Origin of the sequence: Aureimonas altamirensis (assembly GCF_001463885.1) — a bacterium.
GTDB classification, from domain to species: Bacteria; Pseudomonadota; Alphaproteobacteria; order Rhizobiales; family Rhizobiaceae; genus Aureimonas; species Aureimonas altamirensis.
In genome coordinates this window covers 111,601-222,269 of record NZ_BBWQ01000010.1, presented here as the reverse complement: position 1 = coordinate 222,269, position 110,669 = coordinate 111,601, and the positions used below count along the sequence as shown (strand labels likewise).

Below are 110,669 nucleotides of genomic sequence, written 5' to 3'. Positions count from 1 at the left end.
CGGCGGCGGCACGTCGGCAAAGGCCAGGGCGTTTGTGCTGGTGAAGAACAGCGAGCGGAAGAAGCCGCCGACGAGCAACAGCACCAGCAACAGGATCAACGGCATATCCGGCCGATAGAAGCCGATGACGGCCACCGATGCCCCACCCAGCACGGCGGTCGACATCAGCGCCGTGCGGAAGCCGAAGCGCCGCAACAGCGGGCGCGCCATAAGCTTCATCGCCATCGCACCGCCCACCGTGGCCGCGCTGACGAGGCCGGATTCGAAGGGCGTGTAGCCGAAGCCGAGTTGCAGCATCAGCGGCAGCAGGAACGGCAGGGCGCCCGTGCCGATGCGGAACAGCCCGCCCCCGGTGATGGACGCGCGCAGCGTATCGACCTTCAGGAGAGACAGATGCAGGAGCGGGTCGGGGCTGCGCCGCGCGTGGCGGATGTAGAGCAGCGCGAATAACACGCCGACGGCGGCCAGCGTGAAGCCGATGATGGGGGGCAGGGCCGGCAGCGAGATGACCGACAAGCCGAAGACGAGGCCCGAGCAGGCAAGGCCCGAGATGACGAAGCCCGGCCAGTCGAAGCGGATGGTGGCGATCGGCTCCACATAGGGCAGCACCTTCTGCGACATCACGATGCCGATCAGGCCGATGGGCAGGTTGATCAGGAAGATCCAGCGCCAGTCGGCGTAGGTGGAGATGGCGCCGCCGATCGGTGGGCCGATCAGCGGCCCCACCATCGCCGGAATGGAAAACCATGCCATGGCAGTGACGAGATCGGACTTGTTGGCGGCCCGCACCAGCAGCAGGCGGCCGACCGGCGTCATCATCGCGCCGCCCATCCCTTGCAGAAAACGCGCCGCCACGAAGGCCTCGATGGAACTGGACAGGGCGCAGGCCAGAGAGCCCAGCATGAAGACGACGATGGCGCACTGGAATATGAAACGCGCGCCGAACCGGTCGGCCACACGGCCTGAAATCGGAATGAACGTGGCCAGCGACACGTAGTAGCTCGTCAGCGCAAGCTTCAGTGCGATGGGGTTGGTGCCGATATCCTCGGCGATGGTTGCCAGCGATGTCGCGATGACGGTCGAGTCCATGTTTTCCATGAACAGAGCGACGGCGAGGACGACGGGAACGATGCGCTTCACGGCGGGATTGCTTTCCGGAAAAAACGGTAAGGTTCTCTTATCTCCGCCCGACCGTTCGCACAAATTTGTCGTGAAGGCTCACGACCTGCCCAAACTTGCCCATATTGCAGCCTATCGAGGTTGGGCAAGACAACATGCGTGAAACTGCTAGGAGCAGGCTTATGAATCGTCAGAAGATGGGTCTCGATCGTCGCGGGGCGTTGAAGCTTGCTCTCGGCACCGCCGCGGCCAGCGCGATGGTAACGGCCGCGCGGGCCCAGCAGCCTGCCGCCGAGCCGGCTGCACCTGCCGCCGCACCCGCACCGCAGGCGGGCGGCGAGGGCGCGATGGCGCCGGGCTGGCAGCGCTTCAAGCTTGGCGATGCCCGCATCACGGTTATCCTGGATGGCGTCCGCCCTGGCGACGGGCCGCACCCCACCTTCGGCGAAGACCAGACCGCCGAGGCGGTCGCCGAGCTGATGGAGGCGAACCTTTTGCCGGCCGGCCGCTTCGTCACCTTCTTCAACCCCGTGGTCATCGAGACGGGCGGGGAAACGGTCCTCATCGATACCGGGTTCGGCTCCGGCGGGCGCGACGGCGGCCTTGGACAGCTACGCCAGCGCATGGAAGCCGCCGGCATTCCGGCCGACAGGGTGACCATGGTGGTGATGACGCATCTGCATGGCGATCACATCGGCGGCCTGATGGAGGGAGATGCACCGGCCTTCCCGAGGGCGCACCTGATCGTCGGCCGGCAGGAATACGAGTTCTGGACATCCGATGCGGCCAAGAGCGGCGGCACCGCCGGCAATGCGGAAGCGGTGGCCGCGAAGGTTGCGCCGCTGGAAAGCACCATGACCCTTGCCGAGGATGGTGACGAAGTTGCCCCCGGCCTGTTCGCGCGGGCCGCCTATGGCCACACGCCCGGCCATTTCGTCTTTGAGCTCACCTCCGGCGGCAAGCGGCTGTTTCTGATGGGCGATACGTTCAGCCAGTCTGTCGTGTCGCTGCAGAAGCCGGAATGGCATGTCCGCTTCGACATGGACAAGGCGGCGGCCGCGGCCACGCGCCAGCGCTTTGCCGCCATGCTGGCCGACGAGAAGCTGCCCTTCACCGGCTATCACCTGCCGTTCCCGGCCGTCGGCTATGTGCAGCGCGATGGCGAAGCCTTCCGCTATGTGCCCGAGACCTACGCGCTGATGATCGAGGACGCGGCCCCGGCAAGCAACGGCTGAGGGGCCGGCCATCGACGGCGATTTCGCAATCGCGAAGACATGGGGCAGAACGGGGCTTCCCTAAAGCCTCGCCCCATGCTAGCAGCCCTTGCCATCCCTCATTCGGGCGCGGCCCTTGTCTGGCCCCCGATCCGCTACCGGAAGGACTGGCATGGCCCAGATTATCGAGACATCAACCGGCGCCCTCGCGCTGACGTTCGACGACGTCCTGTTGCAGCCGGCGCACTCTCAGGTCATGCCCGGGCAGGTGGATGTGCGCACGCGCATCACGCGCACCCTGCGCCTCAACCTGCCCATCCTGTCGGCCGCCATGGACACGGTGACGGAAGCCCGGCTGGCCATCGCCATGGCCCAGGCAGGCGGCATCGGCGTCATCCACCGCAACCTGACCCCGGCCGAGCAGGCCGAGGAGGTGCGGCAGGTCAAGAAATTCGAGAGCGGCATGGTGGTCAACCCGGTCATCATCGGGCCCGACGCCACGCTGGGCGATGCCCGCGCGCTGATGGCTGCCCATCGCATCTCCGGCATTCCGGTTGTCGAGAACGGCGGGCGCGGCGGCCAGACGCGCGGCAAGCTGGTGGGCATCCTCACCAACCGCGACGTGCGCTTTGCCTCCGACGACCGCCAGAAGATCCACGAGCTCATGACGAAGGACAACCTCGTCACCGTCCGCGATACCGTCGACCAGCAGGAGGCCAAGCGTCTTCTGCACGCACACCGGATCGAGAAGCTGCTCGTGGTGGACGGCGAGGGCCACTGCGTCGGCCTGATCACCGTCAAGGATATCGAGAAATCTCAGCTCAACCCCAACGCAGCCAAGGACGGGCAGGGCCGTCTTCTGGCGGCGGCAGCGACCAGCGTTGGCGACGACGGTTTCGAGCGTGCCGAGCGCCTGATCGACGCGGGCATCGACCTGATCGTCGTGGATACGGCCCATGGCCATTCCCAGCGGGTGCTGGATGCCGTGGCGCGGGTGAAGCGCATGTCGAACGAGGTGCAGGTGATCGCCGGCAATGTCGCGACGCCGAGCGGCACGCAGGCGCTGATCGACGCGGGCGCCGACGGCATCAAGGTGGGCATCGGCCCGGGCTCGATCTGCACCACGCGCATCGTGGCGGGTGTCGGCGTACCGCAGCTTTCCGCCATCATGGATGCCGTCGCCGTGGCCGACAAGGCCGGCGTGCCGGTGATCGCCGATGGCGGTATCAAGTTTTCGGGCGATCTTGCCAAGGCGCTTGCCGCAGGTGCCTCGGCGGCCATGGTGGGCTCGCTTCTGGCGGGCACCGACGAAAGCCCGGGCGAGATCTACCTGCACCAGGGCCGCTCCTTCAAGGCCTATCGCGGCATGGGCTCGGTCGGCGCGATGGCCAGGGGCTCGGCAGACCGCTACTTCCAGGCCGAGGTGCGCGACACGCTGAAGCTGGTGCCGGAAGGCATCGAGGGCCAGGTGGCCTACAAGGGGCCGGTCAGCGCCGTGCTGCACCAGCTTGCCGGCGGCCTGCGCGCGGCGATGGGCTACACCGGTGCCGCGACGCTGGACGATTTCCGCACCAACGCGACCTTCGTGCGGATTTCCCCCGCCGGCCTGCGCGAGAGCCACGCGCATGACGTGACCATCACGCGTGAAAGCCCGAACTACCCCGGCGGTCTCTGACCGCGCGGGGTCAGGCGACCTCGCCCGGCAACACCGTCTTGATGATGGACCGGTCGAGCGCCTCGTACTCGGCAAGGCCGATCGTGTCGTAAAGCTCGGCCCGCGTCTGCATGGCGCTCAACACCGCCGCGGGGGTGCCGTCGCGGCGGATCGTTTCGTACAGCGCAGCCTGCGCCTTGGCGGCGACGCGCAAAGATGAAACGGGCCAGATCACCATGGCGTAGCCGAGCGCCTGGAACTCGTCGGCGGTCAGCGCCGGCGTGCGCCCGAACTCGGTCATGTTGGCCAGAAGGGGCACGCCGGGCAGCGCCTCGGCAACGGCACGGAACATCTCCACCGATGTCAGCGCCTCGGGGAAGATGGCGTCGGCCCCGGCCTCCAGATACAGCTTTGCACGTGATACCGCCCCCTCGATGCCTTCGCTGGCGGCGGCATCGGTGCGGGCAATGATGACGAGATCGCGCCGCGCGCGCCGCGCCGCCGAAACCTTGGCCGCCATGTCGTGCGCGCCGGCAAGGCGCTTGTCGTTGAGGTGGCCGCACTTCTTGGGCAGGAGCTGGTCTTCTATCTGCACCGCGCCGGCCCCGGCATCCTCGAAGGTGCGGACCATGTTCATCACGTTCAGCGCCTCGCCGAAGCCGGTATCGCCGTCGACCAGGACGGGAAGCGCCGACGCGCGCGACAATTGCCGCAGATGAAAGGTGACGTCCTCCAGCGTCAGGATGCCGAGATCCGGCAGGCCCATGGAGGCGCTGACCGCGCCGCCCGAAAGATAGAGGGCCTCGAAGCCGGCATCGCGGGCCTGTATGGCCGACAGGCCGTTATGGGCGCCGGGGATGCGCATGATGGCCGGCGCGTCCATCAATGCCCGGAAACGCTGGCCGGCCGGAACGCGCGGGCGGTCTTCATCGACGAGATAGGTCACTTCGATTTTCCTTTGACGTATGGCGAGGGCGGCGGGTTCAGCCGCCTTCGCTTTCGGAGGCTTCCCGCACGCGGGAGCGCAGCCGTGGAGCCAGCAGCGGCACAAGGACGATCAGCGCCGTGACAGCCCAGAACAGGATGGCGGTGACCGAGTTGAACAGGATCGTCGGATCGCCGTCCGACAAGGACAAAGCACGGCGGAGATTGTCTTCGAACAGACGTGCCAGGACGAAGGCGATCAGCAGCGGAATCAGCGGAATGCCGACCTTGCGCATGACATAGGCGACGATGCCGATCAGCGTGGTCAGCACCAGCTCGAACGCCGAGTTGGTGGCCGCGTAGACGCCGGCAAAGGACAACCCGAGAACCCCCGGAAACAGAATCCAGTACGGCACCATCAACAGGCGGGCGAACAGGCCGACGAGTGGCAGGTTCAACGCCAGAAGCATCAGGTTGCCGACATACATCGAGGCGATGAGCCCCCAGGCGATCTCCGGGCGCTGCGTGAACAGGAGCGGGCCGGGCGTCACCGAATACATCAGCAATGCTCCCAGCAGCACGGCCGTCGTGCCCGAGCCGGGTATGCCGAGAACCAGCATCGGCACCATCGAGGCGGTCTGCGCGGCGTTGTCGGCGGTTTCGGGCGCGGCAAGGCCGCGCATGTCGCCCTTGCCGAAGGTGCCCTTGTCGGAGACCTTCTTTTCGGCCGTGTAGGCAAGAACCGAGGAGACTGCGGCTCCGGTACCCGGCAGGATGCCGAGGAAGAAGCCGATGCCGGTAGAGCGCAGCATGGCGGGCAGGCAGCTGAGCGTCTCGCGGACCGTCAGCCGCTTGCCCCCGCCGAGTTCGGTGATGACGCCGGAGCGCAGCCCTTCGGCCACCACAAGGATTTCGCTGACGGCGAAAAGGCCGATCGTCAGCACGGTGAAGTCGATGCCGCCGAGGAACTCAAGCGAACCGAAGGTGAAACGCTCCACCCCGGAGCCCCCGTCGATGCCGACGCAGGCAAGCAGGAAGCCGAGCGCGATGGCTGCCCATGTCTTGGCTGTGCGGGCCATGCCCATGGCCGTCAGAAGCGCGAAGGCCAGCGCCATCAGGGCTACGTAATCCGCCGGACCGAAGGACACGGCAAGCCGTGCCAGCGGCACCGCAAGGAAGGTCAAAAGGACAACCGTGACCGTTCCGCCGACGAAGCTGGCGATACCGCTGAGCGCCAGCGCCGCCGCGCCGCGTCCCTGCTGCGCCAACGGATAGCCGTCCAGCGTGGTCATCACCAGCCCAGGGTCGCCGGGGATGTTGAGGAGGATGGACGATATGCGGCCGCCGTAGCCGCTGCCATAGTAGATGCCGGCAAGCAGGATGAGCGCGCTTTCCGGCGGCAGTTGCAGCGAGAAGCACAGCGGCAGCAGCAGGACGATTGCGTTGATGGGCCCGATGCCCGGCAATGCCCCGATGGCCGTGCCGAGGGCGGCGCCGATGAAGGCCAGCGACAGGTTGAACGGGGTCAGCGCGACACTGAACCCATAGGCAAGCGATGAGAGCGCTTCCATGTCAGATCCCCAGCGGGCCGCGCGGCATCGGCAGTCCGAGTCCGGTATCGATGATCAGCAGGAAGGCGGCCGCCAACAGGATCGATGCGATGATGGAGCCCACCCATTTCCCGCCAAAAGCGCGCGCGGTGACGAGGCCGAGCAAGGCGGTCGCCGGAACGAAGCCCAGCGGCAACAGCAGGAACGGGTAGACGAGCGAGGCGATTGCGACGCTGGCCACCCGCATCCTGTGCCCGGCCTCCACTTCGATCGCCTCTGGGCGAAGCATGATGCTGGCGCCCGCCACGGCCAGTACGGCCCCGGCGATGGTTGGAAAGGCCTTCGGCCCGACGGGGTCGGCGGCGAAGGGCACGGAAAGCGACTGGGCATGCCAGATCGCCCCGATGCCGAGCAGGAGCAGCAATGCGCCGCTGGCCCGGTCCACTGTCTTGGCGGCAAGCGGCGTCATCGCCTCTGCCTCAGTTGCCGGATGTCGGCAGGCCGACTTCGGAAGCGAGGGTACGGAAAGCGGCCGTGCGCTCCTTGGCGAAGGCGTCGAAATCTGCGCCCACGAGATCGTATTCGAACAGACCCTGCTCGCCCCGCACCTTCTGCCATTCCGGGTTTGCGTTGAGTTTCGTCAGCGCGTCCACCCAATAGGCATACTCCTCGTCGGAGATGCGGGGCGGTGCATAGAAGCCGCGCACGATCGGCCACTCGACATCGTAGCCCGTTTCCTTGGCGGTCGGCACGTCGGCGAAGGCGCCGGGAAGCCGCTCTGCCGAAAACGTTGCCAGCACCCGCACTTCGCCGGCCTCGAGCTGGCCCATGATCTCGGATGCGTCGCCGGGCAGAACCTCGATCGTTCCGCCCAGAAGGGCTGCCAGCGCCTCACCGCCGCCTTCATAGGACAGATAGCGCATCTTGCGCGGGTCCACCCCGGCTGCCCGCGCGACGAGGGCCGGCTTCATCCAGTCCTGGCTGCCGACCGTTCCGCCCGCGCCGATGGGCACCGAGCCTGCGTCTTCCTTCAGCGCCGCGACGAAATCCTCCAGCGTCTGGAAGCGGCTGTCCTTGCGGACGGCCAGCACGCCGTAGTCGGCGCCGACGGCGCCAAGCCAGCGGACGTCGTTTTCGGAAAAGCGGCCGAACTTGCCCTGCGCGAGGTTGACCCAGGACCCCGTGGAAACGGCGATGATCACGTTCGGGTCCTGCGCGCGATTCGCCTGGATGGTGTTGTAGGCCACGGCGCCGATACCGCCGGGCATGTTGGTCGTGCGGATGCTGGGCTTGACGATGCCGAGCTGGTTCAACTGCTGGCTGGTGATGCGGCAGGTTAGGTCGAAGCCGCCGCCCGGCGCCGCCGGCGCGATGCATTCGGGGTTGCGCGGCTCGAAGGCCGATGCGGGGATGGCGGGGGCAAGGGCCAGCAGGGTTGCAGCCAGAAGCGTGCTTCGGATCATCGTCGGTTTCCTCCCAGAACCATAAAGTGTCGACAGTCTATGCAATAAACTCCCTGTGACAAGGCCATATCTTGGAATTGCGTGATCCGATGATATTATGTGTCGACATTTTCTGGAGTTTCCGATGAGCCGACCTGTGTCCTCGCGAACGGTCTACGACACCTTGAACGCCGCGATCCTGAAGGGGGAGTTGAAGGCCGGCGACAAGCTCAGCGAGCCGGCCATCGCCGCCGAACTCGGCGTCAGCCGCGCCCCCGTGCGCGAGGCCATCCGCCGCCTTCAGGAGCGCGGGCTGGTGACCCATGTTGCAAACCAGGGCGTGCGGGTGATCGCGCCGACGCTGCCGCAGTTTTTGCATCTTCTGGACGTGCGCGAGGCGCTCGAGGGCATGGCCGCGCGGTTGGCGGCAAGCGAGATGACCGAGCGCGAACTGGCCGAGTTGACCGACCTCGTCGACGAGCATGGGGTGGCGCTGCGCGCCGAGCCGCAGGGGCCGTACAATCAGCACGACCGGGACGACGACTTTCATGTCCGTATTGCGCGGGCCAGCCGCAACCCGGTGCTTGCCGACCTGTTGTGCGACCAGTTCTACCCGCGCCTTTTCCTATGCCGCCAGAAACACGGGGCAGTCAAAGGGCGCGGGCTGGAAGCCTGGAAGGAGCATCTGCGCATTCTCAACGCGCTGCAGGAGCGCGACGGTGAGGTGGCCGAGCTGCAGATGCGGCGTCATGTGCGGTCGGCACGGGCGGCGCTGATTGCCGCCAATGCCGGCTAGCCGCCTATGCGGCCCGGCGCTCCGCGCCAAGGCGCCGGCCCGTGCCCCGGATGACACCGTCCGCACCCGCCAAGGCGCCGGGTGCCAGTTCCAGCGCCAGCAGGCGATGCCGCTCATACGGGCCGGGCATCGACAGCGCGCCCGTTGCCCGCGCGCTGAAGCCGAAACGTTCGTAATAGGGGGCGTCGCCCACGAGCAGGATGGCCGCGTGGCCGCGAAAGCTTGCCTCGGCGATCGCCCGCCGCATCAGCATGGAGCCGATTCCCATGCCGTCCAGCCCCGGCAGGACAGCCAGCGGGCCAAGCAGCAGGGCGCGGCGGCCACCGGCGTCGACATGCCAAAGCCGGACCGTGCCGACGACGCGGCCAGCCTCGTCTTCCGCGATCAGCGAAAGCCCATCCGCCGGCAACCGGCCACGGCGGATCGCTTCCGAAGCCTTGCGCTTGCGCGCCTTGCCCATCGCGGCGTCCAGAAGCGCTTCACGTGCGGGCACGTCCGCGCCGTGCTCGGTGCGCAAGCGGATGTCGGGCCGGATTTCCGGCATCAGGAAAGAAGGCGCTGGCAGCATGGCGCGGCACTCCCTCGATAAGGGCGGATGAGTTCTGGCGGCGATGACGGGCGGCACTGGCCGCCCGGCGGATTGTCGCGTCAGATGACGTAGGCGCGCAGCGGCTCGAAACCGTTGAAGGCCACCGAGGCATAGGTGGTGGTGTAGGCGCCCGTGCCCTCGATCAGCACCTCATCGCCCACCGTCAGCGTGATCGGCAGCGGATAGGGTACCTTTTCGTACATGACGTCGGCGCTGTCGCAGGTCGGCCCGGCCAGAACGCAAGGCTCCTTGCGGTCCGCGTCACGCGCGGTGACGATGGGGTAGCGGATCGCCTCGTCCATCGTTTCGGCGAGCCCGCCGAACTTGCCGATGTCCAGATAGACCCAGCGGTTCTCGTCGGTCGCGGACTTGCGCGACACCAGAACCACTTCCGCCTTGATGACGCCGGCGTCGCCCACCATGCCGCGGCCCGGCTCGATGATCGTCTCGGGCAGGCGGTTGCCGAAATGCCGGCTCAGCGCGGCAAAGATCGACTGGCCATAGGCCTCGGCGGTCGGCACGTCCTTCAGATACCGGGTCGGGAAGCCGCCGCCCATGTTGACCAGCGTCAGCACGATGCCGCGCTCGGCCAGCGTGTTGAAGACGTTGGCGGCATCGGCAAGAGCGCTGTCCCAGGCCTCGGTGTCGGTCTGCTGCGAGCCGACGTGGAACGAGACGCCGGTCGCCTGAAGGCCCAGGCGATGCGCGGTTTCCAGAACGTCGATGGCCATGGCCGGAACGCAGCCGAACTTGCGCGACAGCGGCCATTCGGCCCCGGCGCCGTCCGTCAGGACACGGCAGAAGACGCGTGCCGCAGGTGCCGCGCGGGCCACCTTCTCGACCTCTTCGACGCAATCGACCGCGAACAGCGAAACGCCGAGCGCATGGGCGCTTGCGATATCGCGCTCTTTCTTGATCGTGTTGCCGTAGGAGATACGGTCCGGGGTTGCGCCGGCATTCATTGCCATCTCGATTTCGGCCACGGAGGCGCAATCGAAGCTGGAGCCGAGAGACGCCAGCAGACGCAGGATCTCCGGCGCCGGATTGGCCTTGACGGCATAATAGATAGCGGAGCCGGGCAAAGCGCGGCGGAAGCCGATGAAGTTTTCGCGCACGACCTCTAGGTCGACGACGAGGCAAGGACCGCTCGGACGTCGGGTGGCCAGGAAATCGGTGATACGTTGCGTTGCCATGGTTGAGCTCTCCCACGAACCGGAAGGTTGAATAGGAGCGCACGCACGACGGCGAAGAACAGCCTGTGGAGACCCTGTTCTACCGCTGTCCGCGCGAGACGCGACATGCGCCGACGCGATTTCGCCCGCCATGAAAACATGGTTGAGGACGATCTACGCCGAATTGTCTGCCATGGCTTGGAGGGGAAGAACCCGCCGCACTTCAGGCAATGATGGTGTGCCTCTTCAGTAATCCCGGTGGTGGAGACCGGGAGAGACCAGAAAGGCCCGGACCGTCGTTGCTTCAAGGCGTCCATGATTTCGCGAGCAGCAAAACCAACTGGAGGATCACTCCAGGTACCGTCCCGGCAACCCTCGCATATGAGGACCGGGGGACGCCCACAGGCACGTGCGACATGGGGCAAGGCGGATATATGAAAGGGGTGCGTCATACACAACAGGAAATTTACGCTGGACGCGGTTTTTTCTTGCGCCAAGCTTGCGGGTACGATTCTTGAGTGCCGACTATGCGCGGGACGGCGGGCGAAGAGGGGAGATGGCATTGGACACACTCACGCGCATGCGCGCCTTCATCGCCGTGGTCGAGAATGGCGGATTCTCCGCCGCGGCCCGCAAGACGGGGCGCTCCAAGGCGCTGCTGTCGAAATATGTCCGCGAGCTGGAAGACGAGCTCGGCGTATTGCTGATCAACCGGACGACCCGGCAGGTGGCGCTGACGGCGGCCGGCGAAGTGTATCTGGCCCGGGCAAGCGGGCTTCTGGCCGACCTCGATTCCCTCAACGAGGAAGCACGCGCCGCCACCGGCGAGGCACGGGGCACATTGCGCATCAGTGCGGCCCGCACCTTCGGCGATGCCGAGTTCGGCCTTTCGCTGATCGAGTTCGCCAAGGCGCATCCGGAAATCCGCCTGGATGTCCATCTTGACGACAATTTCATCAACCTCGTCGAGGAAGGATTCGACGTGGCGATCCGCATGACGCGGCTGGATGATTCGTCGTTGATCGCCCGTCGGCTGACCTCCCTCGACTTCGTGATCTGCGCGACGCCGGAACTGGTGCGCCGCCACGGCCTTCCGGCCCATCCGCAGGATCTGGCCGACTGGCCCGTCGTGATCGATTCCAACGCGCGCACGCTCTACAACTGGACCTTCCGCGATCCGGACAGCGGCGCGGCCATTCCGGTCAATATATCCGGGCAGTTCACCGCCAATTCGCCCGTCACGGTGCGCGCCGCCGTCCTTGCCGGGCTTGGTGCGGCGCTGGAGCCGGAGTTCATCGTGCGGGAGGATATCGCGGCAGGGCGGCTGGTGCGCCTGCTCGACGCCTACATGCCAAGCGAGGCCGGGATCTACGCCGTCTTTCCGCACCGACGGCATCTTCCGGCGCGGACACGCCTTTTCGTTGACTTTCTGGCAACCTGGTTCCGTCAGAATTGCGCCGAAAAGCTGGGAGCGGCCGCCTGACATCGGCCGCGCCCGCTGAACTCGTCACGGGCTGCCTTCAATGAAACGCCTTGCCTTATCCCTTACCCTCTACGCCTGCCTTCTGGCCGCACCGGCCACGGCCACGGCCGCGACAGAGCCGGCGCCGCGCCATCCGGTGGTGTTCGACTCGGCCGGATACGAAGCCGGAACGATCGTCGTGCTGACGGCCCAGCGCAAGCTGTACCTGGTGACCGGGCCGACGGAGGCTCTCGTCTACGACATCGCCGTCGGCAAGCCGAGCGAGCAGTGGTTCGGCAAGAGCTGGGTTTCGCGCAAACGCCTCAACCCGACCTGGATTCCGACGCCGGACATGCGCTCCAAGAATCCCGCGCTGCCGCAATCTGTCGGCCCGGGGCCCAAAAATCCGCTGGGCGTGCGCGCCATCAATCTCGGATGGGGCTACTACCGCATCCACGGCACGAATGCGCCGAACTCCATCGGCGGCGCGGCCTCGGCCGGATGCTTCCGCATGCGCAACGCCGATGTGGCCGATCTGTTCGAGCGGGTGCATGTCGGGGCCGAGGTCGTGGTGCTGAAATAGCCGCATGAGCGGGCATGCCACCGCAAAATCGCCATGCTATGCAGCGATGAGCGACAGGCTACCGGCATGGGGAACGACATGGCCATCCGAAGATCCGCAAGGTTTGCGGCTGCCCTTCTGGCTTGCGGCGCGGCAACGCCGGCGCTGGCCCACCCCCATGTCTTCGTCGACGGCCGCATGGAAATCGTCGGCGGCACCGGCACGAACCTCAAGGCGATCCGCAACATATGGCGGATGGACGAATTGTTTTCCTCAAGCGTCCTGTTCGATTTCGACAAGAACGCCAACGGGACGCTCGACCCGGACGAGTTGACGGCCATCGGCGAGACGGTGCGCCAATCCATTGCCGAATGGGATTTCTACACGCTCATTACCATCGCCGGACGGCCGGTGCGCATGACGCCGCCGGAGCGGATCCGGGCGCTGTACGAACACGACCAGCTTCTTCTTTTCTTCGAGATGACTCCGGCGGAGCCCATCGACCTCGCCACGCAGGCGGTGACGTTTTCCAACTTCGACGACAGCTTCTTCGTGGCTTTCGATTTTGCCGGCACGGAGGCGTTCCAGCTTCTCGACCTGCCGTCCACCTGCACCAAGGCGTTCACCGTGCCCGATCCGGACGAGGCGGCGGCAAGCTGGATGGCGCAGATATCGATGCTGCGGCCGGACCAGAAAGTGCCGGACGACGGCATCGACTATTCCAAGGCGCTCGCAACCCATGTGGACGTCACATGCCCCGGATAAGCGTTTTCCTTGCCGGGGTGGCGGCGATTTTCTGTCTGATGATGGCGCCGGCGCTGGCCCAATCGTCGCTCGGCATCGGCAATGCCGAAGTGGCCATGCAGCCGGGCACCGGCCCGCTTGCAGGGCTCTTCCTGTGGATCGGCAGCATCCAGCGCGAGTTCTTCACCGGCCTGCGGCAGGGGCTGGTGGCGCTGCGCGCGGGCGATGGCGGCATCGTGCCCCTGGTGGGGCTGTCGTTCGTCTACGGCATCTTCCATGCCGCCGGGCCGGGCCACGGCAAGGCCGTCATCTCGTCCTACATGCTGGCCAACGAAGTGCAGTTGCGCCGGGGTATCGCGCTGTCGTTCCTGTCGGCGGGGTTTCAGGCGCTGTCCGCGCTGATCCTGGTGTGGGTCGGATGGTATGTGCTGCGCGGAACCGGCCTTTCCATGACGTCGGTCGGCTGGGGCATGGAAGTCGCCTCCTATGCGATGATCGCGGTCTTCGGTGTCTGGCTGCTGGCGCGCAAGCTGAGCCGCATGTGGGCAAGCCGTAGGGTGGCGTCCACAGCATCCGGCGGACTGGCCTTCGCCGACGCCGGAAGCCATTCGTCCGGCAAGAGCGCATCAGGGTTCGCGGCAACCGGATACGATGCGGATGTCTGCCAGGCGCAGGCGGCCGATTGCGATTGCGGCCGCGCCCATATGCTGGACCCGACACGCCTGGCAACCGGCCGCTTCACCATCGGGTCGGGCGTCTCTGCTGCGTTCGCCGTCGGCCTTCGGCCTTGCGCCGGGGCTATCGTCGTTCTCACCTTCGCACTGGTCAACGGCCTGTGGGTCGGCGGCGTCCTGTCCGTGCTGGCCATGGCCATCGGAACGGCGATCACCGTTTCCGCGCTGGCGGCGCTGGCCGTCTATGCCAAGGGCGCGGCGCTGCGCTTCGGCAGCCGGTCGACGGCCTGGCGCGATGGTCTGGAGATCGCCGGTGCGCTGCTTCTGGTGTTGTTCGGTGTTCTGCTACTCGGCGGCGCTCTGCAAATGTGACGCGCGCCGCGCGGAAAAGCGCCGGCAGGCCGCCCCGAAACCTTCGAGGATGCTGCGCGAGGGCGCATCCGTCTCGGCCCAGTATTCCGGGTGCCACTGGAAACCGAAGGCATAGTCCGGCGCGGACGCCACCGACACGGCCTCCACCGTTCCGTCCGGGGCTGTCGCCTCCACTACGAGGCCGTCGGCCAGCCGGTCCACGGCCTGCCGGTGCAGCGAGTTCACCTCGATCGTGTCCGCGCCGATCAGCGCGCGCAGGCGTCCGGCCGGTTCGAGGGTCACCGGGTGGCGCGGGGCAAAGCGCACGGCCTGCTCGGGGTCGGTCGGTGCGCGATGATCCATTCGGCCCGGCAAATCCTGGATTTCCGTTGCCAGGCTGCCGCCAAGAGCGACGTTAAGCTCCTGGTGGCCGCGGCAGATGGCAAGAAGCGGCATGGCGCGGGCCAGCGCGCCCTGGATCATGGCACAGGACAGGGTATCGCGGCTGGTATCGAAGGGCTCGTAAGAGGCCGTGGCCCCAACGCCGTATCGCCCGGGATGAACGTTGGTGGCCGAGCCCGTGGTCATCACGCCGTCGACACGGTCGAGGATGTCGGCAACGTCGAAACCGTCGGAAAGCGCCGGCACGATCAGCGGTACGACACCGGCGACATGCAGCGCCGCCTTGAGATACGTATCGGGGGTCGCGTGCCAGGTATAATTCTCGAAGCTGCGTATATCGGCCGGCACGGCGATTATCGGGCGGGGCATCGTCATCGCTTTCCTGGTCCGCGTATCTCGTGGATAGAAGGGGTACTGCATCCGCCTATGGGCATGAAGCACCCTCAGGTATTATATCGCGGCATGAATGGCGACACTCAACCTCCGGCGGACGCGGCGTCCGATATCGAGCGCTGGCTGATGCGCGCGGCGCTTTCCTACATCAACCGCTACCCGACCTCGCAGGCCAATCTTTCGCGCGTGCTTGCGCGCAAGCTGCAGCGCCGGCTGGACGATCCGGACGAGGCCGCTGCCCTGGTGGCGCGTGTCGTGGACCGGCTCGTCGAGGCGCGCCTTGTCGACGATGCCCTGTTTGCCGGGGCGCGCGTGGCGGCGCTGAAACGGCGGGGCATTTCTGCCGCGGCGACGCGGGCGAAGCTGCGGCAAAAGGGCGTGGACGAGGCAACGACATCGACCGCCCTTCTGGAAGAGGGGCATGACGAGCGCGAAGCGGCCCGCGCCTATGCGCGCCGCCGGGGGCTGGGGCCCTTTCGCATCCGGGACCGGGCAGAGCGCCGCGACCGGGATGTCGCGGCCATGGCGCGGGCCGGATTTCCCGTCGATATCGCGATCGAAATCGTCGACGGCGACGGCAGCAACGACGCTCTGGAGTTATAGCGGCTGCGTCAACCTGTCCGGAACGCGGGCGGCGGAACGCGCATTGTCCATGCATATCCGAACAACAGGAGCATGACAGATGCCCAACATCAGGCAGGCCCGTATCGCGATTCTGGCGACCGATGGTTTCGAACAGTCCGAGCTCGTACAGCCGCTGACCAAGCTGCGCGAAGCCGGCGCGACGGTGGACGTCGTGTCGCTGGAGCCGGGCGAGATCAAGGGATGGGACGAGACCGACTGGGGCGACAGCGTACCCGTCGACAAGACGCTGTCGCAGGTGTCCGTGGATGATTACGACGCGCTGGTGCTACCCGGTGGCCAGATCAACCCGGATGTCCTGCGCACCAAGCCCGAAGCGGTGAAGTTCGTGCACGATTTCTACAACACCAAGAAGACGTTGGCAGCCATCTGCCATGCGCCATGGCTGCTTGTGGAGGCCGGCGTCATCCGCGATCGCGACGTCACCTCGTATCAGTCCATCAAGACCGACATCGTCAACGCCGGCGGGCGCTGGCACGACGAGGCGGTCGTAACGGATCAGGCGCTGATCACCTCGCGCAACCCCGGCGATCTGCCGGCTTTCATCGCCAAGATCGTCGAAGAGGTCGAGGAAGGCCGGCACGAGAAGCGCGAAGCCGCCTGACAAGGGCGCGTCGCATCGGAAAGGGCCGCCCGCCGGGTGGCCCTTTTTTCGTGTCCGCCGGCTGCCCCGAAAAAGCCGCGTTCGCGATTGCCCCGCGCGCCGGCATGCGTATAAGTGAGCCACTGAATGATTGCCGAACGAGGACTTGCCGATGGCGGACCATGATCACACCGGGCCTATCACATCCGCACCGATGGACTATCCGGAGCATGAGCGCACCTACGAGGGCTTCCTGTGGCTGGTGAAGTACGGCAGCATCGCGGTCGTCGCCATCCTGCTCGGCATGATGGTCAGCCTGGTCGGTAGCTGGGGCGTCATCGGCGGCCTCTTCATGTTCGTCCTTTCGGGCGCCGTCCTGACCTACATCCTGCGCTGACCGCTCGGGGTCGGTTCCAGCGCCCGCCTTTCCCGCACAGTTGCATGGCGCGCCGGCAGATGGCCCGCGCGATGGAGGAGCATCCATGAAACTCTTCGTTCCCAAAGAGCGGGAAGCGGGAGAGCCGCGCGTAGCGGCCTCGCCCGACAGCATCAAGAAACTGAAGGCGCTGGGCTTCGACGTGGTCGTCGAAAGCGGCGCCGGTAACCTGTCGCGCATTCCGGACGACGCGTTCACCGCTGCGGGCGCGTCCATCGGCAGCGCGTCCGATGCCGCTGACGCGGACCTGATCCTCAAGGTGCGCAGGCCCGGCGCAGACGAGCTTGCCGGTTATCGCAAAGGCGCGGTCGTCGTGGCGGTGATGGACCCCTATGGCAACGAAGGCGCGCTGTCGGCCATGGCCGATGCGGGCGTGACGGCCTTCGCCATGGAGCTGATGCCGCGCATCACCCGGGCGCAGGTGATGGATGTCCTGTCCAGCCAGGCCAACCTTGCCGGCTACCAGGCCGTCATCGACGCCGCCGCCGTCTACGACCGGGCTTTCCCCATGATGATGACGGCGGCCGGCACGGTGCCGGCAGCGCGCGTGTTCGTGATGGGGGCCGGTGTCGCCGGCCTGCAGGCCATCGCCACGGCGCGCCGCCTTGGAGCCGTCGTCACCGCGACGGACGTGCGCCCGGCCGCCAAGGAACAGGTCGAATCGCTCGGCGCCAAGTTCATCGCCGTCGAGGACGACGAGTTCAAGGCAGCGGAGACGGCGGGCGGCTATGCCAAGCAGATGTCGGCCGATTATCAAAAGAAGCAGGCCGAGCTGACGGCAAGCCATATTGCCAAGCAGGACATCGTCATCACCACCGCGCTGATACCGGGCCGGCCCGCGCCGCGCCTTGTCAGCCGGGCCATGATCGACACGATGAAGCCCGGCTCCGTGCTGGTGGACCTTGCGGTGGAGCGTGGCGGCAACGTGGAGGGCGCGGTTGCCGACACGGTGGCCGATATCGGACCGGCCAGGGTGATCGGCTACCTCAACGTGCCCGGCCGCATCGCGGCTACGGCGTCGCTGCTGTACGCGCGCAATCTTTCGGCCTTCGTGGAGACGATGGTCGACAAGGAAACCAAGGCGCTGCGCATCGACCTCGGCGACGAGTTGCAGAAGGCGACGGCACTGACGCACGCGGGGGCCGTGGTGCACCCGCAGTTCAAACCGGCGGAAGCCGCAGTTTCGGGGGAGGTTGCCTGAGATGGCAAGCGAAACGCTGAACACCACCCATCAGGCGCTCGATGCCGCGCAGGGCGCCATCGAAGCGGCCCGTGCGGGCGTCGACAGGCTTGCGAGCGAGCCGGGCATCGCCGGCGCGGTGCAGGCCGCGACCGGAGTGGACCCGTTCCTGTTCCATCTGGCGATCTTCGTTCTGGCGATCTTCGTCGGCTACTACGTGGTCTGGTCGGTGACGCCGGCGCTCCACACGCCGCTGATGAGCGTCACCAACGCGATCTCGTCCGTCATCATCGTCGGTGCGCTTCTGGCGGTCGGCATTTCGGCCTCGGGCCTTGCGACGACGTTCGGGTTCATTGCCCTCGTCCTCGCCTCGGTCAACATCTTCGGTGGCTTTCTCGTCACCCAGAGGATGCTGGCGATGTACAAGAAGAAGGACAAGTAAGCCGCCATGTCCGAAAATTTCGCGGCCTTCCTGTACCTGGTCTCCGGGGTTCTCTTCATCCTGGCTCTACGCGGCCTGTCGCATCCGACGACCTCGCGCCAGGGCAACATGTTCGGCATGGTGGGCATGGGCCTTGCCATCGTCACCACGCTGCTTCTGGCGCGGCCCAGCTTCGGCGGCCTGCTGATCATCGTGATCGGCATGGCCATCGGCGGCGGGGCGGGCGCCTACATCGCGCGCAAGATCGCCATGACGGCCATGCCGCAGCTCGTCGCGGCCTTCCATAGCCTTGTCGGCCTGGCGGCGGTGGCCGTTGCGGCTGCCGCGCTCTATGCGCCCGAATCCATCGGCATCGGCACGGTAGGACATATCCACGCGCAGGCACTGGTGGAAATGTCCATCGGTGTCGCCATCGGCGCCATCACCTTCACCGGTTCGATCATCGCCTTCCTCAAGCTCGATGGGCGCATGAGCGGCAAGCCGATCCTGCTTCCCTCGCGGCATATCATCAACATAGCACTGGGCGTGGCGCTGCTGCTGCTGGTCATCGGCTTCGCCACGACGCAGAGCCATTTGATGTTCTGGCTTATCGTGGTCGTTGCGCTGGCGCTGGGCGTGCTCCTGATCGTCCCGATCGGCGGTGCGGACATGCCCGTCGTCGTTTCGATGCTAAACTCCTATTCGGGCTGGGCGGCCGCGGGCATCGGCTTCACGCTGCAGAACCTTGCGCTCATCATCACCGGCGCGCTTGTCGGATCGTCGGGCGCGATCCTGTCCTACATCATGTGCAAGGGCATGAACCGCTCGTTCATATCGGTCATCCTTGGCGGCTTCGGCGGCGATGCCGGGCCGGCCGGTGGGGCCGACCTTGGAGAGCGCACGGTCAAGCAGGGCTCGGCGGATGACGCCGCCTATCTGATGAAGAACGCGGCTCGCGTCATCATCGTGCCGGGCTATGGCATGGCCGTTGCGCAGGCGCAGCATGCCCTGCGCGAGATGGCAGACGTGCTCAAGAAGGAGGGCGTCGAGGTCAAATACGCGATCCATCCTGTGGCCGGGCGCATGCCGGGCCACATGAATGTGCTGCTGGCCGAGGCGAACGTGCCGTATGACGAGGTGTTCGAGCTCGAGGACATCAACTCCGAGTTCGCGCAGACGGACGTTGCCTTCGTGATCGGCGCCAACGACGTGACCAATCCGGCCGCGCGCGACGATCCGTCCTCGCCCATCTTCGGCATGCCCATCCTGAACGTGGATCAGGCACGCACCTGCCTGTTCATCAAACGCTCGCTTGGCTCCGGCTATGCCGGCATCGACAACACCTTGTTCTACAAGGATAACACGATGATGCTGTTCGGTGACGCCAAGAAGATGGTGGACGACATCGTCAAGGCGATGGCCCACTAGAGGCCCTTGCCGGGCGGAGGCGCCAGCCTCCGCCTTGTATCGAATATCAGGCTAAACGGCGAGCCGAAGCAGCCCTTGCCGCTGGCGCGATATCCCGTCGACCAGCGGGTACAGCGTCGCCTGCAGCGAGTGATACAGATCCGGCTTCCCCTTGAAGGTGCCATCGGTCGGCTTGCCTTCATCGTCCAGTTCCGGATACCAGCCGCCATAGGCATGGTCGATCAGCGTCTCCTCCGAAAAGGACCAGAGGCGGCGATACCACATCTCGTCCGACTCGGTTGGCGTCAGCTTGATCAGGCTGGCCAGGGCGCCGATACCCTCCGTCACCGGCCACCAGAGGCGTTTGCCGATGGCCACCTGGCCTTGCGCGTCCATCGTATAGGCAAGGCCGCCCAGCTTTTCGTTCCAGCCATCCGACAGCGCGCGGTCGACGAGGCTGCGCGCGGCGGCCGGCAGGCGCTCGTCTTCGCGTCCCGACAGGTCCCAGTACTGCAGGAGCAGCCGCGCGAATTCCAGCGAATGGCCGGGCGTGGTGCCGGGTGGCCGGAACATCGGATCGCCGGAATAGTCGGGGTCGGGCGTCCAGTCCGCGTGATAGTGCTCGGGGATACGCCAGTTGTTGGCAGGCGCCATGCTGAGGGTGAAGAAGCCGAGGATGCTGCCGGCCATGTGCAGGAAGCGCCGATCCTCGGTGGCTTCGAAGGCCGCCATCAGCGCTTCCGAAAGATGCATGTTGGCGTTCATGCCGCGATAGGTGGAAAAGGGTGAGAAGTCCCGGTTCAACTCGTCGCGCGCGCGCTCCAGCCCCGGCTCCCAGAAGTGCTTTTCGATGATCGACAGAACGTCGGCCATCAGCCCGGCGGCATCCGGATGCCCGGCTTGCATGGCACTGGCCGAGGCGAGCAGAACGAAGGCATGGCCATAGGCCAGCTTCTCGGACCGCACGGGACCATCGTCGTCGACGCTCCAAAAATAGCCGCCATCGACAGAGTCGCGGTGCGCCGTCAGGATGAAGTCCATCCCGTGGTCCACCATCTCTTCGGCACCCTTGAAGCCGATGGCCATGCCGAGGCTGTAGGCATGCACAAGGCGCGTCGCCGTATGCAGTTCCTGTTCGGTGTCGGGCAGGGGGGCGCCATCGCGGCCGAGGGCGAAGAAGCCGCCCTGCGGCCTCAGGCTGCCGGCGAAGAAGCGAAGCTGCCTGTCCGCATCGCGCAGCAGCGCCTCTCGATGCGCTGTCGAAAAGAGCAAGGGTTGTCCAAGGGGCGCGGCGTCATCCGTGCCGATGATGGAAAGCGTCATGAAATCCTCCCGGCCGCGGAAGGATCGCGGCGCACCAAGCGGTTGTGTCCCGGTTGGCGCGCCGAAGCAAGGTGATAGAGGCGTGTCAGGCCTGCGTGTTGCCTGCGGCACCGCTTTGCGTGCGCGACATGCCGTCGCGCGCGGGCTGGTACTTCGGGTCCAACTGCGCCCCGCGCGAGAAGGCGCGATAGGCTTTGCCGGACTCGCCGGCCGCTTCCAGAACCAGGCCCTGCGTTACCCAGAACTCTGCACGGTTGCCGTCCAGTTGCAGGGCGCGGTTGATGTCGTCGCGCGCGTCGTCGACATTCTGCAGGGCAAGATAGGAGATGGCGCGCGCCGAATAGGGCTCCGGCGAGTTCGCCTCCATCGAGATGGCGGTGGAGAAGTCCTCGATGGCCAAACGGTGCTGCCCGTCGATCTGATAGAGCAGGCCGCGATTGTGGTAGGCGCGGGGGTCCGTCGTGCTGAGGTCGATGGCGCGCTGGAAATCGGCCAGCGCCTCGCGGTTGCGGCCGGCCACCCGGTAGATATTGCCACGCCCGATATAGGCGCTGTCATAGCTGGGGTTGATCTGCACGGCGCGGCCGTAATCCTGCACCGCCTCCGTCAGCTTGCCCTGCTGGCGATAGACGAGCGCGCGGTTGGCGTAGGCCTGATAGTAGTTCGGGTCGATCTGGATGGCCTGGGTGAAATCGCCGATCGCGCGGCCATACTCGCCCGCCTGCCCATAGGCCGTACCCCGGACATTGTAGGTTTCCGGGTTCTGCGGGTTGGAGTTGATCGCCGCCGTCAGCGAAGAGATGTTCTCCGACGAGCCCTGCGCCTGGTTAAGGTTGATCGCCTGGATCGGATTGGCGCTCTGGCAGGCCGACAGGAGCAGGGCTGCGGTGATGGCCGCGAGTATGCGATAGGACTGGCGCGTCGTAAGGACCATGAATCTTCCCCCGGTCGTGATGGCCGTAATTCGTTGCATCGACGCCCGGAGCCTCCAGGCTGCCGCCTCCACGGCCCGCCCACTCAATTTACGCGAGGGGATTGCACTGGAAAGGATGTGACGAGGCGAAAATACGGCGAAGCCATACAAAAAGGGCGGCAAGGTCAAAAACCTCGCCGCCCGTTGCAAACATGTACTGGCCAGTCGACAGCCGGATCAGCGAGCCGCCGTCGTGCGGCCGCCGGCAACCAGGCCCTCGCGCTGTGCGCGCTTGCGCGCCAGCTTGCGGGCGCGACGGACGGCCTCGGCCTTTTCACGCGCACGCTTTTCCGACGGCTTCTCGTAGAAGTTGCGCATCTTCATTTCACGGAAGATGCCTTCACGCTGCATCTTCTTCTTGAGAGCGCGGAGAGCCTGATCGACATTGTTATCGCGAACGAGTACCTGCACGAGTGTTCCGTTTCATTGTTCGTTGAGCGGAGAGGGCCTCATGCAAACGCAGAAACCCTCGCGGAAGAGAACCTCTTCCACAGAATTGCGCTTCAGATATCAGATGGGCCCCGCCTTGTCGAGATGGGCGAGCCCGCTTTATTTGGCCTCTCCGGAGGCCGCGACGGCCGGAAGGTTGCGCACGATGTCGTCGGCTGCAAAGCCCGCAGCACGCCGGAAAGCCTCGTCATTATCGCCCCGGAACGACAGTTTGCGCGCCAGCGCAAGTTGCCCGCTGCTGACATCGATCACGTTGACCCAGCCTGTGGAAATCAGCGTGCTCATCTTCTGGACGGCGCCGAGCACGATGAAATCCGCCGATACGCTGCGTGCCGAGTCGAGCAGGTCGAGCGGGCGTGAGTTCGCCGGCGTGCAGCCGCTTTGGGTGCACGGCAGTTCCACCGCATCGACCTTGCCTTCGGCGCCGAGCGCGCCCTGCAGCGTTTCGCGGAACAGGCCCATGCGCCTTTCATGGTCGGCGCTCTGGTCGGTGGGCTCGCCGGACGTATCGACATAATCGAACGGCATCACGGCCAGACGCGGTTCGGCGGTTGCCTCGGTGGCGCCGAGGGCAACCAGCAGAAGGGGGAGGGCGACAGAGCGGAGTGACATGGGCGCACCTTCGACGGCGTCCGATTACGGACGGTGGAGACGGCGCCCTTGCCGCAGCATTAGCCACCAGGACGCCGACGGACGTCAAGTGCGGGCGCGCGCCTGCCTTTCCGGGTCGGCCTGCGCCAGGACATGGGCGATCGACCGCAGGGCCATCTCCACGCTTTCGCTGGAGCCGCCTGCATCTGCGTCTTGCGCATCCGGCATCTCGGCCACTTCGCTGCGCCCGAAGAAGTTGCGACCATGCTGCGCCAGGGCCGCGATCTGGGTGCGCATGGCCAAAAGGCGCTCTCGTTCACCCTCTGTCGGAGGCGTCGCGGCAAAACGGCGCACCAGCACGTGGGCGGCGTGCACGATGGCGTTCAGCCGCATCAGGGCGCGCCGCAGGCCGACCTGCCCGGCGCCGAACGTCCACGCGCTCTGCAGCGGTCCGACGGCGTTGCGGATATCGGCATGGGCCCTGTCCAACTGGCGGGCACGCACCAGCAACCGTGCATCGTTGTCGCCCGGCTCCAGGGCGGCGGCCGTCTCCAGCAGTTGGTCCAGCGCCTGCATGAACCGGTCTACCGCCTGTCGCGTCTGGCTGGAGGTGCTGCGCGGCAGCACGAAGAAAGACACGAAGATGCCGGCCGTGGCGCCGATGACCGTCTCTTCCAGCCGCAGGACCAGAAGCTCGGGCGTGAAGGTGCCGATCAGCCCGTAGACGAGCGAGATGGCCACGGTCATGAAGAACGTCATCGCGCTGTAGGACAGCGTCAGCAGGTAGAACGCCAGGAAGACGCTGATCGCCACGACGAGGATGGTGGGCCACAGCGCGCCGGATACCAGCACCGCCATCCCCATTCCCACCACGATGCCAAGGGCCGTGCCGGCGGCGCGCTCCAACCCGCGGATCGCGGTTTCGCCCCGGGACTGGGTATTGGTGAAGACCAGAAACGCCGTCAGCACCGCCCAGAACCAGCGATCCGGAGACAGGAAGATGCCGCCGGTCATGGCGATGGCCGATGCAAGCGTGACCTGCAGTGCCTGCCGGAAGAACGGGTCCTCAAGAAGCCGTTTCCGGCCCGGGCCGCTCTTGGCCACGCGGTTCGGGGCCGCCGTGCCGCCGCCGCCGGAGACGAAGGCCGTCGCCGGAGTTGCCGCGGCGCTGCGGCGTACCTCGCGCCGGGCCTTGGCCAGGACATCGAGCCGCCCGGCGACCCCCTCGGGCAGCTTGCCGGAACCCTGTGCGGGCATGGCGAGGGCGCTTCCGAGGGCGCTTTCCAGTGCGAGGTGAAGATCGAACAGATCGTTGGCAAGGGCGGCCGCCCGCCCGCCCGACAGGTCGCCGGCCTCGGCCTCTATCGGCAGGTAGCCCTCGCAGATCAGGATGGCGTCCTTGGCGCGGCGCTCCATCTCCAGCGCCTCCTGCCGGCTCGCCGGCGACCACCCGTTGCGGGCAGCCCGCCGTATGCGCCCGGCCAGCCGCCCGACGATCTCGTCCACCGCCTCCAGCCCCCGCTGGAAATCTTCCGCCGGCCGGTCGGGCAGCAGGAAGTTGCGGGTCAGATGCGCGACGACCGACGACAACACCAGCGACACCGCGATTCCCGGGAGGTCGTCCGGTTGCGGATGCAGATAGGCGGCGATGACGAAGCACATGAAGGTGAACATGCCGACGGCCTGCCAGCGCAGGCCGAAGCGCCGTGCGTAGACCGAGACGAAGATGACGACGAGAAACAGCGTGCTGACGGCGACGGTCTGGCCGTTCAACAGTACGATGGCCAGAACGGTCGCATAGGCCGCCGCCACCGCATAGGCCCGCGTGACGGCCCTGGCCAGCGGCGTCGTATCCTTGATGGCAACGGCGCCCTGTATGGCGGTCACCATCGCCATGCCGTAGGCCGACGGCGGAAAGGCGATCCACGGATGGGCAAGGGCAAGGATGCCGGCCACCAGAGCGACGGTCAGAAGCACACGGCTGCCCAGCCGCAGCCGGACGAGGCCCGGATCGGATGCCAGGAACCGCTGCCGCAGGCCGGCCGTGTCGCGTTCTTTCGAAAAGGTGCTCTTTATGCTCATGGGCCGTGTGTGTAGACCGGTCGGGTCATTATGTGTGAGCGGCAGTGCGGGCGGCAACCGGGATGAACGAACTCGACAGAACGGACAGGCGCATCCTGCGTGCCCTGCAGGCCGATGGCCGCATCACCAATGCAGAGCTTGCCAGCCGTATCGGCCTTGCGCCGTCATCCCTGGGAGAAAGGCTCAAGCGGCTTCAGAAGGAAGGTTACATCACGGGGTTCTCGGCCCGGCTCGACCCGCAGAAGCTGGGCTTCGGCCTGCTGGTCTTCGTGGAGGTCATCCTGGATACGACGACGCCGGACGTCTTCGACCGCTTCGCCAAGGCGGCGCGGCGCACGCCGGAAATCCTCGAATGCTACATGGTGGCCGGCGGCTTCGACTATCTCATCAAGACGCGCCTGTCGGACATGGCGGCATACAGACGGTTCCTTGGAGAAATCGTCCTGGCGCTTCCCGGTGTCCGGGAAACACGCACCTATGCGGTCATGGAAGAAGTCAAGAATGACGGCCCACTCCCACTTTGAGAGGGCAAGACGATTTTCAAACGATTTTAATTTGGATTGGCCTCACGGGCGTCTTTACGCCGGCTATTTTGCGCCGCAGAAGATCATCCCGAATGTAAGCAGCAACCATACAGTCGGGTTGCGCAGATCCCGGAGGCACCATGCTGAGAACCGACACCGTTCGCAAGATCCTGTCCTGGTATGAAGGAGAGACACCCGGTCTCAAGAGCAATCTGTCGCGTCTTCTGATGCATGGCCGGCTGGCCGGCACCGGACGCGTCGTCATCCTTCCGGTGGACCAGGGGTTCGAGCACGGTCCGGCCCGCAGCTTCGCGCCCAATCCGGCCGCCTACGACCCGCATTATCTGTATGAACTGGCGATCGAGTCCGGGGTTTCGGGCTATGCCGCGCCGCTCGGCCTTCTCGAGCAGGGCGCCGATACCTTCGCCGGCGAAGTGCCGTTGATCCTGAAGCTCAACAGCGGCAACTCGCTCGTCAACGCGCAGGACCAGGCCCTGACCGGTACCGTCGAAGACGCGCTGCGCCTCGGTTGCGTGGGCGTCGGCTTCACCATCTATCCGGGTGCGGACGCATCCTACGACATGATGGAAGAGCTGCGCGAGATCACCTTGAAGGCCAAGTCGCGCGGCCTCATGACGGTCGTCTGGTCCTATCCGCGCGGCGGCAAGGTATCCAAGGAAGGCGAGACAGCCCTCGATATCATCGCCTATGCCGCCCACATGGCGGCGTTGATGGGGGCCACCATCATCAAGGTCAAGCTGCCGACCGATTTCGTCGACCTCAAGGATGCGAAGCCGACCTACGAGAAGAACGAGATTCCGCGCGCAACGGGCGCCGACCGCGTCCGCCATATCATGCAGTCTTCCTTCGCGGGCAAGCGCATCGTCGTCTTCTCCGGTGGCGCGGCCAAGAACGAAGACGAGCTTCTGGGCGAGGTGCAGTCCATTCGCGACGGCGGCGGCAATGGCTCCATCATCGGGCGCAATTCCTTCCAGCGCCCGAAGGCAGAAGCCCTGGCGCTGCTGAACAAGGTCATGGACCTTTACGCCTGACATTGCGCTGTGGCGCAGGGGTGACTAGGTATTGGGGGCCGGCCGAAAGGCCGGCCTTTCGTCTTCCCTCCTTCATGAAGCAGATCGACAGGGCATGTCCAAAGCCGCAAAGTTGACCCGCAACGAAAAGCTGGTGCTCGATGCACTGCGGGGCGACCACGCGCCGATGACCGCCTATCAGCTTCTCGACAGGCTGCGTCCGGAAGGGCTGAAGGCGCCGCTGCAGATCTATCGCGCCCTGCGGGCGCTGGGCGACCGGCATCTCGTGCACAAGCTGGACAGCCAGAATGCCTTTATGGCCTGTACCCATCATGGCCACGGAAGCCACGATCATGCGGTCGTTTTCCTTGTCTGCACCGAGTGCCAGAAGGTGATCGAGGCGGCGGACGAGGCGATCGACACGGCGGCCTCGCGCATCGCCCGGACCCACGCCTTCGTTGCTGAGGGTGTATCGGTGGAAATTCGGGGCCGATGCGCGGACTGCGCCGCGAAGGCGTCCTGACCCTTGCCAAAGGCGCGGCGCGCCCTACTTAAATTGTTGAAATCTCGCAGCTTGTCGCCATCGGGCGGCGGGCGCCTCCAAAGGCCGGGCTTTGCCCGGCCTTTTTGTTTTTCGATTGGAAGGATACGGACGATGGCCGATGTGATCACAGAACAGGATGCCTTCAAGCCGAAGCTTTCCAAATCGGAATCCAAGCACGACCTGACCACCAGTGCAGCGCGCGCGATCATCGACTCCGAATCCAAGCGCAGGCTTGAGAAGACCGCTCGCCTTCGTGCAGCGCGCATGGCGGTCGAAGCCAAGACGGTCGCCGTCGCGCCGGTAAAGAAGCGCCGGGCCCCCGCGAAGACCGCGAAGTCTGCCTGAACGGCAAGCCGGCCTTGCGGCCTTCCGCCCCGCGCAAGGGGCGGGATAAGCCTATGCGGTCAGGCGGCCATCCGGTGCATGACCTCGACCACCTTTTCCGCGACATAGGGCTTGGGGAAAAACACGCTGCGCGCCGGCAGGCTGTCGGCGTCGGGCGTGGCGTAGCCTGACGTCAGGATGATTTCGATCGGCGGCCAGCGATCCCTGATGGCGGCTGCCAGCCGCATGCCGTCCATTCCCTGCGGCATGTCGATATCGGTGAACACGATACGGATGTCGAGCCGACTTTGCAGGATATCGATCGCCTGGTTGGCGTCCGCGGCCTCCAGTGCTTCGAAACCCGCATCCTCGACCATATCCACCGCCATCATGCGCAGGACCGGCTCGTCTTCGACGACGAGAACGACCGGTCGTCTCTCCATGTCGGTGCGGGTCACGGGTTCGGTCCTTATGCTTCCACGACTTGGGAAACCGGTGCGCGAAACGTCGCCGAGAATCCTTCGGCGGGGTAACGAAGTTCACTTCCACCCGTTCCAGCTAGGCCCATGGCAATAAGTCGCGACCCGAAACCCCTTGCCTGCGGCGCGCGGGGGGCAGGACCGCCGCTTTCGCGCCATTCCAGAACAAGGTCGCTTCCGCCGTCGACCGGCTCCATACGCCATTCGATCGCAGTGCGGCCCAATGGCGACGACAGCGATCCGTATTTCAGGGCGTTGGTTGCAAGTTCATGCAGAAGCAGCGACAGCGACAACGTCGCCCGTGCGCCAAGGTCGACCGGCGGGCCCGATACGTCGAACCGATCCTCCATGTCGAAGGTGCCGATCATCGCCTCGACCACTGACTGCAAGGATGCGCCGGACCAGCTCCGCTGCAACAGGACCTGATGGGCGGAAGCGATGGCGTGGAGCCGCTTGTGGAACGCCTCGACGGCCGCCCTTTCGGTAACGCCGCGCAATGTCTGGCTGGCGATGGCCTGCACCGTCGCCATCGTGTTCTTCATACGGTGCGCCAGCTCTTCGTTCAGGAAGCGCCGGCGCTCTTCGGCGGCGTCGCGCTCCTGGATCGCCCTGCGCAACGCGAACTGCGTCATCACCTGCCGCGCCAACCGCTCAAGGCCGGCCGCCTGGCGCTCGGTCAGGCCACCGGGGCGGGGCTTGTCGTCCAGGACGCAGAGCGTGCCTATGCCGATCCCCTCCGGCGTTTCCAGCCGCGCGCCTGCATAGAACCGCACATGCGGCGCGCCGGTGACGAGCGTGTTGTCCTTCGTCCTCGGATCGACCGTCAGGTCGGGGATGACGAGCAGGCCCGGCGACTGCAGCGCATGAACGCAGATCGATTGGCCAATGGGGGTCTGGCAGGCATCGAAGCCGACGCGCGCCTTGAACCATTGCCGTTGCTCGACGACCAGGCTCACAAGCGCCGTGGCCGATTCGCAGATATCGGCGGCCAGAAAGGCGATGTCGTCGAACTCGACTTCGGCCGGAGTATCCAGGATCGCGTAAAGATCGAGGGCATCCAGCCGAGCCTGCGTATCGCTTTCCGCCGTCGGCGCAGAATCGGAAACTGAGCGGGAAGCCATGGGTGTCGCGGGTGGCCTGACTGATGACGAAGACGATTCGATACCGCGGGAACGGCGCAAGCTTCAACCTTAAGATGAAGGCTTTTCCAAGTCTCCTCTCATGTCGCCCGATACGACCCGTGCTGAGCGGCGAGGCGGCGAAGATTCGTGCTGCAAAATTAAATCAGTGATTGTGGGCGATGCACTTGTCGTGGTCGGCAAGCACCTCGATGACGCGGCATTCGCCGATGCTTCCGTGATCGCAGGCCACCATGCGGGCGATCTCGGACCGGAGCGCAGTCAGCCTGGCGATCTTGCTGTCGATTTCGGACAGATGCGACAGCGCGATCCTGTCGGCACTCTCGCAGGGGCGGTCGGGCTCCTGCGCCAGGTTCAGCAATTCGCGGATCGGCTCGATCTCGAATCCCAGTTCCCGGGCGTGCCTGATGAATCGCAGCCGGCGCAGATCGGCCCCGTCATAGAGGCGGCGGTTGCCTTCGGTGCGCGGCGGGGAGGGCAGGAGCCCGATGGACTCGTAGTAGCGGATCGTCGGCACCTTGATGCCGCTGTCCCGCGATGCCTGCCCGATGCTCACTCCACCGATATGCATGATGCCCAACCTCCAGTGACTGAAGATTTGAATTTGACCCTCGGCAGCGATGCAATCAAGGGCCACGGCCGGAATGAACCGGCCGTTGCCGAACACGGGTCAGTTGGCCTCTGCCGCCTTCAGCGCCTCCGCCGGATCGCGAGGCGCGCCGCTTTCGTCGAAGCCGGCCAGATAGGCCGTGATGTCCTTCAACTCCTGCTCCTTCTTGATGCCGGGGAAGATCATCTTCGTCTTCGGTACGACGGCCTTGGGGTTTTGCAGCCACTGAGCCATCAGCTCGGCGTTCCAGACCTTGCCCTCGCCCCAGGTGACGAGGTCGGGCGAAAACCGGAAACCCTCCACGTCGCCGGGCTTCTCGCCGATGATGCCGTTGAGCTCGGGTCCTACCTTGTTGGCGGCGCCTGCCCCGACGGCATGACAGGCCATGCAACGCTTGAAGACCTTCTCGCCGGCGACGGGATCGCCGATCTCCTGTGCCGCCAGGGGCGCAGAGAGCGCAAGAACAAGCCAGGCCCCCGCGACGAATGTCGCTTTCCGCATGCTTCCTCCCAAAGAACTGCGGCGCCCACCTGCGTTTAGAATAAGGACAAGGATCGCGGCTTGGCAATCGCAGAGTGACGACAATGCGGTTAACCATGCTTCTTAGCGGGCGGTTAGGGTTTATTCCTATAAAGGAACGATGTCGCGCCACGTAAGCCTTTCGGTGGTGCGCGACGGGTTTCTGGAGCATCCACACACATGAAGCGCATCGCCCTTCTTCTCGCCGTTTCGGCGCTTGCCACCCCGGCTCTTGCCGCGGACATCATCTACAACGATCCGATCGCTGCGCCGATGGCCTACGATACCGGCTACACCTGGACCGGCTTCTATGTCGGCGGCCAGGCCGGCGTGGCGCTCAGCCGCGATTCGGGCCTGTTCTCGTCCGCCGGCTCGTCCTTCGCGGGCGGCAGCAAGGACGGCGAAGCAGGCGTGGTGCTGGGCCTGCATGCCGGCTACGACCACCAGATCGACAATTTCATCGTCGGCGCCATTGCCGACATCAATTATGTCGACGCCAATTCCTACGCCAACTTCACCCAGTTCGGGCAGGAGTTCGGCTCCAAGCAGGACATCGACTTCCTGGGTACGCTGCGCGCCAAGGCGGGCCTGACGTCGGATCGCTTCGCCGTCTTCGCCACGGGCGGTCTGGCCTTCGCCAAGGTGTCCAACGACCTGATCGGCAACAGCAGCGTCACGTCCGGCGGCACGACCTACAATGTCTCGCTGGAAGAGGACACCAAGGATTTCGGCTACGCGCTGGGCGCCGGCCTCGATTACCTGGTCGCGCAGAACGTGTCCGTCGGCGTCGAATATCTCTACACCGACCTCGGCAAGTCCGACACCAAGGTGAAGTACACGCCGGCCGGGTCGAGCATCGCGACAGAGTCGCTGACGGCGACGTCCGGCAACAGCCTGGACTTCCACACCGTATGGGCCAAGGCTTCCTACCGCTTCAACTGAGCGGACAGGCTATCCTTGAATGCGCCGCCGGCCCTTTTCGGGCCGGCGGCGTTTTCGTTGTCAGGCCAGAGGCTGAAGCCCCAGGTCGGCCCGGCGCGGAAGATCGGCTCCGCGCCGCCCGCAGGTGATCGCGGCGGCACGGATGGCAAAGCCGACGAGCTCTTCCAGCTCTGCCGGCGACATGGCCGTCACGCCTTCGCGGCTGAGGCGCCCGCGCTCGCTCAAAAAGGCCAGCGCCGCCGCCTGGAACGTATCGCCCGCACCCACCGTATCCACCACCGTCACGGCGACCCCCGGTAGCTGCACTTCGTGTCCGCCGGCCGTGGCCGCGATGGCGCCGTTTTCACCGCGCGTCACCAGCGCAATGGCCGGTCCGGCCGACATCCAGTCCGACAGGACGGAATCCAGCGAGCGCCCGGGATGGATCTGCTGCAGATCCTCTTCGCTGGCCTTCACCAGCGTGGCCTTGGGCAGGATGCGCGCCATGCGCTCGCGCCACAGGTCGAGATCCGGCTCGATCGTGGCGCGGATGTTGGGATCGTAGGAAATGAAGCGCCGGCCCGATTCCTGCCCGATCAGATGCAGAAGCGCCGAGGCCGTCGGCTCCGTCACCGTCGAGTAGGAGGCGATGTGGATGGCCGAAAGATCGTCCGGGAAATGCTCCGGCACGTCGGCCACCTCGATCGAGCGGTCGGCGGTGCCCTCGATGTGGAAATCGTAATGCGGGGTGCCTTCCGGCGTCAGCGATACGACGGCCAGCGTGGTGCCGCGCGTGGTGGGCACCAGGAACCGCTGGTCGATGCCTTCATCCTGCATGAAGGCCCGGATACGGCGACCGAAGAGGTCGCCCGATACTTTCGTGAAGAAGGCGCTGGGATGGCCGAGCCGGGCAAGACCGAGGGCGACATTGAGCGGCGATCCGCCGACGCGGCCTTCCAGCGCCACCGATGCCGGCCCACGGCCATCCTGTACCTCGAACAGGTCGAACAGTGCGTCGCCGCAACTCAGGAACATGCAACCCCTCCCATCTGATCGTCGCTTGCGATAGCAAAAAACAATGCGGTCGAATACCGCCCGTTACTGGCGCGGGCTCGGCGTGGCTGTTACAGCGACCGCACATCCGGCAGGCGGGGTAAGGTGAGATGGCCGATCCGATGATCATCGAGGTCACGCGTGGAGCGCTGGTGGAAAGCCGCCACCGCGTGCATGTCAGCGTCGTGGACGGGGCAGGGCGCACGGTGTCGGCGCTGGGCGACGTGGACCGGGCCGTCTTTCCGCGCTCGGCGGTGAAGGTGCTGCAGGCGCTTCCGCTGATCGAGACCGGGGCCGCCGATGCCTCCGGCTTTTCCGACCAGGATCTGGCGATGGCCTGCGCCTCCCATTCGGGCGAAGACGCCCATGTGATGGCGGCGCGCGAGATGCTGGCCAAGGGCGGCGTGGACCCGGCGCAACTCGAATGCGGCTGCCACTGGCCTTTCGATCTGCCGGTCGCGCTGGAGCTTGCCCGCAGCGGCGGCACCCCGACCGCCCTGCATAACAACTGTTCCGGAAAGCATGCCGGTTTCCTGTGTACCGCCGTCCACATGGGCGAGGAGACGGCAGGCTATGTCATGGCCTCCCATCCGGTGCAGCGCCGTGCGCGCGCGGCCATCGCCGAGACGACCGGCGCGCCGCTCAGCGACGACGCCTGCGGCACCGACGGCTGTTCCATCCCCACCTATGCCGCGCCGCTGTCCGGGTTTGCCTTGGCCTTCGCGCGGATCGTGGCCGGGCAGGGCATCGATGCGGGCAGGGCAAAGGCCGGACAAAGGCTGATCCGGGCCTGCATCGCCCATCCCTTCGAAATGTCGGGCACGGGCCGCAAGTGCAAGGCGCTGATCGAGGCGGGGCAGGGTCGCGTCTTCGTGAAGACGGGGGCGGAGGGCGTTTTCTGCGGCGCCGTGCCCGAGCTGGGTCTCGGTATCGCAATCAAGGCCGAAGATGGCACGACCCGCGCCGCCGAAAGCGCCGTTGCCGCCGTCCTGGCCGGCCTTTTGCGTAAAGTGGACCGCGATCTTGCCGAAACCTTCGACGGGCAGGCACGCACGACCCTGCGTAACTGGGAAAAGCAGAGCGTCGGCGAGGTCCGGCCGGACCGGCCCTGGAACTTTTGACCGCGTCAGGGAAGATTTCTCGCCTTTACGTGATCGCACAGGTCTTTAATATTGCCATTCAGTGGGCACCTATTACGAGACGTAACGCGGGCATTCTGCGCGCGTCCGAGAATGGGAGAACTATGATGGCCTGGAACAAACCCGCTATCGTGGAAGTATGTGTGGCTATGGAAATCAACGGCTACATGCCGATTGAATTCTAATTGCCTAGGCAAACAGTCGATCGCGGGCGGTCGGAAGGCCGCCTGCGATTGACCGTGCTGGGTTCCGCTGCCGGGGGCGGCTACCCGCAGTGGAACTGCAATTGCGACGTCTGCGCCCTTGCCTGGCGCGGCGACCCGAGAGTGCAGGCGCGGACCCAATCATCCATAGCTGCGACAGCCGATGGCAAGCGATGGCTTCTCGTCAACGCGTCTCCGGATTTGCGGCAGCAGATCCTGTCCACGCCGTCGATGGCTGCCAGTGCGGCCGCTGACCACGGCCAGCGACGCGCCTCGGCCATTGCGGCGGCATTGGTGACGAATGGCGATGTCGACCACGTGGCAGGGCTTCTGACCCTGCGCGAACGCCAGCCATTGTCGCTTTACGGAACCGCCGGAGTGATGGACGTGATCGCCGCCAACCCGATCTTCGAAGTCTTGTCCGCCGAGTGCGTCGAGCGCATCCGCGTGCCGCTGGACGCGCCCTTCGAGCCGGTACCCGGTTTGAGCGTCGAGATGTTCGCCGTGCCGGGCAAGGTGCCGCTTTACCTGGAAAAAGGCGACGTATCCGTCGGCGAAGTCGGTGAGATGACGGTGGGCCTTCGCCTTTCGGCGGGCGGCCAGTCGATTTTCTACATACCGGGATGCGCCGAGGTGACGGATGATGTGCGCCAGCGCGTATCCGGTGCGCATGCGGTCCTGTTCGACGGCACCGTCTTTACCGACGGCGAGATGGAGGCGGCCGGTGTCGGCGCCAAGACGGGCCGGCGCATGGGCCATGTCCCCATTTCCGGGCCGGGCGGAAGCCTTGAGGCCTTCGACGGGCTCGGCATCGGCGAGAAGATCTATATCCACATCAACAATACGAACCCGATCCTCGTCGAGGGATCGGAAGAACGCGACCGGGTAGAGGCGTGCGGCTGGCGCGTCGCCTATGACGGGATGGAGCTTGTTGCATGAAGCCGCTTCTGAACGCGCATGAATTCGAGGCGGCGCTGCGGCAGATCGGCGCCGAGCGGTATCATAACCTGCATCCGTTCCATCGCCTGTTGCACACCGGCAAGCTGTCGAAAAGCCAGGTGCAGGCCTGGGCGCTCAACCGCTATTACTACCAGTCGATGATCCCGGTGAAGGACTCCATCATCCTCAGCCGCCTGACGACGCCCGAGCTGCGCCGCGAATGGCGCCGCCGCATCATCGACCATGACGGCGACGGCAGCGAGCCCGGCGGTATCGAGAAGTGGATCGCACTCGGGCGCGGCGTCGGGCTGGACGAAGCCTATGTCGTGGCCGGCAAGGGTATCCTGCCGGCAACCCGGTTTGCCGTGGACGCCTATGTGCACTTCGTGCGGGACAGGACGCTGCTGGAGGCGGTGGCCTCGTCGCTGACGGAGCTTTTCTCGCCGACGGTCATCAGCGAGCGCGTGCGCGGCATGCTGGAGCATTATCCGTTCATCACGCGGGACACCCTTGCCTATTTCGACAAGCGGCCCGTGCAGGCGAAACAGGATTCCGACTTCGCCCTGCATTACTGCATCGACAACGCCCGCCGGCCGGAAGAGCAGGAAGCCGTGCTGAACGCCCTTCGCTTCAAATGCGACGTGCTGTGGGCGCAGCTCGACGCGCTTTATTTTTCCTATGTCGAACCCGGCATGGTCCCGCCCGGGGCATGGCAGCCCGGCAGCGGCCTTGCCTCCGGGGAGGCCGGGCGATGAGCGGCCTTGCCGACGATCTCGTGCCGCGCTTTCCGCACGGCGTGCGGTTTCGCGAGGACAAGACGCGCGGGCGGTACATACTGGTGGGCCCCGAGCGCATCTTCGAGGCGGACGGCGTGGCCACGGAAATTTTGAAACGCGTGGACGGCAGGCGTACACTGGACGACATCGTCGCCGATCTTGCCGCCAACTTCGCCGCCGAAATCTCCGTGATCCGGCCGGATGTGGAAGGGTTTCTGTCCGACCTGGAAGAAAAGCAACTGGTGGTCCTATGAACGAGATGCCGAATCCACGGGCCATGCCCGAGCCGCACCCGGCACCGCCCGCGCCGATCGGCGTTCTGGCGGAGTTGACGCATCGCTGCCCCCTGCGCTGCACCTATTGCTCCAACCCGCTGGAGCTGGAAACGCGCTCGGCGGAGCTGTCGACCGACGACTGGAAACGCGTCTTCGACCAGGCGGCCGAGATGGGCGTGATCCACGTTCATCTGTCCGGGGGTGAGCCGACCGCCCGCAAGGACATCGTCGAGCTGACCGCCCATGCGGCGGCTGCCGGCCTGTATACCAACCTCATCACGTCCGGCATCGCGGTGGGCGATGACATGCTGGACAGGCTCCTGGAAGCCGGGCTCGACCATATCCAGCTATCGATGCAGGGCGCCGATCCGGAGATCACCGAACGCGTCGGCGGCATGAAAGGGGCATTCGAGCGCAAGGAAGCCTTTGCCCATGCCGTCGTTCAGCGCGGGTTTCCGCTGACGTTGAACGCCGTCATCCACCGCCAGAACATTCATCAGGTGCCCTTGATGATCGACAAGGCGCTGGCGCTGGGCGCCAAGCGGCTGGAGGTGGCGCATACGCAGTATTATGGCTGGGCGCTGAAGAACCGGGCGCAGCTCATGCCGAGCCGCGAGGATGTGGACAGGACCATCGAGGAGATAACCGCCGCACGCGAGGCGTTGAAGGGCCGGTTGGCCATCGATGCCGTCTTCCCCGATTACTACGCGCGCTATCCGAAGCTGTGCAACGGCGGCTGGGGCCTGCGAACCTTTAGCGTCACCCCGTCCGGCATGGTGCTGCCGTGCCATGCGGCGCAGACGATCAAGCATCTGGAGTTCTGGTCGGTGCGCGACCATTCGCTGCAGGATATATGGGCGGCGTCCCCGGCCTTCGACGCCTATCGCGGCACGAGCTGGATGAAGGAGCCCTGCGCCAGTTGCGAACGCAAGATGATCGATCTGGGCGGATGCCGCTGCCAGGCTCTCGCACTGACGGGCGATGCCGCCAATGCCGACCCGGCCTGCATCAAATCGACATTCCATGAGCGGGTGAAGGACATGGCCGTGACCGAGGCCGCATCCCGCGACCCGGGCCCCGCCTCTTACCGCCAGTTCGGGCGGGCTTTATAGCCAGCGCTTGTAGCGGAAATAGGCGAGCGGCAGGATCGCCGAGACGAACATGCCGGCGATGGCCAGGGGATAGCCGAAATGCCACGACAGCTCCGGCATGTCCTGGAAGTTCATTCCGTAGATCGAAGCGATCAGCGTCGGCGGCATGAAGCCGACGGCCGCCACCGAGAAGATCTTGATGATCGCGTTCTGCTCGATCGAGATCATGCCGACGGCCGTATCCAGCAGGAAATTGGTCTTGTTGTTGATGAAGGCCGCGAAATCGTTGAGCGACTGGATATCGCGCGACATCGCCTTGATGCGTGACTTGAGCTCCTTCGGCGCCTTGCGCCGGTCGAAGGCGAGCTGTGCGAAAGGCAGCATCCTGTCGAAGGTGACAAGCGCCTCGCGCGTGCGGGAGGCAAGGTCGGCGCAGCGGCCGATCTGCCGTAGCATCTCCTTGTAGCGGGCATTGGCGATCGGCGCGCGCTGCTCCGACGACTGGAAGATGTCCTTGGCCGTGTGGTCGAGGTCGATTGCGGTGCCTTCCAGAAGGTCGGCGACCCGATCCACCACCGCTTCCAGAAGCCCCAGCAGGATGACCTCCGGGCGCGGGGGGCGTGCCGGCTTTCGCGCGGGCTTTGCGGCTGCCGGCTGCGGCGCCGCGCCGTCTTCGTCGGGGCCGGCGGCCTCGACGTCTTCGGGCGTGGGCGGCAATGTCAGGTCGAACGATACGGGCTCGCGGCACAGCTTGGCCGCATACAACTCGAAGCTGCGCGGTTCGCTGTAGCGCAGCGTGACGAGCGAGGAACCCACAAGGATGAAGGTGACGGGCGCGAATTGCGCCACGCCGGTTGCCTGGCGGCCATGCGGCAGCACCAGCGTCATGAAGTCGGCGTTGTCCTCGGTGTAGAGGCGGCTCGACACTTCGATCTCGCGCATCTCCTCGGGCGTCGGAACGTCGATGGCAAGATGCTTTTCGATTGCGGCGACTTCTTCCGGCGTTGGATCGAAGAGATCGAGCCAGATGGCGTCGGAGGCAAAGTCCGCGCCCGCCGAAGCGACGGGGCGCATGCGCCCATCGGAGAATACGTAGGCGAGGATCATCGCAGAATTCGCTTAGATGAACTGGGCGAGCGCGGGCACCGAGGCGATGGCCTTGTCCACCGTTTCGTCGCCGGCATGCTTGCGCGCGGCGGCGACGAAGCTTTCCGCCACATCGCGGATCTGCTCCATGTCGAGGCCCATCCCCATCAGGCGGGCGCCGAGACCCATGATGCCGCCGCTGCCGTCGTAACCATTGGCGGTTGCCAGTGCCTCCGCCGCCCCGGGGGTGGCCGAAACCATGCCGGGCAGCGAATCGTCTTCGCTTTCAGCGTGCATGTAGGCGAGGATGTATCCAACCGCCTGACGTGCGTCGCTTTCCGAAATCTCGGCCGCAGCAGATATACGGGAGAAGAGATCGTCCATTTCTGGTAGTCCTGACTTTGGCGATCGTCCGGCTACCGGCCGGGCACGGCGGGACCATGGCAAAGGCTGGCGCGAACGGCAAGCGGAGGGTGAACATGCAGGAAGACGGTAAGCTGTTTCTTGGGGCGAGTGTGTCCGAAGGCAACCCGGTGCCCGAAGAACTGTTACTGAAATACGCAAACCGCCACGGCCTTGTCACGGGCGCCACCGGCACCGGCAAGACGGTGACGCTGCAGGTGCTGGCAGAAGGGTTTTCCGCTGCGGGCGTGCCCGTCTTCTGTGCCGACGTGAAGGGCGACCTGTCGGGCCTTGCGGTGCGCGGCGAGCCGAAGGACTTCCTCGTCAAGCGGGCCGGCGAGGTGGGCCTCAACCCCTATGTCAACGACTATTCTCCGGCGATCTTCTGGGATCTCTTCGGCGAGAAGGGGCATCCGGTCCGCACGACCGTATCGGAAATGGGCCCGCTTCTGTTGTCGCGGCTGATGGATTTGACCGACGCGCAGGAGGGTGTGCTCAACATCGCCTTCCGCATCGCCGACGAGCAGGGCTTGCTGCTGCTGGACCTGAAGGACCTTCAGGCGATGCTGACCCATGTCGCCGAGCAGGCGGACGAAATCTCGCGGCGGTACGGCAACGTAGCCAAGGCCAGCGTCGGCGCGATCCAGCGTCAGTTGCTGGTTCTCGAAAACCAGGGGGCCCGCAACTTCTTCGGCGAGCCGGCCATGGCGATCGACGATCTCATGCGCGTCGACCGTGACGGGCGTGGCTATGTGAGCGTGCTGGCGGCCGACAAGCTGATGTCGAGCCCGCGCCTCTATGCGACGTTCCTTCTGTGGCTCCTGTCGGAACTGTTCGAGGAGATGCCCGAAGTGGGCGACCCCGACAAACCCAAACTCGTCTTCTTTTTCGACGAGGCGCATTTGCTGTTCGACGATGCCCCGAAGGCGCTGGTGGACCGCATCGAGCAGGTGGTGAAGCTGATCCGCTCCAAGGGCGTCGGCGTGTATTTCGTAACGCAGAACCCGATGGACGTTCCGGAAAGCGTGCTGGCCCAGCTTGGCAACCGTGTGCAGCATGCGCTGCGCGCCTATACCCCGCGTGAAGAGAAAGCCGTGCGTACGGCAGCGTCCACCTTTCGCCCCAATCCGGATTTCGACACGTTCAAGGCCATCACCGAGCTGGGCGTCGGCGAGGCGCTGGTGTCGACGCTCGGCAAGGGCGGGGTGCCGAGCATCGTGCAGCGCTGCCTGATCCGCCCGCCGGTGGGGCGCTTGGGGCCTCTGGACGATGCCGAGCGCCGCGCCGTGATGAGCGACAGCCCGGTGCGTGGCCGGTACGATACGGCGGTGGACAGGGAGTCCGCCTACGAAATCCTCAACCAGCGGGCCGATGACAAGCTGGCCGAGGAAACGGCGGTTGAGGCGCAGCAGCGCCGCCTGCCGATACCGGATTTCAACGACGGGCCGCAGACATCCAAGCCGGCGCCGCGTCGGCGCGCCTCCGGCTATCAGCGGCAGACTGTAACGGAAGCGATCATGAAATCGGTTGGCCGCACAGTGGCAACCCAGGTCACCAATGCCGTACTGCGCGGTATCCTCGGGGGCTTCCGGCGCGGGCGATGAACCCGCGCCGATCGCCTAGACGGTGATCGCACCGCTCTGCTGGTTGACGATCACCGTGGCGCCGTCGGCGGCGCGATCGTAGAGATCGATGATGTCGTGGTTCATGAAGCGCACGCAGCCGGACGACACCGCCTTGCCGATGGTCCACCACTCGGGCGTTCCGTGCAGGCGGTACAGCGTGTCCTTGCCGTTCTGGAACAGGTACAGGGCCCGCGCACCCAGCGGGTTCATGAGGCCCGGTTCCATGCCCTGGCGGTACTGTTCCAGCTCAGGCTGACGCGCGATCATTTCCGATGGCGGCGTCCAGCGCGGCCAGCGCCGCTTGAACTGGACACGGGCGCGGCCGTCCCAGGCAAAGCCGTCACGGCCGATGCCGACGCCGTAGCGCATGGCCGTCCCACCCGGCTGGATCAGATAGGCGAAGCGCGTCGGCGTATCGATGATGATCGTTCCCGGCGCCTCGGGGCCGTTATAGGCTACCTCGCGGCGCAGGAATTGCGGGTCCATGCGCTTGAGGTCGATGGCGGGAATGGTGAAACCGCCGTCCTCGATCGGGCCATAGGCCGCCAGATACTCCGGCGGCAGGTTGCCCCGGCTGGGCGTATCGGCAATGGATGCCCGGTTTGCGGTTGTGCAACCCGCAAGCGCGAGCGCAGCGGTTGCCCCCAGCCCGGCCAGCAGATGACGCCGGGTAAGGCCGTTGAAATCGATGATGTCCGTCATGTCCCGCCTTGATCGTCGAACGCTAAAGAACTCAAATTCCCCTGAAGATAACCGCTAAAGGTTGCAAATGTTCCACCACCGCCTGCCGTGGCGTTGGCAGGCCGGCGCAAAGAGCCTATCACTCGCCGCGAAAGACACTACAAGGAGACCGCAATGGCGATCGAATTTTCGCGGACCGTCACCTTCTACGAGGGCGAATGGCTGGATGGAAATCCGGCCCTGGTGGGGCCGCGCAGCCATGTCTTCTGGCTGGGCTCTTCGGTTTTCGATGGGGCGCGCTGGTTCGACGGCCTTGCGCCGGACCTCGATCTGCATGCCGCCCGCGTCAACCGCTCGGCGCTGGCGCTGGGCCTTCAGCCCACGGTCGAGGCGGCGGAGATCGTGCGTCTTGCGCATGAGGGCCTGGCCAGGTTCGACGGCAGGACCGCCGTCTACATCCGCCCGATGTACTGGGCAGAGGATGGCGGTTACATGGGCGTTCCGGCCGATCCCGCGACGACGCGCTTCTGCCTTTGCCTCTATGAATCGCCGATGATCGCTTCGACCGGGTTTACCCTCGGCGTATCCAGCTTCCGCCGCCCGACGCCCGAGACGATGCCGACGGCCGCCAAGGCCGGCTGCCTCTATCCCAACAACGCACGCGCCATCATGGAAGCGAAGGGCAGGGGATACGACAATGCGCTGGTGCGCGATGTCGTGGGCAACGTCGCCGAAACGGGGACATCCAACATCTTCATGGCAAAGGACGGTGTCGTCTATACGCCGGTGCCAAACGGCTGCTTCCTCAACGGGATCACCCGCCAGCGCGTCATGGGCCTTTTGCGCAAGGACGGCGTCGAGGTGATCGAAAAGAGCCTTTCCGTCGAAGATTTCATGCAGGCAGACGAGATTTTCTCCACGGGCAACCACTCCAAGGTCGTCCCCGTGACCGGCATCGAAGGGCGCGCGCTGAAGGTCGGAGCCTTTGCCGAGCAGGCGCGCGAGCTCTACTTCGCCTTCGCCCGCCAGGGGAAAAATTCCACTGCGGAGCTGCAATTGGAAAAGGCAGGCGGCTGACAAACCGGGCTTCCGCCCCTAATTAGGACACTCATCGGACTTTTGTCCGGTTGAAAGATCACGATCTGAAGGGAACTGACGAAATGGCTTTCACCCTGCCTGAACTGCCCTACGCCTACGACGCGCTGGGGCCGTACATGTCCAAGGAAACGCTCGAATTCCACCACGACAAGCATCACAATGCCTATGTGGAAATGGGCAATAAGCTGGCGGCGGAAGCGGGCCTCGGCGACGCCTCCGTGGAAGAGGTGGTCAAGCAGTCTTTCGGCAAGAACCAGCCGCTCTTCAACAATGCCGCACAGCATTACAACCACATCCATTTCTGGAAGTGGATGAAGCCGAACGGTGGCGGAAAATCGCTGCCCGGCGCACTGCAGACGGCCTTCGATTCCGACCTCGGCGGCTACGACAAGTTCCGCACCGACTTCATCGAGGCGGGCAAGGGCCAGTTCGGTTCGGGCTGGGCCTGGGTGTCCGTCAAGGACGGCAAGCTCGAGATCTCCAAGACGCCGAACGGCGAGAACCCGCTGGTTCATGGCGGCACGCCCATCCTTGGCGTCGACGTCTGGGAGCACTCCTACTACATCGACTACCGCAACCTGCGGCCGAAGTATCTGGAGGCTTTCGTCGATAATCTCATCAACTGGGACTACGTGCTGGAGCGCTACGAGGCCGCTGCGCGCTAAGCGCTGCGCGGATACTTCCGTCGATTTCAAAGGGCCCTCCCGGCAGCATCGCCGGGAGGGCCCTTTGCGTTTGCGTCAGCTATCCCGGCCGGTAACGGCCAGCGCAAAGGCGTAGACGAGCGCCGTCTCCTCCAGCCGGGCGAACCGGCCCGAGGCGCCGGCGTGGCCGGCATCCATGTTGGTCTTCAGCAGCACGGGCCGCTCGCCCGTCTTGAGCTTGCGCAGCCGGGCAACCCACTTTGCGGGCTCCCAGTAGGTCACGCGCGGGTCCGTCAGGCCGGCCAGCGCAAGGATGGGTGGATAATCCCGGGCGCCGACATTGTCATAGGGGCTGTAGGCCGCGATGCGCGCGTAATCGGCCTGCGATGCGATCGGGTTGCCCCATTCCGGCCATTCCGGCGGGGTGAGGGGCAGCGTGTCGTCGAGCATCGTATTCAGCACGTCGACGAAGGGAACGGCGGCGACGATGCCGCCGAAGGCATCGGGGGCGATATTGGCGATGGCCCCCATCAGCATGCCGCCCGCCGAGCCGCCATGCGCCACGATGCGGTCATGCGCGGTATAGCCCTCGGCAACCAGATGGCGCGCTGCCGCGATGAAGTCGGTGAAGGTGTTTTCCTTGAATTCGCGCCGGCCCTGTTCGTACCAGGCGAAGCCCTTGTCCTTGCCGCCCCGGATATGCGCGATGGCCCATACGAAACCGCGATCGACGAGCGACAGTGCATTGGAGTTGAAGCTGGCCGGGATCGTGATGCCATAGGCGCCATAGCCGTACAGAAGGCACGGCGCGCTGCCGTCCAGCGGCGTATCGCGGCGATACAGCAGGGAAACGGGCACGAGTTCGCCATCCGCCGCCGGCGCCATGACGCGCCGCGTCACGTAATCGGCGGGGTTGTGGCCGGACGGAACTTCCTGCGTCTTGAGCAGCCGCCTCTGGCGGCTTTCCACATCGTATTCGAAGGTCTGTGCCGGCGTCGTCAGCGAGGAATAGCTGAAGCGAATGGTGGTCGTATCGAACTCGTAGGTGCCCGACAGGCCGAGGGCGTATGCTTCCTCGTCGAAGGCAACCGAGTGCTGCACGCCATCCGCCAGGCGGTGGACAACGATGCGGGGCAGGCCATCGCGCCGCTCCAGCCAGACAAGGTGACGCTTGAGCACGAAATGCGACAGGATCAGCCGTCCCGGCTCGTGCGGGACGAGATCAGTCCAGCCATCGCGCCCCGGCGCATCGGCGGGCGCGGTGACGATCTTGAAATCCTTGGCCCCGCCCGCATTGGTGAGGATGTAGAGAATGCCGCCGGCCTCGTCGACGCTGTACTCCACCCCCGTTTCGCGCGGGGCAACCAGGCGTGGCGCGGCTTGCGGATCGCCGGCCGGGATCAGCCACACCTCCGACGTCTCGTGATCGTGCAGGTCGATCGTCACGAAGGCGCGTGACTGGGTTTCCCCCGCATTCATGAAAAAGCCTGCATCCGTCTCCTCGAAGACGAGCCGGTCGGCTTCGGCGGGAGAGCCGAGCTGGTGATAGAACAGCTTGTCCGGTCGGTGGCTGGCATTCATCCGCGTATAGAAGAACCCGTCCGAACCGGCGCTCCACGTGGCGTCGCCGCCCGTTTCGCCGATGCGCACGACATCGTCCGAGCCGGTGGCAAGGTCGCGCACTGCAATTGTGTAGAACTCCGAGCCCTTGTCGTCGTAGCTCCAGGCCAGCCGCGCATGGTCGGGAGCGTGCGTGGCGGTGCCGAGCGAAAAGTAGCTGCGTGCACCGGCCTCATGCTGCACGTCCAGCAGGATTTCCTCCGTGCCGCCGTCGCGCGGAGTGCGGATGAAGCGCGGATATTCGGCGCCGGTCTGATAGGAAATCCCGTAGGCGAAGGGCCCGTCGGCGGCTGGCACCGAAGAATCGTCCTCCTTGATGCGTCCACGCATTTCGGCGATCAGGCGTTCGCGCAGGGCGGCGGTGGGCTGGAGCACCTGCTCCTGGTAAGCGTTCTCCGCCTCCAGATAATCGCGGATCGCCGGATCCAGCAGGGTCGTGTCGTGGAACATCTCCTGCCAGTTCCCGGCCCGCAACCAGGCGTATGGGTCGATCCGTTCGATGCCGTGGATCGTATGGCTTTCCGGGCGCTCGGGCGCCACGGGCGCGACGGCGCCGGCGGGAATTTTCAGCATGGGACTCTCGTGTGGGGGCAGGGGAAAGGGAAATCGGGCCGGACGATCCGGCCCGATGATCAGGGTTCATTCGCCTTCCGGCGTGAACTCCATGGCATAGCCGTTCATGCAATAGCGCAGGCCGGTCGGCCGGGGGCCGTCCTCGAAGACATGGCCAAGATGCGCATCGCAATCGGTACAGCGCACTTCCGTGCGCACCATCCCATGGGTGCGGTCGACCACTTCCACGACGGCCCCATCCTCGACGGGCTCGTAGAAGCTGGGCCAGCCGGTGCCGGACTCGAACTTCGTCTCGGCATCGAACAGGGGCCGGTGGCAGCAGACGCAAGCGTAGATGCCATCTGCCTTCTGGTCCCAGTTGGGGCCGGTGAAGGGCCGTTCGGTGCCGTGCCCGCGCGCGACAGCATACTGTTCGGGTGTCAGGATCGCGCGCCATTCCGCATCCGTCTTGTCGACTTTCAGCTGGCGATGCGTTGCGTTTTCCATCATCTTTCTCCGTGAAAGGCGTCGTCACCGGTCAAGTAGTCCCGCAAGGGCATCCTCACAAGCATGACGCCGTGCGACCCGGCGGCAATTGCCGCCGGAGGCGCTTGTGCGGCAGCATGAAGCCTTCGTGAAAATGACCTGAACGGGTTGAAGAATCACCGCCGAAATCTAACATGGTGCAAGAACTCGGTGGTCGAGTGGGCGCCTCGATCGGGCAGGTTCGCCGCCAAGAAATCCAGACAGGGGAATGGGTGCATGGAAGGACAGACGGGGCAGCTTTTTTACTTGGCTGTCGCTCTCCCTTTTGTTGCTGCCATCCTTGCACCGTCAGTTCATAAGCTCCTTGGGCGCTTTTCTGCTTACGCCCTGGCGCTTTTCCCTGCTGTTGCATTTGCGCTGATATTTGCCGTCTCGGAGCAGATCCAGGGACGGGAGATTTTCCTGTTTGGTTTCGATTGGGTACCGACTTTCGACGTACGCTTTTCGTTCAGGCTGGATGGCTTATCCTATGCCTTCGCGCTGTTGATCCTGGGTATCGGCGCGCTTGTCGTGCTGTATTCAGGCGGCTATCTTTCGAAAAGCGACAAGCTCGGTAGATTTTACTCCTACATATTTCTATTCATGGGCGCGATGCTGGGCCTCGTGCTTGCCGACGACCTGATGACGCTGTTCATCTTCTGGGAGTTGACGTCGATCACGTCCTTCCTGCTGATCGGCTTCCAGCACGAGCGCGAGGCGGCGCGACGCGGCGCGATCCAGGCGCTGGTGATTACCGGGGCCGGCGCGCTTGCGCTTCTGGCCGGGTTTGTCCTGATCCGCGCCACCACCGGTCTGACTTCGGTCAGCGAGTTGATCGACCAGCCACGGGCCATCTACGACAGCGGCGCCTATGGGCCGATCCTGGTTCTGTTGCTGGCCGGCGCATTCACCAAATCCGCGCAGATGCCTTTCCATGTCTGGCTGCCCAACGCGATGGAAGCGCCGACGCCGGTTTCGGCCTACCTGCATTCGGCCACCATGGTTAAGGCGGGCATCTACCTCCTGATGCGCTTCTTCCCCGTGATGGGCGAGACGGTGATGTGGGAAGTGGCGCTGGTGACGGCCGGCAGCATCACCATGGTCATCGGGGCGATCCTGGCGCTGCGGCAGGCCGACGTGAAGCTGATGCTGGCCTATACCACCGTGGCGTCGCTGGGCCTTCTGGTGCTTCTGATCGGCATCGGCTCGGAACTGGCTCTCGAGGCCGCTGTCCTCTACGTGGTTGCGCATTCGCTGGCCAAAGCCTGCCTGTTCATGGTGGCCGGCTCGGTCGACCATGGCGCCGGAACGCGCGATATCCGCGCCCTCGGCGGCCTTGCGCGCACCATGCCCTATACATTCGCCGCCGCCCTTCTGGGCGCCGCGGCCATGGGCGGCCTGCCGCCGCTGTTCGGCTTCCTGGCCAAGGAAGAGGTCTATGCCGCCGCCTTCCAGGCCGGGCCGCTGCCCTATGCCGGGGCAATGACCCTCGTCACGCTCGTCGGCAACTGCTTCATGTTCGCGACGGTTCTGGTGGTGGCGTGGAAGCCGTTCGTCGGCACGCTGCCAAGCGGCCTGCGCCGCGCCCACGAGACGTCCTTCCTGGTCTGGGCGCCGCCCCTTCTGCTCGGCGTCGTCGGCCTGCTGGCCGGCCTGTTCTCGCAGGTGACGCACCAGTTCATCTCCAACCCGATGGTCCCACCCTCGCTGGACGAGGCGGTGGCGATAACCATCGCGGTCGGCTTCCATTTCGGCGCGCCGCTGGTCCTGTCGGTGGTGACCATCGTCGTCGGCATCCTGCTCTACATGCGGTCCAAGGATGCGCGCGCGCGCATCGCCTCGGTGCTGACCACCATCGGCTGGGGGCCGGACCGCGGCTTCGACCAGTTCATCCGTGGCCTCATAGTGGCGTCTGCCGCCATCACCAACTTCCTGCAACCGGGCCGGCTCGACTACTACATGCGCATGACGTTCATCGTCATCATCGGCCTGCTCTGGGTCACCATGATCTCCACCGGCGGCCTGCCCAGCATGCCCGAATGGCCGATGCTGTATTTCTACGAGTGGATGCTGCTTGGCATCCTCGTTCTCGGCGTGGTCGTGGTGGCCGTCGCGCCCAACCGCCTGGCGGCCATGCTGTCGCTCGGCATCCAGGGCTTGGCCGTCGCACTGCTGTTCCTGCTGCTGGGCGCGCCCGACCTGTCGTTCACGCAGTTCATGGTCGAGATCCTGTCGGTTGCCATCCTCGCCCTCGTCATGACGCGGCTGCGCCTGCAGCCGGCCGACCGGCGGCCCTGGCGGGAAGTCGCGCCCGAATTGCTGCTGGCGGCGCTCGGCGGGGCAGGGCTTGCGCTGTTCCTGATCTCGGTCACCCAGACGACCATGGATACGACGCTGTCGGACTTCTACACCCGCTACTCCTATGTCATCGCGCATGGCCGCAACATCGTGAACGTCATCCTGGTGGATTTCCGCGCCGTGGATACGTTCGGCGAGATCGCCGTGGTGCTGACGACGGGCGCCGCCATCCTGGCGCTGGTGCGCATCCGCGTATCGAAGAAGGACAGGCACGGCGTCAAGAAGAAGAAGCGTCCGGCAGTGGAGGCACAGCCATGAGAACCGTCATCTTCCGGGTCATGGCGCCCTACCTCACCAGTCTCATGTTCCTGTTCTCGCTGTTCGTGCTGCTGCGCGGCCACAACGAGCCGGGCGGCGGCTTCATCGGTGGCCTCATCTCGGCCTCCGCCATCGCCGTCTACGGTATGGCGGTGGGGGTGGAGTCGGTGCGCCGCGCCCTGCATTTCCACCCCATCGCCTATGCCGGCTTCGGGCTGATCATGGCGACGCTGGCGGGCTTTGCCTCGATCTTCCTCGGCTATCCGTTCATGACCGGGCTGTGGTGGTTTCCGCAGTTCCTCGGAGAGCCGCCCATCTCGACCGCGCTGTTCTTCGATATTGGGGTCTATCTCGTCATCGTCGGATCGATCTCGTCGATCGCCCTCTCGCTCGAAGAGAGGTATGTCGACTGATGGAAACCGCGCTGGCCGTGGTGATCGGCATCATGTTCACCTTCACCATCTACCTGCTCCTGTCGCGCTACATCATCCGGATGCTGCTGGGCGTCGTGCTTCTGGGCAACAGCGTGAACCTGTCCATCTTCGTGTCGGGCCGCATCGGCCCGATCGCGCCGCCGCTGATACCGGGCGGGCTGGACATGCCGCCGATGGCCATCGCCAACGCCGTGCCGCAGGCGCTGGTGCTGACCGCCATCGTCATTTCCTTTTCATTCTTCGTCTTCCTGCTGGTGCTGACCTACCGTGCCTACCAGGACCTGGAAACCGACGACACGCAGGACATGCGCGTTGCGGAGCCTGAGGACGAGGGGCTGCCTCCGCTTGGATACTGACTGAGATGACCGCAACGCAGAGCATGGAAGAGATGATCCGCCAGGCCATGGTGCTGGACCAGTCCAGCCTGGCCGGCTGGTTGCTCATTATGCCGATCCTGATCTGCTTCCTGTTCGGGGCGGGCCTCCTGATGCTGCGCCGGCAGATGCACTGGCACCCGCCGGTTGCCGTAACCGGGCTCGTCCTGCTGCTGGTCGCCGACGTCGCGCTGTTCGTCGAGGTCTACCGCGAGGGAACCCTCGCCATGGCCATGGGCGGTTGGCGGCCGCCTTACGGCATCTCCTTCGTTGCCGACATGACCAGTGTCCTGTTCCTGACGGTTGCCGGTTTCGTTGGGCTTGCCTGCGGTATCTACGCCATCGCCTCCATCGACGAGGAAGAGCGCCGATACGGTTTCTACCCGTTCCTGTTCATGGTGATGGCGGGCGTCTCGGGCGCGTTCCTGACCGGCGACATCTTCAACCTCTATGTCTGGTTCGAGGTGATGCTGATCGGGTCCTTTGGCCTGCTTATCCTCGGCTCGGAGCGCGAGCAGCTCGACGGCGCCACCAAATACTGCTTTCTCAACCTCATCGGGGCCACCGTCTTCCTTCTGACGACCGGCTATCTCTACGGGGTGTTCGGCACGCTCAACATGGCCGAGATCGCCGTGAAGGCCGCTGCCTTCGAAGGCAACGGCACGCTGCTTACCATCGGCGCGCTCTACCTCGTCGCCTTTTCCATGAAGGCCGCTGCCTTCCCGCTCAATTTCTGGCTGCCGGCCTCCTACCATACGCCCCGCTTCGTCGTTTCGGCGCTGTTTGCCGGCCTTCTGACCAAGGTCGGCATCTATGCGCTGATGCGTGTGCAGCTTATGCTGTTTCCGCCGGAACGCGTCGGCCTCGGCATCCTGATCGCCTGGGTGGCGGGACTGACGATGATGGCCGGCGCCCTCGGCGCACTGGCGCAAAGCGATCTGCGGCGCATGCTGAACTACGTGGTGATTGCCGGCATCGGCACCATCATGGCCGGCATGGCGATCCCGCCCTTTCTGGAAAGCACGACGACGACGGTCACCACCGGCGCGGCCAGCGTGCTGCGCGACGGCAGCCTGAACGATAGCGGCGAGGTTCTGTCGACGCTCGTGACGGGCGTTTCGGGCGCGATCTACTATGCCATCCACTCGATCGTGGTGATGACGGCTCTGTATCTTGCCGCCGGCGTCGCGGCCTTCCGCAACGGCTCGTCCTCGCTGCACGAGATGGGCGGGCTATGGCGCCGCAACCCGATCTTCTCGGTCATGTTCCTCGTTCTTTTCCTGGCCGTCGCCGGGCTTCCGCCCTTTTCCGGCTTCTGGCCGAAGATGCTGCTGGTCCGTGCCACCATCGCCGCCGACATGCCATGGCTGACCGCCGCCATCCTTGTGTCGGGGCTTCTGATCACTATTGCCTGCATGCGTGCCTTCGCGCTGGCCTTCTGGCGTCCGCTTCCGGCCATGGCCGCCGCCCAGGATGTGGGCGAGGCGAAGCAGATCGCCGAAGAAACCTTCCGCGCCCCGCCGCCGGGCACTCCGCTGGCGCTGGTGCCGCTGGTGGCGCTGTGCATCTTCGTGATCGTCGCCGGTGTCTGGCCCGAATGGCTGGCGGAATTCAGCTTCCAGGCGGCTGCCGATCTTCTGGAGCCGCAGGGCTACCTGTCGTCCGTGCTGGGTGAGGTGACGCCATGACGCTTTTCGTCGTCAACATCGTTCTTGCCCTCGTCTGGGTTATCGTCACCGCCACGTTCAGCCTGGCCAACCTTTTGTTCGGCTTCTTCCTGTCGGCCTTCACGCTTGGCCTCATCCGCGAGCAGATCGGCACGGGCGGCTATCTGCGCCGTGGGCAGCGGGTGGCTTCGCTGTTCCTGTATCTCGTGTCCGAGATATTCCTGTCGGCGTGGCGGGTTGCCGTATCGGCGCTGAAGCCCAAGCTCGATCTGAAGCCCGGCGTGTTCGTCTACCGCATGATGGTGGACCGCGATTACGAGATCGCCATGCTGGCCGGCCTGGTTGGGCTGACGCCGGGATCGCTGGTGCTCGACGTCTCGGAAGATCATTCGACGCTTTACGTCCACGCGCTCGACTGCACCGATCCGGATGCCGAGCGGCGCAAGATCGCGCGCGGCTTCGAACGCAAGCTTCTGGAGGCGCTGCGATGACCTTTCTCGAGTTCTCGGAAATCGTCCTCGACTGGGCCTTGTCCATGGCCCTCCTGTTCATCGGCGTGGCCTTTGCACTGACCATCTTCCGCATTTTCAAGGGCCCGACCCTTCCGGATCGCGTGCTGGGCCTGGATGTGCTGACGGCAGGCTCCATCGGCTTCATCGCCATCATCGGCATCGATACGGGCTTTACCCTGTATGTGGACGTGGCCATCGCGCTCGGCCTCGTCGGCTTCCTGGCGACCATCTCGTTCGCCCGCTTCATCATGGTGCGCGGCGACACGGAGCGCTCGCCGGTGCAGCAGGAAAAGGTGGAAGAGGAAGAAGACCCCGACCACAAGCATGTCCGGCAGCCCATCGGGCGGACGGAGGTTCTGCGATGAGCGGGCTCGGCAATATCATCGCGGCCCTGTTCGTGGTCGCGGGCGCCGGCTTCACCATGGTTGCAGCCATCGGGATCGTCCGGTTTCCGGATTTCTATACGCGCATCCATGCGGCGGCGAAGGCCGGCACCGTCGGTTCCGTGCTGATGCTGGTGGCGCTGGCCATCGTATCCAACGAAACGGCAGAAGTGCTGCGGGCCATCGCGGCCATCATCTTCTTCCTGATGACGGCACCGATCTCGGCCCACCTTCTGGGCAAGGCGGCGCAATCGGCAGGCTATCGCATGGGGCCGGAATCGATCCGCGACGAGCGGACCCAGATGCAGCCGCGCGAGCTGGACGAGACCGACACCCTGTCAGGCTGAGCGGTCACCGCCATAGGCGATGAAGGGTGGGTTGGCAAAGCCGCCGCGCCCCTTTTCCGCGTGCTTGCCATAGCGCAGCGGCGTGCCCTCCAGCGTCTCGACGCGCCCCCCTGCGCCGGTCAGCACCGCTTCTCCTGCGGCCGTATCCCATTCCATGGTCGTGCCGAGGCAGGGGTAGAGGTCTGCCGCGCCTTCCGCGATCCGGCAGAATTTCAGCGACGACCCCATGGGGACGATCTCGTCCGGCTTGCACCCGGCAAGATAGGCATCCGTCTGCGGCGTGCGATGCGAACGGCTGACAAGCGCCGTCATACCGCCCACGGGCGGCTGGCGCGTGGCTATCGCCTCGGGCGAGGGGGCGCCGGGGCCCCATTTGAGGGCTGTGCCGGGCAGGCCGCCGAAGCTTTCGCCCGTGGCGGGCACGTGGACCATGCCCACGACAGGCCGCCCATCGACGACGAAGGCGATGTTGACGGTGAACTCGTCGCGCCCGGCAACGAATTCGCGTGTGCCGTCGAGCGGGTCGATCAGAAAGAAGCCGTGATGCGTGGCGCAGCCGGAAAGGCCTTCGCTACAGGCCTCCTCTGCAATGTAGGGAATGGCGGGAAAGGAAGCCGCCAGGCTTTCGAGGATAAGGCGCTCGGCCTCGCGGTCGGCGGCGGTGACGGGCGAGGCGTCCGGCTTGGTCTCGGCGATGCAACCCCCCGCGCGGATATGCAGTATGGCCCGCCCGGCCGTTTCGGCCGCCGTCCTGAAGATCTCCATCATGTGGAGAGCGTCTGCCTGCCCGCTCATGCTGTACACCCGCGCTGTCCTTGGATACCACCTGCGGGAGTTGGTAGGACGAAGTCAATGAAACACTCTCACTCCGATGCCGCAAGCGTGACACTGCTGGTCTTTGCCGGCCTGTTCGGGGCGGCCGGCACTGCGGGCGCCGCCTATGCCGCCCATGCGACGGCATCGCCGCTTGCGGCGGTGGCAGCGGCAATCGCCTTCGTTCATGCACCGGCCTTGCTGGCGCTCGCTTTGGCGCCGCCATCCATGATCGCGGCGCGCGCCATACCCGGCGCCATGCTGATCGCCGGCGTGCTGTTGTTTTCCGGCGACCTTGCGACACGCATCGCCACGGGTGGCCGGCTGTTTGCCAATGCCGCGCCGAGCGGCGGGATGATGCTGATGGCCGGCTGGCTGGCCATCGCCGCCTGCGCCGTCATCGCATTCCTGCGTCGGCCTCGGTGAAGCGCCGGTCCGACAGCAGCGAAGCACGGCAAAGTTCGTTGCAGGGCCGGTTCGGATCGAAGCTCATGTCGAAAGAACCCCGATTTTTCGACATATCCGCCGAATATGTCGATGGCATCGACATATCGCAAAAACGTGGCGATGAAATCGCATTTTATCGACATGAGGATGCCTAGTCCTGCCCCTCATCGGGAATTTTCAGGAGATGGCCGCAGGCCTTGCAGTGGACGGCATCGGGATCGTGTCGCGACAGGCCGCATTGCGGGCAGGGAAACGTCACCTTGTGCGGCCGGAACAATGCCTGCGCCAGGCGTACGAACAGCGAAATGCCGATCAGCATCGTCACGATGGATGTCAGCTTGCCGGCGGGGCCGGGCAGGATGATGTCTCCGTATCCGGTGGTCGTGACACTGGTGACCGTGAAGTACAGCGCATCGATGTAACCCGTCAGGCCGGATCCATCGCGGAAGAAGAAGGTGTAGATGAAGCTGGTCGCGACGAAGAGAAAGGTGATCAGGTTCACCACCGCGCGCCCGGCATCCTCCCAGTCTTCCAGCCCGTGCCGATGCAGGGGGCGCCACAGGGCGCCGCTGCGCGACACCGTCCACAGCCGAAGGATGCGCAGGAAGCCGAGATTGACGAAGATATAGGGGAAGAGCAGCGTCACGAGGATGAATATGTCGACGATCACCGTCGGCTGACGCAGCCACCGGAAAACATCGGTCGAGGCCAGGGCGCGCGCCGTCAGATCGGCCAGAAGGATTGCGGCCACCGCATAGTCGAGCCACAGAAAGGCCTCCTGATCCCGCAGGACAGGTGTGGCAATAAAGAAGGCGATGATCACGAAATCGACGATGATCATCGTCGTCTGGAAGCGCTGCGCGCCGCGCGACCGCCCGTGATACAGGCGCCTCAGCCAGTCTCGAAGATTCTCAAAACCGCTTCTCCGCTCGCTGACCGACTGATTACCCACGGTCTCGCCTCCATGCCTATTCCGGCGGCACCATAGAATGGCGGATGCCTGCCGTCGAAACATTCGCATAATGCTCATAAATAGTGCAATTATTGTTGCAGTGCGATATTTTGTCATTTTTTGATCGGATGGTCAAAATCGGTGTTGACGCCATCCCGAATCTGGACCCATTCTAGGTTGGAACGGTTCAAGGGAGATCCACCCGCATGAACGAGCTTCCCCCCTATCGCCCCGATATCGCGGCCGGCCGCCTTGCGCCCGACGCGCTGGCGTCGAACTTCTCGGACATCCATCCGCCGCTGGAGCGTCATGAGGCTGCCGTCGAGTCCGACCGCTGCTATTTCTGCTACGATGCGCCCTGCATGCAGGCATGCCCCACCGGCATCGATATCCCGCTGTTCATCCGGCAGATCCAGTCCGGCAACCCGCTGGGCGCGGCCCGCACGATCCTGTCCGAGAATATTCTGGGCGGCATGTGCGCGCGTGTCTGCCCCACCGAAACCCTCTGCGAGGAGGCCTGCGTGCGCGAGGCCGCCGAGGGCAAGCCGGTGAAGATCGGTCTGCTGCAGCGCTACGCCACCGATGCGATGATGGATACCGGCCGGCAGCCCTTTCAGCGGGCAGAGCCGACCGGCCGGCGCGTGGCCGTGGTGGGAGCGGGCCCGGCCGGCCTGTCCTGTGCGCACCGCCTGGCCATGCTTGGTCATGAGGTGACCATCTACGATGCGCGGCCAAAGCCCGGAGGGCTCAACGAATACGGCATCGCCGCCTACAAGGCGACAGAGGATTTCGCCGCCATCGAGGCCGATTTCGTCCTGTCGATCGGCGGCGTCACTTTGAAAAACAACATGGCGCTGGGGCGCGACATCCACCTGGACGAGTTGCGGCGCAGCCATGATGCGGTGTTCCTGGGGCTCGGTCTTTCGGGCGTGCGCGCGCTCGAGGCCGAGGGAGCCGGCACCAGTGGCGACGCCGATGCCGTGTCCTGGATCGCAGAGCTGCGCCAGACGGCGAACCTTGGCGATATCCCGGTCGGGCGACGCGTTGTGGTTATCGGCGGCGGCATGACCGCCATCGACGTCGCCGTACAGGCGAAGGCGCTGGGTGCGGACGAGGTGACCCTGGCCTATCGCCGGGGCCGCGATGCGATGAATGCCAGCCGTTACGAGCAGGAGATCGCGGCCAATCGCGGCGTACGCATCCTGTGCGACGTGATGCCGAAGCGCCTGCTGGTGCAGGGCGAGGCGGTGTGCGGCATCGAACTGGAGCGCACCCATACCGTGGATGGCGTCTTCGGGGGCACCGGCGAAACGCTCGTCTTGCAGGCGGACCAGGTTTTCAAGGCCATCGGCCAGACCTTCGTGCTGGAAGGCGTTGCGGCGGAAACGCTGCCGCCGATGCGCGGCGGGCGCATCGCCGTGGACGAGGAAAGACGCACGGGCCTCGACGGCGTCTGGGCCGGCGGCGACTGCATCTTCGGAGGGCAGGACCTTACCGTGGCCGCCGTCGAAGACGGCAAGCTGGCCGCCATGTCCATTCATCGCGCCCTTGTCGCGCAGGCTTGAGGGGAAACCGGACCATGGCCGATCTGTCTACGGAATTTCTGGGCATCCGCTCTCCCAACCCGTTCTGGCTGGCATCCGCACCGCCCACCGACAAGGAATACAACGTCCAGCGCGCCTTCGAGGCCGGATGGGGCGGCGTCGTGTGGAAGACGCTGGGGGAGGGGCGACCCGTCGTCAATGTGAACGGGCCCCGCTACGGCGCCATCCACGGACCCGACCGCCGGTTGCTCGGCCTCAACAATATCGAACTGATCACCGATCGCGAAATCGATCTCAATCTGGAGGAGATCGCCCGGGTCAAGCGCAACTGGCCGGACCGCGCCTTGATCGTGTCGCTGATGGTGCCGTGCGAGGAAGAAAGCTGGAAGACCATCCTGGCGCGCGTTGCCGATACGGGGTGCGACGGGGTGGAGCTGAATTTCGGCTGTCCGCATGGCATGAGCGAGCGCGGCATGGGCTCGGCCGTGGGGCAGGTGCCCGAATATATCGAAATGGTCGCGCGCTGGTGCAAGCAGCACTCGAAGCTGCCCGTCATCGTGAAGCTGACCCCCAATATCACCGACATCCGCTACCCGGCGCGCGCTGCGCGGCGCGGAGGCGCCGATGCCGTCTCCCTGATCAACACCATCTCGTCCATCGTCAGCGTCGATCTGGACAATTTCGCACCGACGCCCACCATCGACGGCAAGGGCAGCCATGGCGGCTATTGCGGCCCGGCGGTAAAGCCCATCGCCCTCAACATGGTGGCCGAGATCGCCCGCGACCGCGAAACGTGGGGCATGCCGATCTCGGGTATCGGCGGCGTCACGACCTGGCGGGACGCAGCGGAGTTCATCGCGCTCGGCTGCGGTACGGTCCAGGTCTGCACGGCTGCGATGACCTACGGCTTCAAGGTCGTCCAGGAAATGGCGAGTGGCCTTTCAGAGTGGATGGACGAGAAAGGCTATCGCGGTATCGAGGATTTCCGCGGGCGCGCCGTCGGCAACGTCGTCGACTGGCAGTATCTCAACCTCAACTACGTGACGAAGGCGCATATCGACCAGGAGCTCTGCATCAAATGCGGGCGCTGCCACATCGCCTGCGAGGATACGTCCCACCAGGCCATCACATCGGTGGTGGACGGTGCACGCCATTTCGAGGTGATCGATGCGGAATGCGTCGGCTGCAATCTCTGCGTCAATGTCTGTCCGGTCGAGAATTGCATCACCATGGAGCGCGCCCACGGGGTCGACCCGCGAACGGGCAAACCTATTCCAGATGCCTATTCCAACTGGACGGTGCATCCGAACAATCCGATGGCGCGGGAGGCGATGCAGTTCGCGCCTGAGCCCGTCGTTCTGCCGGATGCCGCCGAGTGACCGGTGGTTCAGACGGCGCGGGGCCGCAGCCCGTTCATGACGAGGGCCAGCACGTTGCGCGCCGTGGCTTCGCGGAAGGCGGGGTCCTCAGTGCCTGCGCCGACGATGGCCCTCACCTGGACTGCGAAGTCGGCATAATGCTGCGTGATCGCCCAGATCATGAACACCAGATGCACCGGGTCCATCCGGGCCAGTCGCCCTTCCTCCATCCATTTCTCGATGATGGCGGCCTTCTCGCCAACCAGCCGGCGCAGCCGCCCGGAAAGGAAGTCGCCGATGACGGGCGCACCATGCAGGATTTCGTTGGCGAACAGGCGGGAAGCTTCCGGCGCATCGGCCGACATCTGCAGCTTGACGGTAATGTAGCGCGACAGCTCGGCCTCCGGATCGCCGGCGGCGTCGAGCTGCTCAAGCGGATCGAGCCAGATTTCCAGAGTGCGCTCCAGCACGGCCGAGTAGATGTCCTCCTTGCGCCGGAAATAATACAGAAGGTTGGGCTTCGACATGCCGGCCGCCGTGGCAATGGCGTCCACGGTCGCCGCCTTAAAGCCATGCGCCGAAAACACCGGCAGGGCCGCGGCCACGATCATCTCGCGGTTCGCCTGCTGGATGCGCGTTCGTTGCTGCTGTCGCACGCTTTCCATTCCCGTGGCCTTGCCTCCCAGTGCCTTAAGAATTTGCATCGCAATTTGCTGCCGCATAAGTCGGCAGTCACGCTTGACCGGCCATAGGCGACCTTTTAGCCTCGCTTTTGACCGGGCAGTCAAGAAACGCCGTCCCGTTCGGGCCGGACACGACAATGCAAGGAATTGATCCGCATGAGCCACGCATCCAACCTGCAGGTTGATGGAGATCGCCTGTGGAACGCCCTGATGGACATGGCCGAGATCGGGCCGGGCGTCGCGGGCGGCAATAACCGCCAGACCCTGACGGACGAGGATGCCAGCGGCCGCCGCCTGTTCCAGCGCTGGTGCGAAGAGGCCGGCATGCGCGTCGGGGTGGACTCGATGGGCAACATGTTCGCCGAGCGGCCGGGAGAGGATGCCGATGCGGCGCCAGTCTATCTTGGCAGCCATCTCGATACGCAACCGACGGGCGGGCGCTATGACGGGGTGCTCGGCGTCCTCGGCGCGCTGGAAGTGGTCCGCAGCCTGAACGACATGAATATCCGCACACGCCGCCCGATCGTCGTGACGAACTGGACCAACGAGGAGGGCGCGCGCTTTGCGCCGGCCATGCTGGCGTCCGGCGTGTTTGCCGGCATCCATGAGGAGGAATGGGCCAAGGACAGGGTGGACGCCAACGGAAAGCGCTTCGGCGACGAACTGCGGCGCATCGGCTTCGAGGGCGAGGAAAAGGTCGGCGCGCGTAAGATCGGCGCCTTCTTCGAACTGCATATCGAGCAGGGCCCGATCCTGGAGGACGAGGGGGTCGACATCGGCGTCGTAACGCACGGGCAGGGCCTGTACTGGCTGCAGGTCACGTTGACCGGCCGTCAGGCGCATACCGGCTCCACACCCATGGCCAAGCGGCGCAACGCAGGGCTGGGCATGGCCCGCGTAACCGAGCTGGTGCACGAGGTGGCGATGGACCACCAGCCGAATGCCGTGGGCGCGATCGGCCATGTGGAGATCTACCCAAACTCGCGCAACATCATCGTGGGCCGCGCTGTCTTCACCGTCGACATCCGCTCTCCCGACCGCGACACGCTGGAGGCGATGCGCGCCCGCATCGAGCATGGCATCCACCAGATCGCCGAGGCGATGGATATCGGCGCCGAAACCGAGATCGTCGGACATTTCGATCCCGTGACCTTCGATGCGAGCTGCGTCGCGGCGATCCGCAACGCAGCCGACAAGCTCGGCCTCAGCCATCGCGATATCGTATCGGGTGCCGGGCACGACGCCTGCTGGATCAACCGCGTGGCGCCGACCGCCATGGTCATGTGTCCTTGCGTGGATGGCCTGTCGCACAACGAGGCCGAGGAGATCACGAAGGATTGGGCGCGCAACGGCGCGAACGTACTGTTGAACGCCGTCGTCGATACGGCCGGCATCGCCGAGGCGGCGGAGGGGGAGGGCCGATGACCATCGCGATCAAGGGCGGCACCGTGGTGACCGCCGACCGCACATTCCGGGCCGATGTCCTGATCGACGGCGAGCGGATCGCCGCCGTCGGCGAAGGGCTGGAGGGCGACGAGGTGGTGGACGCCTCCGGCGCCTATGTGATGCCCGGCGGCATCGACCCGCACACGCACATGGAGATGCCCTTCATGGGCACCCATTCGAGCGATGATTTCGATACGGGCACGGCGGCGGGCCTTGCCGGCGGCACCACGATGACGGTGGATTTCTGCCTGCCCGCGCCCGGCCAGAGCCTTATCGACGCGCTGCAGCAATGGCGCCAGAAGGCGGGCAAGGCGCGTGCCGACTATTCCTTCCACATGGCCATCACATGGTGGGACCGGCAGGTTTTCGAGGAGATGCCGCGTATCGTGGAAGAGGGCATCAACTCGTTCAAGCATTTCATGGCGTACAAGGGCGCCCTGATGGTGAACGACGATGAGATGTTCGCCTCGTTCCAGCGCTGCGCGGAGCTGGGCGCGCTGCCGCTCGTCCATGCCGAGAACGGCGACGTCGTGGCCTCGCTGCAGCAGAAGCTTCTGGCCGCCGGCAACAACGGACCGGAAGCGCATGCCTATTCGCGGCCTCCGGAAGTGGAAGGCGAGGCAACCAACCGCGCCATCATGATTGCCGATCAGGCGGGCGTGCCGCTGTATGTGGTGCACGTCTCCTGCGAGGAGAGCCACGAGGCGATCCGCCGGGCCCGGCAGAAGGGCATGCGCGTCTTTGGCGAGCCGCTGATCCAGCACCTCGTGCTGGACGAGAGCGAGTACCAGAACCCCGACTGGGATTACGCGGCACGGCGTGTGATGTCGCCGCCCTTCCGCGACCGGCGCAACCAGGATTCCCTGTGGGCGGGTCTTGCCAGCGGCTCGCTGCAGGTGGTGGCGACCGACCATTGCGCCTTCACCACCGAGCAGAAGCGGTTCGGTGTGGGTGACTTCACCCGCATTCCCAATGGTACGGGCGGACTGGAAGACCGGCTGCCCGTGCTTTGGACGCGCGGCGTCAACACCGGGCGGCTGACGATGAACGAGTTCGTCGCCGCAACCTCCACCAACATAGCCAAGATCCTGAACATCTATCCCCGCAAGGGCGCGATCCTGCCCGGCGCCGATGCGGATCTGATCGTCTGGGACCCGGAGGCGACGAAGACCATCTCCGCGGACACGCAGAAATCCGCCATCGACTACAATGTCTTCGAGGGCATTGCGGTGAAGGGCCTGCCGGTGATGACATTCTCGCGCGGGGCGCTTGCCTACCGGCAGGGCGACGTTCTGGCCGGCACCGGCGACGGACGCTTCGTCAAGCGGCCCGCCAATGCGCCGGTCAACCGGGCGCTGTCCGCATGGAAAGAGCTGGTGGCGCCTCGCAAGGTCGAGCGTACCGGCATTCCGGCCGGGGTCTGATCGCCAATGGATGGGGGCTCGGGGCGTGACATGATGGACAGCGTCGTCGGGGCCCGGGGCCTCTCCCTGACATTTCAGACGAATGACGGGCCCGTCCGCGCGCTGTCCGACATAGACCTCACCATCGGCAAGGGGGAGTTCGTCTCGCTGATCGGTCCGTCGGGCTGCGGCAAGACGACCCTGCTGCGCGTCATCGCCGATCTGGAACAGCCGACGGCCGGCTCCATCACCGTCAACGGCATGTCGCCGGGCGAGGCGCGGCTGGCGCGCGCCTATGGCTACGTGTTCCAGGCCGCCGCGCTGTACCCGTGGCGCACCATCGAGCGCAATGTCGCTTTGCCGCTGGAGGTGATGGGCGTGCCGAAGGCCGAGCGCGCCGAGCGCATCCGCCACAATCTGTCGCTTGTGGGGCTGGATGGGTTTGCCCGCAAGTTCCCCTGGCAATTGTCGGGCGGCATGCAGCAGCGCGCCTCCATCGCGCGTGCGCTCTCCTTCGATCCGGCGCTTCTACTGATGGACGAGCCCTTCGGCGCGCTCGACGAGATCGTCCGCGACCGCCTGAACGAGGAGTTGCTGCGCCTGTGGGCCAAGACGCGCAAGACGGTCGTCTTCGTCACCCACTCCATTCCGGAAGCGGTGTTCCTGTCTACGCGCATCGTGGTGATGAGCCCGCGCCCGGGCCGCATACAGGATATCGTGAACTGTGATCTGGGGCCCGACAGGCCGTTGGATATCCGCGAGACGCCGCAATTCCTGGCTATTGCCCATCGCGTCCGCGAGGGCCTGCGCGCCGGCCACTCCTATGACTAGCGGCGCTTCCGCCTATCGTACCGGCGTGGCGCCGATCCTGAGCGTGCTGATCGTCTTCCTGGCGATCTGGACGCTGGCCGCCATCGCGTTGAACTGGCAGACGACCTCGGATCGGCTTGCGCGCGAAGACCCCGCCTATGGCACGGCGGCGCTGGTGGCCGCCACTTTGTCGTCCGACAGGCCCATCCTGCCGGCGCCGCACCAGATCGTGGCCGAGATGGCCAATACGATCTTCGGCGTCCGCCCGTCCTCGCCGCGCTCGCTGCTGTTTCATGCCGGTGTGACGCTATCCTCGACATTGCTGGGCTTCGCCATGGGGACGCTGCTGGGCATCGCGCTGGCCCTCGGCATCATCAACTCGCGGACGCTCGACAAGAGCCTGATGCCCTGGATCATCGCCAGCCAGACCATACCGATCCTCGCCATCGCCCCGATGATGATCGTGGTGCTGAATTCCGTGGGAGTCACCGGGCTGGTGCCGAAGGCCCTCATTTCCACCTATCTGTCCTTCTTTCCCGTCACCGTCGGCATGGTGAAGGGGCTGCGCTCGCCGGACCGCATGCATCTGGACCTCATGCGCACCTATGCGGCCAGCACGGCGCAGCTTCTGTACAAGCTGCGGCTGCCTGCCTCGCTTCCCTTTCTCTTTGCGTCGATGAAGGTGGCCGTCGCGGCCGCGCTGGTCGGCGCCATCGTCGGCGAACTGCCCACAGGGGCACGCGCAGGGCTCGGCGCGCGCCTGCTTGCCGGCTCCTATTACGGGCAGACCATCCAGATATGGTCCGCGCTGGTCATGGCGGCGTTGATGGCGGGCTGCCTGGTGGCGGCGATCTCCCTTGCAGAGCGGGCCGTGCTGGCGCGCACGGGGCAGGCGCGATGAGCGGCGTTCTGGCGCTTGCCGGCGTCATCGCCGTCGGCGCGGTCTTCCTGTTGCGCTGGCTGTCAGCCATCGCGGCCGGCGCCGGGAGCCGGTGGCTCAACCTCGCTATCCCGCTGATCTTCGGTGCGACGCTGCTGCTGCTGTGGGAGCTTCTGACGCGTGGGCTCGGCGTTCCGGCCGTGTTGCTGCCGCCGCCCAGCCAGATCGGCGCCCGCATCGTCGCTTCCTCCGGCCTGCTCTGGGCCGACTTCGTGCAGACCTTCATGAAAGCGGTGCTGATCGGCTACGCCCTAGGCTGCGGGCTGGGCTTCATGACGGCGCTGGCGGTCGATCGCTATCCCTTCCTGAAGCGCGGCCTGCTGCCGCTCGGCAATTTCGCCTCGGCCCTGCCCATCATCGGCGTCGCGCCCATCATGGTGATGTGGTTCGGTTTCGACTGGCCCTCCAAGGCCGCGGTCGTTGTCCTGATGACGTTCTTTCCCATGCTGGTGAATACGGTGGCCGGCCTTGCGGCGGCCGGCCCGATGGAGCGCGACCTGATGCGCACCTATGCCGGCGGCTACTGGCAGACGCTGTGGCGGCTGCGGCTGCCGGCGGCCATGCCGTTCATCTTCAATGCCCTGAAGATCAACTCGACGCTCGCGCTGATCGGAGCCATCGTAGCCGAGTTCTTCGGCACGCCCATCGTCGGCATGGGGTTTCGCATCTCGGCCGAGATCGGCCGGCTCAACACCGACATGGTGTGGGCAGAAATCGCCGTGGCGGCCGTGGCCGGCTCGGCATCCTATGCACTTCTGGCCCTGGCCGAACGCAGGGTCACCTTCTGGCATCCCTCGCAACGCATCTGACCTCGGTGTCGCCGGCAGGCGGCGGCCCATCCGAAAAGGAGACATGGCATGAAGGCAATAGTGTCGGGCGGTATCGCCCTTGCGGCTCTCTTCTCCGCTACGGCTGGGGCACAGGCCGCGGACTCGCTGACGCTGCAGCTCAAATGGGTGACGCAAGGCCAGTTCGCCGGCTACTACGTCGCGCACGACAAGGGCTTCTATGACGAGGCCGGCCTCGACGTCGATATCCTGCCGGGCGGACCGGATGTCGCGCCGACGCAGGTGATCGCCGGCGGCGGCGCCGATGTGATCGTGGAATGGATGCCCGCCGCGCTTGCCGCGCGCGAACGCGGGGTTCCGCTGGTCAACATCGCCCAGCCCTTCAAGGCATCGGGCATGGAACTGACCTGCCGCAAGGATACCGATATCGCGTCGCCTGCCGACTTCAAGGGCAAGACGCTGGGGGTCTGGTTCTCGGGCAACGAGTATCCGTTCCTGTCGTGGATGTCGAAGCTCGGCCTGTCCACCGAAGGCGGGGCGGAGGGCGTCACGGTGCTCCGGCAGGGCTTCAACGTCGATCCGCTGATCCAGAAGCAGGCGGACTGCATTTCCACGATGAGCTACAATGAATACTGGCAGGTTCTGGATGCCGGCATCCCGGCCGACGAGCTGACGGTCTTCAAGTATCAGGATCAGGGCGTCGCCACGCTGGAGGACGGCCTCTACGCGACCGAGGAAACGCTGGCCGATCCGGAGATGGTCGATGCGCTGGCGCGCTTCGTGAAGGCGACGATGCGCGGCTGGGCCTATGCCGCCGAAAACCCCGACGAAGCCGCGCAGATCGTGCTCGACAACGATATGACGGGCGCGCAGACCGAAGCGCACCAGAAGCGCATGGTGGGCGAGGTCATCAAGCTGGTCGGCGACAGCGATGGAACGCTGGACGTGGCCGCCGCGGACAATACGGTGGCGGTGCTGCTGGGCGGTGGCTCGGACCCGGTCATCACCAAGGCGCCCGAAGGGGCCTGGACCTCGGCCGTGACCGACAAGATGAAGACCATGCCCTGACCAGGGGGGTAGCCTCCGGCAATTCCAGCGTAGCGCAAGGCTCGCATGGGTGGCAGGAGGCCGCTCAAGCCCGTGGCAAGGTAGATGCCGCATCCTGATCGGCGATTGGTAGAGGGCGGGGTGCCTGTCACCTCGCTCTTTTCATATCTGCGGCCGTCACCGGATGGCCGCAAGACAGGGGATGCAGCCTTCGATGGGTTATCACGCCATGCCGGACCTGAGCGAGAGCAACCCGAACCATGATCGGGAACGCCTGCTGGCCGTGGCGCTTCGCCCGGTCGTCGCCGAACTGCGCCTTGTCGAGCCGGCCGATTACATCGCCTTCCTGCGCATGGACGTGCCGGGAAACATCCAGGATATCGTCGAATCCTCAAGCCAGTTGCACATGAAGGCGGGCGCCTTGAGCTTTTCCTCCTCTGGCGAGGCACGCCTGACATGGTCGACGCCGCCGGCCATCGATCTCGACCTTCTGTTCCGCGAGGCCGAGACATCGGTGCATTTCAGGCTGACGCTGAAAAGCGGTGGCTCTGTCATCCAGATCGACCATTTCCCCCTGTTGTCGGAAGACGAGACGCAGAGCGCGCAAACCGGACGGCTCAAGCGTGCGCTGGATGCGGCGCGCCTGTAGGCCTGTTGCGAAAAAGACTCAATTCCCCCGTTTGGGCCGGAAAAGTGAAGATCGAGCGAAAATTTTCGGAACCGCATTAACCGGCCGCTAACCCTTTTGCAGCAATGGTTTGGCTCACAGTATGGAATCGATGTCTGAGTCGCCTAGTGAAATTTAGGGATAGGCGAGATTCCACCTCACCGCGTATCAATAGATCAGGTTCAAGCAAGCTGATTCGGTGAGGTCACATGATCGTTGTCGTAGACAATCGTGAGTTAGTCACGAGCGGTTACAAGTCTCTCCTGAATGGAGAGGGCGTATCATCTGCCGGTTTCCATGTATCCGAATTCCAGGATTGGGTCCAAAGCGCATCGGATACTGATGTATCCGCTGTAGAAGCTTTCCTTCTGGGAGACTTTCCGGATCGCGGCGCCGTTACGCGTCTGGTCCGCGCACGGACCAACGCCCCGCTGATCGCACTGGCGGAGACGAAGGCGCTCAGCTCGACTCTGGATCTGTTCGCGGCCGGCATCGACGACGTCGTCGCCAAGCCCGTTCATATCAAGGAGATCCTTGCGCGTGTCGGAGCCATCCGCCGCCGCGACGTGATCGACCGCAACCGCCTGGAAGCGGAAGAAATCTGCGTCTTCAACGATGGCCGCGACGCCGAAGTGGCCGGCGAGCCGCTGGTGCTGCCCCGCCGCGAGCGCCGCATTCTGGAATATCTGGTCGCCAACAAGGGCCGCCGCGTTTCCAAGCAGCAGCTCTTTTCGGCGATCTACGGCATCTTCGACGAAAACGTCGAGGAGAACGTCATCGAAAGCCACATCTCGAAGCTGCGCAAGAAGCTGAAGATGCGTCTTGGCTACGACCCGGTGTCGTCCAAGCGGTACCTTGGATACGGCATCGGCGTGTAAGCCGGTGCCCCAGGCCCTCAGGGCTTGTGTTCCAGAAGGATTGTTCCTTCCTTCCTGATCTTTCCGGTAAGCTTTTCGGCAAGCGCCGCCAGAAACCCCGGAAGATCGATCTCGATATGGACGTGATCGTCCATCACGTCGAGCCGCCCGACGACGGACTGGCCCATGGCCCGGGCCCTGAAGTCCAGGCGATCTTCGGTCCAGACATCCTCGAACTTCACCATGCCGCCCGTCGCGTCGGAGCGGATGCGGTCGAAGCCGCTGGCGATCCGCTGGCGTGCCTGTTCCCGCGTCAGCTTGTGCGGGATATCCACCCGGACAGTCTCAGCCATGGTTCGGTCTCCGATCGGGTCACTCAAAGTCTACTATGGTCTATCGGTCGCGCGGTGCATTCAGGCCCGGCAAAGCCATCAAACGAAAAAGGCCGGGGCATTGCCCCGGCCGGTCGGATGGTGATCAGGCCGTGGCTGCCTGAGGGCGTCCGCGCTGGCCATTGCCGCGCCGCCGCTTGGCTCTGTTGGCGCCGTCGCGCTTGGCTTCGCCGGCCGAATTGGCCGAGCGCCGATCGCCGCCCTGCTTATGCTGGCCGCCTGCGTTGTGACGCTCGCCCGGCTGGCCGGAGCGGGCCGGACGGCCCTGCCGGTTGCCGTTGCTCTTGCCACGGCGGGGCGCTTCCTCGCTGGCCGAGGCGGCAAGCGCCTCGTCGGTGGCGAAGTCGCTTTTCTGGACGTCGAAGCGAAGGCCGGTCAGCTTCTCGACGCCGCGCAGCTTGGCGCGCTCGGACGGGTCGCACAGCGTGATCGCGATGCCGGACTTGCCGGCACGCGCCGTGCGGCCGATGCGGTGCACGTAGCTTTCCGCCTCTTCGGGCAGGTCGAAATTCACCACATGGCTGACATCGTCGACATGGATGCCGCGCGCCACGATATCGGTGGCGATCAGAACCTTGAGACGGCCGGCATGGAACTCGCCGAGCGCGCGCTGGCGTGCCGCCTGGCTTTTGTTGCCGTGGATGGCCAGCGCCTCGATACCGGCCTTCTCAAGGTCGGTCGTCAGGCGGTTGGCGCCGTGCTTGGTGCGGGTGAAGACGACCGTCTTGTCGAACTTTTCCAGGTTCTGGATCAGCCAGTTCTTCTTGGCCTTCTGCGGCACAAGGAAGACGCTCTGGTCGATCTTCTCGACGGTCACGACCTCGGGCGTCACCTCGACCCGGATGGGGTCGGACAGGATGCGTCCGGAGAGCTGTTCGACGGAGGCCGGCATGGTTGCCGAGAACAGCAGCGACTGGCGCTCCGTCGGCAGCATCTTCACGATGCGCATGACATCGCGCACGAAGCCCATGTCCAGCATGCGGTCGGCCTCGTCCAGCACGACGTGGCGTACGTCGGACAGGGTCAGCGCCTTCTGGTCGATCATGTCCAGCAGGCGACCGGGCGTCGCGATGACGATGTCGACGCCGCGGGCGGCGGTTTCGATCTGCGGGCGTATGGAGACGCCGCCGAAAATGGTCATGTGGCGGATCGGCGTGCCGGCGGAGTAAGCCTTCACGTTCTCGGCGATCTGCACCGCAAGTTCGCGCGTGGGCGCAAGAAACAGCGCCTTGCAGCTACGCGGCTGCGCGCGGCCGCCCTTGCGCAGGATGGCATCGATGACGGGAAGGGCGAATGCGGCGGTCTTGCCGGTGCCGGTCTGGGCGATGCCGAGGACATCGCGGCCCTTGAGCACGGCGGGCATGGCCTTTGCCTGAATCGGGGTAGGGGTAACAAGGCCCATCTTGGTGATGGCACTAAGCAACGCTTCGGACAAGCCGAGCGTGTCGAACTGGGATTGGGTCAAGGAGTACCTGTGACTGGTGCAGGCATACCGCCTGCGAGATGGCCGAACGTCTTCGCGCGGAAGCGACAGAACGGCACGGAACCGTGGCCAACCCCTTTTTGGTAAGCGGCTGGCGGGCGCACGATCGCCAAAGATTGGGGCGTGCGCAGCGCGATCACGGCGTGACAAGCGGCATATCGCCTTTTTTGACCCGAACGTCAAGACGCCGCGGACAGGTTCACCCTTCCAGCTCTGCCTTCAGCATCTCCAGCTCCAGCCACTGGTCTTCGGCAGAAGCAAGGGCAGCGCGCTTTTCGTCGATGATCGCGGCAAGCTTGTTGAAGCGATTGGGTGCGCGGTTGAAGAGGTTCGGATCGGCCATCTCGGCCTCCGCCGCGGCGATGGCCGCTTCCAGCGCAGCCATTTCCTTGGGCAGGCTTTCGAGAGCGTATTTCTGCTTGAACGACAGTTTGGCCGAACCGGAGCTGGCCTTTGCCTCCGGCTTGGCGTCCCGCTGCTCGCGCGCCTTGCCGGGCTTCGCAGCTTCCTTCGCTGCGCCGCGTTTCTGCGCCAGCATGTCGGTGTAGCCGCCCGCATACTCCAGCCAGCGTCCGTCCGCCTCGGGCGAGATCACGCTGGTCACTGTCCGGTCTAGGAAGTCACGGTCGTGGCTGACCAGAAGCACGGTGCCCGGATAGTTGGCGATCAGCTCCTGCAGGAGATCCAGCGTTTCCATGTCGAGATCGTTGGTCGGCTCGTCCAGCACCAGGAAATTGGCGGGCGTGGCCAGCACCTTGGCCAGGAGAAGTCTGGCCCGTTCGCCGCCGGACAGATTGCCGACGGGGGTTCGGATCTGCTCGGGCTGGAAGAGGAAGTCCTTGAGATAGCCGGCAACGTGCCGCGCCTCTCCGTTGACGACGACCTGATCGCCGCGCCCGTCTGTGAGGGCGTCCACGACGGCCACATCGTCACGCAGGCGCGTGCGCTTCTGGTCGAGAAAGGCGATGTCGAGGCGCGTACCCTGGCGCACATCGCCTGAATCGGGCTGCGTCTCGCCGATGAGCATCTTGAGAAGGGTGGTTTTTCCCGCGCCGTTCGGCCCGACGAGACCCAGCCGGTCGCCGCGCTGGATGCGGGCCGAAAAGTCTCGCACGAGAACCCGGTCGCCATAGGCCTTGCTGATGTTGCGTGCCTCGATGACCAGCTTGCCGCTTTCCCGCGTTTCGCCGGCACTCATTTCCACGGTGCCGACGGCACGCCGCGCATCGCGCCGGTCGGCGCGCATCTGGTGCAGGGCCGCAAGCCGGCGCTCGTTGCGGGTGCGGCGCGCGGTGACGCCGTAGCGCAGCCAATGCTCTTCCCGCTCGATCTTGCGATCCATCTTCTGCAGCTGGATCTCTTCCTCTTCCAGCGCCTTGTCGCGCCAGGCCTCGAAAGAGGCGAAGCCTTCGTTCAGGCGACGCGCCGTACCGCGATCGATCCAGACGGTGGCGTTGGTGGTGCGCTCCAGGAAACGCCGGTCGTGGCTGATGATGACGACGGCGCTGCGCAGGCCGCGCACCTCCTCTTCCAGCCATTCGATGGTGGGCAGGTCAAGATGGTTCGTCGGCTCGTCCAGCAGGATGATATCGGGTTCGGGCGCCAGCACGCGGGCTAGCGCGGCGCGGCGCGCCTCGCCCCCCGACAGGTCCTGGGGGCGGGCATCGGCCTTCAGCCCAAGGCCGTCCATCAGCCGCGTCACGCGCCACCGGTCGTCGGCAGGCCCCAGGCCGGCGGCAATGTAGGATTCGACGCTCTCGGCATCGCCGAAGTCGGGCTCCTGCGCCAGATAGCGCACCGTCGCGCCCGGCTGGCGGAAGACCTCGCCCTTGTCCGCCTCGACCAGCCCGGCAGCGATCTTCAAGAGCGTGGACTTGCCGGACCCGTTGCGCCCGACAAGGGCGATGCGGTCCTGCGGCAGAACGTTCAGCTCTACGCCGGCAAGAAGCGGCGTGCCGCCGAAAGTGAGTCGGATGCCGTCGAGGCGGAGGAGCGGAGGAGGGGCCATGGCGGCGTCATATCGCAAGGGCAGGCGGCTGTGAAGCTTGGCCGCGGCTCAGGCGATCCCCTTTGCCTCCCCCTCGTCGAGGTCGCGCTCCAGCGCTGCTTCCGTTTCCCCGGTGGGCCGCGAGAAGCGCGCCAGTGCAAGATAGGCGATGGGCGTCAGGAACAGCGTCGCCAGCGTCGACAGGCCCAGCCCGCCGACGATGACGTAGCCGAGCGACATTCTGGCTTCGGCGCCCGCGCCCGATGAGATGATCAGCGGCACGCCGCCGACGATGGTTGCGATCATCGTCATCATAACGGGCCGCAGCCGGATCAGGGCGGCCTCCTCGACGGCCTCGCGCACGCTGCGCCCCTGCTCGCGGAGCTGGTTGGCGAACTCGACGACCAGAATGCCGTTCTTGGCCATGATGCCGACCAGCAGGACAAGCCCGATCTGGCTGTAGAGGTTCAGGCTCTCGCCGAAGAGAAGCAGCGCATAGACCGCACAGGCAAGCCCGAAGGGCACGGTAACGAGGATGATGAGCGCCGAGACGAAGCTTTCGAACTGCGCGGCCAGGACCAGGAAGACGATGATGATGGCAAAGGCGAAGACGAGCGCAAGGCCGCTGGATGTCTGTTGCAGCGTCGCCGCTTCTGCCAGCGGTACGATCTGTACCCCGGCCGGCAGCAGGGGCCGGGCAAACTCGACGACATCCTGCCAGCCGTCGCCGATGGCATAGCCCGGCGTCAGGTCGGCCGACAGGCCGACGGCGCGGCTCTGGCTTTCCCGCGACAGGGTGGGCGCGATGGCTTCCTCCGTGACGGTTGCGATGGTCGACAGCGGCACGAAACGGCCATCGCCGGTACGAAGATGGACATTGCCGAGGTCGGCGGGGTCGTTCACCGGCACGGCGGACGAGATCAGGCGGATGGGAACGGAACGGTCTTCCACGAAGGTCGTGCCGATCTCCCGCCCGTCCAGCAGCGCCTGTACCGCCGTCGCCAGCCCGTCGATGTCGATGCCGAGATCCGAGGCACGCTCGCGGTCGATGGACACCGAGAGCTGCGGTTGCGTCGTATCGTAGGCAAGCTGCACGCGGCCCCAGCGCCCATCGTCGGCCATGGCGTCGCGCAGGCGCTCGGCCGTATCGGACAGGACGTCGTAGCTGATGCCGGTCAGCGCAAATTGCAGGCCGCGTCCACCGCCGCGGATGCCGAGGGAGTTGGGCTGGATCACCCGCGCCTGGACGCCCGGAATTTCGGCGAAGGCCGCGTTCAGCTCGTCGGCGATATCCTGCTGGCTGCGCTCGCGCTGGTTCCAGCCCGTCAGCGGCATCACCATGAAGGCCGAGTTGCCGGTGAAGACGCCGATCCGCGCGTAGACGCTGGTTGCCTCGCCATGCTCCACATAGGGCATCACGACGGCTTCCACCCGCCGCATCTGCGCGTCGAGATAATCGAGGCTGGCGCTTTGCGGGGCCGAGATCATCATCAGGACCGTTCCGCGATCTTCGGCCGGTGTCAGCTGCTGGGGGATGTCGCGATAGGCGATGGCGGCGATCCCCGCGAAGACGACCGAGCCGGCAACGACCACCAGCGGAAAGCGCAGCGACAGGCGAAGCAGCCGCGCGTAAAGGCCTGCAAGGCGGTTGCCGAGCGCCATCGTGCCGCGCTTGAAGCGGCCGGGGGCAACTTCCTGTTTGCGCGTCCCGATGATGCGGGATGCCAGCATCGGGCACAGGGTCAGGGCAATGAAGCTGGACAGGGTGACCGCCAGGGCCAGCACGAAGCCGAACTCCCGGAACAGTCCGCCCGCAACGCCGGGCAGGAAGGAGATGGGAACGAAGACCGCAGCCAGCGTGGCCGTCGTGGAGATGACGGCGAAGAAGACTTCGCGTGTGCCGACGACGGCCGCCGCCTGGGGTGTCAGCCCCATGTCGCGGCGACGCACGATGTTTTCCAGGACGATGATCGCGTCGTCCACCACAAGGCCGGTGGCCAGCACCAACGCCAGAAGGGTGATGATGTTGATGGAGAAGCCGGCAAGATAGATGCACGCGACGACGCCGATCAGGGCGATCGGGATCGTCACGGTGGGGATCAGGGTCGCGCGCATCGACAGGAGGAAGAGGTAGATGACGGCGACGACGATCAGCACCGCCAGCGCCAGCGTCAGCTCCACCTCGTGGATCGAGCCGTTGATGAAGACGGCCTCGTCGCTGATGACGACGACGCGGGTGCCGTCGCTGAAGCCGGCGTTCAACTCTTCGGCGGCGGCGCGGACGCCTTCGGAAATCGCGATCGTGGATGCACCGGCCTGCCGTACGATATCGAGGCCGATGCCGGTCTGGCCGTTGACCCGCAGCTTCGAGGATGCCTCGTCCGGACCGAAGCGGATGTTGGCGACATCGGACAGGCGCGTTGTCCTGTCCAGCATGACGTTGGCGAAGGATGCCGGATCGGCAAGGCTGGCGTCGGCCCGCACGACCAGCTTCTGCGTTGCCGATTCCAGCGCACCCGCCGGAACGTCCAACGACGCGTTGGCCAGCGCGTTCGACAGATCGCCGAGCGTCAGGCCGCGCGTTGCCAGCTCGTCGGGCCGTATGTCGATATAGACCTGCCGCTCGCGCTCGCCCGTCAACGTCACTTCCGCAACGCCCTCGACAGCCGCGATGCGGTTGGCGATCTGGTCGTCGACGAGGTCTGTCATGTCCTCGATGCGCATGTCGGGGGAAAGAACGGCAAGACGCATCATGGCGTCGGCATCGGCATCCGCCTTGACGATGCGCGGCTCGTCGGCATCGTCGGGCAGGCGATTGGCGATGGCGGCGACGGCGTTGGTGACGTCGCTGGCAGCGACATTCAGGTCGGTCGCGCTGGAAAACTCGATCACCACACGGCTGTTGCCGAGCCGCGAGGTGGACGAAATGGATACGATGCCGGGAACACGCGCGACGGCGCTTTCCACCTCGCTCGTCACCTGCCTGTCGACCGCCTCGGGGGAGGCGCTTTCGAACGTGGTGGACACGGTGATGACCGGCCGGTCGACATTCGGCAGTTCGCGGATTTCCACAGACTGCAGGGCTGCCAGTCCGGCAACGATGATGAGAAGGTTGAGAACCAGCGTCAGGACAGGGCGACGGATGAACAGCGAGGTGAACTTGGTGACCCCGTCGCGGACGCGGCCGCCGCTCATCGTGCTGCAGCCCGGCTGTCGGCAAGGCGGCCGGCCGGGGCAAGTCCGGCGCGGTTTCGCTCGACGCTGCCATCGCGGTCCACGGTGGGCGTCGCTTCCGGCGCATGGGGCACATCCGGGAGCGCCTCCGGATCTTCCACGCGCACGGGGGCGCCCTCGCGAAGCTGCTGCACGCCTTCGGTCACCACGGGCTGGCCCGCCCGAAGGCTTTGCGAGGCAACAAGGACGCGGTCAACGTTGCGCTCGATAATCTCGATCCGCGCCTTGCGCGCCTCTCCGCCCGCGACGGCCCAGACGAAGGGCCCGGCGCGCTCCCACTGGATCGCAAGCGCATCGACGGACAGGTAATCCTGGCCATTGAAGGCGATATCGACCGTAAAGGACATTCCCGGACGCAGGATATCGGAGCTGTTGTCGACCGTCGCTTCGGCGCGCAAGGTGCGGCTGGTCTCGTCGATACGATTATCCAGCGCGGTGACCTCGCCATCGTAGCTGCGGCCGGTCCGCGTCGTCGGCGTTGCGGTGACCGCGTGGCCGATGGCGATTTCCGGAACGAACGCTTCCGGCACCGAGATCACGACCTTCAGTTTCGAGCGGTCGTCCACTGTAGCCACAAGCGTGTCGCTGGACACGTAGCTGCCGGGCTCGATAGTGACGAGGCCGACGATCCCGCCGATCGGCGCCACGATGCGCCGGTCGTCCAGGCTGATCTCGGCGGCACGCAGGTCCAACGCGGCGGCTTCCGCGGCACGACGCACCTCGTCGAACTGCACCGATGTGATGGAGTTGGAATTGAGCAGCGCCCGATAACGCCGGACCTGATCCTGCGCGGCTTCCAGCGCGATCTTCGCCCGCTCGACGGCCACCGTCTCGGCGTCGCTTTGCAAAACGGCCAGGACCTGGCCCTGCTGGACGCGGTCTCCGGAGCGGAAGCGGATTTCGGTGATCAGGCCCGACGCATCGGGATGGATCGCAACGGTGGACAGGGCCTGGCCGGTTCCAATGACGCGCAGCCTGTCGCGTGTGCGGTCCGGCGTCGCGGCGTCGGTGACGACCAGCGTGCGCGACAGGGCATCGCCGGCGGCCACAGAGGTTGGACCGACCTTGTCTCCAGCCCGCGAAACGCTTTCCACCACATGGACGAGCGGGCCGGGCAGGGCCTCGCGATGCGACAGCAGGAAGCGACCGGGGGCCTCGAACGCCCAGAGGGCGACAAGTGCGAATACGGCCAGAACGGCGATGCTAGCCAAGGCTTGACGAAGAAGTGCCATCGGCGCCTTTCGTGCTGGAGTGTCGGGCGTCGCCGACGTTCTGGACTTACAATACCGCTGAATCTGGGTGCAAACGTTACGAATTGTTGCCGCAATGCGAAAAAGCCCGGCACTGGGCCGGGCTCTCTCGTGTTTGTGACCGTCGTTACTGCGCTGTCGCGCCGCTTTCGATCCGCATCGTATCGCGGCTGTCGGCATAGGTATCGCGGTTGTATTCCGGCGCCGCTTCCAGCTCGTCCTGCGTGAAGTCGGTCGTCAGGTACATGGAACCGCCGGAGTCCCGCATGAACTGGAGGTTGTCCATGGCAACGGCGACCGGCTTGGCGCCAATGCCGAGGAACCCGCCGACATCGACGATCACGGCATCGACCTGGCCTTCGGCCGTCAGGGCGATATCGCCGATGCTGCCGATGGAGCTGTCATCCGGACCGTAGACCGTCGTGCCGATCAAATTGTCGGCCGTCAGTTCGGCTCCGGCAACCGGCGTCAGGTCTGCCGGACGGCTGGTGCCGCCGGTCGAGGCCGTGGTGGTGGCGTCGGTCTCGGCCGGGGCGGCTGCCATGCCGGTGCCCGCCGCAGTGCCGGCGGCCATGCCGGTGCCAGCGGCCATCGTGCCACCGGTGGTTCCGGCCGGGCTCGTTTCGGTGGCGGCCGGCGCGGCTGCCATGTCCTCGGAAGCGTCGTTGTCGAAGGCCGGAGCCGCGTCGAGATCCTCACGGGTCACGACCAGGCTTGCATGCTGCTCGCCTTCTTCGTTGTTGGTCAGGGCGACGGCATCGAACGGGACGCCGACATTCTTTTCGCCGATGCCCAGGAAGCCACCGACGCCGACGATCAGGCCGGCGATGGTGCCGTCTTCGTTGATGACGAGGTTGTTGATGTTGCCGATATTGTCGGAATCGTTGGTCGGGCCGGTGTAGACGCTGTCGCCGACAAGGTCGTCAGCCAGATACTGGTCCGCTGCAAGCGTTGCCAGATACTCTCCGCCCATGCCGGTGTCGGCCGTCGTGGTGGCCGGCGTTCCCATGGTGCTATCCGGGGCCGGCGTCGCAGCCATCTCACCTGCCGGAGCCGGTGTCGCGGCCATCTCACCTGCCGGAGCCGGTGTCGCGGCCATCTCACCTGCCGGGGCCGGTGTCGTCGCCGTGCCACCGGCCGGGGCCATCGTGCCCGTCGTGGCGGCTGCCGTGTCTTCGTTGCTGGTAAAGGTCGGCGCGGCCGAGATCTCGTCGACGGTGGCGGTCAGCGTGGCCGTCGGCTCGTTGTTCTCGTTCATCGACCATGCGAACTTGTCGAACGGTACGGCAACATCGCGGGACTCGTCGCCCAGCGCATCGCCGGTGCGCAGCACGGCCGCCAGAACGGTGCCGTCGGCGCTGACCACGAGGTTCTGGATCTCACCGGCCTGCTGGTCCGTTGCGCCTTCCATCATGACATCGGCGCCAACCATGTCGTCGGACAGGTGCTGACCGGCGGACAATGCGGTGATGTAGTCGAAGGACGCTGCAGAGTGCCCGGCCGGTGCCGTTGCCGGCTCAGCGGCCATGGAGCCGGTTTCGGTAGCAGCGGGCGCAGCCTCGGTTGCTGCCGGCGTGTTGGCTTCCTGCGCGATGGCGCCGGTCGCGAGAAGCGTTGCCATGGCGGAAGTTGCAAGAAGTTTGCGTAGCATAGGTAGTCTCCCGTATCCGGTGATGCGGATGTGCGCATCCTGCGGTTTCGAGAGCAAAACCACGCTCGCGGCGGATCGGTTCCGCCATCACGGCGATGTCAGGCGAAGACGATGACGCCGAAAAGAAGCAGCAGCAGAATGCCGGCCAGAACGATGAAAATAAGGATCCTGGCCAGGCCGGCCGACGCACCCGCAACGCCGCGAAATCCTAGAAGGCTTGCGATGGCGGCGACGATGAGAAGTATGACGATCCACTCAAGCATGGCATCTCTCTTTCCTGCGGGGCCGTTCCCGTCCATGAAACGAAAGGGCTTTGCGCGCGTTCCGCCGCAGGCCGAGGGCCTGCGACTGAAAAGGGGTGCCTGACGCATGGACGTACATGTGATTCTGAACCGCACGGGCGGAACGCTGAGAACGACCAATCTGGATCTTCTTACCGCGCTCATCCGCGACGAATTCACCCTGCATGGTCACCGGGTCGAAATCGAAGTCGTGGACGGTCATGATATCGCCCACGCGATCGGCCAGGTGGCGGCCCGCACCGACATCGATGTCCTGATGGTGGGGGGCGGCGACGGCACGGTCAGCTGTGCCGCAGGCGCGGTTGCGGGCACCGACATCGCGCTCGCCATCCTGCCGGCCGGCACGATGAACCTGTATGCCCGGACGCTGCAGATCCCGCTGGAACTGGCGGCCGCCGTCAACGCATTGGCGTCGGGCATCGTCGTCGATGTCGATATCGCCATGGTGAACGACAAGCCATTCGTGCACCAGTTCGCCGTCGGCGTTCATGCGCGGATGGTGCGAATGCGGGAAAAGTTCGACTATGCCTCGCGCGTCGGCAAGATGTGGGCGTCGACCAAGGCCGTCATGATGACGCTGCAGAGCCTGCCGCTCGTGCGCCTCGACGTCGAGATCGACGGGAAACTCGAGAAGATCGAGACGCCCGCCGTCGCCGTATCGAACAACATGTACGGGGACGGCCATCTGCCCTTTGCCGACAACCCGAAGGGGGGCGCGCTCGGCGTCTATATCTGCCGCACCAAGGACAGGGCGGAAGTTGCCCGGCTGGCGTTCGATGTCTGGCGCGGACGCTGGAAGGAAAACCCGTCGCTGACGGTGCTGAAGGCACAGCAGGTAGAGTTGTATTATCCGGGCATCGCACGCGACAGGCGCGCCGTGCGTGACGGCGAGCTGGAATCGCTCGAGCCGAAGTCGGTTGTCAGCATCCGGCATGGTGGCTTGAAAGTACTGGTGCCCGACGAGGCTTCTTACCTCTGATGCCCTGAACGACAACGGGCGCCCAGGGCGCCCGTTGAATATTCCGATCAAGTCCGCCGGTCAGAGCGGCCTGTCGTCCGTATCGTCCGGCGCGCGTGCGTCCGACCTGTATTCCGGGTCGAGGCCGACGGATTCCGGGGTTCCATAGGTGTGGCCCCCGTCTGCCAGGAGGCCCAGCGCTTCGTTGATCTGTTCGATCAGCGGGTCGAACTCGCCGCCGCGATCCATTTCTTCCCTTGTGCCCAAGGTTTCGGCCATGCCGTGCAGGCGCTCTACGCGTTCCTCGATCGGCATCGTCGTATCGTTGACCAGATCCTCGATCTCCGCCTGGGTGAATGGCTGGCTGATGCCCGGCGTGTCCGCATCGTCACCAACAGCCGTGTCGACCGGCAGAATGGGGCTATCGTCGCTCGTGGTTATTCTGGACATGATGTCTGACCCTTCCTTTTACTGCGCCGGAGAGGTCGTCGTCTGGTTCGGGCTGACGACACCGCCACTGGACCCGCCGGCTGCCGGAGGCGGCGCCGAGGTTTCGACACCGCTGGATTGCGGGCCATCGATGTTCTGGTCCGGCAGGACCTTGCCGTAGATGCCGAGTCCCGCGAAGACGACAAGGCACAGGGCGAGGGCGACCAGAAGTATCGTGAGAGTGCGGTTACCCTTCACTCCCTGCTTGGCTTCGGTCGAGCGGATTTCTTCGGCCATGATTGTTTTCCTCTTCTCCGGTCGGTAAGCGACCGAACATTCCTTCGGAAACGAATTTCCCGGCTTTTCGATCCGTCACGAAACCTTCAGCAGGCAAAAAGAAAGCCGGCAGCGTTGGGCTGCCGGCTTTGAAAAGGTCGAGGATGGACCTCGCCAGTTGCTAACGCACGTTGCGTCTGGACGAGAATGCCCGAAGGCCGGCCCAGAGAGCGGCCCCGACGATCGGTATGACCAAGAGGCCTTTGCGACGCTTCACGGAATGCAGGATCAGCGGGAGGTTGCTGACGGCCGCGACGCTGGCAAAGGAGGCCACATCGCGCTGCAGACGGTCGCTGGCGCGTTCCTTGGGCGTGCGACCGATAACCAGAAGCACGACGTACAGAACGACCAGCAACATCGCCAGCCCGCCGGAGAAGTAAAGCGCTGCCGGCAGAGCGCCGACGCCCTGCGCCAACCACAGGAAGGCCGCGATCAGCAGGAAGAGCAAAAGGAAAAGCGCCACGATGGCCATCAGCACATAGATGACGGCCATCTGCTTGAGGCGGGCAAAGAAGATGCCGGCCTCACCAGTGACGACTTTGGCCAGGAACTGCCCGATCATCGATCAGTTTTTGAAGATGCGAGCGTAGAAGTAACCGATCGCGGCAGCGATCAGAACGGCCTTCAGCGGCTCGGAGCGAACGCGCTCGCTGAGCTGCTCTTCCAGCTCGCCGACCGTCTCCTGAGCCTGACGGAAATACTGCTCTCCGGTTTCCTTGATGTCGTCCTTCAGGGCGAATGCCTGTTCGCGCGCGTTGCTGGCACGGCTGCCCGCAAGGCCCTTCAGCGTTTCGGTGACATCGGCGAGATCCTCGCGCAACCGCTTCACCTGCGCTTCCAGATCGCCCTCGGTCGGGTCAGTGTTCGTGGATTCGCTGGGGTTGATGCTCGACATGAAATAAATTCCCTTCCGAATGAGCGGTCGTTATGCAGTTTGCACTTCCCCCGGATAATGCGGAGTGCCCGGTTCCGTTCCGGGGATCAGGCAGCCGGGGCGACGCCGATGATCTGCGAGGAGATCGAGTCGGGACCGTATTCTCCGTCGCCCTCGATGCCAAGCGTCTCGGCAAGGCGGGTACGGGCACGCGAAACGCGGCTCTTGATCGTGCCGACGGCGCATTTGCAGATTTCCGCCGCTTCCTCGTAGGAAAAGCCGGAGGCGCCGATCAACACGAGGGCTTCGCGCTGGTCGTCGGGCAAAAGGTCCAGTGCCTTGCGGAAATCCTGCAGGTCCAGATGACCCTGCTGCTCCGGGTGGCCGGCAAGCTGCATCGCGTGGATGCCGTCGACATCCTGCACTTCGCGGCCCTTCTTGCGCATCTGCGTATAGAATTCGTTGCGCAGGATGGTGAACAGCCACGCCTTGAGATTGGTGCCCGGCTGAAAGGTATGCTGCTTGTCCCAGGCCTTCACCAGCGTTTCCTGAACCAGGTCGTCGGCCCTGTCGAAATTTCCCGCCAGCGATGCCGCGAATGCGCGCAGGCTGGGGATTATGGAAATGAGTTCTTTTCTGAAGTCCGGGTTTTCGCTCATGGGCAATCAGTCTCCCATACCGGATTTCGGGCCGCCCTTTTCCGCGGCATCCAAGGCGTCGAGAAGCGACAGGAACCGATCCGGCACCGGCTCGCTTGCGACGTCTTCGTAATAGGCTTTGAGCCGCCGTCCGATGGCATTGCTTGCGCCTTGGGCGGTATCGTCCTTGCGCTCGCTGCCTTTGGGCGATTCCGCCGGCTTTCTCTGGTCGTCCATCAAACCTCGCATAGGCTGCTTCCTTCTCCGCTGGCCGCAGGGTTGCGTCGCGGTGCGAAGCCAAGCTGCCGATAAGATGTGCCCTTGGCCCCGATCAGCAAGACCGTCCGGGCCAGATTTGTTTCGTCATCCGCGACCGCGCGCGGGCGCCCGTTCACGATTTGAAAAAACTACTCTGGAAATCATGTAGGAACCGTTGGCATTTTTTTCGACAGCCCCATATCCGCGGCTGCAATCATGTCCTATTCCGGTCTGGTTGATCGGCACGAGGGGAGTTTCCATGTCGATGTCGTCGCGCATTGCGCCGCACATTCCTTATCTGCGCAGGTACGCCCGCGCGCTTACCGGTTCGCAGGCCAGCGGCGACGCTTATGTAGCGGCCGTGCTGGAAGCCCTGATCGCCGAGCCGAGCCTGTTCGACACGCAGGAAAGCCCGCGTATTTCGCTGTATCGCCTGTTCTCGTCACTGTGGCAGTCGCTGGAGGTGAACATCCGCGAGGACGCGCCCGTGTCCGCCTGGGAAGAGAAAGCCTCGCGCAACCTGCGTGCCATCTCGCCCCTGCCGCGCCAGGCTTTCCTTCTTGTCGCCGTGGAAGGGTTCACCACCGGCGAGGCCGCGCTGATTCTCAATACGTCCGAAACCGAGTTCTCCCGCCTGATCGACCAGGCGAGTGCGGATATCGGCCGTCAGGTGTCCACCAACATCATGATCATCGAGGACGAGCCTCTGATCGCGATGGATATCGAGCAGATGGTCGAAAGCCTGGGCCACGGCGTGACGGGCATCGCCCGCACGCACCAGGAGGCGATCAAGCTGTTCGAAGAGCAGAAGCCCGGCATGGTGCTGGCCGATATCCAGCTGGCCGATGGCAGCTCCGGCATCGACGCGGTCAACGATATCCTGTCGCGGGTGTCCGTCCCGGTGATCTTCATCACCGCCTTCCCGGAACGGCTGCTGACGGGCGAGCGCCCGGAACCGACCTTCCTTGTCACCAAGCCGTTCAACCCGGACATGGTGAAGGCGCTTATCAGCCAGGCGCTGTTTTTCGAGACCGACAAGAAGGCGGCTGCCTGACGTGGGACACTCCCGAAACTGTGCCGGCGTCGCTGTACGTTGGGCGGCCCGTCGCAGTTTCGAACGGGGCTAGGATGGTCGCTTACAAAGCCCTTCGCGCGTTGAAGAACACCGAGATGGCGCTTTTCGCGCAGGATCTCGACATGCGCTATCTGTGGCTTTTCAATGCCGACAATTCCTGGCTGGCTTCCGCCGCCAACGGGCTGCGCGATTCCGATTTCCTGCAGGAAGCCGCCGCCGAGCGCTGCGATGTCATCAAGCGCACGGTCCTGGAGAGCGGCAAGCCGGCACGGTTCGAGCTGCAGATCGCAGATGCGGAACAGCCGCGCTGGTTCGATGTACGGGTGGATGTCGACCGGGACGATACGGGGGCGGTGATCGGCCTTGTCGGAACATCGCTCGAAATCACCGAGCAGAAGCGGCGTGAAGATACGCTGAAATCCCTGCTCCGCGAGCTTTCGCACCGGTCCAAGAACCTTCTGGCGATTATCCAGAGCCTGGCCAGCCAGACGGCGCGCCACTCGATCACCGTGCCGGAATTCCTGGTGCGTTTTCGCGGGCGCATCCAGTCTCTCTCGGCCTCGCAGGATATCGTGACCGATGCCGACTGGCGCGGCGCCGGCCTGTCCATGCTGGTCGCCAGCCAGGTCGAGCGGTATGCACCGGAAGGCATGCGGCAGGTTCACCTGGCCGGCCCGGAAATCTACCTTTCCCCCACCGCCGCGCTGCATGTCGGGCTTGCCCTGCATGAGCTTGCGGTGAACGCGGCCTCCTACGGCTCCCTGTCCGTGCATGGCGGGATCGTGGACATCACCGTGGATGTCGCACAGGATCAGGATGCGCGATATCTGATCCTGCACTGGCAGGAAATGAACGGACCGCATGTGGGCGAGCGGAGCGATACGCGGTTCGGCACGTCGACGCTGGAGCGGATCGTCCCCAATTCCGTCGGCGGCGAAGCCGAATTGAGCTACCAGCCCGAGGGGCTTCGCTACAATCTGCGCATCCCCGACACGCATTTCGAAGTGGTCGAGCAGCGCAAAGCTGTGTGAACCCGCCAGAGCGCACTTTAATCCTGCCACGTATTCGTGACAGAAGTCCCCGAGGGACGAAGCTCAAGAGGCAATTCACCATGAAGACATTCGTTGTACTCGGCGTTTCCGCCGCAATGCTGGCATTGGCCGGCTGCCAGACGCCGAACCAGGATATCGTTGCTCCTGCGGCAGTGGGCGGCCTTGGCGGAGCTGCAATCGGCGCCGCCGTCGGCGGCGACGTGCAGGGCGCGCTGATCGGCGGCGCACTCGGCGCGGCGGGCGGCGCCCTTGTCGGCGCGGCCACCAGCCGCCCTGGCGAGTGCGTCTATCGCGATGGCCGTGGCCAGCGCTATGTGGCTAGCTGCCCGGCCGGCTACCGCTGATCCGCCTGCGGATTTTCCGACATCGTCATGCGGCGCCTTCGGGCGCCGCATTGCTTTTGGCCTGGCGTGCCAACTCCACGAAGGCCATGTGGTAGTCCTTGCCCGTATCGATCATCCGGTCGAATTCGATGCGGCAGACATCGTCCGCGCGGACGCAATCGAAGCCATGGCGGTCGATGGTGCCGATGAGCCAGCCCGTGCCAGCGCCGCCGGCCTGATGCACCATGCGCTCCGTCGCATCGGAATGATCCTCGTTCATGTGCGTGGAGACACGCAGTTCCGCGTCGACGATCCCGGCTTCGACTTCCTCCGTCAGGTCGCCGCGTGACATTTCGTGCGCACGGCCGAAGCCGCCATTGAGGGAGGCGCTCGTCAGAGCGATCCGCCAGAAGGAAAAATCCGGAAAATCCACATAAAGCTTCGCCTTCGGCTGCCGCGCCAGAAAGCGGCGCCGGACACGCTCGTAGTCGGCATGGTGCGCATCGATCTTCTCGGCGCGGCCGCGTGCCGACAGCCGCGCATGTGCCAGGGGATCGCCTTTCCCGGGGGTGCCGAACAGCAGGCAGGCGCGCGGGTCGGCAGCAAGCGCCGCCGCATGTGAAGCCAGCGTCGAGACCAGGATGACCGGATCGCCGGTGATGTCGGGCGCAACCAGAACCCGGCTTGCCAGTGGCCAGCCGTCGCTGGCGTCCAGGCTGGCCATCGTGGCATGACGCGCCGTCCGGACGAGGTTGCGCGCCTGCCGGCGCGTTTCGTCGGTTACCGGTTGAAGCACGCTTTGTGTCTCGGCCATCGCCATCTCCATAACTTGATCGCCACGCTCATATATCATTTTTTGGAGAAATCCCCCTGAACTTCGCACGGGCCGATCATAAGTTGGAAAACGCGCGCCAAAGTCTCTAAAGCCTTGGGTCCGCGTTTCGAGCCATAGGGGAGAGCCGCCTCGTGAATGCCGCCTTGAAAGACATGATCCTGAATACGCTCCGCCGGCTGCCGGCACCGGACGGTGGCGCCGACATCGTTTCGCGCGGGATGGTGTCCGATATCTTCGTGGCGGACGGCAAGGCGTTCTTTTCGCTGACCGTGCCGGCCAGCGAGGCCGAGCGATTCGAACCGATGCGCCAGGAGATCGAGCGCCGGGTCTCCGCGCTCGAGGGGGTTTCTTCAGCCATGGTGGCCTTGACGGCAGAGCGCAGCGCCGGCGGCGCCCAGCCCGCACCGGCGCGCCCTTCGGCGCAACCGCCAGCCCATGGCCATAGCCATAACCACGGGCAAGGCAACGCGCCCCGTGGCGGCGGTAAGCCGGGGGTTCCGGGCATCGGGCAGATCATCGCCGTCGCGTCGGGCAAGGGCGGCGTCGGCAAATCCACCACCGCGGTCAATCTGGCCCTCGGGCTGGCCGCCGCCGGCAAGCGCGTCGGCCTTCTGGACGCCGACATCTACGGCCCATCGGTGCCGCGGCTGATGGGGCTGAAGGGCAAGCCGCAGACCGTCGGTGGCCGGACGCTGGTTCCGATGGAGGCCTATGGGCTGAAGACCATGTCCATGGGCTATCTTGTGGAAGAGGACACCCCCATGATCTGGCGCGGGCCGATGGTCATGTCGGCCCTGACCCAGTTGCTGCGGGAAGTGGAGTGGGCCCCGCTGGACATCCTCGTCGTCGACATGCCGCCCGGCACTGGCGATGCGCAGTTGACGATGGCGCAGCAGGTTCCGCTGGCCGGAGCGGTGATCGTCTCGACGCCGCAGGACCTTGCCCTGATCGATGCGCGCAAGGGCCTTGCGATGTTCCGCAAGGTGGAGGTTCCGCTGCTCGGCATCGTGGAAAACATGAGCTACTTCATCGCCCCCGATACAGGCCGCCGCTACGACATCTTCGGCCATGGCGGGGCAAAGGCGGAGGCCGCAAGGCTTGGCGTGCCTTTCCTGGGCGAGGTGCCGCTGGAGATGGGCATTCGGGAAAGCTCCGACACAGGCCGTCCTGTCGTGGCGACGGAGCCGGACAGCGTGTCCGCCGCCACCTACCGCGACATCGCGGCCAAGGTGCTTGCCCAGTTGGAAGGGCATGCGGCGCCCGCCGCCCCGACCATCCTGTTCGAGTAGCCGCCGCGCTTAGAAGCGGTAGGTTACGCCAAGGGCCGGGCCTTGCAGCGTCGTATCGAAGACGTGGCCATCCGCCGCGTAGTCGACGTCCAGCACCTTGTACCCTGCCGATACGGACACATGCTCCGTGAGCTCGTAATTGAGCGTGCCGAGCGCCTGCCACGTCTTTTCGGCGCCAGCGCCGAAGCCCCCGACATCGGCCTGGATCTGCAAGGACAGCCGATCCGCCAACTGCACGAAGGCGCGGGCGCCGACGATCGGGTCTACCCAGGAAAAGCTTTCCTCATAGGAGGCTGCGCCGATGGGCGTGACAACGCGCACGGCGTTGGAGATGTCCCAGGCCCGAATGCCCGCCAGCAGCGCAAAGTTGATGTCCGGCGTGGCGTAGAGCTGATAGCCGCCCATCAATGTGCCGGAGAACTGGCGCGAGTCGACGGAGACGTCGAATGTCGGAACCTGCCCGATCACCGGCAGGCTGCCGACCTGCCGCGCGTCGGTGGTGTCGACATAGAGCAGGTCGCCGACGGCAACGAAGCGGTCGTAGCGCCCGTAGACATTCAGGAAGGCAGCGACGTTCAAATCTTCCAGCACGTCGGAAAAGGATTTTTCGATGCCGATGGTCGGTGCCCGGCGAAAGGGCGAGATATCGCCCTTCAGGCCAGCCGCCCAGACATAGGGGGTCACCTGCAGCGCCCAGTCGGTCTGCGAATCTTCGGCGTGGGCAGCGCCCGTGCCGCCGGCAGGCAGAGCCAACGCCAGCATGGGCACGATCCATCTTATCTGCCGCATTGCTTGTCTACCCCCATCGCTTGCCCCGCCGCCGGCAACCCTAGCCGAAAACCGTGCCGACGGTCAGTAGCCGGCCGAGCGGTCGACGACGCCGACGAGAGATTCACCGGCTTTGTGGCGCACAATCTGCCGGGCGATCAGCGCCGACAGCGCAACCGGGTCGGATGATGCGGCGACGTGCGGTGTCACGAACACGCGGGGGTGCGCCCACAGGGCGCTGCTGGCGGGCAGGGGCTCTTGCTCGAAGACGTCGAGCGAGGCTTCCATCAGCCGCCCGTCATTCAAGGCGCTGAGGATCGCATCGTCGCTTTGCAGGCCGCCACGCCCGGCATTGATCAACACCGGGCCGCCCAGGGGCGTGCGCTGCTTCAGCGCCGACAGGAAGCTGTCGTCGATCAGCCCGCGTGTCTCGTCGGTCAGCGGCAGCAGCACGACGACGATGTCGGACGCGGCAAGGCATGCCGTAAGGCCGTCGCGCCCGCTATAGGTTTCGATACCGTCGATGGCGCGCTGCGTACGGCTCCAGCCCAGTACCTTGAAGCCCAGCGCCTGCAGCTTGCGGGCGGCGTCGCGCCCGAGTTCGCCCAACCCAAGGATGCCCACCGATACGGCAGCGGCGGCGGGCTGCGACCGGTCGCGCCACAGCGCGGCCGTCTGCTGCTCGCGATAGAGCCGGCCCTGCCGCATATGATCGAGCACGCGCCAGACGACATACTCGCTCATGCGGTTGGTAAGATCCTCGGCCACGATCCGAACCACCGGCACATCCGGCAAAGTCGGGTCGGACAGAACGTGATCCACGCCCGCGCCCAGCGAGAAGATCGCCTTCAACCCCGGCAGGCGCGCCAGTATGCCCCGCGGCTGTTGCCAGACGACGGCGTAATCGATGCGCGACGCTTCATCCTCGTCCGGCGACAGGACGATGGTTTCGTCCGGCAGGTTCGCGGCAAGGGCGTCGCGCCACAGCTCCGGCGATTCTCCGGCGGATGAGATCAGGATGGTCATGGCATGTCCCCTCGAACTGTCGTGTCAGGCCGGTGTTTCGATGCTGTCGGACAGCATGCGAGCAACGGGCCGGCCCTTCCGGTCGAACCAGTTGAGGGCGGTGACCATGAGATTGTTGGCGATGAAGCCTTCGTCCATGGCAGCGATCAGCGCCTGCGCCGGCGCGGCGATGGGGATGATGTCCTCATGCTCGTCGGCCAGGCCGGCCACCAGCGGTAGCCCGCGCGTGTCGACGATGCACATGAAGTAGTGGGCAACCTCGTCGCACAGGCCGGGAGATGTCAGCACCGAGAAGATCGGAGCCGTCGCCAGGGCCTCGAGCCCGGTTTCCTCGCGCAGTTCCCGCACCGCCGCGACGGCGGGCTTTTCGTCACCGTCCAGAAGTCCGGCGGGCAGCTCGAGCGCGGCGGCGTTGGGCGTCTTCAGAGCCGCGCCGATGCGGAACTGACGGATGATGACGATTTCGTCGGTGTTGGGATCGTAGGGCAGAATAATCGCCGCTTCACGCGCGCGCAGCACTTCGCGGCGCACGCCCTCGAAGCGCCGCGTCCCGTCCAGGCTGGCATGCGACACGAAAAGCCGGTCCAGCGGACGGAACCCGTCCGCCAGCCTTTCCTCGGCCGTGACGGTAAAATCCAGAGGCTGGTCTGCCAGACGCCGACGGTCGGATGCACTCATTGCGATACTCCACCGGCCGATACGGCCCTGACATCGAAGGCGGCCGCCATCAGGGCCTTGGTGTAATCCGTGCGGGGCCGTTCGAACACGTCCTCGGCAGGGCCGGATTCCACCACCTTGCCGTTGCGCATGACGATGATGTGGTTGGCCAGCGCGCGCACGACCTTCAGGTCGTGGCTGATGAACAGATAGGCGAGATCGTGCTTCTTTTGCAGGTCGCGCAGAAGGTCCACCACCTGGGCCTGCACGCTCATGTCGAGCGCGGATGTCGGCTCGTCGAGCATGACGAATCGGGGGTTGAGCACCATGGCGCGCGCGATGGCGACACGCTGGCGTTGCCCGCCCGAAAATTCGTGCGGGTAGCGAAAGCGCGTTTCCGGGTCCAGCCCCACCTCGCGCAAGGCCGAGACCACACGCGCCTCCCGCGCCTCGATCGAAAGCTCCGAGGCGTGGATGGACAGGCCTTCCGCAACGATATCGGCCACCGGCATGCGTGGAGAGAGCGATCCATAGGGATCCTGGAAGACGATCTGGATGCGCTTGCGCAGGGGCCGCATTTCGGCAAAGGAGCGCTCGTCGATGCGCTCGCCCTCGAACAGGATTTCGCCTCTGGATGCGATCATCCGCGTCAAGGCAAGGCCGAGCGTCGTCTTGCCGGAGCCGGACTCGCCGACAATCCCGACCGTCTGCCCGGCGCGCACCGCCACATCGACACCGTCGACCGCCTTCACATGGTCGCTGACGCGGCGCATCAGGCCGGTGCGGACGGGAAACCACACCTTGACGTCGCGCCCCTCCATGACCAGCGAGGCGTTTTCGTTCGCGGCAGGCGGGCGGCCCTTCGGCTCTGCGGCCAGAAGATGCTTGGTGTAGGAATGACGCGGATGGGCGAAGATTTCTTCCGTCCGGCCTTCCTCGACCAGCTTGCCCTTGAACATAACGCACACCCGGTCGGCAATGCGGCGCACGATGCCGAGATCATGGGTGATGAACAGCATGGCCATGCCGCGTTCGGCCTGCAGCTTTTTCAGAAGCTCCAGAATCTGGGCCTGCACCGTCACGTCGAGCGCGGTGGTCGGCTCGTCCGCGATGAGCAGGTCCGGCTCGTTGGCAAGCGCCATCGCGATCATGACGCGCTGGCGCTGCCCGCCCGACAATTGGTGCGGATAGGCGTTCAGCCGCTTCTCCGGGTCGCGGATGTTAACCTGGTGCAGAAGCTCGAGCGTGCGTTCGCGCGCCTGACGGTCGGTCAGTCCGCGATGCACCTTCATGATCTCGCCAACCTGCTTCTCGATCGTATGCAGCGGGTTGAGCGAGCTCATCGGCTCCTGGAAGATCATCGAGATGCGGTTGCCGCGAATGCCGCGCAATTCCTTCTCGTCGGCCCGCAGCAGATCGTGCCCGCCATACAGGACGACACCGCCGGGATGGCTGGCCGATGGATAGGGCAGCAGCTTCAGCACCGACAGCGCCGAAACCGATTTGCCGGAGCCGGATTCGCCCACCAGCGCCAAGGTCTCGCCCGGCGCGATGGAAAAGGACACGTCGTCGACGGCAAGCGTGCGGCCGAAGGCCACCGAAAGGTTGCGCACGTCCAGCAGCGGCCGGTCTGCGGTCTCTGTCATGGGCTCGGCGCCTTTCATTGGAAGCTCTTTCGCGGGTCGAAGGCGTCGCGCACGGCCTCGCCCACGAAGACCAGCAGCGACAGCATCAGCGACAGGACGACGAAGCCGGAAATGCCGAGCCACGGTGCCTGCAGATTGTTGCGTCCCTGTGCCAGCAGCTCGCCCAGCGAGGGCGAGCCGGGCGGCAGGCCGAAGCCGAGGAAGTCCAGCGAAGTCAGCGTGGTGATGGAGCCGTTGAGGATGAAGGGCAGGAAGGTCAGCGTCGCCACCATGGCGTTGGGCAGAAGGTGGCGCATGATGATCGTGCCGTCCTTGACGCCCAGCGCCCGCGCCGCATTCACATACTCGAAGTTGCGGGCGCGCAGGAATTCGGCGCGCACCACGCCCACGAAGGCCACCCACGAAAACAACAGCATGATGCCGAGCAATATCCAGAAGCCCGGCGGCAGGATCGCGGCCACGATAAGCAGGAGATACAGGACAGGGATGGAGGACCAGATCTCGATGAAGCGCTGGAAGATCAGGTCAACCCAGCCGCCGAAATAGCCCTGCACGGCGCCGGCCGAAACGCCGATCACCGCAGAGGCGATCGTCAGCACCAGGCCGAACAGCACCGAGATACGGAAACCGTATATCAGCCGCGCCAGCACGTCGCGCGCCTGGTCGTCGGTGCCGAGCCAGTTCATGTTGCCGAAATTGCAGTTGATGTCGGCGACGCCCCCCGGATAGCGCTGGCAGCGCTCCTCTGCGGACAAGGTCCAGGATGGCGGGGAGGGCGCCGGTGTCGGCACCTCGTTGTTGACGGTGCGGTAGGAATAGCGGATCGGCGGCCAGACAGCCCACCCGTTCTGGGTGATCTCGTCCTGGATGAAAGGGTCGCGGTAATTGGTGACCGGCAGGAAGCCGCCGAAGACCTCCTCCGGATAGTCCACGAAGATCGGCGCGTAATATTCGCCGCGATACTGGATCAGGATCGGCTTGTCGTTGGCCACGAACTCGGCGAACAGCGTGACCACGAACAGGACGAGGAAAATCCAGAGAGACCAGGTGCCGCGCCGGTTCGCCTTGAAGTTCTGCCAGCGCCGGCGGTTGAGCGGCGACAGGCGTGGACGCCGCGCGGCGGCCGAGGGGGCAACCTGCGCGATCCCGGCCGCGTCGGCGCTGGCGCGGCTGGCCGCGGGTTCCATGGAATCCACGCTCATACGTCGCGCCTTTCGAAGTCGATCCTCGGGTCGATCCATGTGTAGCAAAGGTCGGACACCAGGGTCGCGACCAGGCCGATCAGCGAGAAGATGTAGAGCGTCGCGAAGACCACCGGATAATCGCGCCGGTAGATGCTTTCGAAGCCGAGCAGACCCAGCCCGTCCAGCGAGAAGATCGTCTCGATCAGCAGCGAGCCGGTGAAGAAGGCCGAGATGAAGGCGCCGGGAAATCCGGCGACGATGATCAGCATCGCGTTCCGGAAGACGTGGCCATACAGCACTTTGCGGTCGGTAAGCCCCTTGGCCCGCGCCGTCGTCACATATTGCTTGCGGATTTCATCCAGGAAGGAATTCTTGGTCAGCAGCGTCGTGGTGGCGAAGGCCGACAGGGACAGGGCGATCAAAGGCAGGGTCAGGTGCCAGAAATAGTCGACGATCCGCTCCGGCCAGGACAGTTGATGCCAGTTGTCGGAGACGAGGCCGCGCAGCGGGAACCAGTCCAGGAACGATCCGCCGGCAAACAGCACGATCAGAAGCACCGCGAACAGGAACCCCGGTATGGCATAGGCGACGATGACGATGGCCGATGTCCAGACGTCGAAGCTCGTTCCATCCTTCAGGGCCTTGCGGATGCCCAGCGGAATGGAAATTCCGTAGGAGATGAGGGTAATCCACAGCCCGAGCGAAATGGAAACCGGCATCTTTTCCTTGATGAGGTCGATGACGCTGACCGACCGGAAATAGCTTTCACCGAAATCGAAGCGGACAAAATTCCAGATCATCAGGCCGAAGCGTTCCAGCGGCGGCTTGTCGAAGCCGAATTGCTGCTCGAGCTTGGCGATGAAGGCAGGGTCCAGCCCCTGGGCGCCCCGATAGCCGGAACTATCCGTGCTGGGCTGGTACTGCGTTTCGCCCGCGCCGCCACCCGACAGGCGGTCGCCCGCCTGGCCTTGCAGGGTCGCGATCACCTGCTCGACCGGCCCGCCGGGCGCGAACTGGATGACGATGAAGGAAATGGCCATGATGCCGAACAGCGTCGGGATCATCAGCAACAAGCGGCGTAGGATATAGGCGCCCATATCGGCTGCTTTTCAACTCCGGTTCGGGCGGGCGGCGACGACGGCCGGGCCGGTCATGGCAGGTCAGGCCCGGCCGATGGCGCGGGCTTTGTCTTCTTCGTACCACCAGAGGGATTCCACCGGGAAGCCGTAATCGGGCTTTTCGTCCTTCATCCCGAACATATCCCAATAGGCCATGTGGTTGACGTCGGACGTGATGTTGGGAACCCAATCCAGCCGCGCCCGCAGCACGCGGTCGATGCAGCGCATGATGGTGACGAGCTCGTCCCGGCTTCTGGCCGTGCCGGTGCGCTCGATCAGCGCGTCCACCGCCGGGCTGGCCATGCCGGGGAAGTTGTAGCCGCCCTGCGCATCCTTCATGCCGCTGCCGAAGAAGATTCGCAGGCTTTCCGGCGTCGGCGTCGCGCTCAGCGAGAAAGCCGAAAGCATCATATCGAACTCGAAGCGGTTCTGCCGTGCCTGATACTGGGCGGCGTCCACCAGCCGGAAATCGGCGCGGATGCCGACGCGGCGCATGTTCTCGATCATCTTGCCGTAGACGCGGGTCTGCTCCGGATCGTTGATCATGTATTCGACCGCCAGCACGACGCCATCCGCGTTGACGAGCCTGTCGCCATCGCGCCGGAAGCCGGCATCGGCGATCAGCTTGCTGGCTTCGCGCAGCATGGTGCGGTCGAAGCCGCTGCCATCCGAGACGGGCTGCACCCAGACTTCGCCGAACACCTCCGGCGGCAGGTCGGCGCGCAGCGGCTCCAGGAACGCCAGCTCCTCGGGGCCGGGCACGCCGGTTGCCACGAATTCCGACCCCTGGAAACAGGAATTAGAGTGGGTGCGCAGCCCGAACATCAGATTGGCGTTCGTCCATTCGAAGTCGAAGCACAGATTGATGGCCCGGCGCACGCGCGGATCGGCAAACTGGGCGCGGCGCTGGTTGAAGGCCCAGCACTGGAACTTCGGTCGCTTGTCGGTGGGAAACTCGCGCTTGACGATCCGCCCGTCGGCCACGGCGGGAATGTCGTATTCCGTCGCCCAGGCCTTGGTGGTGAACTCCTGTCGGCAGGTGATATCGCCCTTCTTGAAGGCCTGCAGCGCCGCCTGCCTGTCGCGGAAGAACTCGATCCGCAGTGTCTGGAAGTTGTCCAGCCCCCTGGCGAAGGGCTGCTCCCAGCCCCAGTAATCGTCGCGCCGCTCATATTCGATGAAGCGCCCGGGCTCGAACCGGCCGACGCGGTAATTGCCGCTGCCGGGAATCTCCTGCATCCCCGTTCGGGTGAAGTCCTTGCCGTCCAGGAAGGCAGCGCTGAGAACCGGAATACCCGACATGGCGCCCAGTGCCGCCGGCACGGTCTGCCGCCCGGAAAAGCGTATCGTGACGGTTTGCGCGTCGACCGTCTCCACGCTGTCGACCTCGGACAGAAGGATCATCAGGCTGGGGTGACCCTCCCGCTTCATCAGGTCGTAGGTAAAGGCGACATCCCGGGCGGTGACCGGCTCTCCCGTCGAAAAGCGAGCTTCGGGCCGAAGCTGGAAGGTGAAGCTGTTGCTGTCGGCGGACATGGTGACCGATTGCGCCAGGGCGCAATAGATCGAGTCCGGCTCGTCCAGCGCGGAGACCATCAGCGTGTCGTACAGCTTTTCCATGCGCGGCGGCGCATTGCCCTGCAGCACGAAGGTATTGAGCGTATCGAACGTATCGGGCGCCTGGTTGAACAGCCAGGACGGCACGCTGAGCACCATGCGCCCGCCCACCGGCGCATCCGCATTGGCATAATCGAAGCTTGCGAAGCCTTCGGCATATTTCAGGTCGCCGAAGGCGGAGAGGCCGTGCAGCGGCGTGTCCACGGGGTTGTCCGCAAGCGACAGGCGCGGGAAGGCGGCGGCGCCCGCGGCACCGGCCAGGATCTGGCCGAAGCGGCGGCGACTGAGCCAGACGCCCGTCATTGCGGCTGCCCCTCGGATGCGGCCGGCTGGGGCGTGGCGGCGCCGGCGCGCACCCACCAGGAGAACGGATCCAGGCCGATATAGGCGGGCTGCTTCTCCGGCATCTGGAGCTTGTCCCAATAGGCCAGCCAGATATCGGGATTATGCCATTGCGGGACCATGTAGTAGTTCCACAGCAGCACGCGGTCGAGCGCCCGGCTGGCGGCTACCAGGCTTTCACGATCCGGCGCGAAGACGATCTTGTCGATGATCGCGTCCACCGCCTCGTTGCGGATGCCGGCCAGGTTGCGGCTGCCGCGCTGCGACGCGGCGGCGCTGCTCCAGAAGTCGCGCTGCTCGTTGCCGGGCGACAGCGATTGCTGGAACTGCCCGGTCACGACATCGAAATTGAACTCGTCGACAAGTGCCTGATATTGCGAGGCATCGACGATCCGCACCGTAGCGCGGATGCCCAGCCGGCGAAGCTGGTTGGCATACGGCTCCAGAATGCGGCTGTCATTGGGGTCGTCGCCGAGAAACTCGATGCTCAGCACGTCGCCCGTCGCGGCATTGACGAGGTCGCTTCCACGCCGCTCGTACCCCGCGTCGCGCAGAAGGTCGAAGGCTTGGCGCAGATAGGCGCGCTCCGCGTTGGGAGCGGAATAATCGGGCAGGGCGTATTCTTCGGTGAAGACTTCCGGCGGCAGCTTGTCGCGCAGGGGCTCCAGCACGGCCAGCTCGTCTTCGCCGGGCAGCCCGGTGGCGGCCAGCTCCGTATTCTGGAAGAAGCTGCCCGTCCGCTTGTACTGACCGTGGAAGAGCGTGCGGTTCATCTCCTCGAAATTGAAAGCCAGCAGAAGGGCGTGACGCACGCGCGGATCGGAAAATTTTTCGCGACGCGTGTTCAGCACATAAGCCTGCATCGGCTGCGCACCCTCTGTCGGGAGCGCGGTCTTCTTGACCTGACCGGAGTTGAAGGCCGGGAAATCATAGCCGGTTGCCCACCGCCCCGCGCTGTTCTCGGCGCGGTAATCGGCAAACCCGCCGCGCTTGAACGCCTCCCATGCCGCGTTGAGATCGCGGAAATAGGTGTAGTGGATGCGATCGTAATTGTAGCGGCCAAGGCGCGTCGGATGGTCCTTCGCCCAATAGTCCGGCACCCTTTCCCAGGTGATTGTGTTGCCGGTATCGAAGCTGCCGACGCGGTATGGGCCCGAGCCGAGCGGCGGCTCCAGCGTCGGCTCTTCGATGTTGCGCTTGTTGCCCCGGCTATCCGTGCCTTCCCAGTAGTGCTGGGGCAGGACGACGAGGTCGCCCATGATGTTGGGCAATTCGCGGTTGCCGGTCTGGTCGAAGCGGAATGTGACTTCCCGCTCGCCCGTTTCCTCGACCGACGTGACGTTGTGATAGTAGTTCGCATAAAGCGGGTACAGGCGGGTAACGGTCTGAAAACTCCAGATCACGTCGTCGACCGTGATCGGCTCGCCATCGTGCCAGCGGGCATCCGGGTCCAGCCGGAAACTGACGGATGAATAGTCGGCCGGATAGCGCATCGCCTCGGCGATCAGCCCGTGGCTGACGCCCGGCTCGTCCAGCGCCTGGTCCATCAGCGTATCGTAGGCAAGCCCACCGCCGAACGCCGCGAAGCCGGCCGCTGCAGTGCCACGCAGCACGAACGGGTTGAAGCTGTCGAAGCTGCCCGAACCGGCAAGGTTCAGCGTGCCGCCCTTGGGCGCGTCCGGGTTGACGTAATCGTAGCGGGTGAAGTCGTAGCCGTATTTGGACGGCTCGATGATGCTGGACCATTCGCGCCACTCGCCGGCGGCGGGCTCCTGCGCCTGGACAGGCGCGGCGAGGGAGAAGGCGGCGACCACCAAGGCGAGGGTCGGGGCAACGGCGCGTCCGGTCAAATCTGTCTCCGCATCTCGTTTACAGGGTCGCACCCAAGCTGCGGCCAGCTTTGTGGCGCGGTTTGGACAAACCCTCATCATGACGAAAGTTTAATCGCCGAGGCCGGACGCGCAAGAATACGCCCAATAAAAAAGGCCGGCGGTGGGCCGGCCTTTTCCGAATCATGTTCTTGCGCGCGCTTACTGCGAGCCGGTGCCGGCAGGGGCGCCCTCGGTCGGCGCGGGAGAGGCATCCTGCTCGCCCGTGGAGGGGTCGGTCGTCGCCGGGGCCTGCGGGGCGCCATCCGGTGTGGTGGTGGTGCGGGGGTCCGTCACGGCCGGCGCTGCTTCGCCTTCTGCCGGCGCGGCGGCATCGCCGCCTTCGGCCGGTGCGGCAGCGTCGCCACCCTCTGCCGGTGCGGCAGCATCGCCACCTTCAGCCGGTGCGGCAGCGTCGCCGCCTTCGGCCGGTGCGGCAGCGTCGCCACCCTCTGCCGGTGCGGCAGCGTCGCCGCCTTCTGCCGGTGCGGCTTCCACTTCAGGCAACGGGGCGGGGCTGTCCGACAGGGTGCGCAGATAGGCGATCAGGTCGGCGCGGTCTCCATCGTTGTTGATGCCCGCGAAGCTCATCGCCGTACCGCTGACATACTGGCGCGGATTGTGCAGGAAGCCGTTCAGGTGCTCGTAGTCCCAATGGACTGCATGATCCTCGCTGAAGGCGTTCATGGCTGCCGAGTAGGAGAAGCCCTCATGCACCGCGATCGGGCGGTTGACGATGTCCCACAGGTCGGGGCCGACAAGGTTCGGGCCACCCTTTTCGCCGCTATGGCAGGCTTGGCACCGCTTGAAGACGGCGGCGCCGGCCTCGGCATCGGCATCCTGCATCAGGACGGCGATGGGCACCGCGGCGGGCGCCTCGGCGGCGGCACCGGTATCCTCCGGCACCTCGATCGCGAAGCCCGGACGCTCGGGCGCCTCGGAGTGGAAGATGACTTCGGCAAGAAGGCTGCCGCCAAACAGAACGAACACAGTACCGAGCACGGCACCGAAGATCTTGTTGGCCTCAAAAGAATTCATGGACAGGGCGGCTCCCTCATCAGCCGGCGGCGGCACCGACGAACGGTTCTAAAATTCGCGCGGAAGCTATGTCTTTTGCCCTTTCAAGGCAACACCTGTAGACCGCTCCCTGGGCTTGCGAATCGCCGGTCTCAGCGCGTTTGCGCGAAACCGCCGGGCCGCAAGCTTGGAAGTCTTCTTACATTGCCCGTCGCGCCGATCAAGCAATTGCTGCGGCGATGCGGATGCAAAAACAATCGGATTGTCGTCGTCCACAGGGTCTTGAAGCGATGCGCCCAGTCATTCTGATACCCGCCCGTCTTGCCTCGACGCGCCTGCCGGGCAAACCGCTGGCCGATATCGCCGGCAAGCCGATGATCGTCCGGGTGGCCGAGCGTGCCGCCGCCGCCAATGTCGGCCCCGTCGTGATCGCGACCGATTCCGACGACATCGCGCTTGCCGTGCAGGCGGCGGGCTTCCAGGCCGTAATGACGGGGGGCGCTCATCAATCGGGCTCGGATCGCATCTTCGAGGCGCTGACCCTGCTCGACCCGAATGGCGATTTCGACACGATCGTGAACCTGCAGGGCGACCTGCCCACGATCGAGCCGGAAACGATTCGCGCCGTCCTGTCGCCGTTGCTGGAGCCGGCCTGCGACATCGCCACGGTGGCGGTGCCTTTCGAGGGCGGCGCCGATGCGCAGGATCCGAGCGTCGTCAAGCTTGTCGGCAGCGCGGTCGCGCAGGACAGGTTGCGCGCCTTGTACTTCACCCGGGCAACCGCGCCCACGGGGCAGGGGCCGTTGTTCCATCATGTCGGCATCTATGCCTATCGCCGCGCCGCGCTTGAGCGTTTCGTGGCCCTGGGGCCGTCGGCCCTGGAGCGACGCGAGAGCCTGGAGCAGCTTCGCGCGCTGGAGGCGGGGCTGAGAATCGACGCCGCCATCGTCGACGCCGTGCCCCTGGGGGTGGATACGGCGGCGCAGCTTGAGGATGCACGCGCCTTTTATCTGCCCGACGCACGCACCAACCGGATCTCTTTCCAGGGAGAGCCCGGAGCCAATTCCGACACGGCCTGCCGCAACATGTATCCCGGCATGGAGCCCTTGCCCTGCGATACGTTCGAGGAAGCCTTCGCCGCGGTAACGCGCGGCGAGGCCGACCTTGCGATGATCCCCATCGAGAACACCATCGCCGGACGCGTCGCCGACATCCATCATCTGCTTCCGGTCTCGGGCCTGAGGATCGTGGGCGAATACTTCCTGCCCATCCGCTTCCAGCTCATGGCCAAGCCGGGGACACGGGCAGAGGATATCCGCGAAGTCTACAGCCATATCCACGCCCTTGGGCAATGTCGCGGCATCCTGCGGCGCAACGGCTGGCGCGGCATCGTCGCCGCCGATACCGCCGGTGCGGCCCGCATGGTGTCGCAGATGCCGGAAACGCATGTCGCGGCGCTGGCTCCCAAGCTCGCGGCCGAACTCTACGGCCTGGAGATCCTGGCGCAGAACGTCGAGGACGCCGAGCACAACACGACGCGATTCGTGGTCCTGTCGCGCAAGGGCGACAGCGAACGCGCGTTGTGGGCGCCACGGCGCGAGCGGATCGTGACGACCTTCCTGTTCGAGGTGCGCAACCTGCCCGCCGCCCTTTACAAGGCGCTCGGCGGCTTCGCGACCAATGGCGTCAACATGACCAAGCTGGAAAGCTACCAGATCGGCGGCGCCTTCACGGCCACGCAATTTTATGCCGACATCGAAGGACACCCGGACGAGCGGGGCGTCGCCCATGCGCTCGAGGAACTCGCCTTCTTCACCAAACGGCTGACGATCCTGGGCGTCTATCCCGCTTCGGACGACCGGCCGGCCACCCTGCCGACCGTGCCGGGAGAGTGATCAGCCGGGCACGCTGCCCTCGGCGAAGGCCCGGATGAGAATGCTGGCGATGGCGAATGGCTTCGGCGCGCCGATGCCCCCTTGGTGCGTGCCGGCCAGCATGGCGCGAACCTCTGCCCGGTCGAACCAGCGGCAATCTTCCAGTTCGTCGGCGTCGTAGCGGACCTCGTCCCCAAGGGCGCGGCCGAAGCAGCCGATCATCAGCGAGCCGGGAAACGGCCATGGCTGCGAGGCATGATAGGTCACCGCGCCCACCGTCAGCCCCGATTCTTCCAGCACTTCGCGCCGGACGGCGTCTTCCAGCGTTTCACCCGGTTCCACGAAGCCGGCGAGGGCGGAGTACATGCCCGGCGCAAACTGCTTCTGGCGGCCCAGCAGGCAGCGGTCCGCGCCATCGTGCACCAGCATGATGACGACGGGGTCGGTGCGCGGAAAGAACATTTCGCCGCACGCCGTGCATCGGCGGCGCAGGCCCCCGGCTTCCGCCTCGGTCTTGCCGCCGCAGACGCCGCAATGCCGCGTCCGCCTGTTCCAGTACAGAAGATGCTGCGCCTGCCCGAGCGTGCCTTCGTCATCGCTTTTGAGGACGCCGGACATGGCAAGCCCGCGAAGGTCCATGGCGCGGACGCCGGACGTGCCTTCGGGCGGCACCGGGGCGGTGGCCACCACCACCGGAGCACCATCACCCGGGCGGTGGCCCAAAAGCACCGCCTCGGCCATGTCGGCACCCAGCGCCTGCGCACCGGCACGGTCGAAGAAGGCATCCGGCGCGTCGTCAGGGCCGGTGGTCAAAAAGGATCGCTCCGCCAGAAGGCAGACGCGCAGGCGCGGGTCGGCAAGAGCGTCGGGAAGGCTGTCCGGCCCACGCTTCTCGCTGTCGCGGAACAAAAGGTTGCCGGTAAATCCAAGCGGACGCGTCACGAGGCGAGCTCCGCCGCAGCCAGCCTTGCAATCATGGCATCGGCCTCTTCCGGCTCATAGGGCTCGCGCCCGGGATGGCCGAAGGGCGCGCCCGGCCAGGCCGGATCGCGTCCGGTGCGGGCAATGACGTGCATGTGGAACTGCTCGACGATGTTGCCGAGGCTGCCGAAATTGATCTTCTGCGGGGCGAACTCCCGCGCCAGCATCTGGGCCGTAGCGTTGGTTTCGGCCATCAGCGTTGCGCGGTCTTCGTCGGAAAGATCGAAGATCTCGACGATCCCCGGCCGTTCCGGAACCAGGAGCAGCCAAGGCCAGCGCCGGTCGTTGAGCAGCAGCATCCGGCACAGGGCAAGGCGGCGCACGAAGAAGGCATCGGCATCGAGCCGGCGGTCGAGAAGGAAGGTCGGATGGGTCAAACGTGATCCTCGGAATTCTGTCCAACGCTGTCTTTGCGGTTGCATTTACACCAATAGCGGACGATATACACGGCGGGAGGTTGGTGGTGGACGAGCCACTCGCCAACCGGGTCAGGTCCGGAAGGAAGCAGCCCCAACGAGTTCCGGCACGGGTCACCGTGCCAGCCTCCCACCTTCGGCATTGCATCCGCGTACTGGCGCGGTATCACTGCACATGAACGGACCGGTTTTCGTTCCGGCAGGAATCGCCACCCGGAGAATCGCTCTTTTGGCCAGTGCTGAAGACATGGCGGATCGTGGCGGCCAGCGGGCCTACCGCGTTCTGGCACGCAAATACCGCCCCCAGAGTTTCGACGACCTCATCGGCCAGGAGCCGATGGTGCGGACGCTGACCAACGCTTTCGAGGCGGGGCGGATCGCACAGGCCTGGATGCTGACGGGCGTGCGCGGCGTCGGCAAGACGACGACGGCGCGCATCCTGGCGCGGGCACTGAACTACGAAACGGAAACGGTGCACCGCCCATCCATCCGCATGGACCAGCCCGGCGTGCACGACCAGGCCATCATGGAAGGCCGGCATGTCGATGTGGTGGAGATGGACGCCGCCTCCCACACCGGCATCGACGATATCCGCGAGATCATCGAGCAGGTGCGATACCGCCCGGTTTCGGCCCGCTACAAGGTGTACATCATCGACGAGGTCCACATGCTGTCCACGCAGGCCTTCAACGGCCTGCTGAAGACGCTTGAGGAGCCGCCGGAACATGTGAAGTTCGTCTTCGCCACCACCGAAATCCGCAAGGTTCCGATCACCGTCCTGTCGCGGTGCCAGCGCTTCGACCTGCGGCGCGTCGATGCCGCCCGCATGATGGAGCATCTGGGCAAGGTGCTCGGCGCCGAAGGTGTCGCCGTCGACGACGAGGCGCTGCGATTGATAGCCCGGGCTTCCGAGGGCTCGGTGCGCGATGCGCTGTCCCTTGCCGACCAGGCCATAGCGCATGGGGCCGGGCATGTCGGCGCCGATGCCGTGCGCGACATGCTGGGCCTTGCCGACCGCGCACGTGTGATCGACCTGTTCGAGATGCTGATGGCGGGCGATGCCAGCGCCGCCATAACGGAGCTGCGGGCGCAATATGCGGCCGGGGCGGACCCGCTGGTCGTGCTTGGCGATCTGGCCGATTTCACCCATCTCGTCACATCGCTGCGCTTCGTCCCGGAATCCGCGGCGGACGCCTCGCTGGCGCCGGCGGAAGCCGAGCGCGGAGCCGCCCTGGCGCAAAGCCTGTCGGTGCGCACTCTGTCGCAGGTCTGGCAGATGCTGCTGAAGGCCATGGAGGAAGCGCGGCTGGCGGCCTCGCCCCGGCAGGCGGCGGAAATGGCGCTGATCCGGATTGCCTATGCGTCGACCCTACCAGGGCCGGAGGAGCTGTTGCGGCTGGTGGAATCCGGGAGCTCGGTGCCTGCTTCTGCCGCCACCCCGGCGCCGTCCGCGCCGTCGTCCCCGCATTCGCCGGGGTCGGGCGGCCCGACAGGCAGCCAGGCTGGCGGCCCCACGGGTGGCTCCACTGGCAGCTCCACGGGCAGTCAGGGCATGGCCGTCGGCACTCGTATCGCGGCGCCGATGGCCGAGCGTGGCGGCGTCAAGGCCCTGGCCGGACGCGGGGCACTCAGCCTGCATTCCTTTGCGCCCGAGCCGCAGGCGCAGCCGGTGCAGGCCGCCGAACCGGAGCCTTCGGTCTCCATAAGCTCGCTTGAGGATATCGACGCGCTGGCGCTCGAAAAGCGCGATTCGCTCGCGCGGTTGCGGATCCGCCGCTATCTGCGACCGGTGCGGATAGAGGCCGGCCGGCTTGAGGTCGGCCTTGCCGACGACGCTCCGGCGACCTTCCCCGGCGAGTTGATGCGCAAGCTGCACGACTGGACCGGCCGGCGATGGATCGTAACCGTCGCCACCGGCCCGGTCGAGGCACCGACGCTGGAAGAGATCGCTCACGAAAAGCGGGAAAAGCTCGTGCGCGAGGTGGCGCAGGATCCGGACGTGTCTGCCCTTTTGTCCGCCTTTCCCGGCGCGCGCATTGCCGATGTGCGCCTGCGGGCCGAGACACTGGCCGAGGTGGACACGGTAGCGGCGCTTGATGCCGTCGAACCGCCGGATGATGCCGCCGGGTTTGACGGAACGGCCCTGCTGGACGATATCGACCCCGAGGGCGAGTTGCCCGAAGAGGCCTTCGCGGCCGCCGACGACGAAGACGACGAGAGCGAGGATTGATTCCGTGAAAGACCTGATGGGCATGATGAAGCAGGCGAAAGCCATGCAGGAGAAGATGCAGGACCTCCAGCAGGAGCTGGCCGAGGTCGAGGCGACCGGGCAGTCCGGCGGCGGCCTCGTGTCGGTGACGCTGAAGGGCCAGGGAGAGCTGGCCGCGTTGGCCATCGACGGCTCGCTCGTCAATCCCGACGAGAAGGACATGCTGGAAGATCTGATCGTGGCTGCCCATGCGGACGCCCGGCGCAAGCTGGATCAGCAGATCCAGGAAAAGACGCAAAGCCTGACGGCCGGGCTGCAACTGCCCGCCGGGCTGAAGCTGCCTTTCTAGGACGGGCGGCTCACCAGCACCCATGTCCAGAAGCATCGCCGGGCCGGAGATAGAGCGGCTTATCCAATTGCTGGCCAAGCTGCCGGGCCTCGGCCCGCGCTCTGCCCGGCGCGCCGCGCTGCATCTGGTGAAGCGGCGCGAACAGCTTCTGTCGCCGCTTGCGGGCGCCATGGCGGAGGCGGCCGACAGGGTCGTCTCCTGCTCGTGCTGCGGCAATATCGATACGCAGGATCCCTGCACCATCTGCCGCGATACGGCGCGGGACGGCTCCATTATCGTGGTGGTGGAAGACGTCTCGGACCTATGGGCGCTGGAACGCGCCAAGGCGTTGAACGCGGCTTACCACGTCCTGGGCGGGGTGCTTTCCCCGCTGGAAGGCATCGGACCGGATGAGTTGACCATCGGCAGGCTGGTGGAGCGCGTGGGCGAGGGCGGCATCAAGGAAGTCATCATCGCCGTCAACGCGACGGTGGAGGGGCAGACGACCGCCCACTACATCATGGACCAGCTTGAAGGGATGGACGTGCGCGTGACCCGGCTTGCCCATGGTGTGCCGGTGGGCGGCGAACTCGACTATCTGGACGAGGGCACCCTCTCGGCGGCCATGCGGTCCCGCACGGCGTTCTGACCGGCGCGGTTGCCGGCCAACCGGTAGGCTTACTGGCCGAAACGGGCCGGATCCGGCTCTGCCTCGAAACCGAAGGACGCCGCGTGCTGCGGCACGGGAATGGACCCGAAGCTCTGGCTGCTTGCCGCCAGCTTGGGGGCGTCGGCCACGGGACGCGCGGCATGGCCGGGCACCGGAACCTTCATCGCCGTCTCAACAGCCATCGCCGCCGGAGTGGCCGCTGCTGCCTTTGCCGGCGCCATGGCGCTGGCGGCTGGTGTGACGGCGGCCTTGCGCACGGCAGGAACGGCCACGTTGGATGCAACCTGTACCGGTGCGGCAGCGGCCGGGGCCGATGCCACGGCCGGCTTTGCTGCGGCGGGGGCCTTGGAAGCGACCTGCGTGGGCGCCTGCTTCGGTGCGGATTTGGCGGATGGCTGCAGGCGCGCCATGTCCGATGTGCCCATGGGATGGCCGGAGATGGACGCCATATGCTGCTTGACGCTGGAGCAATAGGCGCGCGCGGACTGCGTCATCGTGGTGGCGCGGTGGCCGCCCTTGTACTTCATCGAGGTGGCGCAGACATCCCGGTCGCCCTTGTGCCAGGCGCCCGACAGATACTTCATGCCGTATTTGAGGTTGGTTTCCGGGTCCAGCAGATCCTGGGCAGAGCCGCTGAAACCGAGGCTGCGCGCCGTGGCCGGCTTGATCTGCGACAGTCCGTAAACGCCGCCGGGGCCGACGGCCTTTGGATTGTAGCGGCTTTCCACACGCACCACTGCATAGGCAAGCTCACGCGGGACATCGTTGGCATCGGCCGCCTTGGCGATCATCTCGTCCAGCTCGCGGCTGCCGGAGATCGTGCCGTTCCGGGGCGTGGCCGACGCGACCCGCTGGCCCTTGGCGCTTGCTTCGGCGGGCTTTGCCGCCTCTGCCGTTTCGGTTGCCGGCTTGTCCGCACCGATCTCGGCGACGCCCAGAAGGCCACCTTCGTTCGAGACGCAGCCACCAAGCACAAGGGGAGATATCAGTACGGTGAAAACCATGGCGTTGGCGCACATGCGAATTCGCTCGCGACGAGCTTCCCCCGGCTTAAGCCCCATCCAACCAGTCCCCGTGCTGTTTCCCTCGGAATCCGCTTTTGGGTCAGAACCCGGCCAAAAGATGGCAAGGACCCGGCATAGGGCAAAATGACGCCCGAACGGCTTTCCGTAACAGCATCCTTAACGGCTTTCGCCATGGATTGTCAGCCCCCATGACGGGGGTTAAGGAACGGCTTATGACACATTCCGCGACAAACCCCGCCGAAAACCTCGCCGCGCTGATCCGCTGCCCGTCCGTCACGCCGGAGGAGGGCGGGGCGCTGGCCCTGCTGGAGGCGCTTCTGCGGCCTCTGGACTTTACCGTCGAGCGACCGGTTTTCTCCGACGCGGGAACGCCGGATGTGGAAAACCTTCTGGCAACGCGGGGCCGGGGCGGCCGGCATCTGGTCTTTGCGGGGCATACCGATGTCGTGCCGCCGGGGCGGCTGTCCGACTGGCGGCACCCCCCCTTCGAGGCGGTCATCGAGAACGGCCAGATGTACGGGCGCGGCGCGGTGGACATGAAGGGCGGCATCGCCTGTTTCCTGGCGGCGGTCGCACGCCTTTCGGAACGGGGCGAGCTGCCGGAGGGCCAGATCTCGTTTCTGATCACCGGCGACGAGGAGGGCCCGGCGATCAACGGTACGGACAAGCTTCTGGCCCATGCAGGCAGGCGCGGCCTGCGTTTCGACGCCTGCGTCGTCGGCGAGCCGACCAATCCCGAGCGGATGGGCGACATGATCAAGATCGGGCGGCGTGGCTCGGTGTCCGGCTGGATCACCCTGACGGGCCGGCAGGGGCACGTGGCCTATCCGCATCTGGCCGAAAACCCCATGCGCGCACTGCCTTCCGTGCTGGACGCCCTGATGCGCGTGCCGCTGGATGCCGGAACCGCGAGCTTCCAGCCGAGCAACCTCGAAGTCACCGGTGTCGATACGGAAAATCCGTCCACCAATGTCATACCGTCGCGCACGCGGATCGCCTTCAATGTGCGCCACAACGACCATTGGACGCCCGAGAGCCTGCATGCGGAGGTGACGGCGCGCGTGCGCTCCGGCCTGGCGGACGCGGCGCTTCGGCAAGAGCGCGCGCAACCGGTGGCCTTCGATATCGAATGGCGGGAAAACCCGGCAGAAGTCTTCCTGACGCGCGACGAACACTTGACGCGGGCGCTTTCCGAAGCTGTCGTGGACGTCACGGGGCGCGCCCCAAGCCTGTCGACTTCGGGCGGTACTTCGGACGCCCGTTTCATAAAGAACTATTGCCCGGTGGTTGAATTCGGACTTGTCGGACAAACAATGCATATGAGCGACGAGCGTGTCGCGCTATCAGACCTCGAAACGTTGACGGCCATCTATGAAACCTTCATTTCCCGCTGGTTCTCCGCCGACACCTGATTTCGTACCGAGCCTTGCCGAGCTGCTGCGCTATTTCACGGGCATCCTCCGCCTGATGCAGGGCAAGCGCGACGGCCTGCAACGCCTGAACCTGTCGGCCGACGGCTTCTGGGCGTCGTTCGGCGCCATCATCGTTTCGCTGCCGCCGATGGCCCTGTCCTGGGTGGAATTCGAGACCGTGGAGCGCCAGTGGCCCTTTATCGGGGGCAGCGTCGGCGCCTATGCCGCACATGCGCTGGCGGATGTGACGGCCTGGATCCTGCCGCTGCTGGTGCTCACCATGGCAGCGCGGCATATCGGCCTCAGGCGCAAGATCGGGCCGATCGTCATCGCGCTCAACTGGTCGGGGGCGTTGCTGGCCTGGGCGCTGGTGCCCTTGTGGCTGCTGATGCTGCTGACGGGCGGCAGCATGGCGGTTGCCTTTCTGCTGCTTCTGGCCGGCGTTGCCACGCTGGTGCTGACGACGCGGGTGGTCGTGTTTGCCGGCGACTGCGATTACCTCGTTGCAGGGGCGATCACCGCGCTTCTGGTGGTCTGCTCCATCCTCACCTATGCGGCGGTGATGGATATGACCGGCATCAAGTTGATGTAGTCAGTAATCGACCCTGGACAGATAAAGCCCATCCGGCGGCGCCACCGGGCCGCACCGTTTACGATCCCGGGATTCCAGCGCATCCACAAGGTCGGCCTCGCTCCAGCGATGCTCGCCGACCAGCTTGAGCGAGCCGGCGAACGACCGGATCTGGTTGTGCAGGAAGGACTGCGCCGAAGCGTGGATGTGCACCTCGTCGCCGGGGCCGCGTACGACGTCCAGCCGCTCCATCGTGCGGACCGGGTTCTTGGCCTGGCAGTGCGCGGAGCGGAATGTATTGAAGTCGTGCGTGCCCAGAAGCCGCTTCGCCGCCCGGTCCATCGCCCCGACATCGAGCGGCTTCCACACCCACCAGACCTGACCCTTAAGCACCGTCGGGGGCGGGCGCCGGTTCAGGATGCGATAGAGATAATGGCGTTTGCGTGCCGAAAACCGCGCATCGAACGTGTCGGGCACACGCTCCGCCACAAGGATCGCGACGCCGCCTTCTTCCCGCAGATAGGCATTCAGCGCATCCCGGACCGTATCCGGCTTCCAGTCGCGCGCCAGATCCACATGCGCTACCTGTCCGGTGGCGTGGACGCCGGCATCCGTGCGCCCGGCGCCGAACAGGGTGACATCCTCGCCGCAGAATGTGCGCAGGGCCACCTCGACGGCCTCCTGCACGGAAAACCCGTTTTTTTGGCGCTGCCAGCCGACATAGGGACGGCCGTTATACTCGATCGTCAGCCTGAAACGCGGCATCAGGAGAACCGCGCGCCGGCCGGCAGCCTTTGGCCGCGCAGAAAGTCGGCGGCCTTCATCGGCTTGCCGCCCTGCTTCTGAAGCTCCAATATCTGCACGGCGCCATCGCCGCAGGCCACGCGCAGCGCGTCGTCCAGCAGCGTCCCCGGGGCGCCATCGCCTTCGGCCACTGCGGCGCGCAACAGCTTGAAGCGTTCCGCCCCGCTGTCCAGTTGGGCCCAGGCGCCGGGAAAGGGCGAGAAGGCGTTGATCTTGCGTGCAACGTCGCGCGCCGGCAGCGCAAAGTCCAGCCGGGCTTCCGCCTTGTCGATCTTGCGCGCATAGACCGGCATGCGCCCCGTGGCGGCGGCAATCGCCTCCTGGTCCTCGAAGGTCAGCGTGCCGGCTTCCAGCCGCTCCAACGCGTCCACCATAAGGCTGGCCGATACGGCCGCCAGCCTGTCGTGCAGCTCGGCGGCGGTTTCCGTATCGCCGATGGGAAGCGATTGCGACAGGGCGACCGGACCCGTATCCAGCCCCAGCTCCATGCGCATCACCATCATGCCCGTCTCGCGGTCGCCGGCCTCGATGGCGCGCTGGATCGGCGCGGCGCCGCGCCAGCGCGGCAAAAGCGACGCATGGCCGTTCAGCGCGCCGTAACGCGGCGCATCGAGTATCGGCTGCGGCAGCAGCAGCCCATAGGCGACGACGACGGCGACATCCGCGCCAAGGCCGGCAAAGGCAGCTTGCTCGTCCGGCGCCTTCAGGCTTGTCGGGCAGCGGACGGGAAGGCCGAGGCCAAGCGCGGCCCGGTGCACGGCGGAGGGCTTCTCTTCCATGCCCCGGCCTGCCGGGCGCGGCGGCTGCGTGTAGACCGCAGCCAGGCGGTGGCCCGCCGCATGGATGGTTTGGAGTGTCGGTACGCTGAACTCGGGCGTGCCCATGAATACGATTGTCAGCGCCATGGCGTCAGGCGACGGCCCGCTTGGCAGCCTTGGTGAACTTGCGGATGACCATGTCTCGCTTCAGCTTGGAGATGTGATCGATGAAAAGAACACCGTTCAGATGGTCGATCTCGTGCTGCAGGCAGGTTGCCAAAAGTCCGTCGGCCGCAAGCTCCTGCGTCTTTCCGTTAACGTCCTGGTATCGGACCGTCAGGGACGCCGGGCGCTCCACTTCCGCATAATATTCGGGGATCGACAGGCAGCCCTCTTCGTAAAGGGATGGCTCGTCGGAGGTGGACAGGATCTGCGGGTTGATGAACACCAGCGGGTTCTTCGGCTCGTCTTCCTTGGCCAGGTCGATCACCAGCATGCGGCGCGGCACGCCGACCTGGATTGCGGCCAGGCCGATACCCGGGGCGTCGTACATGGTTTCGAGCATGTCGTCGGCAAAGGCGCGCACCGCGTCGTCTATGCGCTCGACAGGGTCCGAGACCTGGCGCAGGATCGGGTCGGGCAGGATGATGAGTGGCTTGATCGTCATGCGCCTCACCTAGTCAAGCTTGCGAATTCGGTCAATGCAGCAACAGCGGCGGCGAAGCCGTGGTTAAGAAGCGTCTTCCGCATTTGCTAAAATTGAATGGATCGAATCCGGTAACCCTGCGTTTCCCTGTCGAACAGCTTTTGTCAAGGCTAATTTTGAGAGGGGGCAGAGGGATGCGGCGCACGCTTCAAGCAGTTTTTGCCGGTCTTCTCCTATTTTCATCGCCTGTCGCATTGCAGGCCGCCCCCACTCAAGGGGATGTCAGCGCGGCCTATGAGCAGAATACCGACCAGGATTTCCGTGTCGGGATGCAGATGCGCCTGGCTTGGACGGGCGACTATGTCGGCTCGTTCGACGGACGTATCGGGCCGAAAAGCATTGCCGCGATCAAGGCTTTCCAGGCCCGTATGGGGCAGCCTGCCACCGGCGTGATGGATGCGGCGTTTCTGGATGCGCTGATTGGCCAGAGCGACGATGCCCTGCGCAGCGTCGGCTTCGGCTGGCAGGACGACAGCCAGACGGGCGTGCGTATCGGCCTGCCCTTCGAGCTGGTGCAGGAAGTGGGCCCGACGGAAGTCGGCACCATGTGGCGCTCTCCCGACGAGGCGCTGGAAATCGAGACGGTACGGTTCGTCAAGGAGGGTTACTCCCTTCAGGACGTCTTCGATATCCTGAGCACGCCGACCGACGGCAAGGTCGTCGAGGCGTCGGAGTTGAAGGCCGATCGCTTCCGCATTTCCGGGCGCGAAGGCGACAGGGATTATGTCATCAGCTTCCAGGCGCGCGACGGAGATCTGCGCGGCTTTTCGGTTGCCTATCCGGAGGCCATGCAAGCCAGCCTGAAGCCGTATTTGGCTGTGGCGGAAGGCGGGTTCGACCCGTTTGCCGGCGAGCCTGCATCGCAGGCGCCCGATACCGGGCCGATGGCCGAACTGTCGCGCGATCCGCGCTACGCATTGGCGTTCACCAACAACGGCATCATGCGCGAAAGCGCAACCGGCGGCGAGCGGAGCAGCGATGCGCCCTCCGGCCTCGGCGGCTACGATGTCGGCGGCGATCTCGATGCGTCCGGCAGCGGCTTCGTGGTGTCGGATGGCTGGGTGCTGACCAACGCGCATGTTGCCAGAACCTGCCGCAGCGTGGCCGTCGGCAGCTTCGGCACCGCGTCCAAAGTGGTCGTGGATGACGAGAACGACCTGGCCTTGCTGAAGGTCGATGCCGATCTTGGCCGTCCCCTGCCGCTGGTGACTGGCAAGCCGCGTCTTGGTGAAGACGTCCTGGCGCTTGGCTATCCCCTGCGCTCCATCCTGGCCGACAGCCTCAACGTGACGCGCGGCAACATCTCGTCGCTGCTGGGGCTGATGAACGATCCCAACTACCTGCAGATTTCCGCAGCCGTGCAGCCCGGTAACTCCGGCGGGCCGGTCATCGATCTGGCAGGGCGGGTCGTGGGTATCGTGACGGCGAAGCTCAACGCGGTCGCCGTCGCCGACATCACGGGCGATATTCCGCAATCGATCAACTTCGCCATCCGTCCGGATGTGGCCGCGCGCTTCCTTGAGGAAAACAACGTCGCCTTCGTTGCGGCGGACACCGATGCGGCGCTGGAAAGCGTTCCGGACGCGACCGAGAAGACCGCCGACAGCGTCGTTCCGGTGCTTTGCCTCGGCACCAAATAGAAAAGGGCCCCGAAACGGCGGGGCCCTCGTCTCAATGCGCGGTGAGCTTGTCCGGCGCGCCGGACTTGTCATGGAGCGCGAGCTGATCGACGATCGTCTCGCTCGCCGCATTCAGCCCCACCACATCGACCACCGCTCCCGACTGCCGGAATTTCAGCACGGCCAAATCCAGGGCCGCGACGCTGGAAATATCCCAGATATGGGCGCGTGATATGTCGATGGTGACGCGGGCAAGCTTCTCGCGGAAATCGAACGCCTTCAGAAAATCCTCGACCGAGGCGAAGAAGAGCTGCCCTTCGACCGTGTAGGTGCGATGCGTACCGTCGGCACTGGTGAAGGAGAACACCGCAAAGAGCTGCGAAATCTTCCAGGCAAAGAAGATACCGGACAGAAGAACGCCCAGAAGCACCCCAATGGCAAGGTTGTGCGTGTAGAGCACGCCGGCCACGGTCGCCAGCATGACTATGGACGAGGAGCGCGGGTGCCGGCGCAGATTGGCGATCGAGCGCCAGTTGAAGGTGCCGATGGACACCATGATCATCACGGCAACCAGCGCCGGCATCGGAATGCGGCTGACCAGATCCCCGAGGACGAGGATCATGAACAACAGAAGCACGCCCGCGGCAAAGGTGGACAGGCGACCCCGTCCGCCCGAGCGCACATTGATGACCGACTGGCCGATCATGGCGCAGCCGGCCATGCCGCCGATAAAGCCGGTGGCCGTGTTGGCGATGCCCTGGCCGATGCACTCCTGATTACGGTTGGAGGGCGTGTCCGTCATGTCGTCCACGATCTGCGCCGTCATAAGGGATTCCAGCAACCCCACGATGGCGACGGCTGCGGAGTAGGGAAGGATGATCCAGAACGTTTCCATCGTCAGCGGGATGGCGGGGATCAGGAAGACGGGCAGGGTAGACGGCAGTTCGCCCATGTCGCCGACCGTGCGCACGTCCAGCCCCAGGCTTATCGAGATGGCCGTCAGGGCCACGATGCAGACCAGCGGCGACGGGATCGCACGGGTGAGATAGGGGAACAGATAGATGATGCCCAATCCGGCCGCGACGAGCAAATAGGTGATCGGCGTCACGCCGATGAGTTCCGGAAGCTGCGCCATGAAGATCAGGATAGCCAGCGCGTTGACGAAGCCGGTGATGACCGACCGTGACACGAAGCGCATGACGTAGCCGAGTTTCATCAGGCCGCAGGCAATCTGGATCAGGCCGGCCAGCACGGTTGCCGCCAGCAGATATTGCAAGCCGTGGTCGCGCACCAGCGTAACCATGAGCACCGCCGTCGCCGCCGTTGCAGCGGAAATCATGCCCGGGCGCCCTCCGGTAAAGGCGATGAGGACGGCGATCGAGAAGGAGGCATAGAGGCCGACCTTCGGGTCCACCCCCGCGATGATGGAAAAGGCGATGGCTTCGGGAATGAGGGCCAGCGCGACGACCAGGCCGGAAAGCAGGTCGCCACGCACATTGGAGAACCATTGCGCGCGATAGGCGGACAGGAACGTCATGGAGATCTCGGATCGTTGACAGGTCAAGCCGCGGCCGGCCGCGATGGCGGGCCGCATGAAAAAACTGGCTTTTGAACTGTTGTCCGGCGGATCGGCGGCCGGAAGAGCCACCCGGAGTTTCACCGGGTCCTGATGAATGCGCTACCCTATAGGCGATCGGCTGCTGCGACGCAATATCGCCCGGGGTCTGCGGATCAGGCCGCCCAGCGGCTGTCGCCGGTAACGGTGACCGTCAGCCAGCGGTTTCTGTCAGGGCCGCCGAGCGCCGCGCTGATCTCTTCCCTGATGGCGTCCAGATCGCCGGCCGTGCCAAGCGGCATGTGGGGCGGGGCGATGAAGTGGATTTCCACCATGCGCGAACGACCGGCCCGGGCAACGTAGGTTCGGCTGTCCAGAAAGCCCTTCTGCGCGACGATGCGGTCGGTGACGGAGCGTACCTCCGTATCCAGGTCACGCGGGGCGACCAGGAAGATGTCCGACAGGGCCTTCAGGAAAACGCGCAGCGGAACGGGCAGGATGAAGATCGCCAGCACCGCAAGAACCATCGGATCGACATAGGGCGTCCAGTGTTCGTAGGCGGACCCCTGCAGGAGCCAGCCGCCGGCAAAGGCGATGAACAGGGCCGAGGTGATGAGCCCGGACATGAGCCATCCCTTGACGTCGAGCGCGATGAAATCGGAGCCGATGTCGGTGTTGGCCCGCCGCTCCCAGAGATACATGCCGAAGCAGATGGCCACGACCACCGTTGCGTAAAGGACTGCCCAGTCGAAGGCGAGCACGCGGCCGCCGGCCAGGATGACCGTGACGGCGTTGACGAAGGCATAGGCCGTCAGCACCATGATGAGCCCGGAATTCAGCGCCAGCACCATGGGTTCGATGTGCCAGAACCCCATCTGGAACCGCTCGCTGGTCTGGCGCGCGATCAGCCGCGCAACGAACAGCGCCAGAAGCGTCATCGATGCATCGACGCCTGAAAAGAGGCCATCGAAGATGATGGACTGAGAGCCCGACAGAATGCCGAAGGCGATGCCCGTCGCGCCCACGGCCAGCGTCGCCAGCATGGAAATGACGAGAATGCGCTGCTCTGCCTTGTCGCGGCTCATCGGCGATCTCAGTTCAGGTGCTT

Annotated in this window: 113 protein-coding genes, 1 other RNA gene, 2 pseudogenes and 1 other annotated feature (2 of these 117 only partly in view); of the genes and pseudogenes, 58 read left to right on the top strand and 58 right to left on the bottom strand. The window is 65.3% G+C overall.

Features of this window, described 5'->3' with window-relative positions; all coding sequences use genetic code 11:
• Positions 1-1,140: the 5' portion of an MFS transporter gene (locus tag AUL31_RS07185; protein ID WP_060603580.1), read on the bottom strand. Its footprint begins 237 nt before the window's first position; the window shows 1,140 of its 1,377 coding nt (coding positions 1-1,140); it begins with the start codon at positions 1,138-1,140; its stop codon lies beyond the left edge, outside the window.
• 161 nt (positions 1,141-1,301) lie between these two features.
• Here AUL31_RS07185 and AUL31_RS07180 point away from each other — a divergent pair, with 161 nt between their 5' ends.
• Entirely contained in the window at positions 1,302-2,354 is a 1,053-nt protein-coding gene (locus AUL31_RS07180; RefSeq protein ID WP_060603576.1) for an MBL fold metallo-hydrolase, read from the top strand.
• 151 nt (positions 2,355-2,505) lie between these two features.
• Entirely contained in the window at positions 2,506-4,008 is a 1,503-nt protein-coding gene (guaB, locus tag AUL31_RS07175; protein ID WP_060603573.1) for an IMP dehydrogenase, read from the top strand.
• 10 nt (positions 4,009-4,018) lie between these two features.
• Here guaB and prpB read toward each other — a convergent pair whose 3' ends face one another.
• Genes prpB through AUL31_RS07155 form a run of 4 tightly spaced genes read right to left on the bottom strand, consistent with a single transcriptional unit; the run spans position 4,019 to position 7,924 of the window.
• The gene (prpB, locus tag AUL31_RS07170; protein ID WP_060603570.1) at positions 4,019-4,933 is read right to left on the bottom strand and encodes a methylisocitrate lyase; all 915 of its coding nucleotides are present in this window, start codon (positions 4,931-4,933) and stop codon (positions 4,019-4,021) included.
• A gap of 37 nt (positions 4,934-4,970) precedes the next feature.
• Complete coding sequence (locus tag AUL31_RS07165; RefSeq protein ID WP_060603568.1) at positions 4,971-6,482, bottom strand: tripartite tricarboxylate transporter permease; 1,512 nt, start codon at positions 6,480-6,482, stop codon at positions 4,971-4,973.
• 1 nt (position 6,483) lies between these two features.
• Positions 6,484-6,930, bottom strand: coding sequence for a tripartite tricarboxylate transporter TctB family protein (locus AUL31_RS07160; protein WP_060603566.1), 447 nt, complete (start codon positions 6,928-6,930; stop codon positions 6,484-6,486).
• 10 nt (positions 6,931-6,940) lie between these two features.
• Positions 6,941-7,924, bottom strand: coding sequence for a Bug family tripartite tricarboxylate transporter substrate binding protein (locus AUL31_RS07155; RefSeq protein ID WP_060603564.1), 984 nt, complete (start codon positions 7,922-7,924; stop codon positions 6,941-6,943).
• 124 nt (positions 7,925-8,048) lie between these two features.
• On the opposite strand from AUL31_RS07155, the gene AUL31_RS07150 reads away from it, so the two are divergent.
• Positions 8,049-8,699, top strand: coding sequence for a GntR family transcriptional regulator (locus tag AUL31_RS07150; protein ID WP_244489339.1), 651 nt, complete (start codon positions 8,049-8,051; stop codon positions 8,697-8,699).
• A gap of 4 nt (positions 8,700-8,703) precedes the next feature.
• Here the strand turns inward: AUL31_RS07150 and AUL31_RS07145 are convergent, their stop codons facing one another.
• Positions 8,704-9,267 (bottom strand): GNAT family N-acetyltransferase, encoded by a 564-nt coding sequence (locus tag AUL31_RS07145; RefSeq protein WP_060603556.1) that lies wholly within the window; start codon positions 9,265-9,267, stop codon positions 8,704-8,706.
• Positions 9,268-9,347: 80 nt separating this feature from the next.
• Positions 9,348-10,481 carry an ornithine/lysine decarboxylase gene (gene odc2 / locus AUL31_RS07140; RefSeq protein WP_060603553.1) on the bottom strand — a complete coding sequence of 378 codons (1,134 nt, stop codon included), beginning with the start codon at positions 10,479-10,481 and terminating at the stop codon, positions 9,348-9,350.
• Between the two features lie 541 nt (positions 10,482-11,022).
• Between odc2 and AUL31_RS07135 the strand changes: the two genes are divergently transcribed.
• The 4 genes from AUL31_RS07135 (at position 11,023) to AUL31_RS07120 (ending at position 14,274) form a co-directional block, all read left to right on the top strand.
• Positions 11,023-11,943 (top strand): LysR family transcriptional regulator, encoded by a 921-nt coding sequence (locus AUL31_RS07135; RefSeq protein WP_060603926.1) that lies wholly within the window; start codon positions 11,023-11,025, stop codon positions 11,941-11,943.
• Between the two features lie 40 nt (positions 11,944-11,983).
• Positions 11,984-12,505: a L,D-transpeptidase gene (locus tag AUL31_RS07130; protein WP_060603550.1), complete on the top strand. Its 522-nt coding sequence runs from the start codon at positions 11,984-11,986 to the stop codon at positions 12,503-12,505.
• A gap of 78 nt (positions 12,506-12,583) precedes the next feature.
• Positions 12,584-13,249 carry a DUF1007 family protein gene (locus AUL31_RS07125; RefSeq protein WP_060603923.1) on the top strand — a complete coding sequence of 222 codons (666 nt, stop codon included), beginning with the start codon at positions 12,584-12,586 and terminating at the stop codon, positions 13,247-13,249.
• Positions 13,237-14,274, top strand: a complete 1,038-nt coding sequence (locus AUL31_RS07120; protein ID WP_060603547.1) for a nickel/cobalt transporter — start codon at positions 13,237-13,239, stop codon at positions 14,272-14,274. Before AUL31_RS07125 ends, AUL31_RS07120 begins: the two co-directional genes overlap by 13 nt.
• On the opposite strand, the gene AUL31_RS07115 is transcribed toward AUL31_RS07120, so the two are convergent.
• A complete protein-coding gene (locus AUL31_RS07115; protein WP_409359948.1) occupies positions 14,248-15,030 on the bottom strand; it encodes a gamma-glutamyl-gamma-aminobutyrate hydrolase family protein in 783 nt (260 codons plus the stop codon). The two genes, AUL31_RS07120 and AUL31_RS07115, sit on opposite strands and share 27 nt — an antisense overlap.
• 87 nt (positions 15,031-15,117) lie before the next feature.
• Between AUL31_RS07115 and AUL31_RS07110 the strand changes: the two genes are divergently transcribed.
• From AUL31_RS07110 to AUL31_RS07085, 6 genes are all read left to right on the top strand, one after another.
• Positions 15,118-15,651: a regulatory protein RecX gene (locus tag AUL31_RS07110; RefSeq protein ID WP_060603543.1), complete on the top strand. Its 534-nt coding sequence runs from the start codon at positions 15,118-15,120 to the stop codon at positions 15,649-15,651.
• A 79-nt stretch (positions 15,652-15,730) separates the two neighbouring features.
• Positions 15,731-16,294, top strand: coding sequence for a type 1 glutamine amidotransferase domain-containing protein (locus tag AUL31_RS07105; RefSeq protein ID WP_060603540.1), 564 nt, complete (start codon positions 15,731-15,733; stop codon positions 16,292-16,294).
• A 151-nt stretch (positions 16,295-16,445) separates the two neighbouring features.
• Positions 16,446-16,670: an aa3-type cytochrome c oxidase subunit IV gene (locus tag AUL31_RS07100; RefSeq protein WP_060603536.1), complete on the top strand. Its 225-nt coding sequence runs from the start codon at positions 16,446-16,448 to the stop codon at positions 16,668-16,670.
• Between the two features lie 85 nt (positions 16,671-16,755).
• The gene (locus AUL31_RS07095) at positions 16,756-17,910 is read left to right on the top strand and encodes a Re/Si-specific NAD(P)(+) transhydrogenase subunit alpha (RefSeq protein ID WP_060603533.1); all 1,155 of its coding nucleotides are present in this window, start codon (positions 16,756-16,758) and stop codon (positions 17,908-17,910) included.
• A 1-nt stretch (position 17,911) separates the two neighbouring features.
• A complete protein-coding gene (locus AUL31_RS07090; protein WP_039188862.1) occupies positions 17,912-18,331 on the top strand; it encodes a proton-translocating transhydrogenase family protein in 420 nt (139 codons plus the stop codon).
• A 6-nt stretch (positions 18,332-18,337) separates the two neighbouring features.
• Complete coding sequence (locus AUL31_RS07085) at positions 18,338-19,738, top strand: NAD(P)(+) transhydrogenase (Re/Si-specific) subunit beta (RefSeq protein ID WP_060603529.1); 1,401 nt, start codon at positions 18,338-18,340, stop codon at positions 19,736-19,738.
• Between the two features lie 51 nt (positions 19,739-19,789).
• On the opposite strand, the gene AUL31_RS07080 is transcribed toward AUL31_RS07085, so the two are convergent.
• The 5 genes from AUL31_RS07080 to AUL31_RS07060 all read right to left on the bottom strand — a co-directional run bounded on the left by AUL31_RS07080 (position 19,790) and on the right by AUL31_RS07060 (position 25,136).
• Positions 19,790-21,040: an AGE family epimerase/isomerase gene (locus AUL31_RS07080; protein ID WP_060603525.1), complete on the bottom strand. Its 1,251-nt coding sequence runs from the start codon at positions 21,038-21,040 to the stop codon at positions 19,790-19,792.
• Between the two features lie 85 nt (positions 21,041-21,125).
• On the bottom strand, positions 21,126-21,974 hold the full coding sequence (locus AUL31_RS07075; RefSeq protein ID WP_060603522.1) for a tetratricopeptide repeat protein: 849 nt from the start codon (positions 21,972-21,974) through the stop codon (positions 21,126-21,128).
• 216 nt (positions 21,975-22,190) lie between these two features.
• Positions 22,191-22,424 (bottom strand): 30S ribosomal protein S21, encoded by a 234-nt coding sequence (rpsU, locus tag AUL31_RS07070; protein WP_060603518.1) that lies wholly within the window; start codon positions 22,422-22,424, stop codon positions 22,191-22,193.
• A 138-nt stretch (positions 22,425-22,562) separates the two neighbouring features.
• On the bottom strand, positions 22,563-23,075 hold the full coding sequence (locus AUL31_RS07065; RefSeq protein WP_060603515.1) for a DUF2380 domain-containing protein: 513 nt from the start codon (positions 23,073-23,075) through the stop codon (positions 22,563-22,565).
• A gap of 84 nt (positions 23,076-23,159) precedes the next feature.
• A complete protein-coding gene (locus tag AUL31_RS07060) occupies positions 23,160-25,136 on the bottom strand; it encodes an FUSC family protein (RefSeq protein WP_060603511.1) in 1,977 nt (658 codons plus the stop codon).
• 62 nt (positions 25,137-25,198) lie between these two features.
• Here AUL31_RS07060 and AUL31_RS07055 point away from each other — a divergent pair, with 62 nt between their 5' ends.
• From AUL31_RS07055 to AUL31_RS07040, 4 genes are all read left to right on the top strand, one after another.
• The gene (locus AUL31_RS07055) at positions 25,199-25,660 is read left to right on the top strand and encodes an Lrp/AsnC ligand binding domain-containing protein (RefSeq protein ID WP_060603508.1); all 462 of its coding nucleotides are present in this window, start codon (positions 25,199-25,201) and stop codon (positions 25,658-25,660) included.
• A gap of 140 nt (positions 25,661-25,800) precedes the next feature.
• Positions 25,801-26,712, top strand: a complete 912-nt coding sequence (locus AUL31_RS07050; RefSeq protein WP_060603505.1) for a class I fructose-bisphosphate aldolase — start codon at positions 25,801-25,803, stop codon at positions 26,710-26,712.
• A gap of 94 nt (positions 26,713-26,806) precedes the next feature.
• Positions 26,807-27,214 (top strand): Fur family transcriptional regulator, encoded by a 408-nt coding sequence (locus tag AUL31_RS07045; protein ID WP_060603502.1) that lies wholly within the window; start codon positions 26,807-26,809, stop codon positions 27,212-27,214.
• Between the two features lie 132 nt (positions 27,215-27,346).
• Positions 27,347-27,580 (top strand): hypothetical protein, encoded by a 234-nt coding sequence (locus AUL31_RS07040; RefSeq protein WP_060603499.1) that lies wholly within the window; start codon positions 27,347-27,349, stop codon positions 27,578-27,580.
• Between the two features lie 59 nt (positions 27,581-27,639).
• Here the strand turns inward: AUL31_RS07040 and AUL31_RS07035 are convergent, their stop codons facing one another.
• From AUL31_RS07035 to AUL31_RS07020, 4 genes are all read right to left on the bottom strand, one after another.
• A complete protein-coding gene (locus AUL31_RS07035) occupies positions 27,640-28,002 on the bottom strand; it encodes a response regulator (RefSeq protein WP_060603495.1) in 363 nt (120 codons plus the stop codon).
• A gap of 26 nt (positions 28,003-28,028) precedes the next feature.
• Positions 28,029-29,159 (bottom strand): sensor histidine kinase, encoded by a 1,131-nt coding sequence (locus AUL31_RS07030; RefSeq protein WP_060603492.1) that lies wholly within the window; start codon positions 29,157-29,159, stop codon positions 28,029-28,031.
• A 163-nt stretch (positions 29,160-29,322) separates the two neighbouring features.
• Positions 29,323-29,748 carry a MerR family transcriptional regulator gene (locus AUL31_RS07025; protein WP_060603916.1) on the bottom strand — a complete coding sequence of 142 codons (426 nt, stop codon included), beginning with the start codon at positions 29,746-29,748 and terminating at the stop codon, positions 29,323-29,325.
• A 99-nt stretch (positions 29,749-29,847) separates the two neighbouring features.
• Positions 29,848-30,288: a c-type cytochrome gene (locus AUL31_RS07020; protein ID WP_060603489.1), complete on the bottom strand. Its 441-nt coding sequence runs from the start codon at positions 30,286-30,288 to the stop codon at positions 29,848-29,850.
• A gap of 198 nt (positions 30,289-30,486) precedes the next feature.
• Here AUL31_RS07020 and AUL31_RS07015 point away from each other — a divergent pair, with 198 nt between their 5' ends.
• A complete protein-coding gene (locus AUL31_RS07015) occupies positions 30,487-31,248 on the top strand; it encodes an outer membrane protein (RefSeq protein ID WP_060603486.1) in 762 nt (253 codons plus the stop codon).
• A gap of 60 nt (positions 31,249-31,308) precedes the next feature.
• On the opposite strand, the gene AUL31_RS07010 is transcribed toward AUL31_RS07015, so the two are convergent.
• Positions 31,309-32,262 (bottom strand): carbohydrate kinase family protein, encoded by a 954-nt coding sequence (locus AUL31_RS07010; protein ID WP_060603481.1) that lies wholly within the window; start codon positions 32,260-32,262, stop codon positions 31,309-31,311.
• Positions 32,263-32,390: 128 nt separating this feature from the next.
• On the opposite strand from AUL31_RS07010, the gene AUL31_RS07005 reads away from it, so the two are divergent.
• From AUL31_RS07005 to pqqE, 5 genes and pseudogenes are all read left to right on the top strand, one after another.
• Positions 32,391-33,401 carry an asparaginase gene (locus AUL31_RS07005; RefSeq protein WP_060603479.1) on the top strand — a complete coding sequence of 337 codons (1,011 nt, stop codon included), beginning with the start codon at positions 32,391-32,393 and terminating at the stop codon, positions 33,399-33,401.
• Positions 33,402-33,523: 122 nt separating this feature from the next.
• On the top strand, positions 33,524-33,604 hold the full coding sequence (pqqA, locus tag AUL31_RS20870) for a pyrroloquinoline quinone precursor peptide PqqA (RefSeq protein WP_082015983.1): 81 nt from the start codon (positions 33,524-33,526) through the stop codon (positions 33,602-33,604).
• Between the two features lie 42 nt (positions 33,605-33,646).
• The gene (pqqB, locus tag AUL31_RS06995) at positions 33,647-34,561 is read left to right on the top strand and encodes a pyrroloquinoline quinone biosynthesis protein PqqB (RefSeq protein ID WP_060603914.1); all 915 of its coding nucleotides are present in this window, start codon (positions 33,647-33,649) and stop codon (positions 34,559-34,561) included.
• Positions 34,558-35,591 (top strand): annotated as a pseudogene (gene pqqC, locus AUL31_RS06990) (pyrroloquinoline-quinone synthase PqqC). Before pqqB ends, pqqC begins: the two are co-directional and overlap by 4 nt.
• Before the next feature lie 5 nt (positions 35,592-35,596).
• Complete coding sequence (gene pqqE, locus AUL31_RS06980; RefSeq protein ID WP_082646840.1) at positions 35,597-36,724, top strand: pyrroloquinoline quinone biosynthesis protein PqqE; 1,128 nt, start codon at positions 35,597-35,599, stop codon at positions 36,722-36,724.
• On the opposite strand, the gene AUL31_RS06975 is transcribed toward pqqE, so the two are convergent.
• Both AUL31_RS06975 and AUL31_RS06970 read right to left on the bottom strand, forming a co-directional pair.
• Positions 36,719-37,810 (bottom strand): magnesium transporter CorA family protein, encoded by a 1,092-nt coding sequence (locus AUL31_RS06975; protein WP_060603463.1) that lies wholly within the window; start codon positions 37,808-37,810, stop codon positions 36,719-36,721. The genes pqqE and AUL31_RS06975 overlap by 6 nt on opposite strands.
• A gap of 12 nt (positions 37,811-37,822) precedes the next feature.
• A complete protein-coding gene (locus AUL31_RS06970; RefSeq protein WP_060603460.1) occupies positions 37,823-38,173 on the bottom strand; it encodes a hypothetical protein in 351 nt (116 codons plus the stop codon).
• Between the two features lie 95 nt (positions 38,174-38,268).
• On the opposite strand from AUL31_RS06970, the gene AUL31_RS06965 reads away from it, so the two are divergent.
• Positions 38,269-39,795, top strand: coding sequence for a helicase HerA-like C-terminal domain-containing protein (locus AUL31_RS06965; RefSeq protein WP_060603457.1), 1,527 nt, complete (start codon positions 38,269-38,271; stop codon positions 39,793-39,795).
• A 15-nt stretch (positions 39,796-39,810) separates the two neighbouring features.
• Here AUL31_RS06965 and AUL31_RS06960 read toward each other — a convergent pair whose 3' ends face one another.
• On the bottom strand, positions 39,811-40,518 hold the full coding sequence (locus AUL31_RS06960; protein ID WP_060603454.1) for a L,D-transpeptidase: 708 nt from the start codon (positions 40,516-40,518) through the stop codon (positions 39,811-39,813).
• A gap of 153 nt (positions 40,519-40,671) precedes the next feature.
• On the opposite strand from AUL31_RS06960, the gene AUL31_RS06955 reads away from it, so the two are divergent.
• Positions 40,672-41,574: a branched-chain amino acid aminotransferase gene (locus AUL31_RS06955; RefSeq protein ID WP_060603451.1), complete on the top strand. Its 903-nt coding sequence runs from the start codon at positions 40,672-40,674 to the stop codon at positions 41,572-41,574.
• A gap of 83 nt (positions 41,575-41,657) precedes the next feature.
• On the top strand, positions 41,658-42,260 hold the full coding sequence (locus AUL31_RS06950) for a superoxide dismutase (protein WP_060603448.1): 603 nt from the start codon (positions 41,658-41,660) through the stop codon (positions 42,258-42,260).
• 75 nt (positions 42,261-42,335) lie between these two features.
• Here the strand turns inward: AUL31_RS06950 and AUL31_RS06945 are convergent, their stop codons facing one another.
• Together AUL31_RS06945 and msrB are read right to left on the bottom strand one after the other, a co-directional pair.
• Positions 42,336-44,432, bottom strand: coding sequence for a S9 family peptidase (locus tag AUL31_RS06945; protein ID WP_060603445.1), 2,097 nt, complete (start codon positions 44,430-44,432; stop codon positions 42,336-42,338).
• 66 nt (positions 44,433-44,498) lie between these two features.
• Positions 44,499-44,921, bottom strand: coding sequence for a peptide-methionine (R)-S-oxide reductase MsrB (msrB, locus tag AUL31_RS06940; protein WP_060603441.1), 423 nt, complete (start codon positions 44,919-44,921; stop codon positions 44,499-44,501).
• Positions 44,922-45,173: 252 nt separating this feature from the next.
• On the opposite strand from msrB, the gene AUL31_RS06935 reads away from it, so the two are divergent.
• The 7 genes from AUL31_RS06935 to mnhG are packed head-to-tail and all read left to right on the top strand — an operon-like array spanning position 45,174 to position 51,269.
• Positions 45,174-47,552, top strand: coding sequence for a putative monovalent cation/H+ antiporter subunit A (locus AUL31_RS06935; protein ID WP_060603438.1), 2,379 nt, complete (start codon positions 45,174-45,176; stop codon positions 47,550-47,552).
• Entirely contained in the window at positions 47,549-47,965 is a 417-nt protein-coding gene (locus AUL31_RS06930) for a Na(+)/H(+) antiporter subunit B (protein WP_060603435.1), read from the top strand. The genes AUL31_RS06935 and AUL31_RS06930 overlap by 4 nt, the downstream gene beginning before the upstream one ends.
• On the top strand, positions 47,965-48,342 hold the full coding sequence (locus AUL31_RS06925) for a Na+/H+ antiporter subunit C (protein WP_060603432.1): 378 nt from the start codon (positions 47,965-47,967) through the stop codon (positions 48,340-48,342). Before AUL31_RS06930 ends, AUL31_RS06925 begins: the two co-directional genes overlap by 1 nt.
• Positions 48,343-48,347: 5 nt before the next feature.
• Positions 48,348-50,048, top strand: coding sequence for a proton-conducting transporter transmembrane domain-containing protein (locus tag AUL31_RS06920; protein WP_060603429.1), 1,701 nt, complete (start codon positions 48,348-48,350; stop codon positions 50,046-50,048).
• The gene (locus AUL31_RS06915; protein WP_060603426.1) at positions 50,045-50,518 is read left to right on the top strand and encodes a Na+/H+ antiporter subunit E; all 474 of its coding nucleotides are present in this window, start codon (positions 50,045-50,047) and stop codon (positions 50,516-50,518) included. Before AUL31_RS06920 ends, AUL31_RS06915 begins: the two co-directional genes overlap by 4 nt.
• Complete coding sequence (locus tag AUL31_RS06910; protein ID WP_060603422.1) at positions 50,515-50,904, top strand: cation:proton antiporter; 390 nt, start codon at positions 50,515-50,517, stop codon at positions 50,902-50,904. Before AUL31_RS06915 ends, AUL31_RS06910 begins: the two co-directional genes overlap by 4 nt.
• Entirely contained in the window at positions 50,901-51,269 is a 369-nt protein-coding gene (mnhG, locus tag AUL31_RS06905) for a monovalent cation/H(+) antiporter subunit G (protein ID WP_060603419.1), read from the top strand. The genes AUL31_RS06910 and mnhG overlap by 4 nt, the downstream gene beginning before the upstream one ends.
• On the opposite strand, the gene cysQ is transcribed toward mnhG, so the two are convergent.
• A complete protein-coding gene (gene cysQ, locus AUL31_RS06900) occupies positions 51,261-52,064 on the bottom strand; it encodes a 3'(2'),5'-bisphosphate nucleotidase CysQ (RefSeq protein ID WP_244489338.1) in 804 nt (267 codons plus the stop codon). The genes mnhG and cysQ overlap by 9 nt on opposite strands.
• Before the next feature lie 57 nt (positions 52,065-52,121).
• On the opposite strand from cysQ, the gene AUL31_RS06895 reads away from it, so the two are divergent.
• The gene (locus AUL31_RS06895) at positions 52,122-52,508 is read left to right on the top strand and encodes a DUF423 domain-containing protein (protein WP_060603414.1); all 387 of its coding nucleotides are present in this window, start codon (positions 52,122-52,124) and stop codon (positions 52,506-52,508) included.
• Between the two features lie 172 nt (positions 52,509-52,680).
• Here the strand turns inward: AUL31_RS06895 and AUL31_RS06890 are convergent, their stop codons facing one another.
• Positions 52,681-53,481 carry an ion channel gene (locus tag AUL31_RS06890; RefSeq protein ID WP_060603410.1) on the bottom strand — a complete coding sequence of 267 codons (801 nt, stop codon included), beginning with the start codon at positions 53,479-53,481 and terminating at the stop codon, positions 52,681-52,683.
• Positions 53,482-53,687: 206 nt separating this feature from the next.
• On the opposite strand from AUL31_RS06890, the gene AUL31_RS06885 reads away from it, so the two are divergent.
• Positions 53,688-55,046, top strand: a complete 1,359-nt coding sequence (locus AUL31_RS06885; protein WP_060603407.1) for an NAD(P)-dependent oxidoreductase — start codon at positions 53,688-53,690, stop codon at positions 55,044-55,046.
• Between the two features lie 14 nt (positions 55,047-55,060).
• On the top strand, positions 55,061-56,404 hold the full coding sequence (preA, locus tag AUL31_RS06880; RefSeq protein ID WP_060603404.1) for an NAD-dependent dihydropyrimidine dehydrogenase subunit PreA: 1,344 nt from the start codon (positions 55,061-55,063) through the stop codon (positions 56,402-56,404).
• Positions 56,405-56,412: 8 nt separating this feature from the next.
• On the opposite strand, the gene AUL31_RS06875 is transcribed toward preA, so the two are convergent.
• Positions 56,413-57,048, bottom strand: coding sequence for a TetR family transcriptional regulator C-terminal domain-containing protein (locus tag AUL31_RS06875; protein ID WP_143190213.1), 636 nt, complete (start codon positions 57,046-57,048; stop codon positions 56,413-56,415).
• Between the two features lie 174 nt (positions 57,049-57,222).
• Between AUL31_RS06875 and AUL31_RS06870 the strand changes: the two genes are divergently transcribed.
• From AUL31_RS06870 to AUL31_RS06835, 8 genes are all read left to right on the top strand, one after another.
• Positions 57,223-58,491: a Zn-dependent hydrolase gene (locus AUL31_RS06870; protein WP_060603396.1), complete on the top strand. Its 1,269-nt coding sequence runs from the start codon at positions 57,223-57,225 to the stop codon at positions 58,489-58,491.
• A complete protein-coding gene (gene hydA / locus AUL31_RS06865) occupies positions 58,488-59,936 on the top strand; it encodes a dihydropyrimidinase (RefSeq protein WP_060603392.1) in 1,449 nt (482 codons plus the stop codon). Before AUL31_RS06870 ends, hydA begins: the two co-directional genes overlap by 4 nt.
• Before the next feature lie 30 nt (positions 59,937-59,966).
• Complete coding sequence (locus AUL31_RS06860) at positions 59,967-60,746, top strand: ABC transporter ATP-binding protein (RefSeq protein ID WP_073469186.1); 780 nt, start codon at positions 59,967-59,969, stop codon at positions 60,744-60,746.
• Entirely contained in the window at positions 60,739-61,626 is an 888-nt protein-coding gene (locus tag AUL31_RS06855) for an ABC transporter permease (RefSeq protein WP_060603386.1), read from the top strand. Before AUL31_RS06860 ends, AUL31_RS06855 begins: the two co-directional genes overlap by 8 nt.
• Complete coding sequence (locus tag AUL31_RS06850; RefSeq protein WP_060603383.1) at positions 61,623-62,474, top strand: ABC transporter permease; 852 nt, start codon at positions 61,623-61,625, stop codon at positions 62,472-62,474. Before AUL31_RS06855 ends, AUL31_RS06850 begins: the two co-directional genes overlap by 4 nt.
• A 48-nt stretch (positions 62,475-62,522) precedes the next feature.
• Positions 62,523-63,521: an ABC transporter substrate-binding protein gene (locus tag AUL31_RS06845; protein WP_060603380.1), complete on the top strand. Its 999-nt coding sequence runs from the start codon at positions 62,523-62,525 to the stop codon at positions 63,519-63,521.
• 193 nt (positions 63,522-63,714) lie between these two features.
• Entirely contained in the window at positions 63,715-64,149 is a 435-nt protein-coding gene (locus AUL31_RS06840) for a hypothetical protein (protein WP_060603377.1), read from the top strand.
• A 227-nt stretch (positions 64,150-64,376) separates the two neighbouring features.
• Positions 64,377-65,045 (top strand): response regulator transcription factor, encoded by a 669-nt coding sequence (locus AUL31_RS06835; protein ID WP_060603374.1) that lies wholly within the window; start codon positions 64,377-64,379, stop codon positions 65,043-65,045.
• 17 nt (positions 65,046-65,062) lie between these two features.
• On the opposite strand, the gene AUL31_RS06830 is transcribed toward AUL31_RS06835, so the two are convergent.
• The 7 genes from AUL31_RS06830 to AUL31_RS19950 all read right to left on the bottom strand — a co-directional run bounded on the left by AUL31_RS06830 (position 65,063) and on the right by AUL31_RS19950 (position 75,284).
• On the bottom strand, positions 65,063-65,377 hold the full coding sequence (locus AUL31_RS06830) for a polyhydroxyalkanoic acid system family protein (protein ID WP_039188914.1): 315 nt from the start codon (positions 65,375-65,377) through the stop codon (positions 65,063-65,065).
• A gap of 124 nt (positions 65,378-65,501) precedes the next feature.
• Entirely contained in the window at positions 65,502-66,881 is a 1,380-nt protein-coding gene (locus tag AUL31_RS06825) for a DEAD/DEAH box helicase (protein ID WP_060603371.1), read from the bottom strand.
• Positions 66,882-67,098: 217 nt separating this feature from the next.
• Positions 67,099-68,907 carry an ABC-F family ATP-binding cassette domain-containing protein gene (locus tag AUL31_RS06820; RefSeq protein ID WP_060603367.1) on the bottom strand — a complete coding sequence of 603 codons (1,809 nt, stop codon included), beginning with the start codon at positions 68,905-68,907 and terminating at the stop codon, positions 67,099-67,101.
• Positions 68,908-68,955: 48 nt separating this feature from the next.
• Positions 68,956-72,081, bottom strand: coding sequence for an efflux RND transporter permease subunit (locus AUL31_RS06815; protein ID WP_060603362.1), 3,126 nt, complete (start codon positions 72,079-72,081; stop codon positions 68,956-68,958).
• Entirely contained in the window at positions 72,078-73,352 is a 1,275-nt protein-coding gene (locus AUL31_RS06810; RefSeq protein ID WP_060603358.1) for an efflux RND transporter periplasmic adaptor subunit, read from the bottom strand. Before AUL31_RS06810 ends, AUL31_RS06815 begins: the two co-directional genes overlap by 4 nt.
• A gap of 145 nt (positions 73,353-73,497) precedes the next feature.
• Positions 73,498-75,021: a PRC-barrel domain-containing protein gene (locus AUL31_RS06805; protein WP_060603355.1), complete on the bottom strand. Its 1,524-nt coding sequence runs from the start codon at positions 75,019-75,021 to the stop codon at positions 73,498-73,500.
• Positions 75,022-75,119: 98 nt separating this feature from the next.
• A complete protein-coding gene (locus AUL31_RS19950) occupies positions 75,120-75,284 on the bottom strand; it encodes a DUF1328 family protein (RefSeq protein ID WP_039190789.1) in 165 nt (54 codons plus the stop codon).
• A gap of 106 nt (positions 75,285-75,390) precedes the next feature.
• Here AUL31_RS19950 and AUL31_RS06800 point away from each other — a divergent pair, with 106 nt between their 5' ends.
• A complete protein-coding gene (locus tag AUL31_RS06800) occupies positions 75,391-76,302 on the top strand; it encodes a diacylglycerol/lipid kinase family protein (protein ID WP_060603352.1) in 912 nt (303 codons plus the stop codon).
• A gap of 60 nt (positions 76,303-76,362) precedes the next feature.
• Here AUL31_RS06800 and AUL31_RS06795 read toward each other — a convergent pair whose 3' ends face one another.
• From AUL31_RS06795 to AUL31_RS06770, 6 genes are all read right to left on the bottom strand, one after another.
• A complete protein-coding gene (locus AUL31_RS06795; protein ID WP_060603348.1) occupies positions 76,363-76,731 on the bottom strand; it encodes a hypothetical protein in 369 nt (122 codons plus the stop codon).
• Positions 76,732-76,749: 18 nt separating this feature from the next.
• Positions 76,750-77,007, bottom strand: a complete 258-nt coding sequence (locus AUL31_RS06790; RefSeq protein WP_060603344.1) for a hypothetical protein — start codon at positions 77,005-77,007, stop codon at positions 76,750-76,752.
• A 160-nt stretch (positions 77,008-77,167) separates the two neighbouring features.
• The gene (locus tag AUL31_RS06785; protein ID WP_060603341.1) at positions 77,168-77,608 is read right to left on the bottom strand and encodes a hypothetical protein; all 441 of its coding nucleotides are present in this window, start codon (positions 77,606-77,608) and stop codon (positions 77,168-77,170) included.
• 3 nt (positions 77,609-77,611) lie between these two features.
• Entirely contained in the window at positions 77,612-77,941 is a 330-nt protein-coding gene (locus tag AUL31_RS06780) for a DUF883 family protein (protein ID WP_060603338.1), read from the bottom strand.
• Between the two features lie 86 nt (positions 77,942-78,027).
• Positions 78,028-78,579, bottom strand: coding sequence for a sigma-70 family RNA polymerase sigma factor (locus AUL31_RS06775; RefSeq protein WP_039188935.1), 552 nt, complete (start codon positions 78,577-78,579; stop codon positions 78,028-78,030).
• Between the two features lie 6 nt (positions 78,580-78,585).
• Positions 78,586-78,795, bottom strand: a complete 210-nt coding sequence (locus tag AUL31_RS06770; protein WP_060603333.1) for a NepR family anti-sigma factor — start codon at positions 78,793-78,795, stop codon at positions 78,586-78,588.
• Positions 78,796-79,075: 280 nt separating this feature from the next.
• On the opposite strand from AUL31_RS06770, the gene AUL31_RS06765 reads away from it, so the two are divergent.
• From AUL31_RS06765 to AUL31_RS06755, 3 genes are all read left to right on the top strand, one after another.
• A complete protein-coding gene (locus AUL31_RS06765) occupies positions 79,076-79,870 on the top strand; it encodes a response regulator (protein WP_060603330.1) in 795 nt (264 codons plus the stop codon).
• A 74-nt stretch (positions 79,871-79,944) separates the two neighbouring features.
• A complete protein-coding gene (locus tag AUL31_RS06760) occupies positions 79,945-80,922 on the top strand; it encodes a sensor histidine kinase (RefSeq protein WP_060603328.1) in 978 nt (325 codons plus the stop codon).
• Between the two features lie 80 nt (positions 80,923-81,002).
• A complete protein-coding gene (locus AUL31_RS06755) occupies positions 81,003-81,287 on the top strand; it encodes a glycine zipper domain-containing protein (protein WP_060603325.1) in 285 nt (94 codons plus the stop codon).
• A 25-nt stretch (positions 81,288-81,312) separates the two neighbouring features.
• On the opposite strand, the gene AUL31_RS06750 is transcribed toward AUL31_RS06755, so the two are convergent.
• Entirely contained in the window at positions 81,313-82,080 is a 768-nt protein-coding gene (locus AUL31_RS06750) for a HugZ family pyridoxamine 5'-phosphate oxidase (RefSeq protein WP_073469246.1), read from the bottom strand.
• Positions 82,081-82,232: 152 nt separating this feature from the next.
• Here AUL31_RS06750 and AUL31_RS06745 point away from each other — a divergent pair, with 152 nt between their 5' ends.
• Positions 82,233-83,390, top strand: coding sequence for an Mrp/NBP35 family ATP-binding protein (locus AUL31_RS06745; protein ID WP_409359947.1), 1,158 nt, complete (start codon positions 82,233-82,235; stop codon positions 83,388-83,390).
• Positions 83,391-83,399: 9 nt separating this feature from the next.
• On the opposite strand, the gene AUL31_RS06740 is transcribed toward AUL31_RS06745, so the two are convergent.
• The 9 genes from AUL31_RS06740 to AUL31_RS06700 all read right to left on the bottom strand — a co-directional run bounded on the left by AUL31_RS06740 (position 83,400) and on the right by AUL31_RS06700 (position 94,654).
• The gene (locus tag AUL31_RS06740) at positions 83,400-84,179 is read right to left on the bottom strand and encodes a hypothetical protein (RefSeq protein WP_244489337.1); all 780 of its coding nucleotides are present in this window, start codon (positions 84,177-84,179) and stop codon (positions 83,400-83,402) included.
• 63 nt (positions 84,180-84,242) lie between these two features.
• Positions 84,243-85,184, bottom strand: a complete 942-nt coding sequence (locus AUL31_RS06735; protein ID WP_060603310.1) for a 2-hydroxyacid dehydrogenase — start codon at positions 85,182-85,184, stop codon at positions 84,243-84,245.
• A gap of 24 nt (positions 85,185-85,208) precedes the next feature.
• Positions 85,209-85,862, bottom strand: a complete 654-nt coding sequence (locus tag AUL31_RS06730; RefSeq protein ID WP_060603309.1) for an NUDIX domain-containing protein — start codon at positions 85,860-85,862, stop codon at positions 85,209-85,211.
• Positions 85,859-87,487, bottom strand: a complete 1,629-nt coding sequence (locus AUL31_RS06725) for an ABC transporter ATP-binding protein (RefSeq protein WP_060603909.1) — start codon at positions 87,485-87,487, stop codon at positions 85,859-85,861. Before AUL31_RS06725 ends, AUL31_RS06730 begins: the two co-directional genes overlap by 4 nt.
• A 14-nt stretch (positions 87,488-87,501) precedes the next feature.
• The gene (locus AUL31_RS06720) at positions 87,502-88,689 is read right to left on the bottom strand and encodes an ABC transporter permease (protein ID WP_409359946.1); all 1,188 of its coding nucleotides are present in this window, start codon (positions 88,687-88,689) and stop codon (positions 87,502-87,504) included.
• On the bottom strand, positions 88,686-89,768 hold the full coding sequence (locus tag AUL31_RS06715; RefSeq protein ID WP_039188951.1) for a microcin C ABC transporter permease YejB: 1,083 nt from the start codon (positions 89,766-89,768) through the stop codon (positions 88,686-88,688). Before AUL31_RS06715 ends, AUL31_RS06720 begins: the two co-directional genes overlap by 4 nt.
• A gap of 63 nt (positions 89,769-89,831) precedes the next feature.
• Positions 89,832-91,709 carry an extracellular solute-binding protein gene (locus tag AUL31_RS06710; RefSeq protein ID WP_060603903.1) on the bottom strand — a complete coding sequence of 626 codons (1,878 nt, stop codon included), beginning with the start codon at positions 91,707-91,709 and terminating at the stop codon, positions 89,832-89,834.
• On the bottom strand, positions 91,706-93,598 hold the full coding sequence (locus AUL31_RS06705) for an extracellular solute-binding protein (RefSeq protein ID WP_060603306.1): 1,893 nt from the start codon (positions 93,596-93,598) through the stop codon (positions 91,706-91,708). Before AUL31_RS06705 ends, AUL31_RS06710 begins: the two co-directional genes overlap by 4 nt.
• Before the next feature lie 180 nt (positions 93,599-93,778).
• On the bottom strand, positions 93,779-94,654 hold the full coding sequence (locus tag AUL31_RS06700) for a c-type cytochrome (protein WP_060603302.1): 876 nt from the start codon (positions 94,652-94,654) through the stop codon (positions 93,779-93,781).
• A gap of 218 nt (positions 94,655-94,872) precedes the next feature.
• On the opposite strand from AUL31_RS06700, the pseudogene AUL31_RS20675 reads away from it, so the two are divergent.
• Together AUL31_RS20675 and AUL31_RS20670 are read left to right on the top strand one after the other, a co-directional pair.
• Positions 94,873-95,631, top strand: a pseudogene (locus AUL31_RS20675) (3-deoxy-manno-octulosonate cytidylyltransferase); the annotation flags it as partial.
• 12 nt (positions 95,632-95,643) lie between these two features.
• On the top strand, positions 95,644-96,528 hold the full coding sequence (locus AUL31_RS20670) for a prephenate dehydratase (RefSeq protein ID WP_060603900.1): 885 nt from the start codon (positions 95,644-95,646) through the stop codon (positions 96,526-96,528).
• Here the strand turns inward: AUL31_RS20670 and nudC are convergent, their stop codons facing one another.
• Positions 96,529-97,449 carry an NAD(+) diphosphatase gene (nudC, locus tag AUL31_RS06690; RefSeq protein WP_060603300.1) on the bottom strand — a complete coding sequence of 307 codons (921 nt, stop codon included), beginning with the start codon at positions 97,447-97,449 and terminating at the stop codon, positions 96,529-96,531. It lies immediately after the preceding gene.
• Positions 97,446-97,865, bottom strand: coding sequence for an HIT family protein (locus tag AUL31_RS06685; RefSeq protein ID WP_244489336.1), 420 nt, complete (start codon positions 97,863-97,865; stop codon positions 97,446-97,448). The genes nudC and AUL31_RS06685 overlap by 4 nt, the downstream gene beginning before the upstream one ends.
• Positions 97,866-97,940: 75 nt before the next feature.
• Between AUL31_RS06685 and ffs the strand changes: the two genes are divergently transcribed.
• The 4 genes from ffs to recR all read left to right on the top strand — a co-directional run bounded on the left by ffs (position 97,941) and on the right by recR (position 101,090).
• An RNA gene (gene ffs / locus AUL31_RS06680) (signal recognition particle sRNA small type) lies at positions 97,941-98,038 on the top strand.
• A 113-nt stretch (positions 98,039-98,151) separates the two neighbouring features.
• Positions 98,152-100,134, top strand: coding sequence for a DNA polymerase III subunit gamma/tau (locus AUL31_RS06675; protein ID WP_060603295.1), 1,983 nt, complete (start codon positions 98,152-98,154; stop codon positions 100,132-100,134).
• A gap of 4 nt (positions 100,135-100,138) precedes the next feature.
• Positions 100,139-100,462 carry a YbaB/EbfC family nucleoid-associated protein gene (locus AUL31_RS06670; protein WP_060603292.1) on the top strand — a complete coding sequence of 108 codons (324 nt, stop codon included), beginning with the start codon at positions 100,139-100,141 and terminating at the stop codon, positions 100,460-100,462.
• A 22-nt stretch (positions 100,463-100,484) separates the two neighbouring features.
• Complete coding sequence (gene recR / locus AUL31_RS06665) at positions 100,485-101,090, top strand: recombination mediator RecR (protein WP_060603287.1); 606 nt, start codon at positions 100,485-100,487, stop codon at positions 101,088-101,090.
• Positions 101,091-101,119: 29 nt separating this feature from the next.
• Here recR and AUL31_RS06660 read toward each other — a convergent pair whose 3' ends face one another.
• Positions 101,120-102,130: a lytic transglycosylase domain-containing protein gene (locus tag AUL31_RS06660; RefSeq protein WP_060603283.1), complete on the bottom strand. Its 1,011-nt coding sequence runs from the start codon at positions 102,128-102,130 to the stop codon at positions 101,120-101,122.
• A gap of 218 nt (positions 102,131-102,348) precedes the next feature.
• Here AUL31_RS06660 and dapE point away from each other — a divergent pair, with 218 nt between their 5' ends.
• Positions 102,349-103,548, top strand: coding sequence for a succinyl-diaminopimelate desuccinylase (dapE, locus tag AUL31_RS06655; RefSeq protein WP_060603279.1), 1,200 nt, complete (start codon positions 102,349-102,351; stop codon positions 103,546-103,548).
• A complete protein-coding gene (locus tag AUL31_RS06650; RefSeq protein WP_060603276.1) occupies positions 103,508-104,140 on the top strand; it encodes a hypothetical protein in 633 nt (210 codons plus the stop codon). Before dapE ends, AUL31_RS06650 begins: the two co-directional genes overlap by 41 nt.
• On the opposite strand, the gene truA is transcribed toward AUL31_RS06650, so the two are convergent.
• From truA to def, 3 genes are read right to left on the bottom strand one after another with little or no spacing between them, the layout of a single operon-like run.
• Positions 104,141-104,884, bottom strand: coding sequence for a tRNA pseudouridine(38-40) synthase TruA (gene truA, locus AUL31_RS06645; RefSeq protein ID WP_060603272.1), 744 nt, complete (start codon positions 104,882-104,884; stop codon positions 104,141-104,143).
• On the bottom strand, positions 104,884-105,828 hold the full coding sequence (gene fmt / locus AUL31_RS06640) for a methionyl-tRNA formyltransferase (RefSeq protein ID WP_060603270.1): 945 nt from the start codon (positions 105,826-105,828) through the stop codon (positions 104,884-104,886). Before fmt ends, truA begins: the two co-directional genes overlap by 1 nt.
• A 4-nt stretch (positions 105,829-105,832) precedes the next feature.
• The gene (gene def, locus AUL31_RS06635) at positions 105,833-106,348 is read right to left on the bottom strand and encodes a peptide deformylase (protein WP_060603265.1); all 516 of its coding nucleotides are present in this window, start codon (positions 106,346-106,348) and stop codon (positions 105,833-105,835) included.
• 314 nt (positions 106,349-106,662) lie between these two features.
• Here def and AUL31_RS06630 point away from each other — a divergent pair, with 314 nt between their 5' ends.
• Entirely contained in the window at positions 106,663-108,027 is a 1,365-nt protein-coding gene (locus AUL31_RS06630; protein ID WP_244489335.1) for a serine protease, read from the top strand.
• Positions 108,028-108,058: 31 nt separating this feature from the next.
• Here AUL31_RS06630 and AUL31_RS06625 read toward each other — a convergent pair whose 3' ends face one another.
• The 3 genes from AUL31_RS06625 to AUL31_RS06615 all read right to left on the bottom strand — a co-directional run.
• A complete protein-coding gene (locus AUL31_RS06625) occupies positions 108,059-109,543 on the bottom strand; it encodes a SulP family inorganic anion transporter (protein WP_060603897.1) in 1,485 nt (494 codons plus the stop codon).
• A 77-nt stretch (positions 109,544-109,620) separates the two neighbouring features.
• Positions 109,621-109,676 (bottom strand) — a sequence feature (sul1 is cis-regulatory element that is thought to sense ions involved in sulfur or methionine metabolism; They are found in Alphaproteobacteria).
• 61 nt (positions 109,677-109,737) lie between these two features.
• Positions 109,738-110,646: a cation diffusion facilitator family transporter gene (locus AUL31_RS06620; RefSeq protein ID WP_060603261.1), complete on the bottom strand. Its 909-nt coding sequence runs from the start codon at positions 110,644-110,646 to the stop codon at positions 109,738-109,740.
• An 8-nt stretch (positions 110,647-110,654) separates the two neighbouring features.
• Positions 110,655-110,669: the final stretch of a lytic murein transglycosylase gene (locus AUL31_RS06615; RefSeq protein WP_060603256.1), read on the bottom strand. Its footprint extends 1,215 nt past the window's final position; only the last 15 of its 1,230 coding nucleotides appear in the window; the start codon falls outside the window, past its right edge — the gene reads right to left on this strand; its stop codon occupies positions 110,655-110,657.

Bases quoted from the DNA above. Each gene is read 5' to 3' on its own strand.
- AUL31_RS07180 (WP_060603576.1), top strand. From the start codon at position 1,302: ATGAATCGTCAGAAGATGGGTCTCGATCGTCGCGGGGCGTTGAAGCTT.
- guaB (WP_060603573.1), top strand. From the start codon at position 2,506: ATGGCCCAGATTATCGAGACATCAACCGGCGCCCTCGCGCTGACGTTC.
- AUL31_RS07165 (WP_060603568.1), bottom strand. From the start codon at position 6,482: ATGGAAGCGCTCTCATCGCTTGCCTATGGGTTCAGTGTCGCGCTGACC.
- AUL31_RS07160 (WP_060603566.1), bottom strand. From the start codon at position 6,930: ATGACGCCGCTTGCCGCCAAGACAGTGGACCGGGCCAGCGGCGCATTG.
- AUL31_RS07155 (WP_060603564.1), bottom strand. From the start codon at position 7,924: ATGATCCGAAGCACGCTTCTGGCTGCAACCCTGCTGGCCCTTGCCCCC.
- AUL31_RS07150 (WP_244489339.1), top strand. From the start codon at position 8,049: ATGAGCCGACCTGTGTCCTCGCGAACGGTCTACGACACCTTGAACGCC.
- AUL31_RS07145 (WP_060603556.1), bottom strand. From the start codon at position 9,267: ATGCTGCCAGCGCCTTCTTTCCTGATGCCGGAAATCCGGCCCGACATC.
- odc2 (WP_060603553.1), bottom strand. From the start codon at position 10,481: ATGGCAACGCAACGTATCACCGATTTCCTGGCCACCCGACGTCCGAGC.
- AUL31_RS07130 (WP_060603550.1), top strand. From the start codon at position 11,984: ATGAAACGCCTTGCCTTATCCCTTACCCTCTACGCCTGCCTTCTGGCC.
- AUL31_RS07125 (WP_060603923.1), top strand. From the start codon at position 12,584: ATGGCCATCCGAAGATCCGCAAGGTTTGCGGCTGCCCTTCTGGCTTGC.
- AUL31_RS07120 (WP_060603547.1), top strand. From the start codon at position 13,237: ATGCCCCGGATAAGCGTTTTCCTTGCCGGGGTGGCGGCGATTTTCTGT.
- AUL31_RS07115 (WP_409359948.1), bottom strand. From the start codon at position 15,030: ATGACGATGCCCCGCCCGATAATCGCCGTGCCGGCCGATATACGCAGC.
- AUL31_RS07110 (WP_060603543.1), top strand. From the start codon at position 15,118: ATGAATGGCGACACTCAACCTCCGGCGGACGCGGCGTCCGATATCGAG.
- AUL31_RS07105 (WP_060603540.1), top strand. From the start codon at position 15,731: ATGCCCAACATCAGGCAGGCCCGTATCGCGATTCTGGCGACCGATGGT.
- AUL31_RS07100 (WP_060603536.1), top strand. From the start codon at position 16,446: ATGGCGGACCATGATCACACCGGGCCTATCACATCCGCACCGATGGAC.
- AUL31_RS07095 (WP_060603533.1), top strand. From the start codon at position 16,756: ATGAAACTCTTCGTTCCCAAAGAGCGGGAAGCGGGAGAGCCGCGCGTA.
- AUL31_RS07090 (WP_039188862.1), top strand. From the start codon at position 17,912: ATGGCAAGCGAAACGCTGAACACCACCCATCAGGCGCTCGATGCCGCG.
- AUL31_RS07085 (WP_060603529.1), top strand. From the start codon at position 18,338: ATGTCCGAAAATTTCGCGGCCTTCCTGTACCTGGTCTCCGGGGTTCTC.
- AUL31_RS07080 (WP_060603525.1), bottom strand. From the start codon at position 21,040: ATGACGCTTTCCATCATCGGCACGGATGACGCCGCGCCCCTTGGACAA.
- AUL31_RS07075 (WP_060603522.1), bottom strand. From the start codon at position 21,974: ATGGTCCTTACGACGCGCCAGTCCTATCGCATACTCGCGGCCATCACC.
- AUL31_RS07065 (WP_060603515.1), bottom strand. From the start codon at position 23,075: ATGTCACTCCGCTCTGTCGCCCTCCCCCTTCTGCTGGTTGCCCTCGGC.
- AUL31_RS07060 (WP_060603511.1), bottom strand. From the start codon at position 25,136: ATGAGCATAAAGAGCACCTTTTCGAAAGAACGCGACACGGCCGGCCTG.
- AUL31_RS07055 (WP_060603508.1), top strand. From the start codon at position 25,199: ATGAACGAACTCGACAGAACGGACAGGCGCATCCTGCGTGCCCTGCAG.
- AUL31_RS07050 (WP_060603505.1), top strand. From the start codon at position 25,801: ATGCTGAGAACCGACACCGTTCGCAAGATCCTGTCCTGGTATGAAGGA.
- AUL31_RS07045 (WP_060603502.1), top strand. From the start codon at position 26,807: ATGTCCAAAGCCGCAAAGTTGACCCGCAACGAAAAGCTGGTGCTCGAT.
- AUL31_RS07040 (WP_060603499.1), top strand. From the start codon at position 27,347: ATGGCCGATGTGATCACAGAACAGGATGCCTTCAAGCCGAAGCTTTCC.
- AUL31_RS07035 (WP_060603495.1), bottom strand. From the start codon at position 28,002: ATGGAGAGACGACCGGTCGTTCTCGTCGTCGAAGACGAGCCGGTCCTG.
- AUL31_RS07030 (WP_060603492.1), bottom strand. From the start codon at position 29,159: ATGGCTTCCCGCTCAGTTTCCGATTCTGCGCCGACGGCGGAAAGCGAT.
- AUL31_RS07025 (WP_060603916.1), bottom strand. From the start codon at position 29,748: ATGCATATCGGTGGAGTGAGCATCGGGCAGGCATCGCGGGACAGCGGC.
- AUL31_RS07020 (WP_060603489.1), bottom strand. From the start codon at position 30,288: ATGCGGAAAGCGACATTCGTCGCGGGGGCCTGGCTTGTTCTTGCGCTC.
- AUL31_RS07015 (WP_060603486.1), top strand. From the start codon at position 30,487: ATGAAGCGCATCGCCCTTCTTCTCGCCGTTTCGGCGCTTGCCACCCCG.
- AUL31_RS07010 (WP_060603481.1), bottom strand. From the start codon at position 32,262: ATGTTCCTGAGTTGCGGCGACGCACTGTTCGACCTGTTCGAGGTACAG.
- AUL31_RS07005 (WP_060603479.1), top strand. From the start codon at position 32,391: ATGGCCGATCCGATGATCATCGAGGTCACGCGTGGAGCGCTGGTGGAA.
- pqqA (WP_082015983.1), top strand. From the start codon at position 33,524: ATGATGGCCTGGAACAAACCCGCTATCGTGGAAGTATGTGTGGCTATG.
- pqqE (WP_082646840.1), top strand. From the start codon at position 35,597: ATGCCGAATCCACGGGCCATGCCCGAGCCGCACCCGGCACCGCCCGCG.
- AUL31_RS06975 (WP_060603463.1), bottom strand. From the start codon at position 37,810: ATGATCCTCGCCTACGTATTCTCCGATGGGCGCATGCGCCCCGTCGCT.
- AUL31_RS06970 (WP_060603460.1), bottom strand. From the start codon at position 38,173: ATGGACGATCTCTTCTCCCGTATATCTGCTGCGGCCGAGATTTCGGAA.
- AUL31_RS06965 (WP_060603457.1), top strand. From the start codon at position 38,269: ATGCAGGAAGACGGTAAGCTGTTTCTTGGGGCGAGTGTGTCCGAAGGC.
- AUL31_RS06960 (WP_060603454.1), bottom strand. From the start codon at position 40,518: ATGACGGACATCATCGATTTCAACGGCCTTACCCGGCGTCATCTGCTG.
- AUL31_RS06955 (WP_060603451.1), top strand. From the start codon at position 40,672: ATGGCGATCGAATTTTCGCGGACCGTCACCTTCTACGAGGGCGAATGG.
- AUL31_RS06950 (WP_060603448.1), top strand. From the start codon at position 41,658: ATGGCTTTCACCCTGCCTGAACTGCCCTACGCCTACGACGCGCTGGGG.
- AUL31_RS06945 (WP_060603445.1), bottom strand. From the start codon at position 44,432: ATGCTGAAAATTCCCGCCGGCGCCGTCGCGCCCGTGGCGCCCGAGCGC.
- msrB (WP_060603441.1), bottom strand. From the start codon at position 44,921: ATGATGGAAAACGCAACGCATCGCCAGCTGAAAGTCGACAAGACGGAT.
- AUL31_RS06935 (WP_060603438.1), top strand. From the start codon at position 45,174: ATGGAAGGACAGACGGGGCAGCTTTTTTACTTGGCTGTCGCTCTCCCT.
- AUL31_RS06930 (WP_060603435.1), top strand. From the start codon at position 47,549: ATGAGAACCGTCATCTTCCGGGTCATGGCGCCCTACCTCACCAGTCTC.
- AUL31_RS06925 (WP_060603432.1), top strand. From the start codon at position 47,965: ATGGAAACCGCGCTGGCCGTGGTGATCGGCATCATGTTCACCTTCACC.
- AUL31_RS06920 (WP_060603429.1), top strand. From the start codon at position 48,348: ATGACCGCAACGCAGAGCATGGAAGAGATGATCCGCCAGGCCATGGTG.
- AUL31_RS06915 (WP_060603426.1), top strand. From the start codon at position 50,045: ATGACGCTTTTCGTCGTCAACATCGTTCTTGCCCTCGTCTGGGTTATC.
- AUL31_RS06910 (WP_060603422.1), top strand. From the start codon at position 50,515: ATGACCTTTCTCGAGTTCTCGGAAATCGTCCTCGACTGGGCCTTGTCC.
- mnhG (WP_060603419.1), top strand. From the start codon at position 50,901: ATGAGCGGGCTCGGCAATATCATCGCGGCCCTGTTCGTGGTCGCGGGC.
- cysQ (WP_244489338.1), bottom strand. From the start codon at position 52,064: ATGAGCGGGCAGGCAGACGCTCTCCACATGATGGAGATCTTCAGGACG.
- AUL31_RS06895 (WP_060603414.1), top strand. From the start codon at position 52,122: ATGAAACACTCTCACTCCGATGCCGCAAGCGTGACACTGCTGGTCTTT.
- AUL31_RS06885 (WP_060603407.1), top strand. From the start codon at position 53,688: ATGAACGAGCTTCCCCCCTATCGCCCCGATATCGCGGCCGGCCGCCTT.
- preA (WP_060603404.1), top strand. From the start codon at position 55,061: ATGGCCGATCTGTCTACGGAATTTCTGGGCATCCGCTCTCCCAACCCG.
- AUL31_RS06875 (WP_143190213.1), bottom strand. From the start codon at position 57,048: ATGGAAAGCGTGCGACAGCAGCAACGAACGCGCATCCAGCAGGCGAAC.
- AUL31_RS06870 (WP_060603396.1), top strand. From the start codon at position 57,223: ATGAGCCACGCATCCAACCTGCAGGTTGATGGAGATCGCCTGTGGAAC.
- hydA (WP_060603392.1), top strand. From the start codon at position 58,488: ATGACCATCGCGATCAAGGGCGGCACCGTGGTGACCGCCGACCGCACA.
- AUL31_RS06860 (WP_073469186.1), top strand. From the start codon at position 59,967: ATGATGGACAGCGTCGTCGGGGCCCGGGGCCTCTCCCTGACATTTCAG.
- AUL31_RS06855 (WP_060603386.1), top strand. From the start codon at position 60,739: ATGACTAGCGGCGCTTCCGCCTATCGTACCGGCGTGGCGCCGATCCTG.
- AUL31_RS06850 (WP_060603383.1), top strand. From the start codon at position 61,623: ATGAGCGGCGTTCTGGCGCTTGCCGGCGTCATCGCCGTCGGCGCGGTC.
- AUL31_RS06845 (WP_060603380.1), top strand. From the start codon at position 62,523: ATGAAGGCAATAGTGTCGGGCGGTATCGCCCTTGCGGCTCTCTTCTCC.
- AUL31_RS06840 (WP_060603377.1), top strand. From the start codon at position 63,715: ATGGGTTATCACGCCATGCCGGACCTGAGCGAGAGCAACCCGAACCAT.
- AUL31_RS06835 (WP_060603374.1), top strand. From the start codon at position 64,377: ATGATCGTTGTCGTAGACAATCGTGAGTTAGTCACGAGCGGTTACAAG.
- AUL31_RS06830 (WP_039188914.1), bottom strand. From the start codon at position 65,377: ATGGCTGAGACTGTCCGGGTGGATATCCCGCACAAGCTGACGCGGGAA.
- AUL31_RS06820 (WP_060603367.1), bottom strand. From the start codon at position 68,907: ATGGCCCCTCCTCCGCTCCTCCGCCTCGACGGCATCCGACTCACTTTC.
- AUL31_RS06815 (WP_060603362.1), bottom strand. From the start codon at position 72,081: ATGAGCGGCGGCCGCGTCCGCGACGGGGTCACCAAGTTCACCTCGCTG.
- AUL31_RS06810 (WP_060603358.1), bottom strand. From the start codon at position 73,352: ATGGCACTTCTTCGTCAAGCCTTGGCTAGCATCGCCGTTCTGGCCGTA.
- AUL31_RS06805 (WP_060603355.1), bottom strand. From the start codon at position 75,021: ATGCTACGCAAACTTCTTGCAACTTCCGCCATGGCAACGCTTCTCGCG.
- AUL31_RS19950 (WP_039190789.1), bottom strand. From the start codon at position 75,284: ATGCTTGAGTGGATCGTCATACTTCTCATCGTCGCCGCCATCGCAAGC.
- AUL31_RS06800 (WP_060603352.1), top strand. From the start codon at position 75,391: ATGGACGTACATGTGATTCTGAACCGCACGGGCGGAACGCTGAGAACG.
- AUL31_RS06795 (WP_060603348.1), bottom strand. From the start codon at position 76,731: ATGTCCAGAATAACCACGAGCGACGATAGCCCCATTCTGCCGGTCGAC.
- AUL31_RS06790 (WP_060603344.1), bottom strand. From the start codon at position 77,007: ATGGCCGAAGAAATCCGCTCGACCGAAGCCAAGCAGGGAGTGAAGGGT.
- AUL31_RS06785 (WP_060603341.1), bottom strand. From the start codon at position 77,608: ATGATCGGGCAGTTCCTGGCCAAAGTCGTCACTGGTGAGGCCGGCATC.
- AUL31_RS06780 (WP_060603338.1), bottom strand. From the start codon at position 77,941: ATGTCGAGCATCAACCCCAGCGAATCCACGAACACTGACCCGACCGAG.
- AUL31_RS06775 (WP_039188935.1), bottom strand. From the start codon at position 78,579: ATGAGCGAAAACCCGGACTTCAGAAAAGAACTCATTTCCATAATCCCC.
- AUL31_RS06770 (WP_060603333.1), bottom strand. From the start codon at position 78,795: ATGGACGACCAGAGAAAGCCGGCGGAATCGCCCAAAGGCAGCGAGCGC.
- AUL31_RS06765 (WP_060603330.1), top strand. From the start codon at position 79,076: ATGTCGATGTCGTCGCGCATTGCGCCGCACATTCCTTATCTGCGCAGG.
- AUL31_RS06760 (WP_060603328.1), top strand. From the start codon at position 79,945: ATGGTCGCTTACAAAGCCCTTCGCGCGTTGAAGAACACCGAGATGGCG.
- AUL31_RS06755 (WP_060603325.1), top strand. From the start codon at position 81,003: ATGAAGACATTCGTTGTACTCGGCGTTTCCGCCGCAATGCTGGCATTG.
- AUL31_RS06750 (WP_073469246.1), bottom strand. From the start codon at position 82,080: ATGGCCGAGACACAAAGCGTGCTTCAACCGGTAACCGACGAAACGCGC.
- AUL31_RS06740 (WP_244489337.1), bottom strand. From the start codon at position 84,179: ATGCGGCAGATAAGATGGATCGTGCCCATGCTGGCGTTGGCTCTGCCT.
- AUL31_RS06735 (WP_060603310.1), bottom strand. From the start codon at position 85,184: ATGACCATCCTGATCTCATCCGCCGGAGAATCGCCGGAGCTGTGGCGC.
- AUL31_RS06730 (WP_060603309.1), bottom strand. From the start codon at position 85,862: ATGAGTGCATCCGACCGTCGGCGTCTGGCAGACCAGCCTCTGGATTTT.
- AUL31_RS06725 (WP_060603909.1), bottom strand. From the start codon at position 87,487: ATGACAGAGACCGCAGACCGGCCGCTGCTGGACGTGCGCAACCTTTCG.
- AUL31_RS06720 (WP_409359946.1), bottom strand. From the start codon at position 88,689: ATGAGCGTGGATTCCATGGAACCCGCGGCCAGCCGCGCCAGCGCCGAC.
- AUL31_RS06715 (WP_039188951.1), bottom strand. From the start codon at position 89,768: ATGGGCGCCTATATCCTACGCCGCTTGTTGCTGATGATCCCGACGCTG.
- AUL31_RS06710 (WP_060603903.1), bottom strand. From the start codon at position 91,709: ATGACGGGCGTCTGGCTCAGTCGCCGCCGCTTCGGCCAGATCCTGGCC.
- AUL31_RS06700 (WP_060603302.1), bottom strand. From the start codon at position 94,654: ATGAATTCTTTTGAGGCCAACAAGATCTTCGGTGCCGTGCTCGGTACT.
- AUL31_RS06675 (WP_060603295.1), top strand. From the start codon at position 98,152: ATGGCGGATCGTGGCGGCCAGCGGGCCTACCGCGTTCTGGCACGCAAA.
- recR (WP_060603287.1), top strand. From the start codon at position 100,485: ATGTCCAGAAGCATCGCCGGGCCGGAGATAGAGCGGCTTATCCAATTG.
- AUL31_RS06660 (WP_060603283.1), bottom strand. From the start codon at position 102,130: ATGTGCGCCAACGCCATGGTTTTCACCGTACTGATATCTCCCCTTGTG.
- dapE (WP_060603279.1), top strand. From the start codon at position 102,349: ATGACACATTCCGCGACAAACCCCGCCGAAAACCTCGCCGCGCTGATC.
- AUL31_RS06650 (WP_060603276.1), top strand. From the start codon at position 103,508: ATGAAACCTTCATTTCCCGCTGGTTCTCCGCCGACACCTGATTTCGTA.
- truA (WP_060603272.1), bottom strand. From the start codon at position 104,884: ATGCCGCGTTTCAGGCTGACGATCGAGTATAACGGCCGTCCCTATGTC.
- fmt (WP_060603270.1), bottom strand. From the start codon at position 105,828: ATGGCGCTGACAATCGTATTCATGGGCACGCCCGAGTTCAGCGTACCG.
- def (WP_060603265.1), bottom strand. From the start codon at position 106,348: ATGACGATCAAGCCACTCATCATCCTGCCCGACCCGATCCTGCGCCAG.
- AUL31_RS06630 (WP_244489335.1), top strand. From the start codon at position 106,663: ATGCGCCTGGCTTGGACGGGCGACTATGTCGGCTCGTTCGACGGACGT.
- AUL31_RS06625 (WP_060603897.1), bottom strand. From the start codon at position 109,543: ATGACGTTCCTGTCCGCCTATCGCGCGCAATGGTTCTCCAATGTGCGT.
- AUL31_RS06620 (WP_060603261.1), bottom strand. From the start codon at position 110,646: ATGAGCCGCGACAAGGCAGAGCAGCGCATTCTCGTCATTTCCATGCTG.